The organism is Ascidiimonas aurantiaca (assembly GCF_037646345.1).
In the GTDB taxonomy this organism is placed as follows: domain Bacteria; phylum Bacteroidota; class Bacteroidia; order Flavobacteriales; family Flavobacteriaceae; genus Ascidiimonas; species Ascidiimonas aurantiaca.
This window is the reverse complement of record NZ_JBBEWR010000006.1, coordinates 57,672-173,014: the sequence shown is the minus strand read 5'-3', so window position 1 is coordinate 173,014 and position 115,343 is coordinate 57,672. Positions and strand designations below refer to the sequence as shown.

99 protein-coding genes and 2 tRNA genes (2 of these 101 cut by a window edge) are annotated in these 115,343 nt (G+C 39.5%); 37 read left to right on the top strand and 64 right to left on the bottom strand.

Annotation, left to right across the window (positions count from 1 at the left end; translation table 11 throughout):
• Both WAO84_RS08350 and WAO84_RS08345 read left to right on the top strand, forming a co-directional pair.
• A protein-coding gene (locus WAO84_RS08350; protein ID WP_340065057.1) for a glycosyltransferase family 117 protein crosses the window boundary here: on the top strand, positions 1-2,576 show its 3' portion. 676 nt of this gene lie to the left of the window's left edge; the window shows 2,576 of its 3,252 coding nt (coding positions 677-3,252); its start codon lies off the left edge, out of view; the stop codon is at positions 2,574-2,576.
• A gap of 96 nt (positions 2,577-2,672) precedes the next feature.
• Entirely contained in the window at positions 2,673-3,293 is a 621-nt protein-coding gene (locus tag WAO84_RS08345) for a polysaccharide deacetylase family protein (RefSeq protein WP_340065056.1), read from the top strand.
• Positions 3,294-3,311: 18 nt separating this feature from the next.
• Here the strand turns inward: WAO84_RS08345 and WAO84_RS08340 are convergent, their stop codons facing one another.
• The 5 genes from WAO84_RS08340 to WAO84_RS08320 all read right to left on the bottom strand — a co-directional run bounded on the left by WAO84_RS08340 (position 3,312) and on the right by WAO84_RS08320 (position 8,596).
• Positions 3,312-3,608 carry a thioredoxin family protein gene (locus WAO84_RS08340; protein WP_340065055.1) on the bottom strand — a complete coding sequence of 99 codons (297 nt, stop codon included), beginning with the start codon at positions 3,606-3,608 and terminating at the stop codon, positions 3,312-3,314.
• An 82-nt stretch (positions 3,609-3,690) separates the two neighbouring features.
• Positions 3,691-4,473 carry a hypothetical protein gene (locus WAO84_RS08335; RefSeq protein ID WP_340065054.1) on the bottom strand — a complete coding sequence of 261 codons (783 nt, stop codon included), beginning with the start codon at positions 4,471-4,473 and terminating at the stop codon, positions 3,691-3,693.
• Between the two features lie 140 nt (positions 4,474-4,613).
• Positions 4,614-5,372: a hypothetical protein gene (locus WAO84_RS08330; protein WP_340065053.1), complete on the bottom strand. Its 759-nt coding sequence runs from the start codon at positions 5,370-5,372 to the stop codon at positions 4,614-4,616.
• Between the two features lie 357 nt (positions 5,373-5,729).
• Positions 5,730-7,229 carry a hypothetical protein gene (locus WAO84_RS08325; protein WP_340065052.1) on the bottom strand — a complete coding sequence of 500 codons (1,500 nt, stop codon included), beginning with the start codon at positions 7,227-7,229 and terminating at the stop codon, positions 5,730-5,732.
• A gap of 137 nt (positions 7,230-7,366) precedes the next feature.
• Positions 7,367-8,596 (bottom strand): metallophosphoesterase, encoded by a 1,230-nt coding sequence (locus WAO84_RS08320; protein WP_340065050.1) that lies wholly within the window; start codon positions 8,594-8,596, stop codon positions 7,367-7,369.
• 230 nt (positions 8,597-8,826) lie between these two features.
• On the opposite strand from WAO84_RS08320, the gene polA reads away from it, so the two are divergent.
• The 13 genes from polA to WAO84_RS08255 all read left to right on the top strand — a co-directional run bounded on the left by polA (position 8,827) and on the right by WAO84_RS08255 (position 25,982).
• Positions 8,827-11,652, top strand: a complete 2,826-nt coding sequence (gene polA, locus WAO84_RS08315) for a DNA polymerase I (protein ID WP_340065049.1) — start codon at positions 8,827-8,829, stop codon at positions 11,650-11,652.
• A 35-nt stretch (positions 11,653-11,687) separates the two neighbouring features.
• Complete coding sequence (locus WAO84_RS08310) at positions 11,688-12,293, top strand: hypothetical protein (protein WP_340065048.1); 606 nt, start codon at positions 11,688-11,690, stop codon at positions 12,291-12,293.
• Positions 12,294-12,593: 300 nt separating this feature from the next.
• The gene (gene rplM / locus WAO84_RS08305; RefSeq protein ID WP_340065046.1) at positions 12,594-13,049 is read left to right on the top strand and encodes a 50S ribosomal protein L13; all 456 of its coding nucleotides are present in this window, start codon (positions 12,594-12,596) and stop codon (positions 13,047-13,049) included.
• On the top strand, positions 13,050-13,436 hold the full coding sequence (gene rpsI / locus WAO84_RS08300; RefSeq protein ID WP_340065044.1) for a 30S ribosomal protein S9: 387 nt from the start codon (positions 13,050-13,052) through the stop codon (positions 13,434-13,436).
• 170 nt (positions 13,437-13,606) lie between these two features.
• Positions 13,607-14,470, top strand: coding sequence for a 30S ribosomal protein S2 (gene rpsB / locus WAO84_RS08295; RefSeq protein ID WP_340065043.1), 864 nt, complete (start codon positions 13,607-13,609; stop codon positions 14,468-14,470).
• 91 nt (positions 14,471-14,561) lie between these two features.
• On the top strand, positions 14,562-15,386 hold the full coding sequence (tsf, locus tag WAO84_RS08290; RefSeq protein WP_340065041.1) for a translation elongation factor Ts: 825 nt from the start codon (positions 14,562-14,564) through the stop codon (positions 15,384-15,386).
• A 179-nt stretch (positions 15,387-15,565) separates the two neighbouring features.
• Positions 15,566-16,273: a UMP kinase gene (pyrH, locus tag WAO84_RS08285; RefSeq protein WP_340065039.1), complete on the top strand. Its 708-nt coding sequence runs from the start codon at positions 15,566-15,568 to the stop codon at positions 16,271-16,273.
• 48 nt (positions 16,274-16,321) lie between these two features.
• Positions 16,322-16,876 carry a ribosome recycling factor gene (gene frr, locus WAO84_RS08280; RefSeq protein WP_340065037.1) on the top strand — a complete coding sequence of 185 codons (555 nt, stop codon included), beginning with the start codon at positions 16,322-16,324 and terminating at the stop codon, positions 16,874-16,876.
• A 96-nt stretch (positions 16,877-16,972) separates the two neighbouring features.
• Positions 16,973-19,492, top strand: coding sequence for a DUF5686 and carboxypeptidase-like regulatory domain-containing protein (locus WAO84_RS08275; protein ID WP_340065036.1), 2,520 nt, complete (start codon positions 16,973-16,975; stop codon positions 19,490-19,492).
• Positions 19,493-19,540: 48 nt separating this feature from the next.
• Positions 19,541-21,937 (top strand): efflux RND transporter permease subunit, encoded by a 2,397-nt coding sequence (locus WAO84_RS08270; protein ID WP_340065035.1) that lies wholly within the window; start codon positions 19,541-19,543, stop codon positions 21,935-21,937.
• Between the two features lie 267 nt (positions 21,938-22,204).
• A complete protein-coding gene (asnS, locus tag WAO84_RS08265; RefSeq protein ID WP_340065034.1) occupies positions 22,205-23,638 on the top strand; it encodes an asparagine--tRNA ligase in 1,434 nt (477 codons plus the stop codon).
• 281 nt (positions 23,639-23,919) lie between these two features.
• Positions 23,920-25,377 (top strand): RNA polymerase factor sigma-54, encoded by a 1,458-nt coding sequence (rpoN, locus tag WAO84_RS08260; protein ID WP_340065033.1) that lies wholly within the window; start codon positions 23,920-23,922, stop codon positions 25,375-25,377.
• Positions 25,377-25,982 carry a hypothetical protein gene (locus tag WAO84_RS08255; protein ID WP_340065032.1) on the top strand — a complete coding sequence of 202 codons (606 nt, stop codon included), beginning with the start codon at positions 25,377-25,379 and terminating at the stop codon, positions 25,980-25,982. The genes rpoN and WAO84_RS08255 overlap by 1 nt, the downstream gene beginning before the upstream one ends.
• Before the next feature lie 7 nt (positions 25,983-25,989).
• Here the strand turns inward: WAO84_RS08255 and WAO84_RS08250 are convergent, their stop codons facing one another.
• The 9 genes from WAO84_RS08250 to WAO84_RS08210 all read right to left on the bottom strand — a co-directional run bounded on the left by WAO84_RS08250 (position 25,990) and on the right by WAO84_RS08210 (position 32,398).
• Positions 25,990-26,679: a porin family protein gene (locus WAO84_RS08250; RefSeq protein WP_340065031.1), complete on the bottom strand. Its 690-nt coding sequence runs from the start codon at positions 26,677-26,679 to the stop codon at positions 25,990-25,992.
• A 118-nt stretch (positions 26,680-26,797) separates the two neighbouring features.
• A complete protein-coding gene (locus tag WAO84_RS08245) occupies positions 26,798-27,280 on the bottom strand; it encodes an ExbD/TolR family protein (protein WP_340065030.1) in 483 nt (160 codons plus the stop codon).
• Between the two features lie 11 nt (positions 27,281-27,291).
• A complete protein-coding gene (locus WAO84_RS08240; RefSeq protein WP_340065028.1) occupies positions 27,292-27,906 on the bottom strand; it encodes an ExbD/TolR family protein in 615 nt (204 codons plus the stop codon).
• Positions 27,907-27,926: 20 nt separating this feature from the next.
• The gene (locus WAO84_RS08235; protein ID WP_340065026.1) at positions 27,927-28,370 is read right to left on the bottom strand and encodes a hypothetical protein; all 444 of its coding nucleotides are present in this window, start codon (positions 28,368-28,370) and stop codon (positions 27,927-27,929) included.
• Between the two features lie 19 nt (positions 28,371-28,389).
• Entirely contained in the window at positions 28,390-29,184 is a 795-nt protein-coding gene (locus WAO84_RS08230) for a MotA/TolQ/ExbB proton channel family protein (RefSeq protein WP_340065025.1), read from the bottom strand.
• A gap of 71 nt (positions 29,185-29,255) precedes the next feature.
• A tRNA-Ser gene (locus WAO84_RS08225) sits at positions 29,256-29,343 on the bottom strand.
• Positions 29,344-29,416: 73 nt separating this feature from the next.
• On the bottom strand, positions 29,417-30,448 hold the full coding sequence (locus WAO84_RS08220; RefSeq protein ID WP_340065024.1) for an asparaginase: 1,032 nt from the start codon (positions 30,446-30,448) through the stop codon (positions 29,417-29,419).
• Complete coding sequence (locus WAO84_RS08215) at positions 30,429-31,568, bottom strand: 1-acyl-sn-glycerol-3-phosphate acyltransferase (protein WP_340065023.1); 1,140 nt, start codon at positions 31,566-31,568, stop codon at positions 30,429-30,431. The genes WAO84_RS08220 and WAO84_RS08215 overlap by 20 nt, the downstream gene beginning before the upstream one ends.
• Positions 31,569-31,630: 62 nt before the next feature.
• Positions 31,631-32,398, bottom strand: a complete 768-nt coding sequence (locus tag WAO84_RS08210; protein WP_340065022.1) for a TatD family hydrolase — start codon at positions 32,396-32,398, stop codon at positions 31,631-31,633.
• Between the two features lie 49 nt (positions 32,399-32,447).
• Between WAO84_RS08210 and WAO84_RS08205 the strand changes: the two genes are divergently transcribed.
• Together WAO84_RS08205 and WAO84_RS08200 are read left to right on the top strand one after the other, a co-directional pair.
• Positions 32,448-32,885, top strand: a complete 438-nt coding sequence (locus tag WAO84_RS08205) for a retropepsin-like aspartic protease family protein (protein ID WP_340065021.1) — start codon at positions 32,448-32,450, stop codon at positions 32,883-32,885.
• 664 nt (positions 32,886-33,549) lie between these two features.
• On the top strand, positions 33,550-34,188 hold the full coding sequence (locus tag WAO84_RS08200) for a response regulator (protein WP_340065019.1): 639 nt from the start codon (positions 33,550-33,552) through the stop codon (positions 34,186-34,188).
• A gap of 299 nt (positions 34,189-34,487) precedes the next feature.
• On the opposite strand, the gene odhB is transcribed toward WAO84_RS08200, so the two are convergent.
• From odhB to WAO84_RS08170, 6 genes are all read right to left on the bottom strand, one after another.
• Positions 34,488-35,726, bottom strand: coding sequence for a 2-oxoglutarate dehydrogenase complex dihydrolipoyllysine-residue succinyltransferase (gene odhB, locus WAO84_RS08195; protein WP_340065017.1), 1,239 nt, complete (start codon positions 35,724-35,726; stop codon positions 34,488-34,490).
• 61 nt (positions 35,727-35,787) lie between these two features.
• The gene (locus WAO84_RS08190; RefSeq protein ID WP_340065015.1) at positions 35,788-38,568 is read right to left on the bottom strand and encodes a 2-oxoglutarate dehydrogenase E1 component; all 2,781 of its coding nucleotides are present in this window, start codon (positions 38,566-38,568) and stop codon (positions 35,788-35,790) included.
• A gap of 139 nt (positions 38,569-38,707) precedes the next feature.
• Positions 38,708-39,061 (bottom strand): hypothetical protein, encoded by a 354-nt coding sequence (locus WAO84_RS08185; RefSeq protein ID WP_340065014.1) that lies wholly within the window; start codon positions 39,059-39,061, stop codon positions 38,708-38,710.
• A 28-nt stretch (positions 39,062-39,089) separates the two neighbouring features.
• Positions 39,090-40,370 carry a metal-dependent hydrolase family protein gene (locus tag WAO84_RS08180; protein ID WP_340065013.1) on the bottom strand — a complete coding sequence of 427 codons (1,281 nt, stop codon included), beginning with the start codon at positions 40,368-40,370 and terminating at the stop codon, positions 39,090-39,092.
• A gap of 18 nt (positions 40,371-40,388) precedes the next feature.
• Positions 40,389-41,408 (bottom strand): UDP-glucose 4-epimerase GalE, encoded by a 1,020-nt coding sequence (gene galE / locus WAO84_RS08175; RefSeq protein ID WP_340065011.1) that lies wholly within the window; start codon positions 41,406-41,408, stop codon positions 40,389-40,391.
• Complete coding sequence (locus WAO84_RS08170) at positions 41,405-42,562, bottom strand: DegT/DnrJ/EryC1/StrS family aminotransferase (RefSeq protein ID WP_340065010.1); 1,158 nt, start codon at positions 42,560-42,562, stop codon at positions 41,405-41,407. The genes galE and WAO84_RS08170 overlap by 4 nt, the downstream gene beginning before the upstream one ends.
• Positions 42,563-42,668: 106 nt before the next feature.
• Here WAO84_RS08170 and WAO84_RS08165 point away from each other — a divergent pair, with 106 nt between their 5' ends.
• The 10 genes from WAO84_RS08165 (at position 42,669) to WAO84_RS08120 (ending at position 52,180) form a co-directional block, all read left to right on the top strand.
• Positions 42,669-43,931, top strand: coding sequence for a 3-deoxy-D-manno-octulosonic acid transferase (locus tag WAO84_RS08165; RefSeq protein ID WP_340065009.1), 1,263 nt, complete (start codon positions 42,669-42,671; stop codon positions 43,929-43,931).
• Positions 43,921-44,250, top strand: coding sequence for a hypothetical protein (locus WAO84_RS08160; protein WP_340065008.1), 330 nt, complete (start codon positions 43,921-43,923; stop codon positions 44,248-44,250). The genes WAO84_RS08165 and WAO84_RS08160 overlap by 11 nt, the downstream gene beginning before the upstream one ends.
• Positions 44,251-44,595: 345 nt before the next feature.
• A complete protein-coding gene (locus WAO84_RS08155; RefSeq protein WP_340065007.1) occupies positions 44,596-45,222 on the top strand; it encodes an RNA polymerase sigma factor in 627 nt (208 codons plus the stop codon).
• Between the two features lie 211 nt (positions 45,223-45,433).
• A complete protein-coding gene (locus WAO84_RS08150; protein WP_340065006.1) occupies positions 45,434-45,622 on the top strand; it encodes a hypothetical protein in 189 nt (62 codons plus the stop codon).
• Between the two features lie 604 nt (positions 45,623-46,226).
• Positions 46,227-47,288, top strand: coding sequence for a pyridoxal-phosphate dependent enzyme (locus WAO84_RS08145; protein ID WP_340065005.1), 1,062 nt, complete (start codon positions 46,227-46,229; stop codon positions 47,286-47,288).
• A 4-nt stretch (positions 47,289-47,292) separates the two neighbouring features.
• Positions 47,293-48,366, top strand: coding sequence for an N-acetyltransferase DgcN family protein (locus tag WAO84_RS08140; RefSeq protein WP_340065004.1), 1,074 nt, complete (start codon positions 47,293-47,295; stop codon positions 48,364-48,366).
• Positions 48,363-49,880, top strand: a complete 1,518-nt coding sequence (locus WAO84_RS08135) for a hypothetical protein (RefSeq protein WP_340065003.1) — start codon at positions 48,363-48,365, stop codon at positions 49,878-49,880. The genes WAO84_RS08140 and WAO84_RS08135 overlap by 4 nt, the downstream gene beginning before the upstream one ends.
• Entirely contained in the window at positions 49,877-50,668 is a 792-nt protein-coding gene (locus WAO84_RS08130) for a creatininase family protein (RefSeq protein ID WP_340065002.1), read from the top strand. The genes WAO84_RS08135 and WAO84_RS08130 overlap by 4 nt, the downstream gene beginning before the upstream one ends.
• Positions 50,668-51,729, top strand: coding sequence for a mandelate racemase/muconate lactonizing enzyme family protein (locus WAO84_RS08125; RefSeq protein WP_340065001.1), 1,062 nt, complete (start codon positions 50,668-50,670; stop codon positions 51,727-51,729). The genes WAO84_RS08130 and WAO84_RS08125 overlap by 1 nt, the downstream gene beginning before the upstream one ends.
• Positions 51,730-51,973: 244 nt before the next feature.
• The gene (locus WAO84_RS08120) at positions 51,974-52,180 is read left to right on the top strand and encodes a hypothetical protein (RefSeq protein WP_340065000.1); all 207 of its coding nucleotides are present in this window, start codon (positions 51,974-51,976) and stop codon (positions 52,178-52,180) included.
• Between the two features lie 237 nt (positions 52,181-52,417).
• On the opposite strand, the gene WAO84_RS08115 is transcribed toward WAO84_RS08120, so the two are convergent.
• The 7 genes from WAO84_RS08115 to WAO84_RS08085 form a co-directional block, all read right to left on the bottom strand.
• Positions 52,418-52,882 (bottom strand): DUF6428 family protein, encoded by a 465-nt coding sequence (locus WAO84_RS08115; RefSeq protein WP_340064999.1) that lies wholly within the window; start codon positions 52,880-52,882, stop codon positions 52,418-52,420.
• A 147-nt stretch (positions 52,883-53,029) separates the two neighbouring features.
• A complete protein-coding gene (locus WAO84_RS08110) occupies positions 53,030-53,362 on the bottom strand; it encodes an ArsR/SmtB family transcription factor (protein WP_340064998.1) in 333 nt (110 codons plus the stop codon).
• A 263-nt stretch (positions 53,363-53,625) separates the two neighbouring features.
• Complete coding sequence (locus tag WAO84_RS08105; RefSeq protein ID WP_340064997.1) at positions 53,626-55,335, bottom strand: serine hydrolase domain-containing protein; 1,710 nt, start codon at positions 55,333-55,335, stop codon at positions 53,626-53,628.
• Positions 55,332-56,834: a serine hydrolase gene (locus tag WAO84_RS08100; protein ID WP_340064996.1), complete on the bottom strand. Its 1,503-nt coding sequence runs from the start codon at positions 56,832-56,834 to the stop codon at positions 55,332-55,334. The genes WAO84_RS08105 and WAO84_RS08100 overlap by 4 nt, the downstream gene beginning before the upstream one ends.
• Before the next feature lie 4 nt (positions 56,835-56,838).
• Positions 56,839-57,720, bottom strand: coding sequence for a DUF5694 domain-containing protein (locus WAO84_RS08095; RefSeq protein WP_340064995.1), 882 nt, complete (start codon positions 57,718-57,720; stop codon positions 56,839-56,841).
• 217 nt (positions 57,721-57,937) lie between these two features.
• A complete protein-coding gene (locus tag WAO84_RS08090; protein ID WP_340064994.1) occupies positions 57,938-58,912 on the bottom strand; it encodes a helix-turn-helix domain-containing protein in 975 nt (324 codons plus the stop codon).
• A gap of 202 nt (positions 58,913-59,114) precedes the next feature.
• A tRNA-Leu gene (locus tag WAO84_RS08085) sits at positions 59,115-59,199 on the bottom strand.
• A gap of 145 nt (positions 59,200-59,344) precedes the next feature.
• Between WAO84_RS08085 and WAO84_RS08080 the strand changes: the two genes are divergently transcribed.
• The 3 genes from WAO84_RS08080 (at position 59,345) to WAO84_RS08070 (ending at position 62,524) form a co-directional block, all read left to right on the top strand.
• Positions 59,345-60,754: a dipeptidase gene (locus WAO84_RS08080; RefSeq protein ID WP_340064993.1), complete on the top strand. Its 1,410-nt coding sequence runs from the start codon at positions 59,345-59,347 to the stop codon at positions 60,752-60,754.
• Positions 60,751-61,341 (top strand): DUF3267 domain-containing protein, encoded by a 591-nt coding sequence (locus tag WAO84_RS08075; protein WP_340064992.1) that lies wholly within the window; start codon positions 60,751-60,753, stop codon positions 61,339-61,341. The genes WAO84_RS08080 and WAO84_RS08075 overlap by 4 nt, the downstream gene beginning before the upstream one ends.
• Positions 61,342-61,423: 82 nt before the next feature.
• The gene (locus WAO84_RS08070) at positions 61,424-62,524 is read left to right on the top strand and encodes a DUF4407 domain-containing protein (RefSeq protein ID WP_340064990.1); all 1,101 of its coding nucleotides are present in this window, start codon (positions 61,424-61,426) and stop codon (positions 62,522-62,524) included.
• A gap of 34 nt (positions 62,525-62,558) precedes the next feature.
• On the opposite strand, the gene WAO84_RS08065 is transcribed toward WAO84_RS08070, so the two are convergent.
• Together WAO84_RS08065 and WAO84_RS08060 are read right to left on the bottom strand one after the other, a co-directional pair.
• Positions 62,559-62,792: a hypothetical protein gene (locus tag WAO84_RS08065; protein ID WP_340064988.1), complete on the bottom strand. Its 234-nt coding sequence runs from the start codon at positions 62,790-62,792 to the stop codon at positions 62,559-62,561.
• Between the two features lie 614 nt (positions 62,793-63,406).
• Positions 63,407-64,222 (bottom strand): dolichyl-phosphate beta-glucosyltransferase, encoded by an 816-nt coding sequence (locus WAO84_RS08060; protein ID WP_340064987.1) that lies wholly within the window; start codon positions 64,220-64,222, stop codon positions 63,407-63,409.
• A gap of 181 nt (positions 64,223-64,403) precedes the next feature.
• Between WAO84_RS08060 and WAO84_RS08055 the strand changes: the two genes are divergently transcribed.
• From WAO84_RS08055 to WAO84_RS08045, 3 genes are read left to right on the top strand one after another with little or no spacing between them, the layout of a single operon-like run.
• The gene (locus WAO84_RS08055; RefSeq protein WP_340064986.1) at positions 64,404-67,493 is read left to right on the top strand and encodes a hypothetical protein; all 3,090 of its coding nucleotides are present in this window, start codon (positions 64,404-64,406) and stop codon (positions 67,491-67,493) included.
• A 20-nt stretch (positions 67,494-67,513) separates the two neighbouring features.
• Positions 67,514-68,731 carry a hypothetical protein gene (locus tag WAO84_RS08050; RefSeq protein WP_340064985.1) on the top strand — a complete coding sequence of 406 codons (1,218 nt, stop codon included), beginning with the start codon at positions 67,514-67,516 and terminating at the stop codon, positions 68,729-68,731.
• The gene (locus WAO84_RS08045; protein ID WP_340064983.1) at positions 68,721-70,241 is read left to right on the top strand and encodes a glycoside hydrolase 5 family protein; all 1,521 of its coding nucleotides are present in this window, start codon (positions 68,721-68,723) and stop codon (positions 70,239-70,241) included. The genes WAO84_RS08050 and WAO84_RS08045 overlap by 11 nt, the downstream gene beginning before the upstream one ends.
• A gap of 87 nt (positions 70,242-70,328) precedes the next feature.
• Here the strand turns inward: WAO84_RS08045 and WAO84_RS08040 are convergent, their stop codons facing one another.
• Both WAO84_RS08040 and WAO84_RS08035 read right to left on the bottom strand, forming a co-directional pair.
• A complete protein-coding gene (locus WAO84_RS08040; RefSeq protein WP_340064982.1) occupies positions 70,329-71,540 on the bottom strand; it encodes a glycosyltransferase in 1,212 nt (403 codons plus the stop codon).
• A 210-nt stretch (positions 71,541-71,750) separates the two neighbouring features.
• Complete coding sequence (locus WAO84_RS08035) at positions 71,751-72,992, bottom strand: MATE family efflux transporter (RefSeq protein WP_340064981.1); 1,242 nt, start codon at positions 72,990-72,992, stop codon at positions 71,751-71,753.
• Between the two features lie 170 nt (positions 72,993-73,162).
• Between WAO84_RS08035 and WAO84_RS08030 the strand changes: the two genes are divergently transcribed.
• Positions 73,163-75,241, top strand: a complete 2,079-nt coding sequence (locus WAO84_RS08030; RefSeq protein ID WP_340064980.1) for a tetratricopeptide repeat protein — start codon at positions 73,163-73,165, stop codon at positions 75,239-75,241.
• Between the two features lie 393 nt (positions 75,242-75,634).
• Here WAO84_RS08030 and WAO84_RS08025 read toward each other — a convergent pair whose 3' ends face one another.
• The 15 genes from WAO84_RS08025 to ruvC all read right to left on the bottom strand — a co-directional run bounded on the left by WAO84_RS08025 (position 75,635) and on the right by ruvC (position 91,418).
• Positions 75,635-78,082 carry a DUF4114 domain-containing protein gene (locus tag WAO84_RS08025; RefSeq protein WP_340064979.1) on the bottom strand — a complete coding sequence of 816 codons (2,448 nt, stop codon included), beginning with the start codon at positions 78,080-78,082 and terminating at the stop codon, positions 75,635-75,637.
• Between the two features lie 132 nt (positions 78,083-78,214).
• Positions 78,215-78,922: a LytR/AlgR family response regulator transcription factor gene (locus WAO84_RS08020; RefSeq protein ID WP_340064978.1), complete on the bottom strand. Its 708-nt coding sequence runs from the start codon at positions 78,920-78,922 to the stop codon at positions 78,215-78,217.
• 11 nt (positions 78,923-78,933) lie between these two features.
• A complete protein-coding gene (locus WAO84_RS08015; RefSeq protein WP_340064977.1) occupies positions 78,934-79,260 on the bottom strand; it encodes an Hpt domain-containing protein in 327 nt (108 codons plus the stop codon).
• Positions 79,257-80,423 (bottom strand): sensor histidine kinase, encoded by a 1,167-nt coding sequence (locus WAO84_RS08010; RefSeq protein WP_340064976.1) that lies wholly within the window; start codon positions 80,421-80,423, stop codon positions 79,257-79,259. Before WAO84_RS08010 ends, WAO84_RS08015 begins: the two co-directional genes overlap by 4 nt.
• 2 nt (positions 80,424-80,425) lie before the next feature.
• Positions 80,426-81,529, bottom strand: a complete 1,104-nt coding sequence (locus tag WAO84_RS08005; RefSeq protein ID WP_340064975.1) for an FIST signal transduction protein — start codon at positions 81,527-81,529, stop codon at positions 80,426-80,428.
• A gap of 3 nt (positions 81,530-81,532) precedes the next feature.
• Positions 81,533-83,644, bottom strand: a complete 2,112-nt coding sequence (locus WAO84_RS08000) for a PAS domain S-box protein (protein WP_340064974.1) — start codon at positions 83,642-83,644, stop codon at positions 81,533-81,535.
• Positions 83,637-84,179 (bottom strand): heme NO-binding domain-containing protein, encoded by a 543-nt coding sequence (locus tag WAO84_RS07995; protein ID WP_340064973.1) that lies wholly within the window; start codon positions 84,177-84,179, stop codon positions 83,637-83,639. Before WAO84_RS07995 ends, WAO84_RS08000 begins: the two co-directional genes overlap by 8 nt.
• A 99-nt stretch (positions 84,180-84,278) precedes the next feature.
• On the bottom strand, positions 84,279-84,689 hold the full coding sequence (locus WAO84_RS07990; protein ID WP_340064972.1) for a response regulator: 411 nt from the start codon (positions 84,687-84,689) through the stop codon (positions 84,279-84,281).
• A 150-nt stretch (positions 84,690-84,839) separates the two neighbouring features.
• A complete protein-coding gene (locus WAO84_RS07985; RefSeq protein ID WP_340064971.1) occupies positions 84,840-86,090 on the bottom strand; it encodes an NAD(P)/FAD-dependent oxidoreductase in 1,251 nt (416 codons plus the stop codon).
• 15 nt (positions 86,091-86,105) lie between these two features.
• Entirely contained in the window at positions 86,106-87,884 is a 1,779-nt protein-coding gene (locus WAO84_RS07980; RefSeq protein ID WP_340064970.1) for a MutS-related protein, read from the bottom strand.
• A complete protein-coding gene (locus tag WAO84_RS07975) occupies positions 87,884-88,276 on the bottom strand; it encodes an MmcQ/YjbR family DNA-binding protein (RefSeq protein ID WP_340064969.1) in 393 nt (130 codons plus the stop codon). The genes WAO84_RS07980 and WAO84_RS07975 overlap by 1 nt, the downstream gene beginning before the upstream one ends.
• 34 nt (positions 88,277-88,310) lie before the next feature.
• Positions 88,311-88,937 (bottom strand): DUF4230 domain-containing protein, encoded by a 627-nt coding sequence (locus WAO84_RS07970; protein ID WP_340065167.1) that lies wholly within the window; start codon positions 88,935-88,937, stop codon positions 88,311-88,313.
• An 11-nt stretch (positions 88,938-88,948) separates the two neighbouring features.
• Positions 88,949-89,701: a cyclase family protein gene (locus WAO84_RS07965; RefSeq protein ID WP_340064968.1), complete on the bottom strand. Its 753-nt coding sequence runs from the start codon at positions 89,699-89,701 to the stop codon at positions 88,949-88,951.
• On the bottom strand, positions 89,698-90,831 hold the full coding sequence (hemW, locus tag WAO84_RS07960) for a radical SAM family heme chaperone HemW (protein WP_340064967.1): 1,134 nt from the start codon (positions 90,829-90,831) through the stop codon (positions 89,698-89,700). The genes WAO84_RS07965 and hemW overlap by 4 nt, the downstream gene beginning before the upstream one ends.
• 29 nt (positions 90,832-90,860) lie before the next feature.
• Entirely contained in the window at positions 90,861-91,418 is a 558-nt protein-coding gene (ruvC, locus tag WAO84_RS07955; RefSeq protein WP_340064966.1) for a crossover junction endodeoxyribonuclease RuvC, read from the bottom strand.
• Between the two features lie 86 nt (positions 91,419-91,504).
• On the opposite strand from ruvC, the gene WAO84_RS07950 reads away from it, so the two are divergent.
• Both WAO84_RS07950 and WAO84_RS07945 read left to right on the top strand, forming a co-directional pair.
• A complete protein-coding gene (locus WAO84_RS07950) occupies positions 91,505-92,461 on the top strand; it encodes a hypothetical protein (protein WP_340064965.1) in 957 nt (318 codons plus the stop codon).
• Entirely contained in the window at positions 92,458-93,591 is a 1,134-nt protein-coding gene (locus WAO84_RS07945; protein WP_340064964.1) for a glycosyltransferase family 2 protein, read from the top strand. The genes WAO84_RS07950 and WAO84_RS07945 overlap by 4 nt, the downstream gene beginning before the upstream one ends.
• Positions 93,592-93,599: 8 nt before the next feature.
• Here WAO84_RS07945 and WAO84_RS07940 read toward each other — a convergent pair whose 3' ends face one another.
• The 3 genes from WAO84_RS07940 to WAO84_RS07930 form a co-directional block, all read right to left on the bottom strand.
• Positions 93,600-94,058: an RES family NAD+ phosphorylase gene (locus WAO84_RS07940; RefSeq protein WP_340064963.1), complete on the bottom strand. Its 459-nt coding sequence runs from the start codon at positions 94,056-94,058 to the stop codon at positions 93,600-93,602.
• Positions 94,058-94,471, bottom strand: a complete 414-nt coding sequence (parS, locus tag WAO84_RS07935) for a type II RES/Xre toxin-antitoxin system antitoxin (RefSeq protein ID WP_340064962.1) — start codon at positions 94,469-94,471, stop codon at positions 94,058-94,060. Before parS ends, WAO84_RS07940 begins: the two co-directional genes overlap by 1 nt.
• Before the next feature lie 81 nt (positions 94,472-94,552).
• Complete coding sequence (locus tag WAO84_RS07930; RefSeq protein WP_340064961.1) at positions 94,553-95,065, bottom strand: hypothetical protein; 513 nt, start codon at positions 95,063-95,065, stop codon at positions 94,553-94,555.
• A 149-nt stretch (positions 95,066-95,214) separates the two neighbouring features.
• Here WAO84_RS07930 and WAO84_RS07925 point away from each other — a divergent pair, with 149 nt between their 5' ends.
• A complete protein-coding gene (locus tag WAO84_RS07925) occupies positions 95,215-95,721 on the top strand; it encodes a DUF456 domain-containing protein (RefSeq protein ID WP_340064959.1) in 507 nt (168 codons plus the stop codon).
• Between the two features lie 52 nt (positions 95,722-95,773).
• On the opposite strand, the gene moeB is transcribed toward WAO84_RS07925, so the two are convergent.
• The 15 genes from moeB to WAO84_RS07850 form a co-directional block, all read right to left on the bottom strand.
• Positions 95,774-96,949, bottom strand: coding sequence for a molybdopterin-synthase adenylyltransferase MoeB (gene moeB / locus WAO84_RS07920; RefSeq protein ID WP_340064957.1), 1,176 nt, complete (start codon positions 96,947-96,949; stop codon positions 95,774-95,776).
• Positions 96,950-96,952: 3 nt separating this feature from the next.
• Positions 96,953-98,092 carry a hypothetical protein gene (locus WAO84_RS07915; protein WP_340064956.1) on the bottom strand — a complete coding sequence of 380 codons (1,140 nt, stop codon included), beginning with the start codon at positions 98,090-98,092 and terminating at the stop codon, positions 96,953-96,955.
• 88 nt (positions 98,093-98,180) lie between these two features.
• On the bottom strand, positions 98,181-99,422 hold the full coding sequence (locus WAO84_RS07910; protein ID WP_340064954.1) for an RNA polymerase sigma factor: 1,242 nt from the start codon (positions 99,420-99,422) through the stop codon (positions 98,181-98,183).
• 139 nt (positions 99,423-99,561) lie between these two features.
• Entirely contained in the window at positions 99,562-100,959 is a 1,398-nt protein-coding gene (locus WAO84_RS07905; protein ID WP_340064953.1) for a hypothetical protein, read from the bottom strand.
• Complete coding sequence (locus WAO84_RS07900; protein WP_340064951.1) at positions 100,960-101,730, bottom strand: outer membrane lipoprotein-sorting protein; 771 nt, start codon at positions 101,728-101,730, stop codon at positions 100,960-100,962.
• A gap of 60 nt (positions 101,731-101,790) precedes the next feature.
• A complete protein-coding gene (locus WAO84_RS07895) occupies positions 101,791-102,255 on the bottom strand; it encodes a hypothetical protein (RefSeq protein WP_340064949.1) in 465 nt (154 codons plus the stop codon).
• Between the two features lie 17 nt (positions 102,256-102,272).
• Positions 102,273-102,557, bottom strand: a complete 285-nt coding sequence (locus WAO84_RS07890; RefSeq protein WP_340064948.1) for a MoaD/ThiS family protein — start codon at positions 102,555-102,557, stop codon at positions 102,273-102,275.
• Positions 102,558-102,568: 11 nt separating this feature from the next.
• Complete coding sequence (locus WAO84_RS07885) at positions 102,569-103,819, bottom strand: ABC transporter permease (RefSeq protein ID WP_340064947.1); 1,251 nt, start codon at positions 103,817-103,819, stop codon at positions 102,569-102,571.
• The gene (locus WAO84_RS07880; RefSeq protein ID WP_340064945.1) at positions 103,816-104,556 is read right to left on the bottom strand and encodes an ABC transporter ATP-binding protein; all 741 of its coding nucleotides are present in this window, start codon (positions 104,554-104,556) and stop codon (positions 103,816-103,818) included. The genes WAO84_RS07885 and WAO84_RS07880 overlap by 4 nt, the downstream gene beginning before the upstream one ends.
• Before the next feature lie 16 nt (positions 104,557-104,572).
• Positions 104,573-105,025, bottom strand: a complete 453-nt coding sequence (locus WAO84_RS07875) for an acyl-CoA thioesterase (RefSeq protein WP_340064944.1) — start codon at positions 105,023-105,025, stop codon at positions 104,573-104,575.
• A 19-nt stretch (positions 105,026-105,044) separates the two neighbouring features.
• Positions 105,045-110,621 (bottom strand): SDR family NAD(P)-dependent oxidoreductase, encoded by a 5,577-nt coding sequence (locus WAO84_RS07870; RefSeq protein WP_340064943.1) that lies wholly within the window; start codon positions 110,619-110,621, stop codon positions 105,045-105,047.
• A 215-nt stretch (positions 110,622-110,836) separates the two neighbouring features.
• Positions 110,837-111,841, bottom strand: coding sequence for a DUF1702 family protein (locus WAO84_RS07865; RefSeq protein WP_340064942.1), 1,005 nt, complete (start codon positions 111,839-111,841; stop codon positions 110,837-110,839).
• A 28-nt stretch (positions 111,842-111,869) separates the two neighbouring features.
• Positions 111,870-112,838: a hypothetical protein gene (locus tag WAO84_RS07860; RefSeq protein ID WP_340064941.1), complete on the bottom strand. Its 969-nt coding sequence runs from the start codon at positions 112,836-112,838 to the stop codon at positions 111,870-111,872.
• 24 nt (positions 112,839-112,862) lie between these two features.
• Positions 112,863-114,743 (bottom strand): CRTAC1 family protein, encoded by a 1,881-nt coding sequence (locus tag WAO84_RS07855; RefSeq protein WP_340064939.1) that lies wholly within the window; start codon positions 114,741-114,743, stop codon positions 112,863-112,865.
• Between the two features lie 73 nt (positions 114,744-114,816).
• Positions 114,817-115,343, bottom strand: partial view of a sulfite exporter TauE/SafE family protein gene (locus WAO84_RS07850; RefSeq protein ID WP_340064938.1) — the 3' portion only. 460 nt of this gene lie beyond the right edge of the window; only the last 527 of its 987 coding nucleotides appear in the window; its start codon lies off the right edge, out of view; its stop codon occupies positions 114,817-114,819.

Genomic DNA, 115,343 nt, shown 5'->3' with positions numbered 1-115,343 from the left:
TAGTGGCACTGCTCATGTTTGTTTACAAATTCTCATTAACTTATACTTTACAGCTTTTTGGATGGAGTGAAGTATTTTTTGTTAACTCAGTAGGACTGCCTTTCAATTCAGGAACCATTATTGTAGGGCTCCTCTTTATAGGTGTATTTTACTGGGCCGTAACCTATACACAGAAAAAACAACTCATTACCGCTAATACCATTGTACTTTGCCTGTTGTTTATGTTCATAGGTTTCTCATCCTGGCTCATGTTACCCATTCGTGCCAATGCACATGTTCCCATTAATGAAAATGACCCGTCAGATGCAAGGTTGCTCCTGGCTTATTACAACCGTGAGCAGTATCCCGGTGTAGAAAGCCCCATTTACGGTACCTTTTACTCTGATATTTATGCAGGGCAGGACCCCGATACTCCTCGCAAAGACGACAAGCCCAAGTACGAACGCGATGAGAAAACCGGAAAATACATTATCGTAAATCACTATAAAGATGCCATACCCAATTCACATCAGGACCATGTAGGCTTTTTACCCCGAATGTGGAGTTCAGAACATGCTGAGAACTATATGCGGTATGTAAAACCCCTTAACTTTACTATAAAACCCGAATACTCTGGTCAGGAAGAGCTAAGAGAAACTGCCAGACAGGTAAAACAGGGACTTCGTAACGGACAAATAGACGAGGAAGGATACATTCGTTTTTTAAGGCAGTTTGGAGAATATCTCAATATAGAACCACCCTCGCTCCAGGACAATATAAGTTTTATGATCAATTACCAGTTTGGCTACATGTATTGGCGCTATTTTATGTGGAACTTTGCCGGTCGCCAGAATGACATTCAGGGAAAATATGATAACAACGGCAACTGGTTGAGTGGCATTAAGTTTATTGATGAAAAATTTCTGGGTTCACAGGAAAACCTTCCATCTGATGTACTTAATAATAAAGGGCGTAACACCTATTACATGCTACCTTTTCTATTAGGTATTATAGGACTTATTTTTCAGGCAAGGCGTGATAAAAAACAGTTTTGGGTGTTACTGGTTTTCTTTCTTCTTACCGGTCTGGCCATACAATTTTATACCAATATACGGCCTTTTGAACCCCGAGAACGGGATTACTCATTAGTAGGATCCTTCTTTATATTTAGCCTTTGGGTTGGCATGGGGGTTTACTCCCTGTTTTATGGAGCTAAAAAATACCTGTCTCCCAAAATAGCCGCACCGGTCTTAACATTTATATGCCTCGTGGCCTCTCCCGGGATCATGGCATATGAAAACTGGGATGACCATGACCGCTCCGGCAAATACACTGCAAGGTCACTCCCGTTATGTTACCTGGACTCTGTACAGGAAGATGTAGGAGCCATTATCTTCTCTATTGGTGACAATGATACATTTAGCTTGTGGTACGCCCAGGAGATCGAAGAGTACCGAACCGATGTGCGGGTTATTAACAGCAGCCTTTTCCAGACAGACTGGTACATTGACCAGATGAAACGAAAAGCTTATGACAGTGACCCCATACCGTCTCAGCTAAGACATGACCAATATGCATGGGGAGTTCGTGATTTTATACGATATCAACCCCTTTCCGAAGCACGCTGGAGCATTAAAGATTTTATGAACTGGGTAGCCAGTGACGATCCCAAAACCAAATATGGTTATCTCATTAAACAATACGGAGGGGACGTTAACGGCATTCCCAAAAGCGACCTGGAAATGGTATATTATCCCACCAATAAAATACGCATTCCCGTAAATAAAGAAAATGTACTGAAAAGCGGTTTAGTGAAAGAAAAAGACAGTGCATTGATTGTTGATTACATAGATATTGATCTTCCGGAGAGCGGAATTGCCAAGAACCGTATTCTTATGTTGGATATTCTGGCCAATAACGACTGGAAAAGGCCCATTTATTTTACCGGCGGAAGCTTTGATAAAGCAGAATATATCTGGATGAAAGACTATCTGCAACTGGACGGACTTGTATATAAACTGGTTCCTATCAAGACTTCCTTAAACCAGGGAAGCCCTTTTGATATGGGGCGTATTGACAGTGACCTCATGTACGACATCGTTATGAAATGGAACTGGGGCAACTCCGGAAGCCCAGATATTTATCATGATCCCGAGACCCGCAGAAACGGCATTACTTATCGCAGTAATCTCGCCAGATTAGCAGAAACACTTATCAACGAAGGAAAAACAGAAAAAGCTAAAAATGTGATCAACATGGCTATGGCACATATGCCGGTAGAGCATTTTGGATATTATGTTTTCCTCGAGCCCTATGTAAAAGGATTTTACCAGGTGGGTGAAAAAGAAAAAGCGCGCGATCTGTTTTACCAACTCGCAAAGATCTATCAGGAACACCTTTTCTATTACAGTACACTTCCCGTAAATGAGCAATACGATGCATATGTAGAAATACGCACCAATATTGACAGATATCGTGGTATTCTGGATATTATGGTACAGCATGATGATGAAGAAACGGGGCGTAAAGAGGTAGATGTTTTTAATGGCCATTTACAAAAATTCAGCCACTTCTTTGAAGAAGAAAGTACAGAATAGGAAAGCAAATTTTTTGAAAACGTTGTATCTTTAGTAAACTAAAAAACAACGTTTGTAAAAACAAGAAGGGGCACTAGCCCAAAATTGGTTATTGTTATGAAAATGCCGGTTCCTGCAAGTACTCCGTGGTTCCTTAAAAAAGTATATCCAAGCCTTACATGGCACATTCCGGAAAAAACCAAGGCCGTTTATCTCACTTTTGATGACGGCCCCACGCCGGAAGTTACCGACTGGGTATTAAAAGAGTTACAAGCCTATCAGGCCAAAGCCACCTTTTTTTGTATAGGAAAAAATGTAGTGCAGCATCCCAAATTATATCACAAAATCCTCGAGGCAGGCCATCGTGCAGGAAATCATACATTTAATCATCTCAATGGCTGGAAACACGATACCGACACATACCTTTCTAATGCGGAAGAAGCTTCACAGTTTATCGATTCGCCCCTTTTTCGCCCTCCCTACGGAAAACTGCGTTACCGTCAAATAAAAAAACTATTGCGCAGCGGTTATAAAATAATTATGTGGGATGTACTTTCAATAGACTGGAACCGCGAACTCTCACCAGATACCTGTGCCGGAAATGTAATTAAAAATTCTGTAAACGGTAGTATTATTGTTTTTCACGACAGCCTGAAAGCAGAAAAAAACCTTAAACAGGCTCTACCTAAAGTATTGTCGCATTTTAAAGACGAAGGTTTTGAGTTCAAGACTCTTTAAAAACAGCAAAAGTGAATGCTATATGTATTCCTGCAATAAGCCTATAAGAGTATTAGCATCCTGCTCACCGCTTTGGCGCCATACCATTTCACCTTCTTTATAGATCATAAGCGTAGGCAGCCCTTTTACCCGTAAAGCTTCGGCCAGCTCCTGATTCTTATCGACATCAATTTTAATTACTTTGGCTTTATCACCCATAGCAGCAGCTACATCGCGTAACACTGCATGCATGTTTTTTGCCGCCTCATTCCAGTCTGTATAAAAATCCAACAAAACCGGAATACTAATGTCTATTAATTCGCCAAACTTAGACATGGCTCTTGTTTTTAACTCATTAATAAATCAAATGTAATAAAAAAACCCAAATTCACAGCATGTATAAGATTTCTCCACAATTTTAATTTATTTTTTCAATAATAACACCCGAAAAAGTAGCACCACCAAAAGGAGAATTAACCAGTCTTACATCACTGCCCGGGTCTATTTCACGTACCCTAAAACTCAGCGAAGTATTAGTTCCTGAAAGTTGAAGTATTTCAGTAAAATTCACCGAAAAGCTCCCGGAAACAGCACCTGTATTGGTAAGTGTGGCCGCAGCAGATGAAGCAACCGACGTGTTGGCAAATATCTGCACAACAGCACTGCTCCCCGCCGTTACCTCAAAAAACCCATTAAATGTAATACGGTAGCGACCGGGTTCTGCTATGGTAATAGAGGTTTGTCCGGAAACCGGGCCAAAAAGGTCGGTGTCATCGTTCCAAGAAGGAAAATTAAAAATAGGGACCTCTATCGGGCCGGCGGCGTCACTGAGATCGCCACTTAGAGTTGAAGGTGAGCTTACATATTTTACCGAAGGTGCACGTGTTACACTCTTCCACAAAGCAGTAGCTGCATTATTGATAGCAGGTATGTAATACTGAAAAACATGTTCATCGGTATTATAGATCATCATACCATCTGTGGGAGAAGCTATGGCATCACGTTGGGCAGTAGTAAGCCTCGGAATTAAAATTCCCGAATTTACACTTGAGATATCCAGTGCGGCCTGGGGAGTAGTAGTACCAATTCCCACCTGAGCATTTGCTAAAAAAACACTCAGAAAAACATACGTAATGGTACATGTTATACCATATCTGCAATTACTCTTCATCACTAAAGGGATCAGGAAATAAAAATACACATTCCTGATTTTATTGCAAATAAAAAAACAGAAGTTCTATAAACGGACTCTTTTTTGCGCTATATGACCTATCTGACTAGCGATATGAAAAATGAAGTTAAAAAAGTAGTACCAGTACTTTTTAAATACAGACATCAGTTTCAATTAATCTTTTCGATCGTAATAAAAGAGTTTCTAGAATTAAACTGTACCAATCGTACCGTTCCATTCTCAAAAGTAGAGCGGCTTCGTAAACTAATAACATCGTTGGCCGAGAGTTCCAGTAATTCAGAAAAGCCTATAGAGCTTAAAATATTGGTATTAAAACTGCTGCCGGATTCACTGCTGGCCACGGGGGCACTTTGCTGAATCCCGTTGACAAAAACACCAACCGCTATCTGATCAGTACGACCGCCGGAAATATACAAAACACCAGACACGCGATATCTGCCTGCTTCAGTTATCTCGATAGAGGTAGAAGAAACATTGGAAAACAATGAGATGTTGTCGTTCCAAACGAGTGTACCAAATATCGGCACCGTAATAAAGGTATTTGTATTACTGCTCAGATCGGTAGTAGTATTGGTACTGGTGTATTTAACAGACTCTGTTTCTCTGGATGTCATAATACGTACCCAACTGGCCGAAGCACTTGTGCCTGAATTATACTCTAAGGTATTCAGGTCTGTATTATAGATAATGAGTCCCTGTGCAGGATTAACAATAGCATTACGTTGGGATGTGGTAAGTCTGGGCAGCAATACACCGGTATTGTTATTTACCGAAGTTACATCTAATACAGAAGAAGGGTCTGGAGTGGTAGTACCTATTCCTACCTGAGGAAAGACCACCATTACTTTAAGTACTAAAAATAAGGTACACGCACATATACGTACACCAAATAAAGTGTTCGTAATCATTATTGGGGGGCTTTAAAAATACGGTTAAATATAGCTTTTTTTATTTAAAATGAATATAAATTACTGATTATCAAGTATTTAAAGAATTCTATTTCCAGGTCAGTAAGATAAATACTCATGCAAAAAATTTCCTGAGAAAAGAAACAATAAACGATTTATTCGTGTTATTGTACGTAGTTATGACCTCAAACACTCATAATGTATTACACTGATAATCAAAACTTTATTATTTTTAGGGCTCGCAGTATGTTTTCTTTGTTAAATGGGCTTGTTCTTCAACACGCTTTATAGAGTAAGGCAAGAGAGTTCATGGGTTATAATAAATTTAGAGGAGATATTCATAATCTAAAAATCTTTTTAGTTAACCACTACATTAAGAGAAACCAGAAGTACATTTCCGCCTCCTGAAAAACGTTCTCCCCACACTTCTACATAATCTCCCGGATTAAGGAACACTTTCCCTACAATTCCCGCTGCTCCCACGTCTCCCGAGCTACCGGAGCCCCGATATACCCGGGTCTGCTCAACAACAGTAGCAGTAGGGTCACCTGAATTCCCTTTAGCAAAATAAAAAATATAAATAGTATTATTAGCACTTGATTGAAAAGAAATGGTGGCTGCCAGATTGAAAAATCGTGACTTGGCCCCATTATATACCAGACGGTTATCAACAGGTGATGAAAAACGAAAAAGATTGTTAGAAGTGGTGGCACCTGCCAGTTTGGTCCTGCTGGCTACACCATTTGAGGAAAAAAAAGTCTGGTCTCCAGATCCAATATCAGCATTTTGATTTAAATCGGCAATGGCATTATTATCAGACTCCCGGGGAATCCCGGTACAGTTTACTTCCCACTGATTGGTAAAATTAAAACCCGGAAATGAATTTGAAGTGTAACCGTTTACATACGTACCGGCACCGGCAAAAGTAATATTACGCAAGGTACCAATATCATTAATTACGGGGTTAGCACTTACATCTATACCTGTAGATCCCGAAGCTACATTCATGAAACCACCCAACTGTGAAAAGATATTGAAGTCACCGCTCAAGGTCTCCATAGTTCCCGTATTATCGGGCAACCATCCCAAATTGTTAAGGAGCAGGGTGTCTAAATTCTGGAAAGTAATACCATTGGTAAAAAGTGAATATTGTATAATGGAAAAAAACACCAGATTATTACCGCCTGCCGTACCGCTTATAGTACCAACCGTTCCGGAACCTAATCCGGCCATTACCATACTTTGGGCAATTAACCTCTCGTTAGTACCCAAATTGAGATTAAAAACACTGGAACCACCTGAAGCATAAACACTTAACGTTCGCAAGGAACCACCGGTACTTCCTTCAAAAACACTTCCGCCCCCGGTGCGGGTAATAATATCGTTATTCGTATCTCTTCCTATTATATAGGCATTATTGAGATTTATTGGAAAATCAAAAGCAACCGTACCGTTAATCTCATACAGGGTATTGGCATCGAGCTGGTAGCTGGAACCGCTACCCGCAGCAAGTTCGGCAGCCAGCACGGTAGCCAGGTTATCACCGCTTTTAATTAGTTTATAATTATCACGGGTAGTAGTGTCGGCATTCATACGCGTCCATACTGATCCGTTAAAATAGTAGAAGGCATTCAAATCGGTATCAAATACCATGAGCCCTTCTGCTGGCGAAGAGATGGCTGTTCTCTGTGCAGTAGTCATCCTGGGGGTGAGTAACCCCTGAGTAGTTGACTGAATATCCAGAATGGAGGAAGGATCGGGGCTTGTGTTGCCAATTCCGATCTGTGCATTTACAATAAAAGGTACATAAGAGAAAGAAAGTACCAAAAACACATAGGTTAACCAATGTTTTTTCATGATAAGGAGGTATTTATGTTCTTACGTGGGGGGCACCACAACAAATACCTGCCAGGGGGCTAACTTACGTTATTATAGACTTGTAGTGTATAAAACGCGTAAGCAATATACATATTTTAATGTTTGGATACAAAAAATTATGAAGGGGTTCCTTTTTTAAGCTCTATTACGGTAATTTCAGGCCATATCCCAACTCTTCCGGGGTATGCTAAAAAGCCAAAACCACGATTTACGTTGATGTATTGCCCCAGTTCTTCATAAATACCGGCCCAATGTTTATACCGCCATTTTACCGGACTCCATTTGATCCAGCCTGGTATTTCAATACCAAACTGCATACCATGGGTATGGCCGCTTAACGTTAAATGATAATGGTAATCGTCCTGTACTACCTGATTTTCCCAATGGGTAGGGTCATGACTCATGAGTATTTTAAAGTCATCACTTTTAATATTCTCAATAGCTTTCTTAAGGTCTCCTGCTTTTTTAAACCCTCCTACACCCCAGTTCTCAACACCGATCAGCGCAATTTTCTGGCCGTCTTTTTCCAGGTATCGGCTTTCATTTAACAGAAGATCAAATCCCATCTCTTTCTGTATGTCTTTAAGCAATTGGAGGTTGGCTGTTTTTTCATCTTCAGAATCCCAATCTACGTAATCTCCGTAATCGTGATTTCCCAGAACCGAATATATCCCGTCACCAGCTTTGAGTTTGGCAAAAGTCTCTTTCCAGGGAAGCATCTCGGTAGCCAGATTATTCACCATATCACCGGTAAAAAGAATTACATCAGAGGCCTGTTCATTGATCAGATCAACAGCATATTCAATTTTATTTTTGTTATCAAAGCTTCCCGAGTGAATATCGCTTATTTGCGTGAGACGATACCCGTCAAAAGCATCGGGAAGGTCCTCAAAGTGCAAAGTATATTTTAATACTCTAAAGTCATATTTCCCTTTAAACATACCATAAAGCAGTGAAACGAAAGGCACCGCTGCTACTCCTAACGCAATGGTGCTTACAAACCTTCTTCTGGAGGGCATTTCAAAAGTGGTACGGCTGCCAAACAACTTATGATAGAACGCTGTTCCCAGGCGAAAAAGGTCTTCTCCAAAAAGAAACGGGAGTACAGCAACTTTTAAAGCCATTAAGGTAAGTAAAAAGCCAAAAGCATAGCTTTTAGACTGGGTAAGTACTCTTCCCGTATCGGCAGTCATGGCAAATTGCCAGATGAAATTCCCAACCACTACTACCGATAGCAGAATATGCAAATAATGTATCCAGTTATTCTTAGTTACAGTCTTAACTGCCTGGAAAGCATACCAGTCAATAATAATGTAAAAAAGAACAAAAAAGATCCAGCGCGCCATAAGTATGTAGTGTACAATATTTTAACAAAGCTAAAAATTAAAACTAAGGCAAATTACCCTTTAAGTTTTAATTAACGATCCTGCTTTGGTACTAAAAAAATTCATATACATACTAAAGAGCAAAATGTATGCCGTAAAAGGCAATTTAATTTTTCAGGCGGGCAGAAACTTCGTAGTTTTGAAATGGAGTTATGCATTTTCCACTCAAAAACCCTAATTACAGATAGGCTATGTCACAAAAAAAATTATTTCTTCTAGATGCTTACGCTCTTATTTTCAGAGGGTATTACGCTTTTATCAAAAATCCACGCATAAATTCAAAAGGCATGGATACCTCTGCGATCATGGGTTTTATGAACTCGCTTCTGGATGTAATAAAAAGAGAAAAACCTGACCATTTGGCAGTAGCCTTCGACAAAGACGGCAGTGAAGCCCGTCTGGCAATGTTTCCCGAGTATAAAGCCAACAGAGATGAAACGCCTGAAGCTATTAAAATAGCCGTTCCCATCATACAGGATATCCTGAAAGCCATGCACATACCTTGTATTGAAAAACCGGGCTATGAAGCCGATGATATTATAGGTACTCTGGCCAAACAGGCAGAAAAGCAAGGCTTTATCACTTATATGGTCACTCCCGACAAAGATTTTGCCCAGCTCGTTTCCAATAATATATTTCTTTACCGGCCTTCCCGCATGGGTAACGGGATTGATATTTGGGGCATTCCCGAAGTTCAGCAAAAATTTGAAATTGAATACCCTGAGCAGGTGGTCGATTTTCTGGGCATGATGGGAGATGCCATTGACAATATACCCGGCTTACCCGGAGTAGGTGAAAAAACAGCCAAAAAATTTCTGAAAGAATATGGGAGTCTCGAAAATCTGCTGGCCAATACCCATAAGCTTAAAGGTAAAATGAAAGAAAAAATAGAAGCTTCTAAAGAACAGGGCCTGCTTTCTAAAAAACTCGCAAAAATATTATTGGACGTTCCGGTTGAGTTTCATGAAAAAGATTTTGAGCTAAATACGCCTGACTATGACAAAGTACTCGAAATTTTTCAGGATCTCGAGTTCAGAAGGCTTGCCGAAAACCTTAAAAAAACCTTTGAAGTCACTTCGGCACAGGAAGCAAACGGTACCGGCACCGTAAACGAAGAGTCGGTTTCCGGCGGGCAGGGTCAATTTAACCTTTTTGCCCCACCCGCAGGCGTTGCTGCCCAAGAGACCACAAATGATGCCGGATATCACACTATTGAAAGCACGAAACATTATTACCAACTGGTAGCCACTCCCCTTTCCAGAAAACTGCTTCTTGACAAATTATTAGAGCAACCCAGTGTTTGTTTTGATACCGAAACCACCAGCCTTAAAAGTCTGAATGCCGAACTGGTAGGTATTGCCTTTTCATGGCAACCCGGTAAAGGGTACTATCTTGCCTTCCCCGAAGATCGCACCGAAGCCATTACCCTGCTGGAAGAATTCCGGCCTTTTTTTGAATCGGAAACTATTGAGAAAATAGGTCAGAACCTCAAGTATGACATTAAGGTTCTTTCCAATTACCAAATGCCGGTAAAAGGAAAACTTTTTGATACTATGATCGCACATTATCTCATAAACCCCGATATGCGACATAATATGGACGTGCTTGCAGAGACGTATTTGTCTTACAGCCCGGTACCTATAGAATCCCTCATTGGGAAAAAAGGAAAAAATCAACGCTCCATGCGTTCTGTTCCGTTAGATAAACAAACCGAATATGCTGTTGAGGATACCGATATTACCTTACAGCTAAAACTACTGTTCGAAAAAGAACTCCCCCAGCGAAATGCCGGCACATTGTTTGAAGAAATTGAGGCTCCTTTGGTAAAAGTACTGGCTGCTATGGAAATTGAAGGGATCAATATAGACGAAGCCTTTCTTAAGGAACTCTCTCTTGAGCTTACAAAAGATATAAAAAAACTGGAAACCACGATTTATGATCAGGCCGGTGAAGTTTTTAACCTGGCCTCTCCAAAACAACTGGGCCCCATACTGTTTGATAAGCTAAAACTGGTAAATAAGCCTAAAAAAACCAAAACAGGACAATATTCAACAGCCGAGGACGTCTTATCCTACCTGGCCAAAGATCATCAAATTGTGGCAGATATCCTTCAATGGCGCCAGTTACAAAAACTTCAAAACACGTATGTAGATGCCTTACCTAATGAAATTAACCCCAAAACAGGCAGAGTACACACCGTATATAGTCAGGCCGTAGCCGCAACGGGCCGTCTCAGCAGCAATAATCCCAACCTGCAAAACATCCCTATTCGTACTGAAAGAGGACAACAAATTCGAAAAGCCTTCATTCCCAGAAGTGAAGAGTTCATTCTGATGGCTGCCGACTACTCCCAGATCGAACTCAGGATCATAGCCGCATTAAGTGAAGAAGAGAATATGATCCATGCCTTTAAGAATGGAGAAGATATTCATGCTTCTACAGCTGCCAGGGTTTTCAATGTACCGTTAAACGAAGTAACCCGTGAGCAGAGAAGTAATGCCAAAACCGTAAACTTCGGTATTATCTATGGAGTTTCGGCCTTCGGGTTGAGCAATCAGACCACGCTAAGCAGAAGTGAAGCCAAAGAGCTTATAGACACCTATTACAAAACCTACCCAAAGTTAAGGGCTTACATAAATAACCAAATACACTTTGCCCAGGAAAACGGCTATGTAGAAACTATCCTGGGGCGCAGGCGCTACCTTCCCGATATCAACTCCCGAAACCAGGTAGTAAGAGGAGGTGCCGAACGTAACGCCGTAAATGCTCCTATACAGGGAAGTGCTGCAGATATCATCAAAATTGCCATGATCAATATTCATAAAAAGCTCAGAGAGGGCAACTACCAAACCAAAATGCTGTTACAGGTACATGATGAACTGGTTTTTGATGCGTACAGAGAAGAACTGACCACCGTAACCCCTATGATCCAACAGGAAATGGAGAGTGCCTATCGCTTATCGGTACCCCTTGATGTAGAGATCGGCACGGGTAACAACTGGCTGGAGGCTCATTAACACTTTACACTTTTAAACATCGATTTATTTATATAATGGCACGAATATTTTTCATCATACTCGTTATTAACTGTGCTCAGGCAGCCACCGCTCAATTTGGTCAAAACCATGCTATTTATACTACCAGCGAGCTCAATGTTGGCAATTATTTCGGGCTTGATCTACACCTTAATTACCTCTACAAAGAGACCTACTCTTTAAAAGTAGGCTACAGCGGATATATACGAAAACCAAGATCCCAGCCCGATGACTATTCATCAGGGCTAGGCGGAATAGTGCTCTTTGGGCTGGCCAACCCGTATGACCAGTTGGAAACCTTTCAAATTGCCGTAGGCAAAATATACCGCCTCCGCGAAAACGGTTATGCAAGAATTAATTTATCTTTCGGGCTGGGTTACACTATAATCAGAGAACCTGAAAACTGGCAAAGAGCCAATGGAGCCGCCCTCTCAGAAAACTACACCTGGAACTATGGAAGCTATAATACGGTGAGCTTTATTGTTAACCCCAAAATAGAATTTCCGTTCTCGCGCTTTTACGGGTTGACTGTCTCCCCTGTGTTCCAAATAAATAAGGATCGGATTTATATTGGTATTGGCGTGGGGCAAATGATCGGACTCTTGAGAAAAAGACAACCCTAGCTCATTTTCAAAAACTATGGTTCCCGACACAATTCTTAGCATGTGAATTGATATTCTGATGTATAAGAAAGTATTTTATACCTATCATACCGGCCCGTGTATTAACAGGCTCCAGTACCTAAGAAGAAAGAAGAAGCATCCCTTTCCATTAGACAGATAAAAATCAAATATTTACAGCTCCTAAATTATTAGTTACCCCTGTTTGTTATTAATATTATTAGTTGTACATTTGCACCCCGCTATCCGACAGCTATCGCTGTTCGGGAAGCAATGGAATGTTTAATTTTTAAAAAAATTAATGTGGATACATTAAGCTACAAAACAATTTCAGCCAACAAAGCCACCGTAGATAAGCAGTGGGTGTTAGTTGATGCTGAAGGACAGACGTTGGGGCGTCTTGCCAGCAAAGTAGCCAAGCTACTAAGAGGTAAGTACAAGCCTAATTACACCCCGCACGTAGACTGTGGTGATAATGTGGTTATTATCAACGCAGAGAAAATAAACCTTAGCGGCAACAAATGGGAAACTAAGGAGTATATTCGTCATACGGGGTACCCGGGAGGACAGCGCGTAACTACCGCGAAGCGGCTTTTACAGAAAGATGCCTCCAGAATTGTAGAAAAAGCAGTAAAAGGTATGTTGCCTAAAAACAAACTGGGTGCTGATCTTTTTCGTAATTTAAAAGTGTATGTGGGGCCAGAGCACAAACAGGAAGCTCAAAAGCCCGCCGCAATTAACTTAAACGATCTTAAGTAAATGGAAGTAATTCACAAAATTGGCAGAAGAAAAACAGCTGTTGCCAGAATTTATGTTTCAGAAGGAAACGGAAACATCTCCGTTAACAAAAAAGACATTAACACCTACTTCCCTACACCTACTTTACAGTACAAAGTAAAGCAGCCTCTAACCCTTACCAATACAGAGGAGAACTTTGACATTAAAGTAAATGTGTACGGAGGAGGGATCACAGGACAGGCAGAAGCCGTTCGCCTGGCTATATCCAGAGCACTTTGCGAGATAGACGCAGAAAACAGAGTAGCCTTAAAGCCTGAAGGTCTTCTTACCAGAGATCCCAGAATGGTAGAACGTAAGAAATACGGACAGAAGAAAGCCCGTAAGAAATTCCAGTTCTCTAAACGTTAATCTACAGTTTAGACGTATCTATAACTGTTAAGATGTTCATTGATTATTGAAAAACCAGTTGTCGTTGTTTCGCAATGCGAAAATTTAGTTTAGCATCCAAATGATGAAGGCTCCCGAAAAGGTACCACTTGATCATTGCTAATCTCAACGGAACGTAAACTATTAACGAAATGACAAACAAAATAGAAGTAAAAGAATTACTAGATGCAGGTGTACACTTTGGTCACCTCACCCGAAAGTGGAATCCCAACATGGCCCCTTATATATACATGGAGCGAAACGGGATACACGTTATCAATCTCTACAAAACCGCTGCGAAGCTTGAAGAGGCAAATGAAGCTCTCAAAAAAATTGCAGCATCCGGAAGAAAGATACTTTTCGTTGCTACTAAAAAACAGGCAAAAGATATCGTGGCTGATAAAGCAGCAGGTGTAAATATGCCTTACATTACCGAAAGATGGCCCGGAGGTATGCTCACCAATTTCGTGACCATACGAAAAGCCGTTAAGAAAATGACGTCTATCGACAAGATGAAAAAAGACGGTACTTTTGACACCCTTTCGAAAAAAGAAAAATTACAAATCGATCGTTTAAGAGCCAAACTGGAAAAAAACCTGGGCTCTATTGCCGATATGACCCGTTTACCGGGAGCCCTTTTTGTAGTTGATACCATGCGCGAACACATTGCAGTAAAAGAAGCTCAAAAATTAAACATTCCTATTTTCGCAATGGTGGACACCAACTCAGATCCCAGAGAGATCGATTATGTAGTTCCCTCAAATGATGATGCATCAAAATCTATTGAGAGCATCCTCACCCATGTCACCTCTGCCATAGCAGAAGGGCTAAGCGAGCGAAAAGCCGATAAAGAAAATGCGGCTGCTACAGAAAGTGAAGCACCTGCTAAAGAAGCACCAGCCAAAGCAGAAGCATCCAAAAAAGCCGAAGCTAACAAAGAAGCCGAAGCTCCCGTAGCGACAGCTACAGAAAGTGAAGCACCCGCGCCCGCTACTGAAAAAAAAGAAGATAATTAATTAATAACCATTACATAAAGTTAGTGCATAACAAAGCTGTTATTTTAGAATTTATTTTGCAGTAACTAACTCATAAAAATCAGATATCACAATGGCAAATATTACCGCCGCAGACGTTAATAAATTAAGACAAGCAACCGGTGCCGGTATGATGGACTGCAAAAAGGCACTTGTAGAAGCCAATGGCGACTTTGATAAAGCCATTGAAATACTTCGTAAAAAAGGACAGAAAGTTGCTGCCAACAGAGCAGACAGAGAATCTTCAGAAGGTGCTGTCATTGCAAAAGTAAACGACTCTCAAAGTGAAGGAGTTATCATTTCACTTAATTGTGAGACTGACTTTGTTGCCAAAAACGAAAGCTTCGTTTCACTGGCTCATCAACTGGCCGATAAAGCATTAGAGCATTCCAGTCTGGACTCATTTATGGCTGCTGATTTTGATGGAATTTCCATTTCAGAAAAGCTCCTGGAACAAACCGGAGTAATTGGTGAGAAAATCGAGATCGGTGCTTTCAAAAAACTAGAGGCCCCTTTTGTAGGATCGTATATTCACGCCGGAAATAAGATCGCTACCCTGGTAGGTTTATCTGAAAAAACAGACGGTGCTGAAGAAGCAGCTAAAAATGTTGCCATGCAGGCAGCGGCTATGAATCCCGTAGCCCTTGACGAAAACGGAGTAGAGCAATCAATTATTGAAAAAGAGATCGAAATTGCTAAAGATCAGCTTAGAGCCGAAGGCAAGCCCGAAGAAATGCTGGAAAACATTGCCAAAGGAAAATTAAAGCGTTTCTTTAAAGATAATACACTCGTTAATCAGGACTATATAAAAGATAACAAGCAAAGCGTTGCAAACTATGTGAAATCTGTAAATTCAGACCTTAAAGTAACTGCTTTTGAAAGAGTTGCCTTAGGATAGCCAAACATATTTTTTTAAAAGGCCACAGCTTTGCTGTGGCTTTTTTTATACCTGATTATGCCCTCATCTTCTTCATTTAGTAGATAAATCTGAAAAGCGAATCACTCCCAAAAATTATTTTCCTTAATTTTGCGCCTGACTATTTGAAACAAACAACGAAACCATAGTATCGTGCTCTAATGCAATACAAGAGAATTCTTTTAAAACTAAGTGGAGAGGCCCTTATGGGGGACCGCCAATACGGTATAGACCCCAAAAGGCTGTTAGAATATGCCAAAGAGATCAAAGAAGTAATGGACAGAGGTGTTCAGGTAGCTATTGTTATTGGCGGAGGTAATATCTTTCGTGGAGTAGCCGGGGCCAGTAACGGGATGGACCGCGTACAGGGCGATCATATGGGTATGCTTGCTACCATTATTAACGGTCTCGCCTTACAAAGCGCCCTGGAAGATGAAGGGTTGGAAACCCGTTTACAGTCTGCCATAAAAATTAATGAAGTAGCCGAACCTTTTATTAGAAGGCGCGCCATACGACACCTTGAAAAAGGAAGAGTTGTCATTTTTGGCGGAGGAACTGGAAATCCTTATTTCACAACAGATTCTGCTGCCGTTTTAAGAGCCGTTGAAATAGATGCCGATGTGATATTAAAAGGTACACGGGTAGATGGGATCTACACATCAGACCCTGAGAAAGATACTTCTGCCACAAAATTTGACCATATATCATTTGATGAGGTACTTAATAAAGGGCTCAAAGTAATGGATACTACTGCGTTTACGTTAAGCCAGGAAAACCAGTTACCCATTATAGTATTTGACATGAATAAAAAAGGAAATCTTTTCAAAGTAGTTTCCGGTGAGAATATAGGCACCAAAGTGAATATTTAACCGGAAAACATATTTTGATAGGGCATTCTAATTAATTACCATATAATTATGAACGAAGAAATTGACTTTATACTTGACAGCACGAAAGAGTCTATGGATGGGGCGATCTCACACCTTGAAAAAGAATTTACAAATATACGAGCCGGTAAAGCATCACCGTCTATGCTCGGTAGTATTTTTGTTGATTACTACGGCTCCCAGACCCCGCTAAGCCAGGTAGCTAATGTAAACACTCCCGATGCGCGTACCCTGTCCGTTCAACCCTGGGAAAGATCCATGCTGCAAACCATAGAAAAAGCTATTATGGTTGCCAATCTTGGCTTTAACCCCATGAACAATGGAGAAATGATCATTATTAACGTACCTCCATTAACGGAAGAACGCCGTAGAGAGCTTGTAAAACAAGCCAAAGGTGAAGCCGAAGATGCCAAAGTAAGTATTCGCAATGCCAGACAGGAAGCTAATAAGGAAATCAAAAAGCTGGATATCTCTGAAGACCTCGCCAAAAATACAGAGGTCGATGTACAGCAACTCACCAATTCCTTTATTGAAAAAGTAGATACCCTGCTTATAGCCAAGGAAAAAGAAATTATGACCGTGTAGTTAAACTTTCTATAAAATAAAAGCGGCTTTTAAAGGCCGTTTTTATATTTTTTGTAACATTACACACAAAATTCCGTTTTCCTCATAAACACGTTCATGCGCAGCAGCCTTTTCTTATTTATCTGCCTGCAGGCTATGGTGGCTTTTGCCCAGGAAATCTATACCGGTACAATTACCGGCGGAAAAAACGACTCCCCTCTTCCTTTTGCAAATATAGTTACAAATACAGGTACCGGTACCATTACCGATGCAGACGGGAACTTCACTCTGCAAAAAACCCCTGCACTCACTCATTTTACCGTGAGTTATATTGGCTACAAAAAAATAACTGTGCCTATTGATAGTAATATACGCTTTTACCATATACAACTTGAAAGCGATATACAGCAGTTACAGGAAGTAACACTTACCGCAACCGATTTAAGAGCACTTGCCATTATTCGCAATGCCATAAACAAACGAGCAGAAAACAATCCAGAAGAAAAACTTAAAAGTTTTCGTTTCAATGCCTATACCAAACTTCTGGTAACCGCCAATCCTGATTCTATAAATGCTGAGATTGATTCTGTGTTTATTCGTAAAAATGGGAAACTCAAATTATCATCTGTTGACTCTACCAACTATGAGCTCAAGAAAACCCTTCTTCGTTCGCATCTTTATATGAGCGAAAAAGTATCAGAATATGTTTTTACCCAACAAAAAGGAAGGAGAGAAAATGTGCTGGCCTCGCGAATGGCTGGTTTTAAAGAACCGGTGTATGAACTGCTAACCCTTCAGGTTCAGTCTTTCTCATTTTATAATAATACCTATACCTTACTGGCAACCAATTTTACTGCTCCTCTCGCCAGTAACGCTTTAAACACATTTAATTACCGCATACTGGATACGGTAGAGACTCAGGGACGTGAAGGATACATGATTTATTACTTTCCCAAAAAACGAAAGCCTTACACTACTCTGGAAGGTGTTTTATATATAGATGCCAAAACCGGAGCCATTCAAAAAGCCATAGCGCAGCTTAAAGGCCTGGTGAATATAAAGGCCCAACAGTCTTTTAAGTATTTTTCAAATGAGGATACCTGGTTCCCCGTACAAAGAACCATACAGATACAAAAAGGAAAAGGCAAAAAAAGTCCTCCTTTGTTTGGAGGTGCCGTCATTTTAAACAGTGATACTGATAATGAGAACCCCAGGATCGTACATAGCAACCCGCAGAACAGTACCGACGAAATAGGTCTATCTATTGTAGAAAGTAATTTTGACATTACCCTTAACACCCCGGTAAAAATTAGAGGAAGAGGGCTCTCCATGGAAATTGATGAAAAGGTTTCCTCCCAAAACGAAGAGTTCTGGAACACATTCCGGCCTCTTGCACTAACACCCAGAGAAAAAGAAACCTATCGTTACGTAGATAGCATCACAGAAGCGATAGATGCAGAAGACAAATTAGGCTTCGTACGTAAATTATTCCAGGGCTACCTCTATACCGGCCCTGTAGATTTTGACCTGCGCTACTTAATAAAATACAACAACTTTGAAGGTTTCAAACCGGGTGTGGGGGTAGTAACCAACGATAATTTTTCAAGTGTTTACCGGTTAAGTGCTTATGGTATTTACGGTTTTAAGGACAAAGACTTTAAGTACGGCCTGGGCGCTGCCGCGAGACTGAACCGGTATTATAACAGTTGGCTGGGCTTTATGTACACCGATGACCTGATGGAGACCGGTGCAGCTCCTTTTATTACAGATGGGAGAGCATTTTATGTGTTTGAACCCCGTTTGTTTAATATATTGCTGTTTCACAAGCACAAAACCCTCAGCGCTTATCTGGAACATGACCTTACAGCAAAATTTAAGACCCGCCTGCAACTCAATAAAAGTGATGTAAACCCTACGTTTGATTATCGGTTCTTTAACAACAATCAGTTTTATGACAATTTTAAAACAGCAACAGCCCAGCTCGCTTTTGAATGGACCCCTAATAACGAGTACATGCTGGCAAAAGAAGGAAAACAAACTATAAAAAAAGCCTCTCCGCAATTTTCCTTTCAGGTGACCAAAGGTTTTGAAAACATCATGGATGCCGATTTCGATTTTTGGAAATTTACATTCAGAGGTAGTTATGAGATCACCCCTGTAAATCGCGGTATAACCTCATTTCTTCTCAGAGCAGGTATTGGTTTCGGAGACCTGCCCATTACCGAACTGTTTCACACATCACCAAATAACCCGGTAAACAATGCCATTCTACGGCGTTTTTCAGTAGCCGATCGCAACAGTTTTGAAACCATGTTCTTTAATGAATTCTTTTCAGACCGTTATCTCTCTCTTCAGGTAAGACATACTTTTAAAAGGTGGGATATAGGCCCGGGGTTTAAACCAGAACTGGTACTGGTGTCACGTTTTGCCATTGGCGATGTGAACAATACCGACCGGCATCTGGACTTCACATTTAATTCTCTTGAAAAAGGGTATTATGAAAGTGGTATTGAACTTAATCGCCTTTTTAAAGGCTTTGGTATAAGCACATTTTACCGGTATGGCCCTTACAGACTGCAAGGATTTGACAATAATTTTTCATTTAAATTCACTTTTAATTTTAGTTTGGGTTTTTAGGTAGCTTCCCCTTCATTTTTTCTAACTTTGCCCCTGAAAAAGAATGGCATGACAACTTGGTTTAACACAAGCTTTTGGGCGGGTATAGCGAGGATCATTTTACGAAACCGGATTCTTATTTTGGTGGCTTTAGTAAGTATGACCATATTTCTCGGCACAAAGTGGAAACACATGCAGTTTACATACACAGAAGCCAATCTCCTGCCGGATGATCATCCTGTTAATGTTGCCTACAACCAGTTTCTCAACGTTTTTGGCGAAGAAGGTAACCTGATCGTTCTCGCCGTAAAAGACAGTGCCCTTTTTTCACCTGATAACTTTAACCGATGGAACCGGTTAAGCAAACAACTAAATGCTTTTCCCGAAGTAGATCTTGTACTATCTACTGAAAACCTTAAGCTACTCACCAAAGACACCGTTAATCAGGAATTTGCACTACAACCTTTTATGAATGGCCCCGTGAAGGCCCGTGAAGAGATCGAGCAGCTTAAAAGTACACTTTTTGAAGATCTACCCATCTATGAAGACCTGCTCTATAGCGCAGACAATAAAACCATACGAACCGCCGTATATCTCGATAAAGACATCGTAAACACATCAGTACGTAAGGATTTTGTGTTTAATGACTTCATTCCGCTTATCAAAACATTTGAGGCCGAAACCGGCCTCGAAGTACGTGTATCAGGTATGCCCTACATACGCACCCTTAATGCACAAACCATTGTTGATGAAATTGGCGTTTTTATCGCCGCTGCTCTTTTGGTTACTTCACTTATATTTTTCTTTTTCTTCCGGTCTTTCAGAGCCACCTTTATTTCCATGATTGTAGTAATGGTTGGCGTTATGTGGGCCTTCGGCATACTTGGATGGTTACGTTACGAGATCACTGTACTCACAGCACTTATACCCCCGCTTATCATTGTAATTGGTATTCCCAATTGTATATTTTTTATCAATAAATACCAACAGGAAGTAAAAAAACACGGAAATCAGGCAAAATCCCTCCAAAGAGTGATCTCAAAAATCGGAAATGCCACATTAATGACCAATACCACCACAGCCGGTGGGTTTGCTACCTTTATCATTACAGAAAGTAAGCTCCTCAAAGAGTTTGGTATTGTTGCCTCAATCAATATTCTGGTCATTTTCATTCTTTCCCTGCTTATCATCCCCATTGTTTACAGTTTCATGTCCCTTCCCAAAACAAAACATCTTAAACATTTAAATAAAAGATGGATTGGAGGTTTCGTAAACTGGATGGAAAATACCGTTAAAAATTATCGTATATCGGTCTATGTTATATCCGTATTTTTACTGGTAGCCAGCATCATAGGTATTTATCGCATCAATATTTCAGGAAGCCTTATAGAGGACATGCCTAAAAACTCCGAATTTGTAAAAGATATTCGGTTTTTTGAAGAAGAGTTTAACGGTGTGTTGCCTTTAGAGATTATGATTGATACCCGCAAAAGAAATGGTGTCCTTAAATTGCCTACATTGAACCGTATGGACGAAGTAGAGGGCCTGATCCGGGATACCCCGGAACTGTCCAACCCTATTTCCATAACCAATCTCATTAAATATTCCAAGCAGGCGTATTACAACGGAAATCCTGACTATTACCAGTTACCCACCAACTTGGAAAAAAACTTCATTCTCTCCTATGCTCAAAAATCTTCAGGTAATGTAGATCTGCTGCAAAGTTTTGTAGATAGCTCCGGACAAACTGCCCGTATTACCACCTTTATGAAAGATATTGGCACAGACAGAATGGAACGTATTGAAGAAGATCTTGAACAAAAAATTAAAAAAGTATTACCTAAAGAGCGCTATGACGTTACTATAACCGGTAAAGCTTATCTTTTTACCAAAGGCACCAAATACCTCGTTAGAAATCTTATTTTATCTCTGGCACTGGCCATCGTACTTATCTCTCTGTTCATGGCCTATATGTTCAGATCGTTTAAAATGATCATTATCTCACTTATACCCAACCTTTTTCCACTGGTAGTTACTGCCGGCGTTATGGGGTTTGTAGGAATCCCGATAAAACCGTCAACCATTCTCGTCTTTAGCATTGCTTTTGGTATTTCTGTGGACGACACTATACATTTTCTGGCTAAATACCGACAGGAACTCACAGAGAATCGTTGGAAAATACGAAAATCGGTATATGCAGCCCTTCGAGAAACCGGAGTAAGTATGTTTTATACCTCCATAGTATTGTTTTTCGGGTTCTCAGTCTTTATGATCTCCAGTTTTGGAGGTACCGTAGCGTTGGGTGGGCTCGTTTCGGCCACATTGATGTTTGCAATGCTCGCAAATTTAATTTTATTACCTTCTTTACTGTTGTCGCTTGAGCGTAATATTGCCAATAAGCAGGTTCTTAAAGAACCCAACTTTAATATTCTTACCGAAGAAGAAACTGAGGAGCGTATTAATTAAAATAGTAAAAGCCTGCCAGAGAAAACATCTCTGTACAGGCCTTTTAGGTTCCCCCAAACCTACTAAATTTTAATGTAGAAGGGCCAATTGATTAATAGCACTTCAAAACTATAAAATGAGTAGCATTTAAAGAAGGGGCATTTTCCCCTATTTCATACTTCATACACGCTATTTAACCCACCCGTTTCACACCTTATATCTTGTCTCATAATTTTACCCTACATTTCAAGCAAACATTTATCTTTGCAACTTCATAAATACCGTGAGATGAAGGAATACAACGTTATTGAACTACTCGAAAAAGGAACTATTCTAGAAGAAGTGTTAATAAAAGGCTGGGTGCGTACCTTTAGAAGTAATCGTTTTATAGCTTTAAATGATGGTTCTACCATTCATAATATTCAATGTGTTGTAGATTTCGATACGTTTGACGAATCGCTTCTTAAACGCATAACCACGGGAGCGGCTATAGAGGTAAAAGGCACACTGGTAGAAAGCCAGGGAAAAGGTCAAAAAATTGAAATACAGGTCAGTGAACTTACTGTTCTTGGTGATTCAGACCCCGAAGAATACCCTATACAACCTAAAAAACACTCGTTAGAGTTTTTAAGAGAAAAGGCACACCTGCGGGTACGCACCAATACGTTTGGTGCTGTTATGAGAGTACGGTCCAGACTGGCATTTGCCGTTCATGATTACTTTCAGAAAAATGGATTTTTTCACGTACATACGCCTATCATAACCGGTTCGGATGCAGAAGGCGCAGGCGAAATGTTTCGCGTTACGACACTCGATGCCAAAAACCCTCCATTAACTGAAGACGGATCGGTTGATTTTTCCCGGGATTTCTTCGGAAAAGAAACCAATCTTACCGTTTCCGGCCAATTGGAAGCCGAAAACTTTGCAATGGCACTTGGCAAGGTTTACACCTTTGGCCCCACTTTCAGGGCCGAAAACTCAAATACGTCAAGACACCTGGCCGAATTCTGGATGATAGAACCAGAAGTAGCTTTTATTGATCTGGCAGGAAATATGGACCTGGCAGAAGACTTTATAAAATACGTTATTCAATACGTTCTCGATCATTGTAAAGATGACCTTGTTTTCCTTGAAAAAAGACTCGCCGATGAAGAAAAAGGAAAACCCCAACAGGAACGAAGTGAAATGACCCTTATTCAAAAATTGAGGTTTGTTCTTGACAATCATTTTAAAAGAGTAAGTTATACCGAAGCTATCGATATATTAAAAAACTCAAAACCCAATAAAAAGAAGAAGTTTCAATACGTTATTGAAGGGTGGGGTGCAGATCTTCAAAGTGAACATGAACGCTACCTGGTAGAAAAGCACTTTAAGTGCCCGGTAATACTTTTTGATTACCCTGCCAATATAAAAGCTTTTTATATGCGCCTAAACGAAGATGGCAAAACCGTGAGAGCAATGGATATTCTGTTTCCCGGAATTGGAGAGATCGTGGGCGGTTCACAACGAGAAGAGCGGTATGAAGTACTTAAACAGAAAATTGCCGACCTTGATATTGATGAAGAAGAGTTGTGGTGGTATCTGGAGCTTCGCAAATTTGGTACGGCAGTACACAGCGGTTTCGGGCTGGGTTTTGAAAGGCTGGTACAATTTGTTACCGGTATGACCAATATACGGGATGTGATACCTTTCCCGAGAACCCCGCAAAATGCAGATTTTTAGGCTTGTACCTCACAAGGTTTGGTATAATTTGTCTCGCTAAAAGTCATTACGACAAACCCTGCTCACAAGATACGTTGCAGTTAAATACAGATCATACCGCATAAGCGCATTGTCATAGCAATACTTGGTTCTTGAGGATCGCTTGTAAGTTTTACTAAAGAACACCCTGTTCTCTTACTGCTTTGTTTACAATACATTTGTATATTACATTTTTTCAAAAGCAGATGATCTAATTTCCGTATTTTTGTAATTAGTAACTGAAAGAAGCTTGAAAGCTGTATATGCTAAAACAACAATTACAATTTAAACTTTCCCAAAAGCTGTCTCCACAGCAGATACAGCTCATGAAGCTCATTCAATTGCCTACTCTTGCTTTTGAACAAAGGCTTAAACAGGAACTGGAAGAAAACCCGGCCCTGGAAAGCGGCCGTGAGGAAAACACCGATATGGAAAGTACCCTCGAAGATACCTGGGAAGATGATTATGAGGGTGAAGTAATTGAAACCGATGATATAAATGTAGATGAATATTTGAGTGATGATGAAATACCTGAGTATCGTTTACAAGCCAATAATTATGGGGATGAAACTGATGAAAAAACAGTTCCCTATGCTTCAGGAACTTCTTTTCACCAACATTTGCTAAATCAGTTAAACACCTTTCGGCTGGAAGAACAGGATAAAGAAATTGCCGAGTTTCTTCTGGGCAGCATTGATGAAAGCGGTTATATACGCAGGAGCCTTATGGATGTTACAGATGACCTGGCTTTTACACAAAATATATATACTTCTGAAACCGATGTAGAACGTGTTCTTAAAGTTGTACAACAATTAGATCCTGCCGGTGTAGGTGCAAGAAACCTACAGGAGTGTCTTTTGATACAGTTACGCAGAAAACAGATAACGCCTGATATAGAACTGGCCATCCAGATCCTTGAAAAATCTTTTGAGCAATTCACTAAAAAACATTATAAAAAGCTTCTTCTCAAACACAATGTTACAGATGAAGAACTGAAAAATGCTATTCATGAGGTAGAGCGGTTAAATCCTAAACCCGGAGGAGCTTATTCAGAAAACAGTAAGATTGTTGAACATATAGTTCCAGATTTTACCATTCGAATAAACGAGGGCAAACTGGAACTTACCTTAAACGGGAGAAATGCTCCCGAGCTACATATTTCAAGAGAGTATAATAATATGCTCAAGGGGTATAAGGAATCTAAAGACAAATCAAAATCTCAAAAAGATGCCGTTATCTTTATAAAACAAAAGCTCGATGCCGCCAAATGGTTTATTGACGCCATTAAACAAAGGCAGCAAACGCTTTATATTACCATGAATGCCATAATGCATTATCAGGAAGCCTATTTTTTAACGGGAGACGAGCGAAAATTAAGGCCCATGATTCTAAAAGATATTGCCGATACCATTGGTATGGACGTTTCCACCGTTTCCCGGGTAGCCAACAGTAAATATGTAGATACCCCGTATGGAACAAAACTGATCAAAGATTTTTTCTCCGAATCTATGAAGAACGTTCAGGGGGAAGAAGTATCTACTTTTGAGATCAAAAAAATTCTGGAAACAGTAATTGAAGAGGAAGATAAACGCAAACCCCTTACTGACGACAAACTTGCCGCGATACTCAAAGAAAAAGGGTACCCCATTGCCCGGCGTACCATAGCCAAGTACAGGGAGCAAATGGATATTCCGGTAGCGCGATTAAGAAAACAAATTTGATGAAACGTTTTTTCCGCTTTGTTAGTTACCTGTACCATCCGTTGTTTTTTCCCTTAGCCGGTACAATTGCCTATTATCAGATCTCACCGCGTTTTCACCCGGAAGAAATATGGAAGTCTGTAATTATTTCAGTAGCCATCCTCACATTGTTTATCCCTCTTGCCTTCTCATTTCTGTTAAAAAGTATAGGCTGGATAGAGTCAGTTGAGCTTAGAAAAACCGAGGAAAGAAAAATACCGCTGTATATTTATATTTTTTTAGTATCTGTTGTTTTATACCGCGTTGTGCCCTATACCTTCTCACTCGAGCTGTATTATTTTTTTGTAGGTATCCTGGGCTCTCTGTTAGCATGCCTGTTACTTTTATTTTTTAAGTTTAAGGCAAGTATTCACATGATGGGTATTTCCGGACTTACTTTTTTTATTTTAGGGATGAGCTTTCATTACCAGATAAATATTACCATTGCCCTTACGTTTCTGGTTTTCTCGGTTGGCCTGCTGGCCTCTGCCAGACTCTTTCTTAGAGCACATACCACAAGAGAACTCATAATAGGTATGGTTATTGGGGTGTTTCCTCAGCTTATCACCTTTAAGTACTGGTTATAAATACCTATCAGAGCAAATAAAAGATAAGGCCTACTTTTAATGCTCTCATATCAATAGTTTCCCCTGAAGTAGTCTGTATGTCTTTTTGAAAAATACCATTTAGCGCATAGGAGGCATAAAAATTCCAGGTATTGTACCCAAAACTTACATAGGTATCAGCCTGGAACATCTCCAGATCCCCGTTACGAAACCTGTCTTTTTCACTATCTCCCACAAATTTTGAACTATTGGCAAACACATATCCCAGTTTCACCCCACCATATATGCGCCAGAATTTATAAGTATCCGGTTTAGAAGTACGCCATCTAAGCTCTATGGGCAATTCTACTAAATGTGTTTCTATTTTATTTCTGCTAAAAGATACTTCTTCGGGTACCCGCTCATACGTAATCCCTGTGTTACTTTCGGTAGCTCTCAAGTTTGTAAAATAGGCGTTCAAGCCATACCCCAGACCTACAGCTATGGCAATATTGCGTCTTTTATTAATGGGAATATCTCGTATGTACCCCAATTGAATACCATAGGGCAAATTATTTTGTGTAACTCCCGAAGGGCGGTTAAGAAGTACATTATAGGCGATGCCTATATAAAAATGATCCTCTCTGTAATCGGGATCTGCCATTACTTCAGGAATGGTATCCTGTGCATAACCCAAATGAAAGGTAACCAGAAGAACTAATACAATGATGCGTCGCATACTTCTATATATGGGTACAAAGATAGCAATGTTACTCAGGAATAAAAGAGTAACCCTTTATAACAAACAAAGCCTCATGACATGAGGCTTTGTATCTATTACTAAGTTTAAAAAAATATTATTGAAGATTTCGAAAGGCATCTCCCTGACGGGTAGTATAATTAATTTTTAATGCGTTTACCTTTCTCAATTGTTGCTTGATATCGGAAATGAGTCCCATACCGGTCTCTTCATCTACTTTTAATGCAGTGGTTAATACGTCCTGCAATTCCTGGCGCTTTTTAGCACGTTCTGCAAGAATATAATCTGCTACCTCAGACACATCGGCAAATTTATCATTTAACTGAATTTTAGCTTCCGTCCCGAAGGTTGCCTGATAACGTTGGCTCGGTTTACCGGCATAAATGTAGATTACACGGTCTTTCTTATCCAGCTTTTGTATCTGATCTGCAAAAGGAAGATCGTTTTTCACCATTAAAGAACTGTCTTTCATAACGGTTACCGTCATAAAGAAAAACAATAACATAAATACGATATCTGGCAACGAAGCTGTAGAAACTGGAGGTAATTCTCCACTTTTTTTCTTTCTGAATTTAGACATACTTATCGTATTTAACTGGTTTGCTTAGGTTCTGCTTCCGAAAGCTTTTGAGGGAACATTGCCTGTACCTTCTCCAACTTGGGTTTTAATTCATCTTTCACACCGTCATCTGTACGAGGATCTTTATATTCATCCTGCATATCTGTAAAATTTCTCCCGTATAATTTCATGGATTCACGATTACGTAATTCATTATAAGCGGCAACTAGTTCATTTTGCACGGCTATATACGTTCTATACGAGGTTTTACGGTCATTTTGTAAGGATATGATCGCTTTATCAGGGTTATCAGAAGAGTTAGGATCTCTTTCTCCCTGGCAATAGCTACAGGCTTCTTCTCCGGTTCCTCCTCCATTGTCAAGGAAAGCTATTGCTGCTTTTCTCAGGTCCTTAAGCTGCATAATCTCATCTTCAACCAATAATTGGTTGTTCTGATTAACTACTACTGTAAAGATGTTTTTCTGTTTTACAACAACATCTGTTTCTGGCGGCTCAAGCGGGGGAAGTTTTCTATCCAGCCCTGCATCAGTTTCAATAGTAGTAGTTACCAGAAAGAAGATAAGTAACAGGAAGGCAATATCTGCCATGGAGCCTGCATTTACTTCTTGTAATTTTCTTTTCGCCATAATAAGGTTACTCTACTTTTTTATTTACTAAACACTTTTTTCAAACTTGACACGGCCATAGAAATAATGGCAATCGCAGCAAGAATATAAAAGGCTATTAATCCGGCTCCTACCATTCTAGAGCTGGATTCTGTTACTACAATCCCTTTTTGGGCAAAATCATCAAGATCCACATCTGCACCACTTGAAAGCGCATAACTTATGGCTAACACTATCAGGAACCCTCCAATTGAAATAAGGGCCTTTTTAAGTTTATCAGGACTCTTAAATAGGTTTCTGAAAGTATATAGCAAAACTGCTACGATGGGGATCAATAATAGTACATACGCAATGTAGAACATGAAATTCACATTGGTATCTTCCATTGCTGTGTCCACCGGCACTTCTTCTCCCGGAAGCATAAACCAAAGGGCTACACCCAATACACCGAGTAGAATAAGTACGATTTTAAATATTTTTTGCATTGCGTTATTCTTTTAGATATTATTTTTTGTGATCTACTAACAAATCTACCAGGGTGATAGAAGCATCTTCCATATCATTAACGATGCTATCTACTTTAGCAATGATGTAGTTGTAGAAAATCTGAAGAATAATTGCAACAATAAGACCGAATACGGTAGTAAGTAAGGCTACTTTAATATCACCTGCGATAAGAGAAGCATCCAGACCACCGGCGGCACTAATTTTATCAAATGCCTGGATCATACCGATTACTGTACCCATGAACCCAAGCATTGGTGCAATGGCGATAAAGAGCGACAACCAGGATATATTTTTCTCTAACTGGCCCATCTGAACGCCTCCGTAAGCAATAACGGCCTTTTCGGCGGAATCAATACCTTCATCTGCTCTGTCAAGACCCTGATAGAAGATAGAAGCAACGGGGCCCTTAGTGTTACGGCAAACTTCTTTTGCTGCCTCAACACCTCCGGATGCCAATGCGTCCTCTACATCTTTAGCGAGTTTCTTGGTATTGGTCGTAGCCAGATTAAGGAAAATGATCCTTTCAATAGCAACTGCAAGTCCGAGAATGAGACACAAAAGAACGATCCCCATGAAAACTGCACCACCTTCTATAAAACGCTCTTTCAATACCTGATGAAAGGACCTGTTATCTGCAGCCGGTTCTTCCTGAAGAACAGCAGAAGCATCATCGGTGGAAGCAACGAACGCAGAAGCGCTTTCAGCATCAGCCGCAAGCGTAGTTGCGTTGGCCGTAGTTGCATTAAAAGCCATTAATCCGGCTATAGCCAGAATAGAGAATAATCTTTTCATTTCTTTTAAACTTAAATTTTGTTAGTTAATAGGGTTAAAGATATAAAAATTTATGTAAAGTAAAGTTAAAGCAGAGAGGAAGGGATTCGAACCCTCGATACGCTTTTGGCGTATACACACTTTCCAGGCGTGCGCCTTCGACCACTCGGCCACCTCTCTATATTTTAGTAATCTTTACGCGGGAGCAAATAACAAAAAAAAAATTACAACATAAAATTTTCTATAGTTAATTTTACACCATTTCTCCCCTGAGAGAGGTTTCATAAATAGTCTTGAAAACCTTTCTCTCCACATCGCTGCCCAAAAGGTACATGGCTTTTGCCAAAGCTGCTTCGGTAGTAATATCTTTACCATCAATAATACCCATAGTTTTAAGTTGGGCGCTGGTTTCATATTGCCCCATATTCACACTACCCCCAGAACATTGAGTAACATTAATAATATACATACCTCTTTGTATACTTTCTTCCAGCAATTTAAAAAACCAGGAATCTGTAGGTGCATTCCCGGCCCCATAAGTTTCCAGTATAATAGCTTTTATGGCAGGGTTGGTAAAAATGCATTTCAGCAGTTTTTCGCTTATCCCCGGAAATAATTTAACAACAGCAACACTATTGTCAAGTGATGTATGGAGCCTTAAAGCATTTTTCCTGGGTTTGGGCAACAGGTATTCTTTATGTATTTTAAGATGTACACCACTTTCTGCCAGAGGCGGGTAATTGGGTGATGCAAATGCCTGAAAGTGTTCGGCATTAATTTTAGTGGTTCTGTTTGCCCTGTAAAGTTTATATTCAAAATACAGGCAAACTTCATTCAGCAATGGTTTCCCTTTTTGCTGAAGTGATGCGATCTCAATAGAAGTTATCAGGTTTTCTTTAGCATCGGTACGCAGGTCACCAATAGGAAGTTGCGAACCGGTAAAAATAATGGGTTTAGAAAGGTTTTCTAACATAAAACTAAGAGCCGATGCCGTGTAGCTCATGGTGTCACTGCCATGAAGTACCACAAAACCATCAAATTGAGAATATCTGTCGAAAATAATAGTGGCCAGCATTTTCCAATATTCCGGATTCATATTGGAAGAATCTATGGGTTTCCTGAAAGAAATGGTAGTAATAGCACAATCGAGAAGGGACAATTCCGGAATGTATGATAACAGATTATCAAAATCAAAGGCTTTTAAGGCTCCTGTTTTAGAATCTTTGGTCATCCCAATAGTGCCCCCGGTATAGATCAATAATATATTAGTCTTTCCTGTCGCCATAATTCAGGTTATTGATTACGGGATTTGCATACATGGCCAAAAAATTTTCCCGGGCAACGGTGTTATTTTTCTCTACTCTTCTTTCAAGCCTTCTCATGAACTGACGGCGTTCTTTTTCAGAGTATTCATCACGAAAATGCTGTTTATTGTACAGCAGATCAAAAGCAATATAGTTGGAGGGCCAAAGTTTATAATTCTTATGGATAAGGTGATCCAGACGCTCTGCCAGCATTTGAAACTGTTTATTGGCAGGTTCATCGCTGTGTTCTATTTTATCCAATTCTTTGTCCAGACCTTCACAAACGGCCATGTGAATACGTTTTTTCTGTCCTAATGCTCCTTTTAATATGCTGTTAAAATCTTCATTACTTGTCTTTACATACTCCATATCAAAATGCTTTGCCATAAGCTCCGGCATTTTGAGAATATCTGTCGGGTCATATTCATAAGAGATAGAAACAGGAACTACTTTTAATTTTCTGAAGTACTCTATAAAATGAGTTTTCCCTCCTGCCAGGGCCAACATTTTTAAAACTCCCTGCTGGGTTCGGTCATCGCCATCTTTGGTCCTTCCCTGGCGCTGAGCTATCCAAACGGACCTGTTTTCTTCGGCAAGAAGTTTTTGTATGTATAATGATACCTGTTTTGAGCTTTTTAGCATTTCACGAGGTCCCAGCTCTCTCTGTATTAAAAAATTTCGGTTGAGGCGAGACAATGCCAGTAAAAAAGGTTTGCTTACCAGGTTATTGCCAATGGCAGAAGCTGTCATTATTAAATTGTGCTCATAGAGGGCTACATTCAATAATGATGTATCAAGAATGATATCGCGGTGGTTTGAAATAAAAAGATAAGATGTATCGGGATCCAGTTTATCAAAACCGCTGGTAGTAAACCCTTCAGAACTTCGGTCCAACACTTTTTTTACAGCATAATAAATAACCCGGGTCTGAAAATCTCTTATAGAGTGACAATGGTCTAAAATATTATGAATATCATCTTCCTTTTTTCCCGGAAATGTGAAATGAAGCAGCGCTTTTATCATAGGATGATGGCGCAACTCTTTCAAGGTCTCATTGACTTCCGAATCTTTAAAAGGTCGTATCTCATCAAAATTATTCAAAGTCAGTTTATTTTGGTTGCACAAATGAACAAAAAAAACTATGATTCACGGTTCAATAATTGTTAAACCCCAAAAACAGCCTTGGAATTGGCAGTCGTTATCTCTGCTATCTCTTCGGGAGATACCCCATAAATACCGGCTATTTTTTCTAATATATACACAAGATAACTGCTTTCATTTCTTTTTCCGCGAAAAGGTACAGGGGCCAGATAAGGCGCATCGGTTTCCAGCACAATGTGACTGATATCTACAGTGGCTAAAAATTTATCCAGGCCGCCATTCTTAAAAGTTACCACACCTCCTATTCCCAGCTTCATACCGTAATTTATTGCCTGCAAAGCCTGCTCTTTGGTACCGGTAAAACAATGAAAAATACCATGCAGGGCATCACTCTTTTCTTCTTCCAGCACTTCAAAAACTTCATCAAAAGCATCTCTGCAATGTATCACGATAGGAAGTTGATTCTCTACGGCCAGTTTTATTTGATATTTGAATGCTTTTTTTTGCCACGGCAAAGTAGATCTATCCCAGTAAAGATCTATACCTGTTTCGCCAATAGCGTAAAACCTATGTTGAGCCAGAAGGGCTTCAATATGCTCCAACTCTTTTTCAAAGTTTTCCTTTACATGAGTAGGATGCAAACCGGCCATTAAAAAAACCTGCCCTGGATATGCTGCTTTCAACCGGAACATGCTATCTGTGTAGGTACTGTCTATGGCAGGAACAAAAAAACGTTTAATACCTGCTTTCAGGGCGCGCTGTATCATTTCATCTCTATCATCAGTAAACTGTTCTGAATAAAGATGTGTATGCGTATCTGTTAAATTCATGGTGCAAAAATATACAGTATAACTAACTATATTTGTAAAAAAAGAAAAAATGATCTCACTAAAAAAGTTCCTGATGGAAAAAGGATATACTTGTATTCCTTTAAAACATACTAATACTAATCACTTTGAGATTATTGCTAAAATTAATGATGTAGAGGGGCGTTTTATTTTAGATACCGGCGCATCAAGTACTTGTGTTGGGTTTGATACGATTGAACATTTTAGACTTACCCCGGAAGAAACCGAAGTAAAAGCCTCTGGTGCCGGTGCAAGAGGCATGGAGACTCAAATTGCTAAAAGGAACAAAGTAAGTATAGGCCACTGGCATAAGAAAAATGTTCCTATTATCCTGTTCAATATGGCTCATGTAAATTCTGCATTGATAGAACATGATGCCATTCCTGTAAGCGGTATTATTGGAGCAGACATGTTAACAAAGGCAAAAGCTGTTATAGATTACAACAAAAAATGTTTGTATATAAAATAAATATGAAATAAAAACAGGTAAAAACACCCGTTTTTATTTCATGTTTATTGCCGACTTTTATAGTCAAAATTTTGTGTATGCCAACCAAGGTCAAAGCTAAATCAGACAGGTCTGGTTTTTATTTCGTCTCCATTATCGTCTTAATAGCTATTACATTTCTAATAAACTTTTTTTTGGTTATTACTATTTAATTAGTAACCGATAACCAAGTGCCCTGGGGGAAACCCCGGGGCTTTGTTTTAAATTGTTTTTAGGCGCCTTACAATTTGTGCTTACTGTAATTGGCTCATTTTCAACACGAAGAACCCCCGACTAATCAATACACCACAAAGCACTTCAGATCAAATGAATATGTATTTGTATTTTTGTAACGTTGAGAAGTTGTGCTCTCTGAGAGGCTTATAATCCCCGAAAAAGAACTTCATGTTTTCAGAATCGTTCGGGAAAGCTTCTTAAAATATTGTTGAGCATGCAAAGACACCACCCGCCCGGGCAACCTACTGAACAAAGAAAATTATATTTACATTATCACGATAAAAGACCATGAGAAGGGCTTTAACAAACTGGCATTAAAAATGCTAAAAAGCGTAGCAAGAACTTAAAAGCATTATGAGAACAGACTCAGAAAAAAAAGAAGCTCCTGGTCATTTATAATTCCTGTATTATGAAAAAAGCTCCCATAGTAATTGCAGATGACCACCCATTATTACTGAAAGGCCTTTACGATTTTTTAATTGAGAAGGGCTACTATGTTTGTGGGATGGCCGAAAATGGCAATACTGCCTATAATGAAATTGTAAAGAAAAAACCTGCTATTGCTATTCTGGATATACAAATGCCCATTATGTCCGGTCTGGAAGTAGCTGCCAAATGCAAACAAAACAAACTCGATGTAAAAATTATACTTATTACTTTACATCGTGAAAAAGAGTTGCTGCTGGAAGCCAAAAAGCTCAACATATTTGGCTATGTATTAAAAGAGTTTGCCATTGAGGAAATTGAAGTCTGCCTGCAATCTGTACTGGCAGGAACACCCTTTTTCAGTCCAAAAATCATGGAACTGCTGGAGGAAAGTAAAAAAGAAAATACGGCCATACAATTATTAACCCCTTCAGAAAAAAAGATATTACGCTATATAGCCAGCGATAAAACCAATAAGGAAATTGCAGATTTATTATATATTTCTGCTCGTACGGTTGAAAAACACAGAAGTAATATTATACAAAAACTTAACCTTCACCCCCGTATTAATAGTTTACTACATTGGGCCAAAGACCATAAGGATGTGCTCCTTAACCAATAATACCTATAACGTTTCCCAAATCAGGAATAGTAAAATACGTATTTATACGTATTGCCGGCCTTGGTATAAAATAACACTTTTGTGTTATGCTATTAATCAATAAAAAAGCTTTTTATATGGAAACTAATAAGTCAATGAGAAATGAAAATGTGTTACCGATATTAATCTTTGTTCTTTCATTTATCGTGTTGGTTTACAATATTGTGTATTTGGTAACTGTATAAGCTTTTAGAGAGTTGCTGCTAAATAAAAAAAAAGCCTCTTTTGCAAAAGAGGCTTTTTTTTTATTTAGCACTTTCCTAAAGCTCCAGGGCTTTTTTTGCATTTCCATCCATTAAAATAGTTTCCGGATCTTCCAAAGCTTCTTTAACCGCTACCAGGAAACCTACTGATTCTCTTCCGTCTATGATTCGGTGATCATAAGAAAGCGCCACGTACATTACCGGAGCCACTACTATTTGCCCGTCTTTTACTACCGGTCTTTCAACAATATTGTGCATTCCCAAAATACCACTCTGTGGCGGATTAATAATGGGGGTGGACAACATAGAGCCAAATACGCCTCCATTAGAGATCGTAAAGGTGCCTCCTGTCATTTCATCAACGGTAATTTGTCCGTCGCGCGCACGTATGGCCAGTCTTTTTATTTCATTTTCCACACCTCTGAAACTTAAGTTCTCTGCATTTCTCACTACTGGAACCATCAGGCCTTTAGGGCCGGACACTGCCACAGAAATATCGCAGAAGTCGTATGTGATCTTATGGTCACCATCAATCATTGAGTTTACATCGGGAAACAGCCCCAATGCCCGTACTACTGCTTTGGTAAAGAAACTCATAAAACCGAGGCCTACCCCGTGTTTAGCTTTAAATTCTTCTTTATACTCACTTCTCAGTGCGAAAATAGCACTCATATCTACTTCATTAAAAGTAGTAAGCATGGCCGTTTCATTTTTGGCAGTTACCAGTCTCTGGGCTACTTTTCTGCGAAGCATGGAAAGTTTGGTTCGCTCGGAACCTCTGCTGCCTCCTCCCGGAGTACCCATGGAAGGCACGGCCTGAAGTGCGTCATTTTTGGTAATACGGCCATCTTTTCCGGTACCCTTTACTGAAGAAGGTTCAATTTCCTTTTCATGCAGTATTTTCTTGGCTGCAGGACTAGCGGTTCCTGTAGCGTAAGTAGTTTTTGTTTCGGGTTGCTTTTCTGTTTCTTTAGCTTGCTCAGGGGTTTCCTTTGCGGGTGCCTCAGTTTCAGGTGTGGTGTCTTCTTTTTTCTCTTGAGTTGCACCCTCAGGCTTAGCAGCACTGGTATCTATATGGCATACCACTTCTCCAACCGCTACGGCATCTCCCTCTTCGGCCTTCAGGGTAATAATACCACTTGCTTCGGCCGGAAGCTCCAGAGTAGCTTTGTCGGAATCTACCTCAGCAATGGCCTGGTCCTTTTCCACATAATCACCATCAGCCACCAGCCACTGTGCAATTTCTACTTCTGTAATCGATTCTCCCGGAGAAGGGACTTTCATTTCTAGGATCATACTGTAATATCTTTAATTATGTGTTGTATTGATGCGTACAGAACGAATTCTGAACTTTGAATTAATGCATATTATTTTTTGTCTTATCAAAAACGTAATCTATCACTTCCTGTTGGCGTTTTTTATCCCGGGTAGCACTCCCGGCCGCCGGAGAGGCATAAAACCTTCTGGAAGCTACTCTCAGGCTATGTGCATCTTCAAAATGCATAAGTAAATGACTCCATGCACCCATATTACGGGGCTCTTCTTGTGCCCACACAAGGTCATCTGCTTTTGTATATCTTTTAATAACTTCTTTCATCTGGGTCACCGGCAGAGGGAATAACTGCTCTATTCGTACCAATGCCATATCATCGCGCCCTCTGGTCTCTCGCTCCTGATGGAGATCATAGTAAAACTTACCGGAACAGAAAACTACGGTTTTTACTTTATCTGTCTTAGCTTCTGTATCATCTATAAGCATCTGAAAGCTTCCGTTTACCAGCTCATCTACTGTAGAAACTGCTTTGGGGTGCCTCAGCAAACTTTTAGGAGTAAATACGATTAAAGGTTTGCGATATCCTGCTTTCATTTGTCTCCTGAGGAGATGATAAAAATTGGCAGGTGTGGTACAATTGGCTACAAACATATTGTCTTTGGCACATAATTGAAGATACCGCTCCATTCTTGCAGAAGAGTGCTCTGCTCCCTGCCCTTCATACCCGTGAGGCAAAAGCATGACGAGTCCGTTTTGAAGCTTCCATTTATCTTCTGCAGAAGAAATGTATTGATCTATCATGATCTGGGCCCCATTACTAAAATCGCCAAACTGGGCTTCCCAGATGGTAAGGGTATCAGGACTGGCCATAGCATACCCATAATCAAACCCTACAACTCCATATTCTGACAAGAGGGAATTATAGATAAAGAATTGCCCCTGTTCTTCTGCCAGGTGATTGTGCAATACCACTTCTTCTTCACTATCTTCTACTTTTAAAACGGCATGACGGTGCGAGAAGGTTCCACGCTCCACATCCTGACCGGTAATACGAACATCAAATCCTTCTTTTAAAAGGGTGGCATAGGCCAGAAGTTCTCCCATTGACCAATCCAGTTTGTCAGTTTCGAAAAACATTTTGTGCCGCTCATTGATAAGCTTTTCTATCTTGCGAAGGAACTTTTTGTCAGATGGCAATTTACTCAATACTTCGGCCAGTTCTGCCAAGGTATCTTTATCAAAAGTTGTATCAACTGGTTGTAACATGGCATCCTCTTGTACAGGCTGGAAACCTTTCCATTCATCCTGCATAAAAGGAGTTATAATTGTCTTTTCTTCTTTTTTGGAATCTTCCAGTTTTTCTTCCAGACGGGATTTATAATCACTTTCCAGGTTCTTTACATATGCATCATCAATAATACCCTGATCTATAAGCTTTTCAGCATAAATATCTCGTGGATTTTTATGTCTTGAAATTGCTTTATAGAGTCTGGGTTGGGTAAAGCGAGGTTCATCTCCTTCATTATGGCCGTATTTTCGATAGCCTAGAAGATCTATAAAGACATCTCTTTTAAAGGTCATTCTGAAATCCAGAGCAAAAAGTGAAGCGTGTACTACTGCTTCGGCATCATCGGCATTTACGTGCAATACGGGAGAAAGGGTTACTTTGCCCACATCGGTACAATAAGTTGAGGAGCGGGCATCGAGGTAATTAGTGGTAAAACCAATTTGATTATTGACTACAATATGTATGGTGCCATTAGTTTTGTAACCGTCCAGTTGTGCCATTTGCACAATCTCATAAACCACTCCTTGTCCGGCTATGGCTGCATCCCCATGAACAATAATGGGAAGCACTTTGGAAAAGTCATCAGGATAGTGCTTGTCTTGTTTAGCCCTGGCAATACCTTCTACAACAGCGCCTACGGTTTCCAAATGTGAAGGGTTGGGAGCTATGTTTATGTTTATTTTTTTTCCGCCATCGGTTTCGCGGTCACTGGTCCAACCCAAATGGTATTTTACATCTCCGTCAAAAACGGCCTGCTCATAGTCTTTTCCTTCAAACTCGCTAAAAATGTTTTTTGCTGATTTTCCAAAAATATTGGTAAGTACACTGAGTCTTCCCCGGTGTGCCATTCCCATAACAAATTGTTTCACGCCCATATCGGCTGCTTTCTCCAATAGTGCATCAAGCGCAGGAATTAATGATTCGCCTCCTTCCAGTGAAAAACGCTTTTGCCCTACGTACTTGGTATGCAGAAAGGTCTCGAACGAAACAGCCTCATTTAATTTTTTTAGAATATGCTTTTTCTGGTCAATATTGAAATCAGGATGATTATCGTTTACATTGAGTTTGTTTTGAATCCATTGTATTTCTTCAGGTTTCCTGATGTACATGTATTCAATACCAATTGCATCGCAATAAATATTTTCGAGATGCTCAATGATCTTTCGTAGTGATGAGGTACCAATACCTAAGATATCTCCGGCGTCAAAAGTGCTGTCGAGATCTTTTTCGGTAAGCCCGAAATTACTAATGTCCAGATTAGGTGCATATTTTCTACGTTCCCTCACCGGATTGGTTTTGGTAAAAAGATGCCCCCGGCTTCTGTAACCGTCTATTAACCGTAATACCTGAAACTCTTTTCGTACTTTTTCTGAGACGGTAACAGTTTCTCCTGTGTCTGCTTTGGTTACAGTGATATCTCCTTCAGAAGGGTAACCACCGTTCTCCATACCGAAGTCAAACCCCTGAAAAAAGGCTCTCCAACTGGGCTCAATACTGTCGGGATTCTGTAAATACTGATCGTATAAATCTGCAAAAAAAGAAGTGTGTGCAGCGTTTAAAAAGGAATATTTATCCATATAATCGTTTGCAAAATATCTTTGTGATAAAATTTGTTCAAAAATACAACATTTAGCAACAACCTCTATTTATTACTCTAAGAAAATAGGATTCTTAACAGGATTTTAAATGTTTCACGCTCAACCTGTAAAAACACAATTATTTAGACAAGTTATTACGTATCCAAACCTTTTGCCACTCTCTTTTTAGTATAAGAAAAGTAACCCCCTCAGACAATTGGCCTACGTCTGCTCCGTCCAACTGTTTAATCTGGCTCTCATGAACATCTACAATGTAAAGAAGGTTAAGATACGTTGCAAAGTTATGGTTAATTAAATGCAGAACGGTTTGCTGTAAAAAGGTTTTTAAGGCTTCAGGTTTTACAGTGTCTTCCGGCAATTCATATATTTGCGCAGATCGCAGATCTTTTTTTAACTGGACCACGAGCTTTTGGTAAAGCTTTTGTTTTTCGGCTTCATCCAGCAGGCTGTATATATCCGGAAATTCACTCATAACCTCTTTTTCTTCGCATTCCTAACGGCTACTCATTTTTATAGATCACTCCGTTTTTCATAACGAATACTACTTCTTCGAGGGTCTGTACTTCTTTTTGCGGATCTTTTTTTACGGCTATGATATCTGCCAGAAACCCTTCTTGCAGTTTACCCAGTTTATCTTCCATACCTAAAAGTTGAGCGTTGGTAACGGTGGCAGATTGTATGGCTTCCATAACAGGCATACCGGCTTCTACCATATATCGAAATTCCCGGCCATTTTCACCATGTGGAAAAACACCCGCATCAGTACCAAAAGCGATAGGCACCCCTTTTTTGTATGCTTTTTGAAAAGTGCCCTGTATTTGCGGGCCTACTTCTCTGGCTTTCTGAGCCACTACCTCAGGGTAGAAACCCGGTACTTCTGCTTTTTCAGCAACCTGCTTACCCGCCGTAATGGTAGGTACTAAATAGGCCTTGTGCTTTATCATGAGTTCCATGGTCTCCTCACTCATAAAAGTACCGTGTTCTATAGTTTTTATTCCTCCGCTAACCGCACGCTGCATCCCTTCGTCCCCATGTGCATGGGCGGCGGTAAGCATTCCGTAATCTTTAGCGGTTTCGGTAATTGCTTTTATTTCTTCTATGGTAAACTGAGGGTTACTTCCGCTTTTAGCTACACTGAGTACTCCTCCTGTAGCAGTTATCTTTATTACATCTGACCCATCCTTATAACGTTGTCTTACTGCCTGACGGGCCTCATTTGGCGAATTAATAACACCTTCTTCTGGTCCCGGATGCGGGAACAAACCTTTGCGGCTCCCATTGGTGGGGTCTGCATGCCCACCGGTGGTTCCAATTGCTTTGCCTGCTGTAAATATTCTGGGGCCCTTTACCCATCCTGCATCTATTGCCTTTCGCAAAGAAATGTTTACACCGGTGCCTCCCAGATCCCTAACTGTTGTAAAACCGGCCATAAGTGTTTTTTCGGCATACACTGTTGATCTGAGAGCTACATCAGCCGGATTATCGGTATAACGGGACAAATACTGCCCGGGACGGGATTCACTTTCAATATGTACATGGAGATCTATTAAACCCGGTAAAACCACTTTACTCCTGAGGTCTATAAGCTCTTGTTTTTTGTCGTTTACCGAAACATACCCGTCCAGTACTTTTGTGATCTGGTTTCCGGATACTACCAGGGTTTTCTCTTTCAACAAGGTTCCTGTTTCTGTATCTATAATGGCACCGCAATGCAAAATCAATTCCTGACCCATCAATTGCGCCGATATAAGTAGTACAAAAAGGATGCTCCACTTTTTCATAAATACAGATTTAAAATTTTACAGGTTTCTAATTTTTTTCTCCCATTTCCAGGCAGACTCCAGAGCTTCTTCTAAAGAAAATTGTGCTTCCCAGCCTAATTCACGTGAAACTTTGGTAGTATCGGCAAAAGCTCTGGTAACGTCACCGGGCCTTCTCTCTACTATTTTATAGTTCAGTTTTACACCAGTAGCCTTTTCAAATGCATTTACCACTTCGAGTACAGAACTACCTTTACCTGTACCCACATTAAAAACTTCATAGTTGGCAGTATTTGCTCCTTCCAGCAATCGCTGTAGTGCCACGACATGCGCTTTGGCAAGATCTACCACATGAATATAATCTCTTATACAGGTCCCGTCTTCCGTAGGATAGTCATCTCCAAAAACAGATAATTCTTTTCGGATACCTGCTGCTGTTTGTGTGATATATGGTACCAGGTTTTGTGGCACTCCCAAAGGTAATTCCCCGATCAAGCCACTGGGATGCGCACCAATGGGATTGAAATACCGCAGGGAAATAGCTTTAAAATGTGAATTTACCAGGCATACATCTTTAATGATCTCCTCCCCTATCTGTTTGGTATTTCCGTAAGGAGACATAGCTTCCTGAACGGGGGCATGTTCTGTAATGGGCATCTGTGCAGCCTGACCGTACACGGTACAGGAAGAACTGAATATAAAAGAGGGTGTGTCTTTAGTAAGTATATGTTGTAAGAGATAGACAAGGGTACCAATATTATTCTCATAATATGCCAGGGGCTGCTCAACGCTTTCACCTACTGCTTTAAAAGCGGCAAAATGAATAATCCCTTCAATATCTTCATGCTTCCCGAAAAAAGACGCTACGGCTGTTTTATCTCTCAGGTCTAGTTTTTCAAATAACGGCTCTTTACCGGTAATAGCCGTAATACCCTGCAACACATCAATAGATGAATTGGAGAGGTTGTCTATGACCACTACCTCATACCCTTCATTTTGAAGTTCAACTACTGTGTGAGAACCTATGTACCCCAGGCCACCGGAAACAAGTATTTTCATGAACTATGTATAAATTCTTTCACTTTAGAAGTGATAAAAGCAATCTGATCGTCTTCCAGCTCGGTATGCATAGGCAATGAGATCACTTCCTTAACTAATTGGTTGGTCACTTTAAAATGAGCATCGTTGTATTTGTCTTCTTTATACGCTTTTTGATCATGCAGCGGAATGGGATAATACACTCCACAGGGAATCCCGTTCTCATTGAGAAAGCTTACTAATTGGTCTCTGTCGGTATTAAGAACCCGTAATGTGTACTGATGAAAAACATGGCAATCACATGTATCGCATATAGAGTTACAGCCATTCGCCAGTTTTGGGGTAATAATATCTTTTTCGTTTTCAAATGCCTGATTGTACTTGATCGCAGCTTCTCTGCGTTTCTTATTGTATGTATCGAGCAAAGGGAGCTTTGCGCGTAAAACTGCTGCCTGCAGAGAATCCAATCGTGAGTTTACCCCTACCACATCATGGTGATACCGCTGATACATACCGTGATTTACAATACCGCGAATGGTATGCGCTAACTCATCATCATTTGTAAAAATAGCACCTCCGTCTCCATAACATCCCAGATTTTTAGAAGGGAAAAAAGAAGTAGATGCCACGTGCCCAATAGTTCCTGCTTTCTTTTTGGTACCATTAGAAAAAGTGAAATCGGCACCTATGGCCTGTGCATTGTCTTCAATAACATAAAGATTATGTTCTTCGGCAATTTTCATTATTTCTTCCATAGGAGCACACTGCCCGAAAAGATGTACCGGGACAATGGCTTTTGTGCGTGGGGTTATTACTTTTCGTATGGCTTCCGGGTCTATGTTAAAAGAGGCCTCATCTACATCTACCAGTACGGGGGTAAGCTTCAACAACGCTATCACCTCTACGGTAGCAGCAAAAGTAAAATCGGCCGTAATTACCTCATCTCCGGGCTGAAGCCCCAGACCCATCATGGCGATCTGTAAAGCATCTGTGCCGTTGGCACAGGGTATTACATGTTTTACTCCTAAATAGTTTTCCAGCTCTTTTTGAAAAGCATGCACTTCAGGGCCGTTTACAAAAGCTGTAGAGTCCAATACTTCCTGAATAGAGGTATTGATCGTGTTTTTTATATCTGCATACTGACCCTTTAGGTCTACCATTTGAATTTTCTTCATATAAAAAGCAAACAAAGTTATTAGACGGACAATATTACGAAATAAAGGAACGATACCCCAATGAATTTTAAGCAAAGGCTGTATTTTAGCAGGCAAAGAATAAAAGGTGCATTTTTTATATAACATACTGGTTTATATCACTTCTTTCTTTATACGAATAGCGGCATTGTTTAATACAAAGCTTCGCCTTTTTGTACGCGGGCGTTCGGGTGTTTTTAATACGCTTCGGAAACAGATACCACAGGAAAGAAAGGTAATTTGGTTTCATGCAGCTTCGCTGGGAGAGTTTGAACAGGGGCTTCCGGTAATGGAACGGGTAAAAAAAACATTCCCGGATCACAGATTACTGGTTACTTTTTTTTCACCTTCAGGTTACGAAGTAAAAAAGGACCATCCCATACCCGATATCATAACTTACCTCCCTTTAGACACGCTTAAAAATGCAAGGCGGTTTTTAGAGATCGTACAACCGGAACTGGCGGTTTTTATTAAATATGAGTTCTGGCCTAATTATTTAAAGGTTCTAAAAGAGAAGAAGATAAAAACCCTGGTAATTTCTGCCATTTTTCGAAAAAACCAGTTCTTTTTTAAGCCCTATGGCGGATTTATGCGAAAATCTCTGAAAGGAATTGATCATTTTTTTGTTCAGGATACTGCTTCAGCCCAATTACTGAACAGTATTGGGATAAACCAAGTTACTGTTTCAGGTGACACCCGGTTTGACAGGGTGCTGAAAATACTCGAACGTGATAATACACTTCCTTTTATGGAGACTTTTTGTAACGGAAACTTTTGTGTCGTAGCGGGTAGTACCTGGCCGGAAGATGAAGCCCTCCTTATACCTTATATTAATGAGCATACCGAAAACACAAAGTTTGTTCTGGCTCCGCATACCATGAAATCTGCGCAAATACAAAAACTTCGGGAAAGTCTCCGAAAAAAAGCAATACTTTTTTCAGAAAAAGAAAATAAAGATCTCAGCAATTACGATGTGCTTATTGTAGATACCATAGGATTACTTACCCGTATTTATAGTTATGCACATATTGCCTATGTTGGAGGTGGTATGGGTACTTCCGGACTTCACAATACACTGGAACCCGCCGTGTTTGGCATACCTGTTGTAATAGGCCCTAATTACCACAAGTTTCAGGAAGCCGTAACACTGGTAGAAGCCAAAGGGATACTTAGTGTATCTAACCAAACCGAATTTACAGAAGTTATGAATATACTTATCTCTGATAATGATCAAAGAAAAAAAACCGGAAATATCAATGCTTCTTATATTCAAAAAAACGGAGGGGCTGGTATCCGAATTTTAGAATCTATTCGTATATTAATTAATAAAACAGAAAAAAATGAGACATAACACATTAAGCATATTGCTTTTACTGGTAGTAATCATGAGTTTGGGAGCCTGTGGAGAGGCAACCAGAGAAAAAACCAAACAGGCTATTGAGAAAGCTGCAGAAGATGCTGAAAATGCCATTGACAAACTTGAAAAGGAAAGTGAGAATGTAATAAATGAGGTGGAGAAGGCAGCCAATGAAGTAGAAAAGGCAGTGGACAAAGCCGCTCAGGATGTTGAAAAAACTATTGAAGAAACCAAGCAAACTGCTGAAGAAGTAGGGCAGGAACTGGAAAAAGCCAAAGACAGTATTCAAAAGAAACTGAAAAGAAAGAACTAATGAGAACATCCCGGGAAACCGGGATTTTTCCTATAATTCCTACTGACCCTTCAACATTAATACTCATAACCCATAGATATTCCGTTTACCGGGAAATTGCTTAACAATTTTATCGCGTCTTCCATTCATTTGATCATCTGCTACAGTATTATTGGTAACAGCAGTAAAATGGCCAATGTGATTTTTTGGTTCTCTGTATTCACAGATTTCAGAAATTAACAGTAGTTTATTTGTGTTTCTGCACCTCAAGACTTTATTTGTTTTTCAGGTCACTTTTTTTAACTTTATACTTCTATTTTATCTAAATGACTTTTGCCAAAATTCAAGAAAAACATAATCATTTTAATGGGGGTTACCCACCAGGATTTTAGAAAAGATATCACAGCATTTTCTGATGATGAACTTATTGCTAAAATTTTAGAGACCAAAGATTCTGCGCTTTTTGGGAAATTGTATGACAGATATGGTGAAAAAGTATATCGCAAGTGTTATGGCTTCGTCAGAAACGAAGATGAAGCCAAAGATCTGACCCAGGACCTTTTTCTAAAACTTTTCATAAAGCTGGATACTTATAGAGCAGAGGCTAAATTTTCGACCTGGCTATATAGCTTTACTTATAATTTTCTGGTAAAATATGTAAAACGTGACCCTCACAAAAAATTGAGCGAACGTTGGCTAAGACTAAACAAAAAAGACGACCTTCAGACTTACGAAGATTTTGATGTTAATGAGGAAGAGCTTTTTGAATTTCAATCCTCGCTGCTTCTAAAAGCACTTGAGTTGGTAGAGCCTTCTGACAAAGCTTTACTTTTAATGAAATATCAGGATGGAATCCTTGTCAAGGATATTCAAACCATTTTTGGGATTAATGAAAGTGCCGTAAAGATGAGATTAAAGCGGGCAAGAATAAGAGTGACTAAAGTCTATAAAAAAATAGAATCTGAAACCAATGAGCGAAAAAAATCCGTTTAAATCCATAGAGCCTGATATTTCTTTGCCTGAAGAACTTAGAGATGATATCATACAGGAAGTAGATAAAATCATCGAAGAGCAAGAATAAGAAAAACGCTATCTCCAATATGGGAGAATTTCAAATAAGTACAATAAACCATTAGAGGGCCAAGGTGACCCGATGTTCATATCTGGGTCGTAAGAAGAAAATGTTTTCATATTCTTGCAAACTATGGAAAAGCATAACCCGTTTATGGATATTGATTTCACTCATATAGAGGCACCAAAAGAGTTAAAAAGTATTATCATTCAAAACGTAGAGTCTATGAAATTACTCATAGAGCTATGTGAATATTATGACAAAACCAATAAGGCCGCCATGTCTTCATTGTTCAAAACAGATTTTTTAATGTACGATTGAAGATAATCAGGCACCGGAATCGTTAGCATGCAAAACCTTATACATTCTTTTACTTATCCGCAGAAAGGCAGTCTCCTTGTTTAAAACAGTACATCAATCCTCTTAAAACCAAAAAAGTAACCGAACCGTTGAATGTTGTTTTCTCAATACCCTTGTCTAAAAAGGTCGCAAAAAACTTTGCCTATAACGTATGCATGCAATCATATCACTTTGTTTTTAAGATTCAAAATCATCGTATTGCGTTGATCACAGAGATTTCATAAACCATTTTTATGAAAAAAGCGGGAAATGTAAATGAAAAGGTGAACCCTGAAACAGATTGAATAGTACCTCCTCTTTTTTAAAGAATATCCAGAAAAAATCAATTGTAATGAATACGCTTTTTATGTTAGCAAAGTCTAATTGTCCTTTTATTCTGTGATGCTATCGTATTCATTATAAATTAAATACACTTCTTGCTTTATTGGGTCTTGGCCAAACCCCGGTTTAGGTATTTGTATTTATAACCTCTTATGAGGGTACAGGTCACCTCTAATTATTCAAAATAATAAGTGACCCAAAAAACAATAGGGGTCACAAGAGAAAAAACAAACTACCTGTTACAATGAACTTAAGAGATGGAGTAAAGTCATCGCAAATAAAAGTTTCGTCAGAGACACAAAAACTAAGTGATTTTATTAAAGACAAAACGAAAACACTTATAGACCGTTTGGAAAGCTTTGAAGACATTATCAATATTGAAGTAGGCGATACAAGCCTCTCGCGGGCCAAAACATTGGAACGTGAATTTGATATGCGACAGCTCTACATTAAAAACGAAGGCGAAAACCCTTCAGGCACACAAAAGGACCGTATTGCATTTGCCCAGGTGTATGACGCCTTGCGCCGTGATTATAATACCGTGGCTTTGGCTACCTGTGGTAATTATGGTGTAGCTGTGGCTTTGGCAGCAAATCTCGCCGGACTTAACTGCAAAATTTTTATTCCTTTATCCTACCATACAGAACGGGTTAAGGAAATGGAAAGTTTGAATGCAGAAGTCATTCGTCTTGGTGGCAGTTATGAAGAGGTTGTACGATCAAGTTCAGATTATGCAATGCAATACGATTGGTATGATGCCAACCCCGGAGGAGCCAATACACCCTTACAGATAAGTGCCTATGCCCAAATAGCCCAAGAAATCTATGAAGATTTAGGTGATGCGCCTAAATACTGTGCGGTTCCCGTTTCCAATGGCACTCTGTTCGCTGGTATCTATCGTGGTTTTGAGACCCTTTACAAAAGAGGAAAAACCTCCAGAATACCTAAAATGATAGCGGCCTCGTCAAGTTTTAAAAACCCCATTGTTACTTCCTTTAAAAAAGGACTGGAGCATTGTGAAGATCTAAAACCAGAGCTTGTAAAAGAAAGTAAATACAATGAACCTCTTATTAACTGGCACAGTTTTGACGGAGAAGAAGCTCTGTATGCATTGCGCGAATCAAAAGGTGAGGCCTTTCATATCAGCGACAAAAAAATGAAAGAAATGGCTTCTTTTCTTTTAAAGAAAGAAGGTATGAAAATACTCCCGGCTTCCACGGCAGGCCTTATCGCGCTATTGGAACTAGACGAAAAGATAAATTTTGAACCAGACCGCTTTGTAGCGGTCTTAACAGCTAAGAATTAAATAAATGAAAAGAACAATAGATGGTAAGGCACTGGTATATTGCGAAGGTGCTTTCAATACACCAAATGGCAAAACGGCCCATGGGTTGGTTCGATTTACTGAGCGGTATGAGATTGTAGGCGTTCTGGATAGTACCTATGCCAATCAGGATGCCGGAGCAGTACTTGACGGAAAAGAGAATGGGATTCCCATTTTTAAAAATATAGACTCCGCTATCGGGAAATTGCGAGATACAGGAGACATACCAGAGACCTTGGTCATTGGTCTTGCTCCCGATGGTGGCCGCTTACCTAGTGAAGCCAAAACTATCATAAAAAAAGCCCTGACCCTGGGCTGGAATATAGACAGTGGCCTTCACGATTTTATTTCCGACTATAAGGAACTATCTGATCTAGCCGAAGAATACGGGGGGCGAATCAGGGATATTCGAAAAACACCTCCAAGGAATAAACTTCATTTTTTCTCAGGGGCCATTGAAAAAGTTGACTGCCTAAAACTTGCTGTTCTGGGAACCGATTCTGCCATTGGCAAACGAACCACAGCATGGTTATTGGTGCATGCCCTGCACGCAGCAGGCAAAAAAGCAGAAATGATTGGTACCGGCCAAACGGCCTGGTTGCAAGGTGCCAAATATAGTATGATCATGGACAGTTGCATCAATGACTTCGTTTCTGGGGAGATCGAGCACGCCATTGTAAGTGCCTATAAAAATGAAAATCCCGATGTCATTGTAATTGAAGGACAAGGTAGCTTGATGAATCCGGCCTACCCTGGTGGTTTTGAAATTTTAGCAGCCGGAAGGCCTGATTATGTAATTCTGCAGCATGCTCCCACACGAAAGGAATATGATGGATTCCCAGGGTATAAATTGCATCCTTTAAAAAAGCAGATCAATGCCATACAAACCATATCAGGCAAGAAGGTCATTGCCATAACCGTAAACCACGAGGGCCTTAAGGAAGATGAAATCATGCCTGCTTGCGAAGATATCTCCGTCGAAACCGGTTTACCTGCCTTTGATATATTAAAGTATGGCGCCGAACCCCTTGTTAAATTGATAAAAAAATACACAAAGTGAAAAGAATAAGGGATCTGTTGGTTTTCAGGCAACTAAAGGTAAGTCATCTGGTCATTGAACCCAAAAGGGTCAAGGCAACTTATACCCTCACCAGAATGGATAGTGAAACCATAAGTAAAGACCTTATTTACAGTTATGACCAGCCTTACTTCAATAAAAACGAAACACCGGACATAAACCTGGCCTCAATGATGGTAGCTCAGGTAGCTCTTAATTACGGGCTTTTTTGTAATACCATAGTATTTGACGGGCTATTTGATGCCACAGACCGTCGTTTCCTTTTAGATATGATGGAAAACACCTCCAGAGAGATTCTGGTAAATAAGTTTTTTACCAAAAATGAATTTCTTAAACCACCGTATGACACCCTCATTCCTGAAAAGCTAAACCGCTATACCGCTGCCGAAGTCATTTTCGAAAACAGTCAATTTTCTGGTGTTACCCTTAGCCCTGTAAATGAGACCACCAAAGAAAACGAATATACCATCTTGAGCAGTGGTGGTAAGGACAGTCTGCTAACCTATGGATTAATAAAGGAATTGGGTGTCCCGCATCCTGTTTTTGTTAATGAGAGCGGTCGGCATTGGTTCACGGCGATCAATGCCTATAAATATTTACGAGAGAATGAACCAAATACTGCCAAACCGTGGTGTAATAGTGACCGGATTTTTAACTGGATAGTAAGACAGATGCCCTTTATCAAAGAAAATTTTCAGAACATTCGTGCTGATATTTATCCCATTAGGCTGTGGACGGTGAGTGTATTTCTTTTTGGAGTATTACCAGTTGCCCGAAAACGTAAAGTGGGTAATATCTTGATTGGCAACGAATTTGACACTACTATGAAAGGCATTCAACATAATATTTCACATTATCAGGGACTTTATGACCAAAGCAAGTATTTTGACAATGCATTGACCCGTTATTACCACAAAAAAGGGTGGAATATCAATCAATTTTCACTACTGCGAAGCCTTTCAGAGTTGCTTATCATGAAGATACTGGTAAAACGTTATCCCAGATTGCAGCAAGAGCAGGTATCATGCCATGCAGCACATGAAGCGCAAGGAAGAATGTTACCTTGTGGCAACTGCGAAAAATGCCGTCGTATCGTAGGCATGTTAACCGCTTTGGGTGAGAGTCCCAAACGCTGTAGCTATAATGAAGACCAGATCTCAAAGGCACTCCAAGATCTGGCCAAGAAAAATGTAAAGCAAATTGGTAGTGATGCCGCTCATTTATTCCACCTGCTGGTTAGTGGCAAACATATTGAGGTAAACGAACATACCAAAAGACTGGCGAAGGCCCATCCAAGGATTATGCATTTGCGCTTTGACAATGAGCGTAGTAAAATGGAAGATTTGCCATTACACATCAGAAAGCCTTTGTTCTCCATACTGGCAGCATATGCTGATGGTGTCTCAAATCAAAATGAACGCATTTGGCAAGATGCACATTTGAGCGACTTGCCAATAAACGTATATTACAAACCATTACAAAAAGACACTAAATGAATACAAAACATTCTTTCCTTTGGGAACAAAAGACCTGGCCTGAAATAAAAGATTACTTAAAAACTGTGGATACGGTTATCTTGCCCACAGGTGCCATCGAACAACACGGACCGCATTTACCTGTGGATACTGATTATTATGACGCCAAGTACATGGCCTACAAAGTAGCCGATGCCTGCAATGAACCCAAACCACTGGTGTTACCTACCATTCCCTTTGGAGTGTCTTACCACCATGATAGTTTCCAGGGCACATTGAGCGTTACCAATGATGCGCTTTCCCGTTTTGTGTATGACCTGGGTATGAGCCTCGCCAAAAACGGAGTAAAGAAAATAATCATTCTTAACGGTCATGGCGATAATGCCCCCACATTGAGCTATGCCGCACAAATGATCAACCGCGATGCCAAAATCTTTGTGTGTGTAGATACCGGTGAAACCAGTGATGTTGACCTTTATAAGCTTATTGATACCCCTAATGACATTCATGCAGGGGAAATTGAAACCAGTACATCCTTAGCGGTACGGCCCGATATGGTACAAATGGACAAGGCCGTGAATGAAACCATGAGCTTCGGTAGCAAATTTCTTGATTATGACAACGAACGCGGCGTAAAGTGGTATGTACACACTCACAAAATATCAGAAAGTGGTGTCATGGGTGATGCCACAAAAGCAACAGCCGAGAAAGGAAAGAAAATGTGGGAACTAATGATCCAAAACATGGTGCGCTTCGTAGAAAGCATAAAAAATACTCCCTTAGAAGAACTATATCAAAAAAGATATTAATGAAGATAACCAAGATAAGCTTCGACCGATGGGACTTCAGGCTTACAGAACCTTATACCATTGCTTATGAGACTGTAGATCGTACCACCAATTTCATATTGAAGATCGAAACCAATTCTAAAATAGTTGGTTATGGTTGTGCCGCTCCCGACAAAGAGGTGACTCAGGAAACAGTTCAGGAAGTCGAAAACAATATTAAAAGTTTAGTCATTCCTTTTCTAAAAGGCAAAAACCCCTATATGGTATCTCAGCTACTGGAGGGAGTATCAGGGTTAGTCAATAAAAAATCTTCCACATTGGCCATGGTAGATATGGCTCTTATGGATATTGTTTCAAGAAAAACCGGCATACCGCTCTACCAATTCCTGGGAGGGTATAGAAACCACATCCCTACCAGTATTACCATAGGGATTTTACCGCTGCAGGAAACTTTATTATCTGCCACAGAATATATAAGCCAGGGGTTTTTTATCCTGAAAATAAAGGGTGGAATATCTTTGGCCGAAGATATTGAAAAAATGGTGCGACTTCGGGAAAAGTTCCCTGGCATCACATTGCGTTTTGATGGTAATCAAGGATATTCTGTGGAAGAAGCCCTGGAATTTTTTGCAGCCACTAAAGACCTTAACATTGAAATCTTTGAACAGCCCACTAAAGTTGGTACTGGAAAAAAAATAGGAGCGGTTACCGAAAAAGTTGCTTTTCCGGTGATGGGTGATGAGAGTGTTAAAAGTTTGCAGGATGTGTATCACCTGGCCCATAATAAGTTTATTGATATGGTCAATATCAAGCTAATGAAAGTAGGCGGCATACTTGAAGGTATGCACATTAACTCCGTAGCCAAAGCAGCAGGTCTGGAAGCCATGGTAGGCTGCCTTGATGAATGCAGCCTTGGGATTGTTGCTGGTCTTCATTTTGCCCTTTCACGACCCAATATACAGTATGCAGATCTAGATGGTCATCTGGCTATTGAAAATGACCCGTTCAAAGGTCTTTTTACGTTGGAAAACGGCATACTTTACCCTTCTGAACACCCAGGTTTGGGAAAAATAAAGATATAATGTAAAATCTCATTATACAGAGGTTTTATTATGACCGCCTATGCCATTACTACAAACGAATTAGGCTTTTACAAAACTTCTAATTTGAACAAATACTCCAAAAAAACACCGGTTTTACACCTGGCAGGTATGGTAAGACAACCTTGAATCCTGATAGTTCCTGTGGCAGTGCTCTTTTTTACAAAAACCTGCGACGATGTTATGAATATGACAGGGATCGGGCACCAGAGCAAATGCCCTTGTCATGTTTTCATTGCTCACAGGTGTCATCATAACCGTATATTATCAGGCGGGGTTTAGTATGAGCCGGAACGGCACGTTAGAGCCAGGTCTGGAAGGTTATGAATACCACTTACTGGCACTGGCTGTAAGTATTCAGCTTTATTCATTGGTGGGGAGTAGTGGAAGGTTTTCAATAGATCATTGTATCTACGAAAAAAATAATCCCTAAAAACAAGTTTTCTTTATACCTGAACAAATACCATTCACAGTTTTGTATCCGGTACAATAACAAAAACGGTTGAAGCTATTTTTTCTTTAATGTAACAGTAAAGCATATATGGAATGGGTATATTTTAATTATAGCGATTATATTAAGAGCAACGTCAAGCCGAGAGGGTCTTAGGTCCCTCCCGGCATTTTTGATCGTACTACAGTTTATTTAAAATATTTTTGAATAAATATGCTGTTAACAACAACCGCTGTTAGGCTCACACGCAGATGATGACAATTGTGAAAGCGGTACTTTGAGTTTCTCCGGCGGAATACCGCATTTATCTTTTGCCAGACAATTAGTAAGCTTTGTCGTTAGTAAAAAATGCTTTCCGTCAAACTCCAAACCGTATTTACCAATAGTATCACCCTGATACTCTACTTCAACCTCTAAATCTTCCAGACCAAGAACACGTTGTGAGAGTTCAATAATGTTTACCAGCTTTTCAGGATGTAACCGGTGGTCATAGTCATTGGCTTCCCACAACTGAAAATTAGCTACCTCTTCTCTGCGAACGGTGCCCCCGCAATCTATAAAATGTTTGGATACTCTCCCCACTTCTGTCACATGAAAGTGTCCCGGCACAAAAGATCCGTTTGGTAATTGAAACCCAATAGTATCAATTTCTTGTAGTCTGGATTTGATTTCTGATAATTTCATACTCTGTTTTTGTTTATAGTATATTTATTGGTTTCTGTTTACAGGTAACGTACCCGTTTTGTTTTCTTTAAGCACCTGCTCTCTGATTTTCCTGACATATCAATACATTAATTAATCGCAATAAAACAATTAATAGTGGTAAATTTTTTAACAGCATTCGGTATTATCCATAATATCCTGATCCAAGAACTGCCCCATTACTTTTTTCATTGCCAGCCAGTTTTCTTTCTCTATACAATAACAAACGCTTGTACCTTCTACGCGCGCTCTAACCAGTCCTAAATTCTTAAGTTCTTTAAGATGCTGTGATATGGTAGGTTGTGCCAGACCAATATCTTCAACCAGATCACCACAATAACAAGCATCCATTTTAAACAATTGCTGCAAAATAGCTACCCGGGCAGGATGCCCGAATGCCTTGGCAAAAATGGCAATTTGGTTTTGCTGATCTGTAAATATTTCGGTTTTGGCTAAACCCATTTTCTTTTTAATTATTTAATCGCAATATTACAATAAATATACTATTAAACAAAGCTCTCACTCATTTTTAATTGTAATATCTACTTCGAAGATATACTTAATGTACAGATCCTCGTCCTGTTTTTTGAAATAGTACCGAGTATTATAGCAGAAAATGTTTTGACAATGTTTAAACTTATCTTTTACTAAGGGCTATCTTTTTTCTAAAAAAGTTGATCACTTTTTATATCGTTGTCTTACTCTCTTAAATCATCTTTTTACACTTACTTGATTTTCTTGAAGTAAACACCGCTTACACGCTGGTCTCCAATAGAAAATCCGTTCACAACCCTATCTTCATTAATCTCAAATTTAATTTCCCCAAAGCCTATCCATACCATTTCTTTACCGTTCCATACTATATTGCTATTGACTTCAACAGGATAGATTTGTATAGGTTGGTTATAGTTAATATGTAAGTACAGTTTATCGTTTTCATTAATAAAAGTATAAACTGTATTGAGTTCTTTACTTTCATAGACACCCACATACTTATTTAACTCTTCAATGTTTTTTGGTGGTGTCGCATCAAATTTTCTAAATATCCTTTGTACGTTTTCGAAATGTATTTCTAATGGCGCTTTATCATTTTCTGAATCAAAGTGCAATTTTGTCTTCCCGTTGGAATACGGCAGTATATATTCATTTTGCGAAACAGGAAGCAGAAATTGCCTTTGCTCACTGTTTCCGCTATCTAAAAAGAGACTGTCATTCTCAAAAGAAATTCTACGGTAATAATTCATTTGGTCTGTCCAGTAATATCCTGTTCGTTTTTTGGACGTAACTATAGGTAAATCAACATTTGGCGAGAGCTCTGTTGTTTTTTTATTTTCTTTCTTAATATCTTTAAAAATGCCATCAAGTACTATTTCGGCAACTTTAAGAGCATCACCTGTAGGATCTAGATATGCAGAATTTCCTAAAAGGATTACTGTGGTCTTTTCTTTGGGAAACCTCACCATATCCACACGAAAACCAAGCATACCTCCATTGTGCTGTATCACTTTTTGCCCTTTATACTCCCAAACATTGAGCGCAAGGGCATAATCAATCTGATTGCCATTATTAAGAACTCCTTTTTGGTACATTTTTTCGCTAAAACCGGGTACCCCAAGTAAATCGTTATAAAATGCGCTGTCCCATTTTGCCAGATCCTGAACAGTGGTGATAATCCCCCCATCTCCGTAGGCATCAAATACCTGACTTCTTCGTTCATACTTTTCACCATCAATAGGCCAGTAACTCACTGCGCGATTGGGTACTATTTCATTGTGGTTATCAGATACGAAAGTGTCCTTCATTTCCAGTACATCAAAAACACGCTCTTGCAGAAACGTTCGCAACGGTTGGCCACTTACCTCTTCAATCATCTTAGCCAAAACCGCATAACCTCCACTGCTGTATCGGTACTCTGAGCCTGGTTTAAAGTTGAGTTCTTTTTGCGCTTTCACCAGATTGTAAATGTCATTTGTATCAAATACTTCCTCAAACTTCCTGTCAATTCCCTGAAAAAGTTGCAGCGAGTTAGTTTCCCGAATGCCACCTGTATGGTGAACAAGGTGCTCTACGGTAATCTCGTGGTCATAAATGGGGAAATCAGATAAGTAGTCCGTAACAGGTTTTTTAAGATCTAATTTACCTTCACTCTCTAAGATCAATAGTGCAGCAGCGGTAAACTGCTTGGCCATACTACCAATATAGAAAGCCGAGCTGTCACTAATGCCAACATCATAGTCAAGATTGGCTTTGCCGTACCCTTTAGAATAAACAAGTTCTCCGTTTTGAACAATGCCCAGGGCATAACCTGGCCTTTTCCCATTATGCTTTTCTAATAAGCTGTCAATCGTTTTTTGTTTCACTTTTGAAATGGAGTGTTGCGCGAAACCTGAAGTCGCCATCACCAGAAAAGTAAGAAAATGAAAAATATGTTTCATTTGGGTTGGTGTGATCTTTTAGAATGTTCTTCCAGCCACTGTTGTGCCTCAACGGTGTACCAGTTCTTTGAAAAGTTCCTGGCGTTTACAATTTGTTGGAAGTATTTCGAAGCTTTCTCAAAATCTCCGTTTTTGTTATAAAAACTGCCTAAATAATAATTTGCATAAGGGTTGTTGGGATCTTTCTTTAAAAGATGCTTCCCAATGGTAGTGATTTGATCGTCGAAATCCCTGAATTCACCTAAATCTCTATGAAAAGCAACTTCCTTTAAGAAGGAAAGGTTATGTAACAGTGATAAATCAGTATATTCTAAATAGTCTGGGTATTGAGAAAAGAGAATTAGTAATAATTGTTTACTGATGTCCAACTCCTTGATATCGAATTGTGCCATAAAGGAAGCCGCCAAAGCCTGCGCTCTGAGTTTATCCCTATGCAATAGTGAATTTTTAGCTGCTGTGCCTAAGGTTTCCTCTAAAAGTGGCATTTCTTCATTGCTGAAAACTAAATTCTTCAACAAACTGATCACGAACAAAGAGGATGTTGCATTTCCATAAATCAGTCGGGCGGAGTCACTCATCAAATTGTTATTTGCCAGTAGTATAAGGGTAATATCATGAGACGGTACTTTTACCCATAGACTGGAATAACAATCGTATTGGCCATAGGCCCAGACTAACTTTTTACCTGAAAAAATCTCGCTAAATATGCCGTAACCGTACGGTAATTCGTTTTTGAAAGATGAAAACATTTGATTTTTGGATGCCTCTGAGATCAACCCATTGTTATCCAGAGTATTGTCCACTTTGATCAAGTCGCGTGCAGTGGTCACCAAACCGGCTGAAGTGGAGAAACCATAGTCCACAGATCCGGGTTTAGTTCCATCATCGATTATATAAGGTTTTGCAAATGATTCATTTCTTTGGGCTATGGAAGTGGAATCCTTCAGAAAGAAAGTATGCTTCAACTTTAAGGGTTTTAAAATGGTTTGTTGTACGGCAGATTCAAACGATGTTTTGGAGCTACTTTCTATTATTTGGGTAAGGGCACCAAAGCGGCCGCTATAATAGAACTTCTCTCCGGGAGGTACTCCCTGTGAAGTGTGTGATAAAATGTGCTTTACCTTAACAGTTTTGTCAAAAGGCTCGTTCTCAAAAAAGTCATTGGCTGGGGCATCTAAAGATATTTTTCCCTTTTCCGCCAGTGACATCATGGTAATACCGGTAAACACTTTGGTAATTGATGCGATAGGGAAAAGAGTGGTGCTATCTAGTCTTTTTTTTGCTTCTACATCACGATAACCCAAATAGTCTTCATAGATAATTTCATCATTTCTTTTCACCAAAACTGCCATGCCGGGTATCCGGAAATAAGCATTCAAATCAGCTATTTCTTTTTTGAAGATAACCAGCCCTTTGTCTTTTTTTAGTTCTTTTTTGGTTTCTGAACAAGAAATCAAAAAAACAGGCAGTAAACAAAGTGATATGAGTGATTGTTTCATTTTGTCATTTGTTATTGATTAATATCTCAGAAGATTCAATCACCTTAAAATGATTATTTTTTCTTAATAAATCCTGGAGAACACCTACATGTACCTGACCTGTTATAAACAAAATACGTTGGTCATTATGTTGAAGTTGGGTATTTAGAATATTCGAATAAATTTTCAAGTTCCGTTCATAAAAGAGGGAAATAAACTCTGCGCCAATATACCTTTTGTCTATGGTTTCTTTATCTATTTTTTCATAAGATAAAAATTCCCCATCTGTCACGTAAGCAGGGACATTGAAAAGCAACCTATGAGATAAAGAAACGTTTTCGGGCAAATTCATTTTGAACAAGGTTTCTAATAGCGTAGCCTCTCCTTTTAAAAATTTACCCACAACACTTCTTCCCAAATTTTGGAATTCTTTTAAAGCATTTTGATATTTTTCAATGTTTTTACCAGATGCGAGAAGACTTTGAGAAGTGCTTTCATAATGGTTGACACACTTGGGAGCTTCTAAATTGAGTTCTTTTGCCAGGCGAAAGGCCAACTGATAGACTTCACCTGCCCCATTTTCTAATTCTTCTAGTTTTAGCTTATTGTTCTTATAAAGCCTGTAAAGGCTATCTATTTGAGGTTGAAACCCGGGTTCGCGTTCGATATAAATTTGGTCTGGTCTGAAGATCTTTAACTTTCCTAATACATCATATACCTGCTCCTTTGTTCTTTTACTAAAAAAATCGGTTAATTCATTACCAGATTTATGTATCTGTGAAAAGTGGAAGGTACCTAATATAGCGATTTGCGTACTCGTATTTTCCTGCCCCAAAGACGCTAATGGAAATAAGCAAAGAATTAATGCCGGTAATAGTAGGTTTTTAGTAAACTTTCTAGATATCATGGTTAAACTATTTGTTCCCGATGTTTACAGATGGAGTGTTTTATTTAAGCACTCGTTTTGCGCTGTATTTTTGAGCCTGTTATTCCAAAGAAAAAATCTCATATTCTCTTAATGCGGTAAACTCTATTGCAATGATAGGGCCTGTTCTGCTATTTCATCATCAAAAAAACGTAAGCCTATGCCCCAAAACCGTAAAAATGAGGGTAGCCTCATCAATTTATTTGTTAAGATATTCTGAAGGCAAAAAGCCGTGAACTTTTTTAAATGCGCCAGCGAAATGGCTCATATTTGTATAGCCTAGCTTGTAACCTACAGCAGAAACTGAATCGTTGTTTTCTGAAAGCATATCCAAAGCTTTTATCATTCTTCGTTCTGTGATCTCTTTAGAAATACTTTTACCATACACCGCCTTACACAGGTTTTGTAATTTACTTTCGCTAAATCCAATTTTTTTGCTTAGATCCAGTACTTTCAACTCTTCGCCCAAATGCTCATCTATATATGTCATTAAATCAAACAACCGGGAAACATCATCATAGCTTGAGACACCAAGTTCCAAATGTGATCCTCGGTTTAGAAGTTTACCAAAGAACAGTGATAATAGCTCTAATGTCTTTCCATAAAGAAATGCTTTTCGAAAATGAGTCTTAAAATCTGATTTGAATACAGATATCAAAAGGGCTGTGATTTTACTGTTTAAGCGCTCATGCATGAAAAAAGGAGAGGCTTTTTCAATCTTTCCCATTATGAATTCAATTTCTTCTGAAAAAAAACTGCCTACCCAATTTTTGTCCATTACGATATGGAATTGTTCGTTGTAAGATCCTGGAGGAAAGATTGCGTAAGATTCTACACTCCCATTTGCAAAATAGACCCCATGCATTAAACAATTAGTAACTTCATTAATTTTATTATCGGTAAAACGTAGTTTTGCCGCACCCGTTAAGTGAAAATCCAGAATTAGCAGGTCATTGTTCTCTGTTCCCAGTCGCCTAACCTTAATAGGCTCATTTTGCTGAAACTTACTTATCTGTACAGATAAATGTTCATGTAGTTTATAAAACTCTATACTTGCCTCTATGTGGTCTTTCTTTATTTCAAATCTCGGAGCATCATATTTTTGCCCGAAGGCTTTGGCTATATCTTTGGCTAAAATACTGGTATGATCAATTTTATAGGCTACTTCTAACATCTAAGATATTTCTTTTACTAATATAGATTAAGTAAATTACCTTTTGTTACGAAAAAACGGAAATAGGGTACTTTTTAATGTTTTGGAGCTATCACAACTCAATTTGGAAACTTTAGCTGAAAAGGAATGCTTAGAATTTCTTTAGTGAAGTTCTTTTCACAACGATTTTTAATAAAAAAGCCCTCAAAGATTTGAGAGCTTCTGGTGCGGGCGAAAGGACTCGAACCTTCACACCTTTCGGCACTAGATCCTAAGTCTAGCGTGTCTACCAATTTCACCACGCCCGCTTTTTTGGATTTGTGGGTGCAAATATAAACAAGTTTTTTAATTTATAATTGGTTTGAGATAAAAACTTATACTTTCTGAAAAATGTAAATATCCCGCCATAGTATGCCAGGCATTTTGTAAATTTGAGTTTTAATTATACTCTTCATGGAAAACTTACATTCCTATGTTCAGGCGCACAAAGACCGCTTTATTTCTGAATTGATTGAACTACTAAAACTCCCTTCTGTAAGTGCCGACCCTGCATTTTCACAAGATGTGCTGGATACGGCAGAGGCTGTTGAGCAGGCTCTGATAAAAGCCGGGTGCGATACCGTTGAGATTTGCGAGACTCCCGGATATCCCATAGTTTACGGAGAAAAAATAATTGACCCTGACCTTCCTACGGTTCTTGTTTACGGACATTACGATGTGCAGCCTCCCGACCCGCTGGATCTATGGGAAAGTGGCCCGTTTGAACCGGTTATCAGAAAAAATGACCTGCATCCCGAAGGTGCCATTTTTGCAAGAGGGGCTTGTGATGATAAGGGGCAGTTCTATATGCATGTAAAGGCATTAGAATTTATGATCCAAACCCATCAGCTGCCCTGTAATGTAAAATTCATGATTGAAGGTGAAGAAGAGGTAGGATCTGTAAGCCTGAGCTGGTTTATTGAGCAGCATCAAGATAAACTTGCTAACGATGTGATCCTGATTTCAGATACTGGTATGATCGCAAAAGAAGTGCCTTCTATTACTACCGGACTTCGGGGTCTTAGCTATGTTGAAGTTGAAGTTACCGGCCCAAACAGAGATCTGCATTCCGGGCTGTACGGCGGTGCTGTGGCTAACCCTATCAATATCCTTTCTAAAATGATAGCTTCTTTACACGATGCTAATAACCGTATTACCATACCCGGTTTTTATGACAAAGTACAAGAGCTAAGCCAAAAGGAACGGGCACTTATGGGAGAAGCTCCTTTTTCTCTGGAAGCATATAAAAAAGCATTGAACATACGTGCTGTATATGGAGAGGAAGGATATACCACAAACGAGCGTAATTCTATCAGGCCTACACTGGATGTAAACGGTATATGGGGCGGTTACACAGGAGAAGGTGCTAAAACCGTTATCCCTTCAAAAGCCTATGCAAAGATCTCCATGCGATTAGTTCCTGATCAGAACTGGGAAGAAATCACAGCCCTGTTTACTTCACATTTTGAAAACATAGCTCCCGAAGGAGTCACCGTAAAGGTTACTCCTCATCACGGGGGACAGGCCTATGTAACTCCAATAAAAAGTATTGGGTATCAGGCTGCTGCCAGCGCCTATGAAAAAACCTTTGGAAAAACACCTGTACCGCAACGTAGCGGAGGTAGTATTCCCATTGTTTCTTTATTTGAAAAAGAACTGGGCAGCAAAACTATTTTAATGGGATTTGGCCTGGACAGTGATGCTATTCATTCCCCTAATGAACATTTTGGTATTTTTAACTACTTAAAAGGTATTGAGACTATTCCTTATTTTTATAAATACTTTACAGAATTATCGATGGCCGATACATCGGGGGAAAAATGACACTTATAAAAACGGTTTCACACGATACTATAAAACCTTTTGTTAAAGAGTGCTTTGATCTTAAAGGTAGCTACCGTACTTTCTACATATTCTTTTCTCTTATTTCATTTGCCGGGCTGGCGGGACTAACAGGGTACAGTGTTACCAGGCTTGTAATGGGAGATACTGTGTATATTATACAACTGGGAGCAGCTCTACTTTTTTGTCTTACTTTGCTTATCATCCTTCATGAATTGTTGCATGCACTGGCCTATGCAGTATTAGGAGCCCGACACCTCTATTTTGGTGCAAACCTCAAAAAATTTGTTTTTTATGTAGGTAGTGATGGTGATTTTTTTAGTGGAAAACAATTTCGTATCATCGCCCTCAGCCCTTTTATAGGTGTACTTTTTTTAAGCATTTTGTTACTTATAACCGCTCCGCAATACACTTTTTTTTCGTTGTTTGTAATATGCCTGCATTCTTTTTTTTGCGGCGGAGATTTTGGCATGCTTAACTATGCTGCCCAGTTTCCTGATAAACAATTTTTCACTTCAGATTCACGCAAAAAGAAAGAAACCTATTTTTTTCTGAAAGATCCAATATAAAAAGTAACTATATTCTGTTTTTGATGTAACATTTTGAATCTGTATGCGTTGTAATAACATATCATCCATCAAAAAACCAGTTATGTTAAAGCGCTTTTTTATTCTGTGCTCAGGAGCAGATACCGATATTCTGAGTAACTGCTCTCAGGGAGAGCAAAACAAATATGCGGGAATAGGAGCTACCGTTTTTTTTACAGCCGTTATGGCATTTCTTGCAGCTTCCTATGCGCTCTATACTGTTTTTGATACCATTCTGATCTCTGTTTTTTTTGGCTTACTCTGGGGACTTCTTATTTTTAATCTGGACCGATTTATTGTCTCAACACTTAAAAAAAGAGAAACGCCGGGAAAAGAATATCTTCAGGCCCTCCCAAGAATATTGCTCGCAGTAATAATTGCTGTGGTCATCTCAAAACCCCTGGAGTTAAAGATCTTTGAAAAAGAGATTGACAGAGTGCTGCTGGAGGAAAAAAATCAAATGACCCTCGATAATAAGGCACAAATAGCACTACAATATACACCTTCCATAGAAACTCTAAAACAGGAGATCAATACCTTAAATGTACAAGTGCAACAGAAAGAAAAAGAAGTAAACAACCTGTACCAAACCTATATATCAGAAGCAGAAGGTACTGCCGGCACTCTTAAACTGGGGAAAGGCCCCGTGTATAAAGAGAAAAGAGAGAAGCACGATATGGCACTTGCCGAATTGCAGACGCTGCGGGAACAAAATGCGGCTAAAATACAAGAGAGAGAAACACAGCTAGCTTCTCTAACCAAAACTTTTGATGCCAGAGTTAGCGATTCACAACCGGTTATTGACAGGTTTGACGGTCTCATGGCACGTGTACATGCCCTGGGTAAATTACCCTGGCTTCCCTCCTTTTTTATATTTATGCTTTTCCTAGCCATAGAAACGGCACCCATATTTGTAAAATTGCTTGCTCCCAGAGGAGAGTATGACCTGAAACTTGAAGATAAAGAAAGTACTCTGAAAACCTGGGTCGCTCAGAAAGAAGCACAACGCAAAAAAAACCAACAGGCCGAATATACGGTAGATGATACTATTTATCAGGATCTGAAAGAAGACGAAGAACTCTATACTTACAAAAAGAAAAAAGCGAAAGCACTTATGCAACTACAGGCCGATGCTTTTTATGAGCATCAGAAAAAGAACCTTTAAATACAGTTTTTAAGTTGGAATATATCTAAAAGATCTATTCTGATCTTTGCCCCTCATCCAGTATATCTCGTATCATACGTTGTTGTGCTGCCTTTTGAGCACCAGAAAGTGTTTTTTTATAGTCATCTGGTTGAGAAACATAAATAATTTGCCCATCTTTAAAAGCACCCCACCAATAGGCATTATGAGATTCCTTATACTTTACCTTTAGGTGATAACCTTCTTCTGTAATAATCTCCTTAAAACCTTTATCGCCTTCCCACTTCATGAGCTTTGTCTTACTATATGAATCATTTTATGAATCTGCTTTCTCTTCCTGCACTTTTATAAAACGCCGCCGGAAGCATTACGTTATATTCTTTGTAAATACTTTAACAATATTGAAAATGTGCTTTTGGCAGGATACCCCTGTCGAGTTAGTTGAGTTAAAAATAACACCCTATCAGATTAGGTGATCTGATAGGGTGAAATAGGGGTATTCAAAAAATGGTTATATTCTCAATAGTAACAGCTAAATACATATCCTAATAGATGGCTTACACACTTTTCACTCCCACCTTTCTTTACTATACCTTACGCCTTTTATTTTCTTACTTTCATAAAAAAGAACAGTCAGTATTAGCTTTTCTTTAGTAAAAATACGTGATAATTATCTTACAATCCAAATCAAACTCAAAAATAGACATACCGTAAAGGCAGTGTATCAATTTTCGATGGATGGAAATTATCTGTAGGCGAATGGCAGTTTTTGATCGTTAAAAAGTAAAACTTCTTCCTGACCGGTATGGGTTCATATATGTTAAAGAACGTTGAAAAATGCTTTTTTAAAACTGTACCCGTCAAAGTATGGGGGGGGATATTACTTAACGGGTACATTATTTTTTAAAGTTCAACTGTAAGTTGAAGGGAATCTGCTAAATAGTTGGCAGGTACCGGTTTTACTGAAAAGGATTCCATTACAGGTAGTTGCACAGTGTAAGCAAACCATATGCTAAGTAATCTGTAAGGGATTTGCATGGCATCTTTAAGACCCAGCTTAGAATCATCTACATGCACCCATCTCATTAATTGCACTTCTTGAATATGATTCATGATCTTACCGGCTCCGTAAAACTTTTTCAATCTTAAAAAGATCTCCACATCAAACAACCATCTTGAGATAAACTGATTATTATAAATTACAGGGATCACTTCTTTTCTAAAAACCTTGGCTCCACATTGCGTATCTGTAATAGGGAGTCTCAAAATCATATAAACCATAGTTTTAATAATTCTCGAAAACAACTTTCTGAAGGAGTCTCTCTCAACATTACCATCTCCTTTTTCTCTTGAACCAAATATCATGGAGAGTCGGGTATTTTTATCCAAAATTTTTACCAGTCGTTCCATATCGTTAAAATCTGTAGATAGATCAGCATCAATAAAACCAATGTATTCAATATGAGATTTATTGTAAAGATATCTGGCCCCTACTCTAACCGCTGCTGCCTTTCCTCCGTTTCGCTTCACATCTATTATACTTACTCGTGAAGGTACTTCTGCTTTAATGGTTTTTAAAACTTTTATGGTGTTATCACTACTACCGTCATTTACGAAACAAAGGTGATAGTTGCTTTTCTCTTTTATAAAATTGACAAACAATTGAGTTTGTAATCTCTTCTCCTCGTTATAGCATGGTATGATTATTCCGGTTTTCATAATTTCTTTTTTTAGAAGTTATACACCAAAAATAGCGGCGTAAAGCAAGGTAAACCCTTACTTTTCGGTGGAGAAAGCTGCTAGTGTAGATGAATGGCATGTAACTTTCGACAAGCTAATAGTGTAAGAATATCCTTTGTCGTATATTTAAATTCTGAATAAAGGTTTCCCAACGGATTTCATGGAAAAACCAACTAACAAATATTTTATTGGTGCTTTATTACTCGCACTTGTTTTTCACGGTACAGGTATCTTCTACACTCTGGAGTACACCTATGATGCATTAATACATCTGTTTTTTGCAGATCACTATGCCACCAGTTGGTTTGAGCCCTGGGATTACAGATGGTACACAGGGTTTACTGTTTTTGGCTATCCGCCTTTGGTACATCAACTTATAGCATTGTTCTCATTTATTGGAGGGCTCAAATTTGGTTTGTTTACCGTGGCCATACTATCAGTAATACTCTTTATAACCGGGGTATATCGTTTTTCTCTGTTATTAACGGCTCACAAAAAAGCCGCAGGATATGCCGCTCTTCTTGCGGCATTCTCATCTTCTTTTGTAGAAACACTTCATATTTTCGGGCAGTTACCCAGTATTATAGGAATATCTGTTTTAATGCATGCGCTTCCCGAGATCTACCTGTGGATAAGGAAAGGGCGTTACCGTTATCTGGCTACTTCCCTGTCACTTATCTCGGTTACGGTTACTTCCCATCACGTTACTCCTATTTTTGGAATGGTGTTTTTCATTTTCCCTCTGTTGGGTATGGCAGTAATGGATACGGCCCGGGACCGGCTTAAAAGCTATAAAGAGGTCACCTTTCAAGAGTTTATTAAGTCGTTTAGATCTCTTGTTAAAAGAATGGTGGTTTTTGGTGTATTGTCACTCGTTCTTATTGTAGGTTGTATTCTTCCCTATTGGATCAACTCTAAGAATAACCCTATTACCCAGGTGCCCATTCCTCATGGTTCCCGTGATAACTTTCTGGAAGTAACCTCTTCGGGATTAGTATTCTTTTTAATTCCCTGGGGGGTCATACTTTTTATTTTACCCTATATTTTTTATCGCTACTACAGTAAACGTTTTTTGTTCTTTGGTTTTTCCATTAGCCTACTAACACTGCTGGGTACCGGGGGCACCACCCCGCTGCCTAAAATAATGCTGGGTGAAAATGCCTTTAATATCCTTACTCTGGACCGTTTTACCTTGTGGGCATCCATTATGGCACTCCCCATTTTTGGAGAGTTTGTATTTCGTTTTATAGAAGGCGACCTCAAATTGCTTTTACAAAACAAGCTGGGGGCTTTTGCACACCGCATACTAGGGGGGCTTATTACTGCTGCTTTTATTTTTATGACCATTTTCACTATGAGCTTAGGGTATTTCAGGCCCTCACAACCCCAAAAAATAAAAATGTTACCCATTATTAATTTCCTGGATCAGGATCAACATGATCGCTGGCGGTATCTCACATTGGGTTTTGGCGATCAAATGGCATGGCTCTCTGCAAAGACCAATGCACTCACAGTAGATGGTAATTATCATTCTGCACGACGGTTACCGGAACTTACCAGCCGCGCCGTAGAAAGGCTTGAGAATTCAAAATTTAAAGGGGTGGAAGGCATAGGCTCGCTGCAACAGTTTTTAACCGTACCCGAAAAGTATCATCTTAAATACATTTTTTCAAATGACAAATTCTACGATCCCATTCTCTACTTCTGCGGGTGGCAACGCCTCCGGCAACTTGAGAACGGCATTATGGTATGGGAGCGGCTCAACATCCCTCCTCTGCCCGCTATTTTACCAAAAGATGAAGCGCCTGTTTATCAAAAACTCATGTGGGGCAGTATCCCCCTCGCTACCATATTAATAGCTTTTGTTCTAAACATACAAATGGTATGGCTGCGCATCATTCGATCCCGAAACCTGGACAAGGCTAACTACATGAATTTTGGTATAAATTATCAAAGGTTTTCCAAAAATCTTTTGAGATTTTCAGGAGCGTGGACCGTTTTAGTAATAGCAGTAATGGCTTACGGAATGTATCTTTTCTATATACGGAATACATCTCAACTCTCTCCGGGAAATGTAGTAAAAGCCTATTACGACGCCCTCGACTTTAAAGAATTTAAAAAAGCATTTAGCTATATTGACCCCAAAAGCGGTGTAAACCTGGATCAATATATGCTTCAGATTTCGGTAAGTGACGGGCTTCTGAGCTCATATGCAAAATTAGATGCCATAGAAGTCATTCCCGAAGAAGTAACAGATAACTTTGCCAAACTTACTGCACATACGTATTGGATCACTCCCCTGGAGCGCATATATAAAGAGTACCGCATAGAGACGCTGAAACACAAAAACAAATGGTACTTAAAACCAATGGCGGTTCCAACCGATATTCCTCCGGATCAATTTTTTTCAAACAACCAAACCCAATTTTACAATCACGGACGCAGGCGAATTACTACCCAACAAACCCATCATGAAGATGTTCTTAAGCAGCCCGTTCTGGAAGTACTTCATGCACGATTAATAAAATATGATACCCGCTATGCCGTGATAGGTGAAGTACAAAATATAGATAACATTCCGTCTGATGTAACCCTTACGGCTACCTTATACAATAAAAGCGATAAAAAATTAGCGGCCTATAATGCCAAATATCATGTAAAACACAAACTCCTACCAAAAGAGACCAGCAGCTTCAGAATTGATTTTGAACGCATCGCCTGGGTAAAAACCTCAGACTCTGTTCCCGATACTTTTAACCCCAACGAGTTCACCCCGGTTGAATTGACCGAACTTCCTGTAAAATTTAACTTGCAGGTAGCCGGAAACGTATCTGCATCAGACCTCTACAAACAATTAAACCTGAATCATATTCAACAATCTAAAAATGGTATAGAAGGTACCCTTTTCAATGGCGGGCTACAGGAAGTAACTGTCCCGCAACTTCTTATTTCCTATTATGACCCGGAGAAAAAGCTGATCTGGGTAGATCATAAGTTCCTTAGTGAAGGACTGCGCCCCCAGCGTAAGCTGTCTTTTAACTTCAAGCCAAAGCTTCCAAATGAGATAGAAGTAATTAATGATCAAATGGATTATATTTTTATCAACGGACTCCCAAATGATGAGGCACCAAAAAAGTTGGTTCCCATTCGAAAAAAAGAACTCCACTGGTCCCCCTTACAGGCATGGCCCGGAAAGGGCTTTGAATTTATAAAAATTGAATTAAACAGTTATATAGGCAACCCCATATGAAGATCTTCCCGTTAACATATATGGTTTTCATTTTTCTGTCACTCATAACGGCAGGCATATACATATCAGGCACCCATACAGAAAATGACTTAAAAGTGAAACGGATATCTGCCATAAACACCTATTATACTGGAGATCCTATTAAACTCTCATTTCATGCTGTCAATGCAAAAAACCTGACCCTTTTCTGTCAAACGGCCTATGGAAGCACTCTGCTGGAAACACTTACCAATACTGAAAATACCGTTTTCTTAATTCCGGAATATCTTTCCAGAAGAGCAGGCAGGCTGACCTGGAAGCTGATAGGGGAACAGAACATTCTTTTACAGGGAGAACTTACTATTTTAGCTAACACAAAAAGTACCGCTTACCTAGAAGGTTATGCAGGACCCAGAATGCTACAGGCAGGTGGAACTGATCATTTTATGTTTGCCATAATTCCGGTAGATACACTGGACAACCCTTTGCCGGATAAAACAAAAGTAATTATATGGCAACAGTTCCAGGAAAAAGTGATAACCGATACCTTACGTACCCAACACCTGGTTGCATGGAAAAACACTTATTCACCTCAAAACTCAGGACGCATACTTACCACCGCCAAATGTAATGGCAGCACTTTTAAAGAACTCACCATAGATGTGTATCCTGCTTATCCTGAAAATTTTACGCTCAAGGCACATCGCAATCATAACTATGCTGATGGAAACCAAATCACTACATTTAAAACTTCTGTGATCAAAGACCCTTTTGGTAACATCATAGCAGATGGTACTATGGTAGTCTTTACCGTTACCAATAGTGATAACTCCCGTTTAACAGGATACGGGTACACGGTAAATGGCATTGCTCTTACCTCCATGCTTCACCCTGATAAAAAGAATGAGTGGAAAGTAAAAGCATATGTAGAGGGTATTGCGGAGAGCAATGAGATCTCTATTACGTATAACGATGCTGTTAAGGAGTTTCAAACCCGTTTTGATGCTCAGTCAGGAACCCTGGAAGTGGGCCCGGTTATGAGCTTTATGGGACAGCTTATACCTGATGGCTATGAAATACAGATAGAAACCCGAAAACAGGGCCTTTTTGTTGAAAGGAGCCTTATTCCAACCTATCAGGGCAAAGCATCGTTTAAATTTGCTCAAACCAAGTATCCCAAAGGGGAGTACTCGGTGCACATAGAGGCTGGAGGAATTAAAAAGAATATGAATATAGTGATTGGCGAAAATGAAGATTAATAAACAAATATACCGGGTACTTCTTGTGCTTTCCTTTTTATTGCTTAATGCCCTGATCCTGTTAGGCATAAGCAAAATACTGTCATATCTCAATTCAGGAGCAGAAAGAACTTCTATGTTGCGTCTGGGAATAGCAGAAGAAAGAATGCACCAACCCCTGCTTACGTGGGATACTCTTTCGTATGAAGGCAGACCTGTATCCATGCCCGCTTTACAACAAATTGAAAAAGATTATCTCAATGCCTGGTACACCCGACAGATTGCATACCAGTCAAATGACATATACGGAATAGAAGATTACTATACAGACAGTGCCCGGATACATTTGTACCATCTCATTAAAAGACATAAAATCAAGGATATTCACCTGGAAAGCAGTACCCTTACCCACCGGCCTAAATTGCATTTCTTCAGTGCAGATGGCAAAATGGTTTCATTTACAGATGAAAAAGTACAACGTTACGAACGCATCTTTAAAAATAATGAGGTGATCTATGCCTCCCGGGATACTGCCAATTACCGGGTATTAATGTTGTTTGAAGATGGTTTTTGGCGAATTCGCCACCTGGTAAAACAAACAGCAACCCATTTTGAAAATAATAACCAGAAACAAAGTAGTGCGTATAAGTTTCCGTTTTTTATTAAAGGTATTAATTACTATCCGCAAGATACCCCGTGGGATACTTTTGGCGACAGCTTTAATACAGATGTTCTCCAAAAAGATTTTGAGATCATTAAAAATGTCGGTTTAAATACCATACGTGTTTTTGTTCCTTATGAAGATTTTGGAAAAGTAAATGTGTCGCAAATACACCTTAAGAAACTATACAAACTTCTCGATGTTGCCGGTAACCAAAAGCTTAAGGTAATAATTACATTGTTTGATTTTTACGGAGATTATTCCGTGCTTAACTGGACCCTGACGCATCGCCATGCCCAACAGATAGTTGAGCATTGCCGTGACCACCCCGCCCTGCTTGCATGGGATATCAAAAATGAACCCGATCTTGATTTTGATTCCCGGGGTAAACAACTGGTACTTGACTGGTTACAGACCATGATATCACAAATTAAATATTTTGATCCTGAACACCCGGTAACTATAGGCTGGTCATCACCGGAAGCTGCCTCTCATCTTTGGGATGAAGTAGATTTTGTTTCATGGCATTTCTATAGAGATATAGAAGAGTTGGTTCCCGCCCTTAGAAAGTTAACAGCCCGTATTGGTAATAAGCCCCATATGTTACAGGAATTTGGCATGTCTTCATACCGGGGCATCTGGGCCCCTTTCGGAAACTCTGAAAAAGCTCAGAGCCAATATCACGAAAAAATGCAGGCATTTTTTAAAGAAGAAAAAGTACCCTTTATGTCATGGACACTCTATGACTTTAAAAATATACCTCCCGGTGTAACCGGAAGGTTACCATGGAGGCGAAACAAGCAAAAATATTTTGGTTTTATAGACCCTAACGGTAAAAAGAAAAAAGCCTTTACTCATATTTCTCACTAATTACCATAAATACGAATATCCATTACACAGTGGAAATGGATATTTGTACAAGGTGATTAAACCTCTCTATTAACTAACACAAAAAAACTAAAATGAGTCTGGGATTAATTGGGGGGCATTATTTCTTTTTTCAAGTATGGTTCTAAACTGTTCCAAATACATCGCGGTTATCTTATCCATAGGTAAAGAACAGGCCGCTACATAGTTTACCTGACCCAGAAGTATTCTTCTCAAATTATCGGTTACAATAGCTTCCAGGGCATCAGCAAGTGAAGATGCATCACCGGGGGTGAAAAACTCTCCGGCATACCCTTCTTCTCTGATTAGTATTCCCAGGTCACCAATATCTGGTAACACCACTGCTTTTCCATAACTTCCGGCCTGGTGCAATACGCCCGAGCTCCCAGTGGTAGATGTATAAGGAAATACAACAACGGCACTTTCATTAAAAAGTCGGGGTACATCTTCTTCTTCCACATAACCGGTAAAGGTAAGTTTGGGAACATGCGAATACTTTTCATGTACTTCCTTAAGATAACCGGGGGTGTTGGGGCTGTCTGTACCCGCTATTACAATTTCCAGGTCAGTTTGAATACGACTTCTCACCAATTCTACTGCTTCTATAAGTACTTCTACTTTTTTGTAAGTACCAAACTTCCCAAAAGCCATAATTTTCAAACTGCCTTCAGGAAGCTCAAATGAAGGTTCGGGGGGAACCTCAAAAGAGCCATGAGGTATCAGGACTACATTTCCTGTTTTATATTTTTTATTCAAGATCTCTACATATTTACTAATGGTAACAGCTACCACATCTGCGCACAATACAGTTCGTGTAAGCAGGGTCCCTATAAGTCCGTAGAGTTTTTGCAACCAACGGTTTCCTGTAAAACCAGCATTATCGAGATCTACCTGTTCAAGGATATTGTGTAGTAATACTATGGTAGGAATACCTCTCAATTTGCATAAAGCCGGTAAAAGTAACCCCAAAGCTGCAGGCACTTTTTTATCTCCGAATTTTAAGAATTGCAGGTTGAATAGAACTGCATCCGGACGAGTTTGTGAAATCGCCTTCTGTACGGTCCATACATTTGTATAGCTGTTAAAGCTCCAGCAGGGCTTCACAGTAACCTTACATCCTCCCTGGGTCATATCCAGGGTTCTCTCTTCATCAACTTCATCGGTTAACAGAATAAGCTCTTCTATTTCTTCCTGAAACTTAAAGCTCTTTACCAAATGATATCCATATTCGGTTAGAGTGACTTTACTGGGGGGGAGCGCAGTTATAATAGCTAATTTCATGAGTAAGATTTTAATAGGTTCTTCAATAATTATATAACAAAGATGCATATACTCCCTTTACTTTTCTTACGTTCTTCGATGAATAGAAGTTTACTGTAGTTCAATGAAGGTTCTCGGTAGATCAATTTAAAAAATATGATTTTCAAAGAAAACAGGGGCCAAAAGGCCCCTGAAAAACAACTTAAAAAAACCATAAAAAACATGAAAAAATTATTTTTTGAGTGTATATATCTGATAAAAAGTGAGTTGAACCCAAAATAGGAGCCCCATGACTATGATCTGCATAAGCACTACCTGCTCCAGGCTTTTGTGGTAAAAGAAAATTAATAGTATCTGACAAAAACCGGCCACTCCTGAAATCATAACGGGAATGTATTTTTCCAGAGAAAGAAAATAGTACACAAAAATATTTGAGATGGCAAACATAGAGGTAGCCAGAGCGTATTTCCATAAAAGCCCTCCTATTGCCAGGTATGCATCTCCAAACATAAGCGATACAACCATATCTGGGAAGAGCCAACAGGTAATTACAACAACCGCAGAGAGAAAACATACATATCCTGCATATTTTACCAGAATCTGTTTATGAGGTTGCCCGTCTTTTTCCCGTTTTACTACATCAGGCAGAAGCTGCATAACAAACATCCATGCAACAAAATAAACCATTCGCCCTATTAGGGCCAAAGAAGCGTACAAACCCGCTTCCATTGAGGTAAAGAAATGCTTTACCATGATAATGTCACTATTGTTAATAAGGATCTGGGTACACTCATAAAAACCTGTGATGAGTAAAAAATTTATAATTTTTCGATTATGGGTAAGTTCTTTGAACTGAAAAGCTTTTAAAGTACCTCCCGCAGGTTTCCTGAATGGTATTAACCCAAAGAAGAAGGATACCGCAATGCCTGTAGCCACCCATACCGAAGCAGCCGCAGTAAATAGCCAAAGCAATAGAAGTGTCACCAGCAAACGGCTCCACATTTCTGTTTGATAGGTAATGGTAAGCGGAACAAAAAGTTGTTTTCCCTGAAAAACACCGCGGTTTACACTTAATGCAAAATATACCGGAATACCAACACCAAAAACAATGAACATAAAACTGGACTGAGTATGAAAAAGTTGTTGAAGGTCTTTGGCAAATATAATAAGTAAGGTTCCTGCTATGCTCCCTGCCAATAAGGCATATTTATACATCATTGCATGAAAATAGCGAAATGTCTTATTTGAGAAAACAACTGAAAATTTTGCCGTACCCAATTGAAAGGTCATTGCCATAAACGATAAAATCAGTAAAAAGGTAATGAGCAGCGCAGCATCTGCAAAAGCCTCAGGCCCCAACATTCGTCCTAAAATTACATTGTACAGGTAATTGCCTGCATTTACCACGAATGCCCCCAGCATAAAAACTTTAGCCGGGGTAATTTTTGAAGTTTGTGTTCTTGATAGTAGCATTTTGTAGGCTTTTAATGATAGTTAGATGGTTTTTTTTTCAATTACTATACAAATATCTATTGTCAATAAACCGAATACTGGTATATTTCGATGAGATGCAGGAATCTTAAGATGAATATTAGCAAATGAATGTTTAACTTGTCGTTTGAAAATTCGCACTTCCTTTTTCTATGAACAAAAACTATTTGCTCAGTATTACCTTTTGTATTCTCAATGTGTTCTTTCTGTTTTCACAAGACTCCATGCAAACAGGCTTTGACCATTTGGAGGCAGGCCGCTATAAAGAAGCTGAAGTTTTTTTTCGGGCATATCTTGAAGTACATCCTGAAAATCGTACGGCAAGGCTCTGTTATGGCAGGGCAGTGGGTCTACATAACGATCCTGAACAGGCACTTACCATATTTAAAGAATTACTGGAGGAATACCCTGATGATACAGAGATCCAGCTCAACTTTGCAGAAGCACTTTTATGGGCTAAGCGATATACTGACGCAGAGGTTTATTATAAAGAACTGGTAACAAGATTACCCGGCAGCTTTCCCGCTACTCTGGGATATGCCAATACGTTATCAAATCTTAAAAAGTATGAGGAAGCACTCAAAATGGTAAATAAGGCCTTAATGCTAAGCCCAAAAAACCCGAATGCCATGCTCTCCAGGAAATACATACGTTTGGGTATTTCGGGAACACTCTTAACGAAAAAGAAGTACCAAAGTGCTATCGATACACTGAAAAAAAACCTTACTGATCTTCATGATGACAGAGAAACGCTTCTTTCTATGGCCAATGTGTATCTGATCATCAAAAAAACGGATAGTGCTATTGCCACTTACCGGCAAATGGCTAAAGATCGTAACGATTCCATAACCGCTCTCAACGGTATTGCTCTGGCACACCACATAAGCGGAAAAAGTAAAACTGCCTTACAGGTTGCGGAAAGTTCCCGAAAAAAAGCGGGTAGCATTGACAATGATGTACTGAAGTTTGATGTTGAAGAACGTTATATCCAGGCCCTGATATGGAATCGAAAATACACACCTGCGGAAATGTTAATCGATTCTATGGCTTCGATTACACCGGCAAATAACAGGGTACTGGCGCTAAAAGCTACTCTCCATTTATATCGCAGTGATTTCGGGAAAAGTACTGATGCATATCGCAAAATACTCAAAAGCGATAGTACTTCGTTCGATGCTAATCTTGGTATTGCCAATACGTACAAGGCCCGGGATCTTATTCGCAAAGCGTATCGGGCTGCTTACCAAACGCTCACCTTTTATGAAGGGCAGAAAGATGCAGAGGAATTTATACAAAAGCTGGACCGGCAGTTTACTCCTTTTGTAGAACAAAAGGCTTCTTATATGTTTGATAATGGAGAAAATGAAGCCTACAACACCCAGACCCGGCTCTCGGTACCTCTAAGTGTTACGTTCTCTTTGTTGGCAGATTACCGATATCGTAAAACAAAAAATGATATCACAGCCAGAGAAGCAGAAGCTAATGATTTTCTTTCGGGTTTTTCATGGAAAATGATCCCGAAACTGGAACTACTTGCACAGGGAGGCATTACCTCGGTTACCTCGTTCAATACAGATTATAGTCAGTTTTTGGCAGATGTTCGCCTGATCTCAAAACTTGTAAAACTCCAGGATCTGGAATTAGGGTATCGCAGAGAAATACAAAACTTTAATGCCGACCTACTCGATCGGGAAATCGTTACTAATAATTATTACATTAATCATAACATAAGCAGTAACTTTAACCTGGGGTGGTTTTTACAATACTTTTACACTACGCAAACTGACGATAATGAAAGGCACTTGCTTTTTACTTCTTTGTATTACAATGTTTTACGAAAACCTGCTCTTAAATTTGGTGCCAATTATCAATATATCTCTTTTAAAGACCGGGTTCCGGAAGCATATTTCAGTCCGAAACGTTTTCACGCTGTAGAAATTTTTACAGATCTTATTAAAAGTGAAGGTGAAACAACTGCCATATCCTGGTTTTATAATGTAAATGCAGCAGCCGGGTATCAATTTATAGAAGATGAGGAGAAACAAGCTACCTATAGGTTACAGGGGTACCTGGGCTATCAGTTCTCTGAAAGGTTCCTTATGTCGGTTTATGGCCTTCACAGTAATATTGCTTCGGCAACTGCGGCCGGTTTTACTTTTACCGAAGTGGGTATTCGACTTAAGTGGTGGTTTACGAAAAAGCCCCTTTTCAATACTTCCTTTCGCCCTTAATTCTCTCTGAAAATTCATATAAAAAAGAAAAGACCTGTAAAAAACAGGCCTGATCTAAGTATATATTAGGTAACCGATAAACAAATTCATGTGTACGCTGGTAGTCTGAACAAAACTGTATCACAAAATACTTTATAGTGTATTATGCTACAGATTTGCTTTCAGAATAGGTTTCATTATTTTTAATAACCACCATTTCTGAACTACCCTGCAGCGGATATTTCACGGTCTTGTTGAATTTCTTAAGTTGAGATTTACGACCCATTAAGTGGGCTCCAATGAATAAGACTAAGTAGCAAGCAAAAGCTATTAAATAGTACTCCATGATTTATAAGATTTAAGGCGTACGCAATATAATACTTTTTTTCAAACCTACATATCCATTCAACGAATTTATTGTACGATCAACTTTCCTTTAGCTAAAGTTCCAGATAAATTCACTATGGTATAAACATATATACCCGGACGTAAACTATCTTTAGCAAAACTAAAAGTATTGCTATCAATATCTGAATGTACATCTGCCCGTACCTGTCTTCCCGAAAGGTCAAATACATTCATTACCACATCTTTTGTAATGCACGGAAGAACTACGGTTGCAGATGATGTTACCGGGTTGGGATAGATACTTGTTTTAGCAGGCAATACTATTTTTTCTACGGGGGTTTCTTCTTCTCTAACTATTTCTTCCGGAACAAGCCTGTCTGTAAGGGCTAATTGATCGATCTGAATTGTGAAGGGGTCAAAGGTCTTATAATCTCCCTGAACTGAAAAAACTACCATTTTAATATCTGCCATAGATCTTAATGAAGAAGACACAAAATCTTCGAAAGGGATAACTACTTCTTCCTTTCCTGATACCTGGGGTAGCCGGTAGGTAAATCGTTCTTCCCAGACATGGGTTGCCGAAGTAACAATGCTAATCTCAATGGGCCGGTCTGTTTGTAAATACAGCGATAAGGATTTGAATGCACTCACATCCATAAACTGATGCCCCGGCAACAAAGTCCTGAAAACATTTACGGTCCCCATCACTTCACCCGAAAGTGCCATACTTCTTTCCAGCAAATGATCTTTCCTGTTTTTTATGGTATCCTGATGCGCATTGATCATAAAGGTATCGATACGGGTTTCCGTTTCCAGAAAATCCACACCCCAGGGGCCATCGGCCAGATAAAGTGCATCATACGCCTTACTGTTGCCAGGAGCCATAGAAAACCCTATATCAAAAATATATCCTACGGGTACCTGTACCTGCTCATAATAGCTACCTGTTAAAGGTACCTGAAACTCCAGACGTTCTTCAGGTGATTGTTCGGTTTCACGAATATTGCCGGTAAAATTAACGTAAGGCGCTTTACTTTTATTGATCAAATTAAGTTGCAGAAATCCATTATTGTACTTTCCTGCGGATACAAAAACATCGGGAATTAACTGTTCGTCAGCAGCTTTGGCAAATGGTTTCTCAAGGGCCAGTTCTGAAAGAATATGATTTGTTATACTACATACCTGGGGCATGGAAGAACCCCATATCTGGAAATTTTTGTAATCGCCTTCAGGATATTTATCAATATTCCAGAAACTATACAACTCATAAGTGCTTCCGGCATCTTTTACTGAAAAGCTCAATGCATATTCAGTTTCTCCTGCGGCTCTTTTTACTTTGGCGTATATAATTTTGTGTCCTTTCAGGTTTATGGTCCTTACATCTTTGAGAACTGAACTGTTAAGCCTGTCACAAATAACTTTGGAGTGATCATATACCCTGTCTTTTGTTACGGTGGCCAGTGCGGCTGAAACTCTGTTTTCAGACTGGTAATAGTCTATTGAAAATACTTCGGAAGCATTGGTTATACCCAAAAGGTCGTCCGGGCTGGAAATATATGAAGTTTCGGTTCCCTGAAATCCTGATTCAGGAAAATAGGAATACAAACTCGCATTAGTCCTGGAGCTTTTAAATGCTTTTTTCTGGTAGGAAGCCTGTAGCGCTTTTCTGTTTATAGAAGATGCATTTTGTGTCCTGCTAAAATTTCTTTTGGCTATAAGTGAAGCAAGATCTCCATTGCTTTCCAAACCACCGTCATTGGCAGAAGTAACTACTGTATAGTCGGTTATTAGACCTATATTTTCAGCAGAGATAGCCGAAAACGGATTGGCTGTTACGTAAAACAATGCATCGTTAAAATCATTGTCACAAGAACCATAATCTCTTCTTATATCTTCAAAACCTAGAATAATCCTTTCATTATCGGGGTCTGAAAGAAGTACATTGTGATACCGCAGTGACGGATCACTTTCAGGATTAAAATCGGGATTGGAGAAAAGCTTCCACAACCCGTTCCCTACAGAACCGTTGGACCATGCATTGGCAAGAAGCACCCAACCTATGCCGGTACCTGCTTCAAATGTGCCTATTTTTACTTTATTTCCTACCTCAAGACCTCCTCCGCTACCCCTGGCAGAAACGTTGGGAAATATAATGGTAATTTCTTCGGTATTGGGGGCACTGGTTCTGGGTTGTGAAGTATCATAGGTATAAAATCCAAGTACATTCTGGTAACCGGCTCCTTCACCCACGAAAGTAACCCATACCTCTGCGTCTTCACTAAGTATTACATCAGTATCATAGCCGGAAGATATGTATTGCGGATTATAATCTGGTACCGGAAAGCCTTCCGGGAGAGCAAGGTGTATGGTATCGAGGGTTTCCTGAGAAACTACATCTGAAACATCCAGATAATCAGGGACTCCATCAGAATCATACGATCCCAAAAACCGGTAGTTTTGGGAATAGCCTGTAAGACTAATTAAGCAAAGTAAAAAAAGTAATTTTAGCTTCATGACCCATAATTTTGATTACACCAAAACTATGAGATACCTGTAAGATTATTCCAGATAATCAGACCAGTGGAATATATGTGTAGATGAATGGATAAACACGGTAAGTTTATTCGTTTTCTACTTTTTAAGCGTTTACAGCAAATTCAGTCTTTTCATGAGTTCTGGTCTGCTGGAACGGCTTACAGGTATGACATCTTTTGCTATCAATACACTGTTATCTTCAATATCTATAATTCTCTTGAGATTAATAATATAGGATCTGTGTACTTTTAGAAAAAGATCATCGGGTAGTTTTTCTTCTATCTTTTTCATAGTAGAATGTACCAGGTAGTTCTTTCCATCTGTCTTAATGCTAATATAGTCTCCTTTGGCCTCGATAAGATAGATATCGGGAATATTGATCTTAATAAGCCGTCGGTCTATATTTACAAAAAGTTCGTTAATACCCGCATCGGCAGTTGTTGCCTGCGACTTCCCTTCAACCGAAAAGCTAAAGTTCTGAGCTTTTTGAATAGACTTAAGAAATCTGGGCGGATTAACGGGCTTCACCAAATAATCTACAATACATTCGTATTCAAAGGCATCTGTGGCAAAATCTTTATCAGAGGTAGTGACAATTATTTTTGGAGGATTTTTCAGGGTCTGAATAAAGTCAAAACCGGTAAAATCCGGCATGTGAATATCCAGAAAAATAAGATCTACCTCATTCTGGTTAAGGTATTTAATGGCCTGGATAGCATTGGGGAACTCTTCCAGAACATTTAATGTTTCCACATTTTTACAAAGCTGTCGCATGATGGCTCGTGCAGCAGCTTCATCATCTACAATGATACAGTTCATAACATAAGGTTTTATAGCCCTGAAATAAAACTATCCATAAGTTCCAGCAAGGCATCAAATTCTTTCAGTAAAATATCGTTGGGGGTGAGATTCTTAAGGCTTTCTTCTAACTCTGCAGCCAAAGAGTAGCCTTTTTCGAGGCCTAAAATACTAATTTTATGTTTAAGTTTATGTACAATCTGCGCCGTTTCTTGAAAATCACTCTTTCTCAGGTTGGTATAGTAAATATCTCTTTCTGCTGGGAATTCTTCTTTAAGAATCTTAATAAGCTCTCTTTCAAAATCAGGATCTCCCCCCGACAGGGAGTTTAGATAATCTAAATTGGGTTGTTCTTTCATACATTCTTCTTTAACGTAAATACTACTTCGGTACCTGAACCTGGTTCAGAGTTCAACCAGACAGCCCCTTCATAATAATCAACGATTTTTTTTACAATAGATAGGCCAATCCCGCTTGAAGTGCCTTTATTCTCCAACTTTTGGAAAATGCGAAATATTCTTTGATGGTATTTTTTGTCAATACCTTTTCCATTATCCTTTACACTGAACCTATGATACTCTCCCAGATCCTGATACGCTATACAAATGAATCCTCCATTAGGGTGAAGTGCCTGCAAAGCATTTTTTATGAGTTGTTTGAATAATTGCTCCATCAATAAATGACTGGCAACTATGGAAGGTACTGAATTTTCTATTTCTATCTTTACATTATCCGGTATTTTCAAAGCTGTGATCTCTCCTGTGAGTACATCATTGATGTTTACGGTACTTTTGCGATTGTTCCATTTATCGATAGTGGTGTATCGCAAAATTCCATGAATTAAGAGGTCCATTTTCTCAAGATTTTCTGATATAAGCTCAAGATTGTCTTGCGCCTCCTGAGGTAGTGCCTCTCCGTAATCTTCTCTGATCCAGTGAGCCAATGCATCAATATTTCTCAAAGGACTTTTAAGATCATGCGATACCAAATGAGCATAATTATTAAGTTCCTGATTTTGTTTTTCGAGATCCTCCAGTAACTGTTGCTGTTTACTATAAGTAGAACAGGCCTCAAGGGAAAGTGCAAACTTACTTATAATGGGTTCCAATTGATTAAGTTCACGTTCTGAAAATTGTTCTTTTTTTGCACTATGTAAAAATAACAGTCCCTGTGTCTTCATATTAAAAACGGCCAGACTCCCTTTTTTAAGTAGTGTAGGAGCTACCCCTGAAGGCACTTCGTTCACGGAAAATGATACGGGAAACCCTTTTTGATCAAGAGCTTCTATAAAGGCTATACTTTTTTCAGGAGATTCGGGAAAACCCTTAGAAACGGGCAGTGAATATGGAAATACGTTACCCTGCTCATTTGTTGAGCTAATCCAGCAAATATTCAGATTTTTTCTCGCTAAAAGCAATTTGAGAAAGTTATCGCAGTTTTCCTGATATTCCAACGTTTTCCCAATAGACATGGAAAACTCATACAATTGCAGGATATCTGCAATATGGCTACTTACATTCATAATTATTCAAACAATCCTACCACTATGGTCTTATTAAAAAAATCCAGATAGCCTTCTCCATAAGAGGATATTTCTCCTAAAGTAAGTGCCCCCCCAACCGAAATATCTGTGTTGTTTTTGCGTATAGTACTCACTACCTCTCCTAACTCATCCTCAAAACTGTCTTCGAGGAACAACACTCTGGAAATACAATCAATAATGTATGCTTTCTCAGGGTTTCCGGCACTTGAAAGGCTTTCCTCCGCTGCCATTTTTGCGGCTGCTATTAATGACTTTTCTTCTCCTTTTAAAATATCTAAAACTGTATTCTCAGGTACTTCTCCTACGCAAATGAGCTCTCCTTTTTCATTCGTAGCAATAGGGTCTCTTACTACATATTCTGCAGCTTCTTTTAGAATCCCGAAAGGATATGCCTTAGCAATGGAAAAAAAATTATCATCATTAAATGTATGATCACTATCTTGTTCTACAATTTCCCGATATACCGGGAATGCTGTATTCCAGTTTATCTGTTTTATAATATTTCTTTCGGTTCTGGTAGCAATTACAGGGCCTTTTATTTTTTTCCATCCGTGTTTCACACCAATACTGGCACGGGTTTCCAGTATGGCTAATACGGCCGCATCCTGAAAAATTCCCTCTTCATTAAAAACACAGGGGGCCTGACTTAGAGAAAGACTTCCGGCACCTCCTCCAAAATAGGAAGTATTGCTCCCGAACTGCTTGTACAGTTCAGATAAGTAATGTGAGATATGAGAAGTGAGCCCGTCCACAAAGGTCATAACGCAATATGAGGTATTTTCTTTAAGCACAATACGAGGTATGGGAAACTCCTTTTTGTGAATTTCTTTCACAATATAAGATGTACCGGTAACCACATTATTAAGAGTATTGAGCACTATACCTTTGTCATAGATAGATGAATCGTGAATTACTTTAGGAAATATGGCGCCCATAAAGCGAATGTTTTGCGTATTGAGAGCCTCTATAAGTGAATGAACCGAAACAGGTGTATGCTCGGCAATAGATAAAAGAGCCATTCCATCACCTACATGATCACTTATCTGGCACACTATCTCTTCTATAATATCAGAGCCTATATACATAAATCATCCGTTTTTAATGGTTTTCTTAATTGAAAAATAAAATGTGGTTCCCCGGTTCTCTTCACTTTCGAGCCACACACTGCCTTCGTAAAGCTCTACGATCTTTTTGACTATGGACAGCCCTATTCCGGTTGATCGTTCATTTTTCCCAAGAGACTGAAAGACTTTGAATATCTTTTCATGGTACTCTTTTGGTATCCCCATACCATTATCGGTAATACTAAATACCCAATGCGTTTTATCCTGTTCACTCGCCACTTCTACCAACCCTTTTTCCTTGTCAATATACATAACTGCATTGCTTATAATGTTCTGGAACAGTTGCTGCATACGAATTGCGTCTGCATCAATAACCGGCATTTCCCCTTTAATAATTATTTCTACGTGATCTGGTATATATATGGTAGAAATTATATTCTCAACAACTTCTTTAATAGCCACTTTCTCTCTTAAAAGGGTATCTTTATGAATGCTGGAGTATTTAAGTATCCCGTCTATCAAATGATCCATTTTTTCTATTTTCTGTTGAATCATTTCCAGATTATTCACTCCGTTCTCATCAAGAATATTTACATAATCTTCATAGAGCCAGGAAGCGAGGGCGCTTATACTTCGCAACGGAGACTTAAGGTCATGCGATACGATATGGGCAAATTCTTTAAGCTGCTGGTTATTAGCTTCCAATTGCTCCATTAACTCAGCTCGTTGCTGCTCTGCTTTGCGCCTCAACTCCAGATTAAGAACGTGGCGCAATTTGGCAGCGGCCAATCCTGCAATGCTAGTTAACGTTTGTAAATGCGACTCGGTAAAATAATTTTTGGAAGAATGCTCGGAGTCTATAATACCTATCACCTTACCTTCTGACACAATGGGGACTGTAATTTCAGAATAATTGGATATACCATCGGGTATATACCTTTTGTCTCTGGTCGTATCTGAAATGATCTCCGGTTTGCCGGAAAGTGCTACACTACCTACTATACCTTCGCCCGGTTTGATTTTCATTTGTGGCGCATAACCCGGTTCTTTGGGGTTTTTAGCCCCATACGCCTTAGGCACCAAATACTCTCTTTTTTCATCAAATGTGTAGATAAGGCAATCTTCAAAACCAAAAAGGTTCATGGTATTTTTTGCAATGATCCAGGTAATTTCATTAATGTCGGTCTTTCCTAAAATAGAGGACATTAACTTATTAAGCACCTTAAGCGTAGAGGATTCTTTTATTTCCAGGGTAATATCTTCAATCATACCTACCTGGTATTTTTCATTCCCTTCCTTATCTTTAACAGGATTGATAATAACTTTTGCAATAAGGAGAGACCCGTCTTTTTTCTTGTAAGCCTTTACCTCAGAATGTGCGGGTGTGTTTGGGTCTGATTCCTCAAGTGTAGTTGTATAGGCTTGTAGTTCTGGTTGCTCTTCTGCCAGAAAATCACTTATACGCTTATGATTGAGTTCCTTTTCTTTGTACCCCAAAAGTTCCTGAAAAGCATGATTTGACTTAATAATATAGCCGTCGATCGTGAGAAATATACCTAAGGGAGAATTGTCTATAATAATATCCAGTTCACGCTTTTGTTGTTCAAATATCTCTTTGTTAATAGTTTCCTGGGTAATATCTCTTACAATGCCCTGAGCTGCTATAGGTTTTCCCTCTTTATTGCAGATAATACTGGAGTTTACATGTACTAGTTTGGGTTGTCGTGTTTTAGTAAAAATCCGGGCCCGGTAATCGGTAAAAGAGCCTTCAGCATATAACTTAATGAACGCTTTTTGCGTATATTCCAGGTCATCTTTGTGTACCAGTTCTAGCAAATTGAAACTCTCTTTAGCTACATCATACTCCAACAGTTCTATTGCTGCATCGTTCATTTTCAGTACATTCCCAAAAATATCCATTACCACATAGGCATCTACGATGTTTTCAAATACACCTTCAAGCTCTGATGTTTTTTCACTCAAAAGCCCTTCTAGTCGTTCATTAGCAACCAGAAGCTTTTCATTGAGCTCATACAGTTCAAGAGATTTATCTTCCAGGATCTTTTCTGCTGCTTTTCTGGAAGATTTTTCCCTGACAAGGGCTCTTTTATAAATATCTTCGATGTTTTTATCCATAAGCGGTAACTTCAAACCTTACTTCTTTCCCGCTAGGTTCCAGTAACTCCATTTGTATGGCTACTTCTTCATTATAATGTTCAAAGGTCTTTTCCATAAGAGCACGGGCAAAGTGATACAGGGCACGTTGAGAACGATAAATAAGAATGAGGTGTGACGGCCCCTGTTCTACTACCTCAAATGTAGGTAGTTCGGCTCCGGGGTATATTTTTTTTACATGAACGTGAATATGGCTTTCAATAGAAGAAAGAAGTTCCAGAGCCGTTTTGTATTGTTCAAAGAGTTTGGGGTGGTCTTCGGTTAGTGTACCGAAAAAGTAACGGCCAAAATGATATACCAGATCATTTATTTCCATACCGGTCTTTTCGCTCAGTACTTTTATCATAGTGAACATTTCACCAGAATCATACGTACCGATATCTGTATAGATAGCTTTTGATGGCAGATTGGAAGTCTCTATTATATGATCCAGAGTTTCAAGTCCGAACTCTTCCTCTATCATTTCCAGAAACCTTGTAAAAACAACTCCCTTCATAAAAATAAGTATTATGGTTAATTTTCAGCACTTAATAAACGAGCAAAAGTTTCCTGAAGAGAGTGCGTATGGGGCAGGCAGTATTTAATGCAAATAAAACTAAGAAGCCTTGATCAATTCATTGGCATTCCAGTATTCAAGGGTTTTCCCAATTTTTTCCACGTACTCTTCATACTTTAGAGGTTTTAATATATATCCGGCAATTCCTGTTTGGTAACACTCCATGACATCATGACGATTATTGGAGGTGGACAGGATAATGCTTGGTATGTATTTGAGTACCTCATCTTCTTTAAGAATCTTTAAAAACTCTATGCCATTCATCTTTGGCATGTTTAAATCTAATAAAATTATGTCAGGTATTACCCTTTTTTCTTTGAGAATTTTTAACGCTTCTTCTCCGTTTTCAGCCTCAACGATCTTGTGGTTTACATTTAATTTCTTGATAGTTCTGTGAAGTTTCATCACTTCTATCGCATCATCTTCAATAAATAAAACAGTAAGTGCCATTATACATACTTTTAAGCTGTGTTATACAAAAATCGTTCATTACAGTTGAAATCTAAGTCTTACTTCGATTAAATATAACACAACTGTAGATGAAATGTATTTTTCAACAGACGAATGGTTTTCCACACGCTTGTAATTTTTTTTGGCTATTTAGAACCTTCTCATGGGATTAAAAGCAGCTATATCCATAGATGTTTTTCTGTTGAATACTATTTCACTTACCAGTTTTCCGGTTGCCGGCCCCAGGCTCCATCCCATCATGGCATGCCCGGCAGCTATGGTAAGATTATCTGCTATTTTGGTTTTTCCTATATATGGGAGGCCATCTGGTGTTACCGGTCGCAATCCGCATTTTGCATTTTCGATATCTGATACAGGTATGGTAAGATCTTTATAGTAGTTACCGGCTGCCTTTGCTATGGCCAAAACTCTTTCTTTACGAATGAAATGGTTATATCCGGAAAATTCCATAGTCCCCGCAAAACGGGTAAATCCTCTCATGGGGGTTACAGCTACTTTACTTTCCATAAGTACTGCCGGATACCTTATGTTTGCAGAAGTATTGGTATTTACACTATAACCTTTGCCCGGTTGTAGCAACAGGTTCATATTTAATTTTCTTGCCAAACGGGCAGTCCAGGAACCTGCGGCCAGCACCACTTCATCTGCCTTGTAAGCACCCTTATTGGTTTGTATTTCTTTCACTTTTTTTTGCCGGATAAAAATATCGTTCACCTGCTCGTTTTTTTTGAAAACCACTCCTTTGTTTTCAAGACAGGTTACCATATTTTTCATAAATTCATTGGGTGTGGTATGGGCATCACATTTATAGTGTACTGCTCCCAGTACTTTATCACTTACTTGAGGTTCTATTTTGTGTAGTTGTTCCCACGAAAGGATTTCTGTTTCCAGACCTATTTCCAGGGCTTTAGCGGCTACTTTGTATTCGCTGTCTCCCGATTTTTCTGTTGTAAAAAGCATTAGCAAACCGTTTTTCTCCCATTGAAAATCTCCCAACTCGCCGGAAATTTTCATTTCTTCCCAAAGGTCCTTACTCAACAGGTTAATATTTTTTATTACGGGAATAGCGGCCTGCACATTGGCGGGCGTACAACTCTTATAAAATGCCCATGCCCACCTAAAAAAATCGGTATCCCATCTAGGCCTCATGTAAAAAGGACTGTCTGACCGCAACATCCACTTAAGTGCTTTGGAAGGCATACCCGGGGCTGCCAACGGAATGATATGACTGGGCGTAATGTAGCCTGCATTAACAAAAGATGCACTGCTATTACTATCTGAGTCGTCAATTATAGTGACAGCACATCCGTTTCTGGCAAGATAATAGGCGGTGCAGAGTCCAACAATGCCTCCTCCAATTACTAGGGTATCTTTTTTCATTTATTAACGAAGGTTTTATACGATCTCCATCTTTTTTAACAAAAATGAAGCATTCATATTTTTACATATCCCTTTCTTTAAGCGGTAATCAAAAAAAAGTTCTCCATCAACAATTTCAGCATCAAAGTAGTAATTTTTAATTTGGGGTAGTTTGTCTTCCAGCACACAAAGACTCAGGTCATGTGTAGCAACTATTCCGGTAGCGCCTAAGGACACGAGTTTTTCAATAAACTTTCGGGAGCCTATGGCTTTATCGGTACTGTTGGTGCCTTTGAGTATTTCATCTAAAATCACAAAGCAAGGTCCTTTTTGTACTGCTTCTACTACTTGTTTAAGTCTCTTAAGTTCGGAAAAGAAATACGACTCATTATCAGAGAGGGAATCGCTGGTGCGCATGCTGGTAATAAGCTGAACGGGGCGGTAAAGCGAACTTGATGCACAAACAGGGAGTCCGGAGTTGGCCATTACAATATGTAAAGCTACGGTACGTAAAAAGGTACTTTTTCCCGCCATATTGGCTCCTGTAATAATATGGAATCCCTGGTTTTCAATATATATGGTATTGCTCACGCTCATGGCCGGGTCCAGTAAAGGATGCGAGCACGCTTCGGCATGTATGATCGTTTTCCCTTCTTTTATAATTTCAGGATAAACGTACCCGGGGTGATTAAAAGCAAAATTTCCCAAAGAGTTCCACGCATCAAAAACAGCAATGGTTTCAAACCAATGAGTAAGATCCTTTTGATAATGGCTAATCCAGTACTCAATACGATGGGTATAGTACAGATCCCAGAGGAAAAATCCATTGGCAAGTACGCCAAAAATCATATTGTTCCGCTGATCAAAAGAATCCAGTAACTTTGAAAACTTTCTGAGTATCGCAGAGGCATTTTCATCTTTCCCCGTAATAAATGCTGCTTTTTCCTTTAGTTCATCAGATTGAAAACGGAAGGTTTCCACCAGATTTACCAGTTTGGCATATTGATCAAATACTCCGCGTATTTTTGATACATTTTCTGAAAGCAGGTTACTTTTCTTTAAGTGAAAACCACTAATACCCAGTCCTGCCAAAAACCAAAAGAATACCGAGTTTCCCGGAAGGTATCCCAAAAAATAAAACAATAGCATCAACAAGGAGACTACTGTAAAGACCAAAGCTATTTTATGGTAATATTTCCTGGTAAAAGGCTTGTAACGATTGATCCATTCAATTACTTCTTCCGAGGTAGTTTCAACATTTATAAGAGAAGCTACCGCCTGGTATTCCTGTCGCCATTCTGGCAACTGTGCTAATTCTTTTACAGATTCCTGCTTTTCGGTAATCTGTTCGGTAGCATTTTCTGTAAGCAACTCTGCCAGTTTTTTACTCCCGGCAGGTAATTCTGTACGGTTAAGGTACTGGAAGAAGGACCCTTTACCAAAAAGGTCTATATCTTTACTGTAAAAATGAAGATCATGCGTAAAATGTGCACCGGTAGGCTGGTGCTCATATCTGCCATCGAGAATTTGTAATTCATTTTCATTAATGGCAATTAACTTCTTCGTTTTTTTGTGGTGATACCTGAGATCATTATATCTGGATACTAACCACAGGAAAATGGAAATACCGGGAACCAATGTGAGTACTAAAGATAAAAACCCATTATAAAAATAATACCCAGCAAAAGCAGTAACAACAAAAACTATTAACCTTGAAAAACTGTAACGCGACAGTCGGGAAGCGATCTTCTTTTCTGTTTCACGAAGGGCTTCTATACGGGAACTGTAATATGAAAATGGTGTTTTAGTATGCATTAGGTAGTGGTGCCGTTTTTAAATGATGCGTTATGAAGTTTTTCTTGTGTTTTTTTAGGAAGGCTTTTTATTACCTGTTCATATGAATGGTCAATTAATATTTGAAGCATCTTAGTATCAATCTCATCATTTTCCAGTGATACTGTATTCCAGTGTTTTTTGTTCATATGGTATCCTCCTTTTATGCTTTCATATTGTTCTCTCAATTCAAGAGCATACTGAGGATCACATTTAAGGTTTATGGCTTTTTGTCCGGCCTCCCAGGCATCCAGACCTACAATGGCAAATATCTTACCCATTACTTTAAATACCAGGGTTACCTCATCAAAGGGAAACGCTTCTGTAGTCTCCTTTTTTTCAAGACAATAATTTCGTAAGGTTTCTATATCCATTTTTAGTTAACTCTATATGGGTTTGTTTGGACAATTATCCGGTTTCGGGCAACTTTACTGTAGCTTTACCGGTTGTGAGGGCTTTATAATCCAGTTTCCAACCTATGGTCTCTACAATTTTCTCTATAAGCAAAACGGCTTCTAAAGCTTCTTTACCCGCTGTTTCCATGAGCCCGCTATTGGGTATTTTTTCAAGAATATGATTTTTGGCCTCCTGATGTAAAGCGGTAAGATCTTCTGAATCAAAACGGTTAAGCAATCCGTTCTTAAGGTCATAATAGCGAAGATCGGGTTCTACTGAAAGTACTTCCGGTCGTGGAAAATTGGTAAGTACCACTAACCTTTGTGAAGTATTGGCATGCATCTTTATTTTTCGCATATCAAATCCAATATGTGCTTTGGCATTGATCACGATCAGGGCCTTTTTCTTACTGCTCAACAGTTTGAAAAGATGAGATCGGGTATTTTCGTAATGAAAAATCTCTGCAAACTCACCTTCAACGGTTATAAGTTTACATACACTTTGTATTTTTTCCAGGAGTATTACTGATTGTTTTTCGGTAAGTTCCTGTTTTTGACGCTTTCTAAAAAAGGAATATCCCCAATTGGCAAAAAGCAACCCTAATAAAAGTCCGAAAAAAATAAGCAGCAAATCCTCCATCTTCAAATATACTAATTGCTTTGTATTGAATATAGCACCGGTTTACTGGGGGTAGCATCATTTTCAAACGGGGCTATTTGCAGATTGAGAAGATACGATCCGTCAGGTATATGGTTGTCCACATAAATCAACTCGGTAATAGTGGCCTTTTCCCGAATACTTCCTTCAATATGCCAGAAAGCTTTGTGGGCGAGCAGACGCCCTTCGTCTTTCTCTTTATCTACAGAAGGCAGGTCTATGAGAAGGTGCTCTACACCTATTTCCCGTATAAAATGGGCTGCATCTTCCTTTAGATACGGAGGATTGGTTTGCGAATAATTTTTACGGTATTTCTCTGTATCGTTAGGAAGAGTCCTGATTATAAGTGCTTCCGGAGTGTTAGAGCCTAATGCATTTTGAAGTTGTTTCCTGCTAATAACAAAATCGTTTCGGTCTTTTTCCGGAGCAACGGTAATTAATTCTGCCAAAAAGAAAAATTGTTTTAGTTGGGTATTAACCGAGTATATTTTTTCTGTTATATGCCCTACACACTCGGTATGGGTACCATGTGCATGCGGATTAAAAAAAATGTTATTAAAATTTACACTGGCACCTTTGGCAACACTCCCTGTAAAATCTCCTTCGGTTACCGGAGAAATATCAGGTGGAGACTGGGACCAGGCCATTACATTGGCATTCCCATGCCGTAAGGGTAACGATATATCCAGTGGCTGCGCCAGATTCACCTGATACTTTTGTTTATTACATTCAAAAATTGCTTTCATTTTCCCAAGTTAAGTAAAAAGAGGTCACTGGAAATACCATCACTTAAAAATTTCCCTTTGGGAGTGGTTTTTAATACTCCTTGCTCCACCACCAGTAGAGCTGCGTCTAGATGTTGTTGTGCCTGCTTCATCAGGTATTCTTTATAAACCACGCCAAATCTTTGGGTTACTTCGTGCAGAGAAACTCCCCACATGGTTCTTAGTCTGGTCATGATATATTCATTATATCTGTCGGTTACTGAAAGCTTTTCTGTTTCCCGGGGCAAAGTGCCTGCCTGGATATTTTTAATATATATGGCATTATTAGCAATGTTCCAGCTTCGCATTTCACCATTAAAACTATGAGCAGAGGGGCCTATACCTATGTATTTTTTACCTTGCCAATAGGCTGTATTGTTCCTGCTGAAATAATCTTTTTTTCCAAAATTAGAAAGCTCATAATGAACAAAGCCTTCTTCTTCCAGCAGCTTACACAGGAGTGTAAAATGTATATGCGCTTCTTCATCATTTACAGGATCTATTACTTTCTTATCTATAAAGTGTTTGAGGGCCGTATTTGGCTCAACGGTAAGTGCATAGGCAGAAATATGAGGGATTTGCATATGAAGTGCTTTACGTATATTCATTACCCATCGCTCTTCACTCATACCGGGAATGCCATAAATAAGATCAATAGAGATATTTTTAAATAAAGGAATGGCTTTTTCTAGGCATTTTACTGCCTCGGTTGCGTTATGCGCGCGATTCATGAGCTTTAGATCCTCATCAAAGAAAGACTGTATTCCAATACTAAGACGGTTTATTTTACTTTTATAAAGGTTTTCCAATGCCTTCTCAGAAAGATCATCAGGGTTGGCTTCCAGTGTAATTTCAGGTTTTTCACATACTTCATAATTTTCATGTACTGCATCCAGTAATGCATTGATCTCTGTATGAGAAAGTATGCTTGGGGTGCCTCCGCCAAAATAAACGGTTTGTATTTTTTCACCCACTTCATTTTTCCTCATCACCAGTTCCCGCTTTAAGGCTTCCAGCATTTCATCCTTTTTCTTTAAGGAGGTAGAGAAATGAAAATCACAATAATGACAGGCCTGTTTACAAAAAGGAATATGTATATAAATACCACTCATAAACTGATTACAAAATGATCTTTTTGTTTTTATTTCTTGATTCTCTTTTCATTTTGTTTTACAAAAGCGGCCCACCCCGAATAGCTTTTCCCGGAATGTGATGTCGTACCACTGTTGTAGAAATGGCATACGGCTGCAGCCAGACCATCAGTAGAGTCCAGATTTTTAGGCATTTCTTTTATAGAAAGCAGGTTTTGCAACATGCCGGCCACCTGTTCTTTACTGGCATTTCCATTTCCGGTAATGGCCATTTTTATTTTTTTAGGAGAATATTCTGTTATAGGGATCTCACGGGAAAGGCCTGCCGCCATAGCTACGCCCTGTGCCCGCCCCAGTTTTAACATAGATTGTACATTTTTCCCGTAAAACGGGGCCTCAATGGCAATCTCATCAGGATGATGGGTATCAATAAGTTGTACGGTACGTTCAAAAATAAGCTTTAACTTAAGATAATGATCTTCATATTTATGTAACTGTAGTTCATTGAGTTGAAGGAATTCCATTTTCTTTCCTAAAACTTTTATGAGCCCAAAACCCATTACGGTGGTTCCGGGGTCTATACCTAAAATAATCTGTTCTGTTTTCAATACCTCATCTTTTAGGAAATATCAGAAGTCAGGGTCTTTTTCCTGTTTACTTACGGTATTCAGGATTTTTGCAGTAATTTGCGGTTATGCTTCCGATATCTTACAAAGCTAAACAATTCCTGAGCCTGCTCATAAAACTTTTTATAGTTATTGGTGCTGGGGTCTCTATTTATTTCAATTTAAACACTAGGGATTTACATGCTCTGTGGGGTTCAAATTCACTTCTGGCATATCGTTTCTTTTCTTTTTCTACCCTTTGTGTCCTGGGTGTTTTTACTCTTGTAAACTGGGCGCTTGAGTGCCATAAATGGCAAATACTGGCTTCGGTGATAACTCCTGTATCTTTTACCGAGGCCGTTAGACAAAGCCTTATCGCATTTACGGCTTCGCTGTTAACTCCCAACCGCATAGGTGAATTTGGTATAAAACCGCTTTTCTTTACCAAAGATGCTTTTAAAAAAGGCGTTTTACTTACCATAATACATCACTTTTCACAATTTACCGCTACCCTTCTATTTGGTTTTTTAGGTTTTTTGTGGCTCAAACCAATGGTCATACTTCTCTTTCCCAGCCTAAACATTCCCGGTTTGTTTGAAGTGGTCCTGCCTGTAATACTCATACTTATATGGTTGCTCCCTGTAAATAAACTAATACGATTAAAACAGGAAGAAGTTACTAAAGTTCGTGTGCCTTACTATAAGAGTATGGCTCTTTCCGGAATACGATATCTTATTTTCACGCATCAATTTCTGTTCCTCATATCACTTACTCATACTGCCTTTAATTATTTAGAGCTTATAGCTGTGATCTCAGGCTTTTATTTACTGATATCTGCACTTCCGGTTATTGCATTTATGGATGTCGTTATAAAAGGCGGGGTAGCTGTTTGGTGGTTTGGCTTTTTTGGAGTGAACAAAACCGATATCCTTTTAATTATAACTGTCATGTGGGTATTTAACTTTGTATTCCCGGCGATTGCCGGAAGCCTGCTGTTGCGCAAATATGAACTGCGACCATTAACTGTTATATCCCGAAAAGTATGACTATATCGGCCATTCTGATAGTTGTATGTTATGCTTTGCTACTACTGTGGTTTGTTTTTGGTTTTTACAAATTAAAAGCATTTACACTACCCAAAAATGATGTGTCTTTACCTACTACTTTTAGTGTAATCATCCCATTTAGAAATGAAGCTAAAAATTTGCCGGCCTTACTGGAATCTCTTTCACTGGTACAATATCCAAATACGCACTGGGAGGTAATTTTTGTAAATGATCATTCTGAAGACGAATCTTCGGAAATAATTACCAATTACCTAAAAAACCACCCCGAGATGGAATGGCAGATACTTCATTTAGATACTGTACAGGGTTCTGCTAAAAAAGCGGCTATTGAAAAAGCTATATCTCATACAAAACATAACTGGGTGATAACCACGGATGCTGATTGTACGGTACCGGAAAAATGGTTGCTCTGTTTTCATGGGTTTATTAGAGAATCACCATGCCGTATGGTAGCGGCTCCGGTATCTTATCACCCTTCCAGGACATTTCTCAATCGTTTTCAGCTACTTGATTTTTTAAGTCTTATGGGAGCTACCATGGGAGGATTTGGCGCCGGTACTCCCTTTATGTGTAATGGGGCCAATCTGGCATATGAAAAAAACACATTTCTTGCGGTTAACGGTTTTTCGGGAAATAAGCATATTGCCGGCGGAGACGATATTTTCCTGTTGGAAAAAATAAACAGAAAGTATGCGGGTTCAATAAAGTTCCTTAAAGCAAAAGAAGCGCTGGTACTGACCAAACCGGAAAGCTCTTTACGCAACCTGTTAGCACAACGGGTACGATGGGCCGCAAAGGCAGCATCTTATAAAAGCTTTATCGCTGTTTTTACAGGTATCCTGGTTTTTTTAATGAATATGCTCCTGCTAACTCTCTTTTCGTTATTTGTGTACGGAACAATTTCATACCATATGTTTCTGTATGTGTTTGTTATAAAATTTAACATAGACTTTCTACTTCTGTATCCAACTGCTCTTTTTTTAAAGCAGGAAAACACCCTTACTTCTTATTTTCAATCCAGCCTTATCTATCCTGTTTTCTGCAGTCTGGTGGCATTACGGTCATTTTGGGGATCTTACTATTGGAAGGGAAGGAAATACAAAAGGTAGAACAGTGGTTATTTGATAAGCCGGTTATCAAACGTTAAACGTTCTTTTTTTACCACTTTAATTCTTTGGGCATCCGAATGTAACGGATTGATAACGTAATTGTATTCAGACTTTACAATGGCAGAAGGGATCTTCATTACCGGCCCTTTTAGTTCCTTGCAAAATCGGGTAAACACCTCTTGCGTTTTGCTGTTATAGGGAAAACTGTTCCAATGGGGCGGTAGTTTTTTTTCTTCAAATATTTTTAGATCTTCAGGAATATCAATGTGTACCAGAATACGATCTGAAGGGAGATCTTCGGAAATATCCAGATGCATCACTACTTCGAGATAGGCAAGAGATATGTTTTGAGAAGTATATACGGCACGAGTGCCCGGCTTGTTCCATCTCCCCCCTACTTTTTCGGCCCCAAGGCCCAATAAAAGTTCGCGACTTCTCTTAATGCGATCAATGCGATAAACAATCATCAGGCAAAAATTCCATAGTCAATGCGCGTTATCTCATTCAAAACAAGCTGAACTCCATAACTGGTATCAAGAAGTGAAAAGGGAATATCGCCACCTACTGCCATATTAGGCTTATTGAGCCATCTGGTAAACTTTTTTTCATCTCCAAAAACTTCAAAACCTTTAGCATACACCTCAGCTATTTCAAAAAGGCGTTCACTTACTTCTTTATCGTAATTACTTTTTTTTGCGAGTGTTGAGTAGGAAGCAGGAACAATCTCAGAGATTTTGGTAATAGGTAAGGCCACTCGTAGGCTAAATTTTTTAAGATCTGAACGGGTAACACCATTACGGGCCGCGTGAATGATCTTTAATTTGGTTTGCGGTGAATTGGTATTGCTATCTACAAAATCGGTAAGAGTGAATGCCTCCATTTTTACTTTGGTAAAATTACACAATGTTATATGCAAATTTACTAATTCATATTATATTAACCTATAAAGAAGTGTTATTTTTTACTCCACATCAATCACTACAGGCAAACGGAATCTGGTCGCTACGGTTACCATTTGTGTATCATTATCAGAAGTTGTTTTTTTTACGGCCGGATATATTTTAGGAAGTTCCCGAAGCACTTCTTTTAAAATGCGTTCCAGTTCTGGTATGCTCTGTTTTATATATTCATCCTGTTCTAAGGTAAGTATATTCACTTTACCCTCATGATCTATTCTTAGTTCCAGAAATACTGTATCGTTAATTTCTCTCTCAACAGGTAGTCTTTTTTTATTAAGTGCATTTATAACGTGGTTTGAAAAAGTGATCTCAAAACAGTTTTGTTGTTCCTGTTTATCAGCCATCTCATCACAATTCTCAAAAAAGGGAAAACGATCTACTTCGTTCCAGTTAATGGTATCGATTCTCCTGTTCGCGATCTCCTCGGCTGTTTGGGTGGTATTTTTAGAGATGAGGTCACAACTACTCATACAAAGCAGAATACCATACATTCCAAAAACAACCATTTTTCTCATAGACATTTTATAATTTGTGAAAATTACGATTTTTTAGGCAACCGTTCCTGCTACCTTAAAAAAACCCTCTGTCTATTTGTAATAATAAAGAGTATTCCTTAAAGGAAATAACAAACTTTTGCTAATTTCGTTTTTAAGAAGAAACAGATATGGATATTTTTTTACTTGTATTGGGTTTTTTATTGATGTGTCTGGGGCTTTTAGGAAGCTTTTTGCCCATATTACCCGGGCCTCCTGTAAGCTGGTTGGGGTTACTAATGATACATCTTACCAGTGTTGTACCCATGAACTGGTGGTTTTTAGGAATAACTCTTTTTGTTGCGATCGCTATCTTTATATTAGATTACATCATACCTGCTATGGGTACTAAAAAGTTTGGTGGCAGCAAGGCAGGAATGATAGGCACTACCATAGGCCTTATTGTAGGTATTCTGGCTCCTATTCCCTTCGGAATTATTATAGGCCCTTTTGTAGGGGCCCTCATTGGGGAGTTTTATAACAAAGCTGATAGTGCTGTTGCCATCAAAGCTGCTTTTGGGTCTTTTTTAGGGTTTTTGGCTTCAACGTTCATGAAGTTTATAGTAGCTTCTATTTATTTCGGTTTATTTTTTCTAAAGATCTGGGAGTATCGTGAGGTATTGTTCATGAAATCTTAAACATAAAAAAAGCTCCTTTTCAGGAGCTTTTAGACAGTGGTATTGGCTATAGCTATGGTGCTTCACAGGTTTCGGTATAAGAAGCGTAGTCCGGGTAACCGGAAGGGTCTTTACAGCCGCAATAGGCACAATCCTCCCGATGATTCACTTCAAAAACATCAAAATCCCAGTTAATTGCATTATATACTAATAATTTCCCTACCAGTAATTCGCCAAAACCGGCAAGTATTTTAATCGCTTCGGTTGCACACATAAGTCCTACCATACCAGGTAATACTCCCAGAACTCCTGCTTCTGCACAGGAAGGAGCGAGTTCAGAAGGAGGAGGTGTGGGATACACACACCGGTAGCAGGGTGCTTTTCCTTTTTCTTTTGCCGGCCAGAAGGTGGATACCTGACCTTCAAACCGAAATACAGAACCGTGAACATTGGGAATACCCATTTTTACACAGGCATCGTTAATAAGGTACCGGGTAGTAAAATTATCGGTGCCATCCAGCACTACATCGTATCCGCTTAAGACAGTTTCTACGTTATCAGCAGTAAGGCGCTCATCATACGTAATGATCTCAATACCTGAATTAAGGCTTTGCAGCCGTTCTTTGGCAGAAGCCACCTTGCTGCTCCCTACACTTTTTTCGGTATGAAGTATCTGGCGCTGAAGGTTGGTAGCATCTACCACATCGTTATCGATAATGCCAATGGTGCCAACTCCTGCAGCAGCCAGGTACCAGGCTACCGGCGAGCCTATACCCCCGGCTCCTACTATTAAGGCTTTACTTTCCAGGAGTTTTAACTGGCCGCTCTCACCCACTTCGGGTATTAATAAATGTCTTTTGTAACGTTCCTGATCTTCCGGGGTAAGTGTTTTGGGAGTTTCAAAGGGTAGTGTTTTGTTTTTCCACTCGTTAAAACCTCCTTTTACTGAATATACATTCTCATATCCCATTTCTTTAAGACTGAAAGCTGCAATTAAAGACCTGCGCCCCGAAGCACATATAAGGTACAGCTCACTTTCACTGTCTGTAATAAATTGTCCTAACTGCATTTCTAAAGTGCCTTTGGGTATCCTCACAGCATCTATAGGGCTGCCGGAACTAACTTCGTCTTTTTCACGTATGTCAATAAGGTACTTTCCTTTTTTCTGCTTTTCAAAAGCTTCTGAAACGGATACTTCCTCTACCGTTTCGCGTAACCTGTTCAGGTAATCATTAACTTCTACTAACATAATTTAATTGTTTAATCCGGTTGGTTTATGACATGAATAACATTGATATGCTCTCTTAAAGGCTTTAGAATCTATAAAACCTTTAAGTTCCGGTCTTTCTCCGGCGGAATATCCGGGCCTGATGGCTTCTTTAAACTGTTTTATCTCTTCAAGCTTTTCTTTTCGCAACTCAAACGTGTAAATATCATCCCAGGTATTAAGGATATCTGAACGTTCGGTTTCTATAAATGTACTGGCATTGGTGAGTATCTCTATGTAATCATTTAATTCGTCTATATCTTCTTCGGTAAAGATTTCTTTTTCCTGAAGGAGCCAGTCTATTTTCTTAAGGTTAAGGTCAAAACGATATAGAGGACCTAATATTTCAGGGTATAACCCACCCAGATCTGCCAATGCTCCCGGCACCAAACGTGCATTGACATTAAAAAGCACCGAGTTCATTTTAGGGTTCTTAAAGGTATTGAGGCTATCGGCATAATTGGTAAATGTTACCATCGCCATAAGAACGTTCCAGTCTGGAAGAAGGTCATAGTTCACCATACGAGTGCTTACATAATTAATAACCTCATCCTGAACTTGGGGGTCATTGGTCAGCCCTTTGTTTTTTAATCTCTCTTCTACCTGGCGAACTGAAAGATAAAATCCATAAGTCTTATCATTGAATCCGTTTATATTCACGGCTGTCCAGGCTACTCTGGACGCTTCTTTCATCATGGCTTCCAGTTCTTTTTGTTCAAAATCTGCATCAGATGATGACAGCCCTGAGTAATATCCCTTTGAAGGCCTGCCCATTATATTCTCAAAGGTCAGATTTCGGTCATTGTAATTTCCCCCCAGTGCCAGTAGATAAAAGGAATAGTACATTCCGGTAAGGCGCATATATTCCAGATCGCTTTCACTGGTAAACCTCCCTTTATCGTATTGTGCCTCTAACTCTGTATATGTTTTGGCAAGATTTTCCCGAAAACGAGGGATATTGGCCACCACTGTTTCCGAAAGGAAATTGAGGTTCTCAAAATAATCAGGTCTGATATCGCTTAAAAAAAACAGATCCTGATCTTCCTGATCATCGGCAGTTTCGCAACTTGAAAACCACGACAGAAGCAGCACTCCTGCCATAAAAGCAATAACAAATTTTTTCATCGTTAAAAAAATTTTGAGGTGTGTAAATAAAGTAATTTTATAAAGCGGCCTGATTACAAGATGAACGCCACTGGCAGATGCCGTGTTTTCACTCTTTTATTATCAAAAGTTCCATACGGTTCTCAATAAACTCTTTTTCGGCTTCGTTCTTGGCAAGTTTGGAAGCTTTTTTAAAATGATGGCTTGCTTTCTTATCGTCCAGGTCAACATACAGATTCCCTAATAACATATGAAACCAGTAATTCCCTGAGAGTTTCAATTTTTCTGCTTCTTTAACCGCTGCCTTTTTCCCGTTCACTTTAGAAAGTGCGTAGGTACGGTTTAATGCGGCCATAGGAGAATATTCTACCTGTAAGAGTTGGTTGTATAACATGAGCACCTGTTCCCATTTCTCTTCAACTTCTGTGGTTTGGGTATGCCAGTAAGCAATCGCTGCTTCCAGATGATATTTGGTGATTTTCCCACCTCGTGCTGCTTCATTAAGATAAAATTCGCCTCTTGAAATAAGCTCTGTGTTCCACAGTATCTTATCCTGATCATCATACAATACCATTTCCCCATTTTCATTAGTTCTGGCCTCAAATCGGGAAGCGTGAAAACACATTAAAGATAATAGCGCATTGGTTTCCGGTTGGTTCGTATATTTATTTTCTACAAGTAAAAACACAAGTCGCATGGCTTCACAGCAAAGATCCTTACGTAAGCCTCTGTGCTTTGTGGCTGAATAATACCCCTCATTAAATAAAAGATAAAGGGTAGCCAAAACATTTTCCAGTCTGTTATCAATTTCTTTTGTATTCGGAAAAGCCATTTTAACTCCTAATTCACGAAGTTTTGACTTCCCTCTAAAAAGTCTTTTATTTATGGTCTCTTTATTGGTGAGAAAAGCACTGGCAATTTCATCTATGCTAAAACCACACAAAATACGCAGTGAAAGACCAATCTGAGCTTCTTTGGAGATACCGGGATGGCAAATGGCAAACATCATTTGAAGCTGACTGTCGGCAATGTTTTCTTCAGAAAGGTTAATATCTATTTCATAATTACTACCTGCCTGTTGTTGTTGTAACTCTACAGCTACTTTGTCACTAAATATTTTATCTCTTTTAAAATAATCTTTGGTTTTATTACGGGCTACTGCATATAACCACGCCGCCGGATTATCAGGTATATTGTTTGCTTCCCACTTTTCGGCAGCCAGTAAAAAGGTATCACTAACTATATCTTCTGCAAGTTCTATTTGCGCGATCCCAAAAGTTTTACACAAAACTGAGGTGATCTTTCTGAACTCTGTACGAAACAAATGCTGGATTAACTCTTCTCTACACATGTATTCACATTGACATTCTGAACTTACAAATAAAAATATTTTTTCTTAATAATAAAATATGTAAATAACTACATAATAATTATTTAATAACTGGAGAACAAACAGTTTATTAATTTTTGGTATGCGTACCAACCCTCATTTACAATGTGAGCAGAAATCCAAACATGAACTGGTGATCAAGAAAACGATTAAAATCGGTATCGCGTCCGCCAAAGTTTTTGAGCAGTATTGAATGAATTTCAAGATTTTGGGTTACATTCCATTCAATAAGCGATGATATCTGGCTACTGTTGTCATCAAATGAATAAAAATATCTTACGTTAAAATTAAGCTGATCGAATAGGTCATTCTGCCCAATTTGTGAAAAAACATAATGACGTCTTAAGTAGGGCATTCCGGTATTGATGCCTCTTCCCAGATTACGGTCTGACAGTAGGCGGGTGGCATCGAAGTTGTAATTTACTGATGAGGCTATCATGTCCTGAAATGTCTCAAACTCTTCATCGCTGTACCCTTTTCCGTTAAAGAAATATTCCAGTTGTAAGGTAGGGCCAAAACTGAATGTATAGGATGCTCCTACAAGTGTGGTTAAGAACAATTGTTCATTGGCCTCTCCGTTAATCATGTCGTAAGCAATAAGCCCGGTTTCATGACCTCTTACGGGATAAAAACGATTGGGTTTGTACTCAACAGAACCATCAATCCATGCCACTACTGCTTCATTGATGTTTTTTTGACCATAAAACCCTAAATGAGTACGTTGATTCTCATCAACGGAAAGAATAGCCCCTAGGTTTTCTGCAGAACCGTAATACTCGGCTAAAAAAGCAAATCGTTTTTTAAACTCAAAAAATGGCTCTTCAAATATTGGGGTGTCTGCCTCGTGTATATTAGCCAGTAACGAAAATGACCATGATCCTTTTGAATAGTTAAACTCTACAAAATCCATGGGGCGTATTTCGAACTTGGGATTGAACCTTCCGGGATCAATAAAAAAGGGATTACTGGGATTGATAAATACTGAAGAGCCTATAACTTTAAGATAGCGCCCTGCTGCGAGGTAAAACTGTTTATCAAAATTCCAGCGCGCTTTAAGCTCCTGAAAGAAAAACTCGGAAGCCACATTACCGGAATTTAAAAAACTGCCGCGATCTCCATCAATATCTAAGTTAAGGCGGGGTTTTATCCAAATGCTTAATTGCTTGCTCAGATACTTGAGGTCCGGCCGAATGTACACTCCTCCATCATAACGATTGAGCCTCGCTATGCGGTTTTCCGGATTGAGAGTACCCAACTCATTGGCAAACTCTGTCTGTCGTGCAAAAGTAAGTACATCCAGTGCCCAGTTTATATTGTTAAGTACTTCTCTAACCGGTTTCTTTCTCTGCAGGGTATCCTGTTTCTTTACCTCTGTTAGTATCCCTGGTGGTGTACTTCCATCAGTTATTTTAACAGTTGTATCCGGTTCCTGGAAACCCCATAAGCTCTCCATACCTACAAGACACAGGAACCCGATTAAAAATATATTGGTTTTCATCTAGTCTAGGAGCCTGTCCTTTTGGAATTTTGAATTATTAAAACGACCAAACTTTGCGGGAGACACATTGAGGTAAGTTTTATCTTCTTTATTGATACGGTCTGAAATGACTACTTTGGAAAGATAACTGTATTCTTTTTGGTCATATATTACCTTATTTTCATATTCAAATGTAGCTTCTTTTATAAGTTTGTCAGACTTCCCGTAATAACGGGCATGAATTCCATAATTCTCTGCTTTAGTTATACGATACAACACTTTTGGATAGCTTACCAGGTTGTTTTTTGCTTCCAGCGTGAGCAACCAGCAGGGAACACCCTTATACTCTTCCTCTTCATACGAGACTATTTCATAATCTTTGAAGTAGTTGGCAGTAGCTACATCTGCATTGGAAGCTGAGCCCGTTAATCGCTGCCGGCTGGATATGGGTACCGGGTTACGCAATCCTTTGCGTATAAACCACATGTTATTGTCTCTTACTAATAATTTTTGCCCTACGTACTTTCTTGGTTCTAAAAAAGTTATAAGAACAAACTGCTGGCTGGTAGTAGAAGCTGCCTCTACCAGAAGTCCGATCTCATTTTTAACTTCTCCTTTTTCTATGTTTTCAACAGTAAGGCTCCAGGTTACGCCGGGTACCTGGCCGCCTCTGTAAAAATCTGCTTTTTTAAGTACTTCTTCAATCTCATTGTATGAAGACTGGTTCCAGGAAATAAAGAGGCCTGAAAATACCACGCTTATAAGTAATATTAAAAAGACATTTCTTTTCATGAGAATATTTTTTTAGTGTTTTTAAATGGTTAGGTTGTTTTTAACACAGAACGGTTTTTTTCAGTTGATCAGATAATAGTTCCTGAGCCATAACCCGGCCAGTGAGGCAACAATACCAAGGGAAAAAGTACCTATGGCCCGGTACATATAATACCTGTAATGCCTATAGGCTTCTTCGTGGGTAGCCAGCTGAAGCTTGGGCCAGGTGGACAGGGTACCATACAATGTAAAAGCGGTCATCAGGAACAAACATGTAATTTTGATAATCACCATAACCAGTTCAAACGTCCCCGAAGGCGGATCTACCAGTACAAGCCCAATACCGGAAACCCATAAAATGATAATTCCGGAATACACACTATAGAAAACCCGGTTCCCCTGGCCTACAATAAACTTAAAAGGAAAACGGCCTTTTGGGACACTTGCACGTGCCGAGGGCCAGTCGATAAAGGTACCCATAAACACGGCCCCTACCCAAATAATACCGGCAATCACATGCATATTTAGCAATACTATTTTTAGCATATCTTTTGCTTTGCGGTTTATCCTCCTGCCCTGGAGAGCAATAAAGAGATCCGGTCTCCTTCATTAACAGGCGTATGCAACCCCTGTAGCGATTCCACATTTTTTTTACCTATAAAGAGATTAAGGTAGGGGCGTACCCGCCCTTCTTCATCAAACAAACGATCTTTGATGTTGCCGTAAGTGGTTTCCAGTTCATCTATAAGATCTGAGAGTGACTCTCCTTTAAAGGTAACTTCATCTATGTGGTTAATGTATCGTGAAAATTGCGTTGGGAACTTTAAAGAAACCTGTGTTGTTTTCATATCGTATTTTTTTAATTGATTTTTGATAAAGAGACTACTACTTTTTGTCTCGCGATTTTATTAGATACTATAAATGAGGAAATAAGGGCTGCTACTGAGAAAAGTACCAGTACCAGTATAATGTTTAAAGGTTTAAACATTAGTGTGATGGGCACTGGGGCAGAACCTACCGGGGGTATGAATGAAACGTTAAGTGCTTCCAGTAATGCAGCTATTCCAAACAATACCGGTAAAGCAAGCGCACAGCCTAACAGAGCCATTAGCAAACCTTCCATACAAAATAAAAAGATCACTTTTACCCTTTGCATACCTATAGCTCTCATAGTACCTATTTCCCGGGTACGTTCTGAAACTGCCATTTGCATAGTATTGAGCAAGGTGAGTAGCACTACCACAGTTATAATTGCGGTAAGCACCCGGAAAATAATACCAAACATTTTGGTTACACGCCCGTAAAACAGCGATCGTTCTTTCCAGCTTTGTACTTCGACCTTATACCCGGCATTACCCAACTTTTCCAGTAGTGAAGCCCTGGCTTTTTCTATGTCATCCGGTGAATTGAGCACTACCACAATTCTCTCTGCACCCCGGGTGTCATACAATTCCTGAGCGAGCTTAAAATGAGAGAGTACAAATTTGTCATTGGTGGCGGGATTGCCCGTATTGTAAACATCTACTATATCTGTATCGGCAGCATTGGCCATACCATCTTTAGTTGTAGTAAGAAGTGTAAAGTAATCTCCTTTTTCAAGGCCCAGATTGGATGAAAGTTCAGAACCTATAGCCACTTCTGTATGAATGGCATTTCCTGTACTTATAGAGATGGCTCCGGTAGTTCGTTTTCTGCCATCTACAGTTACTGCCATAAGTTTTTTATCGTCTTCTGGAATAACTGCTTCTGTAATGAAGATGGTGGATGCCCTCCCGTTACTCGCTACTCCAAAAAGGCTCAGTCTCGGGGTAGCAAATGTTACCTGCGGATCTGCTTCAAGAAGGGTGAGGATCTCTTGTAGTTCTTCTTCTTCCCAGAGATATTTTTCGGGTTCTATTTTATGATTTTTAAAATACCCTTCTTTAGCGAAAGTAAGATGCCCCAGTTTCTCAACAATAATAGCCTGAGCCTTCAATCTTGAAAAAATATTGGTAACTACTCCTCCCAGAACACCCAGAGCCGTAAAGCCCAGGCATATGGTAAGGATAGTAACCAGTGATCGGTTTCTATGCCTTCGTATATTTCGCAGTGCCAGTTTTAAATAATTCATTGGTTCTTGTTTGATTCGTTTACAATATGCCCGTCTTCCAGATTAATCACATAGTTTACCCGCTTAATTACTCTGGGGTCATGCGTTGAAAAAACAAAAGTGGTTCTTTTGGTTTCATTGAGTTTCTGCATAAGGTCAATGATTTCCATTCCGGTTTTAGTATCGAGAGCAGAAGTAGGCTCGTCGGCTACTACAATTTCAGGACTGGTTACCAGCGCCCGGGCAATAGCCACCCTTTGTTGTTGTCCGCCGCTTAAATTGGCCGGGCGATGCCTGAGGTGGCCTCCCAAACCTACCTCATTTAATATCGCCCGGGCCTCATTTAAGCTGTTCTTGTATGAAGTATCTTGTTGTACCTGCAACGCAAAAGCTACATTCTCTTCTGCACTTAATACCGGTATCAGATTGTAGTTCTGAAATACTATACCAATTTTCCGGTTTCGAAAAGCAGTTATAGCCTTATCTGTAAAACTGCCTACATTAACATCATTATACCGTACACTTCCGGAGGTAGGGGTATCTATTAAAGACACCAGATTAAGGAGGGTGCTTTTACCGCTTCCGGAAGGGCCGGCTATAGCCAGGAATTCCCCATGCTCTATGGATAGGTTTATACCTTTTAAAGCTTTGATGGACTGATTACCCAGCCGGTATGTTTTTTCCACTTTTCTGAACTCGAGAAGCGCAGGGTTTTTTACAGATGACGATGATTGCTCTTTAATTTCTGTTAGGTTCATTTTTAATATTCTTTGGTTATACCATGGCTTTATAGGTTTCAAGTGCTTCTATCATAGAATCGGGGAAATGCACGGGAACCATCTTTCCGTCAACTTCACGCATGGCGGCTGTAGCCTGATGCCCCTTACATACCAGGGTAAGCTTACCTTCCTCTTCACGATAGTATTCAAAATTCATAAGTAAACGACTTTCACTCTGGGCTTCAAGAGACATTCGCATGACTACGGTATCAAATGCAAAAAGCTGAGAAACATATTGCAGGCTCAGGTCCAGTGTAATAAGTCCTAAGCCGTTATGTATCTCTTTTACCACATCCCGGCAGTATTCGTAGATAAACATTTCTCTGCATTTACCCTGCCACAGGGCATAATTGGCAAAATAAATGTTTCCTACCAGGTTGGTTTCTTCAAATGTGGCTATAAACCTATATTCATAAAAGGCCCCTTCCGGCGTCTTGATCAGCGGCATATTTTTATGTGTTTAATAGTTATTGTTTAATTTCCTGGCTGTAATTAAGTTGAGATACTCTGAGAAAAACCGGTTCTTCTATTCCCTCTATACGCATCTCAGAAATTGTCTCCAATACTTCACGATCATGATCTGTATGTATTGAAATATCATTAATCATTTCTGTTGATGTTGCTTTGGCCAGAGTAAACTGATATCCCTGAAATTCCAAAAGCTGGGTATCAGCTCCGTTCTTCAGATTTTCTATTACATGCTGACAGCCTTGCAAAGACAACTGAAATGACCGGTCTCCGGTACGTTTTATACATTCATATTGCAAGTAGGCAGTAAGGAAATGCGAATCCCAGATCCCGCTGAAGGCAGTTCCCGAAACTTTGGTAAGAGTCAGGCTTTTCCAGGACTGCTTCACTTCACCTTTTGCATTGTGAATACAGACATCTATTACAGTTTGGTTATTTTCTTCATACAATTCACGGGTATGTATATAAAGAGGCCCGGGCACTTCTTTTGTTGTAATATAGATCTCTTTTGCTCCGGTAGGTAACAAACTAAATCCGGGTCTGCATGCCTGATGACAATGTATAGCCGCATCGTTAAGACCGGGGTCTCCCAACACCAAGCTATCGGGGATAAAAGCTCCAAACCAGGTATCTTCTGTACTGGTATGGGCCGTTGCAATTGATTCTGTAGCTGTAATTTTCAGGAATGAGGTAATGCGCCTGAAAGGTCCGTGATGAAACAAAAGATCATCATAGAACTTTTTTTCTACACTCAATGGCAGGGTGGTTTGTTCTTCCAAATATCCTGCAGGTACATATTCATGAGAAATGGTATCTAAACAAATATCCAGTTCAAAACAATTTACTTCATATCCGGAATCTTCGCTATGCACCACTGCTTTGAAAGTGGTATCATTTACTCTTGTAATGATAAAGCGTACGGTATTGGATTCTTTTTCCGGGATGAATATGGATTTGTGTATTTGCAGATTTCGAAAACAAAGGTTCTGAACCTTATCGGGTACCAGTAAGCTCATAAGTTGAGCCACCCCTTCCAGTATCATTACGGTTGGAAACACATACTGATTTTGGAAAACATGGTTCTTTAAATACACATCGTCATTTAAATGTACTGCTACATCGGATACGATCTCAACGGCTGGCACATAATTCTTTATCTTCGATATAAATCGTCCCAATGGTATTTTATTTTTAGCATACATCAGGGTCGGAACATCTCCAAAACGGCCTGAAATGATGAGGCGGTTTTCTTTAAAATCTTTATTGAGTACAGTTGCTTTGAGGAAATAAAGTGCCTCTTTGACAGGTATAGGCCAAACACCTTCTTTTTTGAGTGTGTCCACACTGTTAAGCGCTACTCCCATCCCGGTCTCGTCCCATACGGACCATTCAAGGGTAAAACATCTGCATTTGGGGTACTGTTTACCCAGGTCTTTTAAAAAAATAGCCAGTTGATCATTGGCCCAGGCATAATCTGCATTCCCTTTCATCCCTATTTGGGCTATAATAGACCCAAAACCTACAGCAAGTTTCATTTTATCCATATCCAGGGCCTGTACTACGTTTTCAATTCCCTTATATTTTACAGATAATGTATTTTTAAAATCATCAATAGTTAATGTGCTTAAAGGTTTTGGTGTGTTTATACCCGCACCATGTAGCAGTACTGTAATGGTACCTAAATGTGATACCAATTCTTTTACTCCTCTGGTAACTGCTTTTCCATCACAAACATCTGCCTGACAATAATGAAACTTAATCCCTTCTTCACGAAGTATTTTTAGATTTTGGGACAACACCCTGTCTTCTTCAGGAGCTGCACGTCCCATAAGGGCTACTTTGGCTCCTGTAACGGATGCCAGTTCCCGAACAGATTCAAAGGTTATCCCTTTTCCTCCTCCGGTAGCCAGTATCACATCTTCGGGACCCAGATCTTCATCTGTTTTATTTGATGTGATCGCATATCTTTCAAATTCTGATTCTGAGCGTATCCCCTCAGGATCGTAGCATACTTCTTTATACCCTGTGACTGTTTGTAATTCGTTTATAAGTATTTCCACAGGCTTTTCAAGTGCAGTATGCATTTCAAGATACAAAGACTGAATGTTTGGTGTTTCTTGACAAAAAGAGCGTAACAGAGGTCTCAGATCCCCGTTTGTGGTTTCTGACATAAGGTTTACCAGCATTAAAAAACGCCCTTGTTTTACGCGGCTTGTTTTCAAAAAGGCAAGAAAATCGGGAAGTGTCTCTACTGCCTGGTCTGATCTATAGATAAATATAGATCCGTCACCTACACGAAGGTTTGCTTTTGCTACTACATTTTCCCATTGAGATTCAAAGCCGGAGGTACCACTAATGGTTACCGTCCCGGAGCCTTTGTCAATAATGATGTTTCCCGCTTTTTTAGGGGTTTGTATTCGTCTGAACGCCTGTGTCCAGTTATGAGTGGTATTGAAACGTATTGCTTCTCTGTGATGTTTATCAATATTCCCGGTTTCTCCTTTAAAAATAATTTCACTTATTTCTGCAATAGTCCCGTCTGAATTTGCTTTGATGGAAGCCGCCGAAAATACTTTCTGGCTTTTGTTAAAGTCTTTTGTAGCCACGGAAATAATTTCTGTAATGGCTAACGAGTTTAGATGAAGTTCAGACAGAATACGGTCGGTAGCCTGAAGGGTTGCTTCGGGAAGTTCGGTCTTACGACTTATGAGTTGTTTTAGATACTGCTCTACCCCTTGTGCCGAGTTCACATTGGCTACCTGTATGGCCTCACTTTTTTCTTCTGTTATGATTTGTGAGGTTAGAGAAGCTGCTTCTATAATGGTTCGCACCATATCGCTCTTATACTCGGTTTTCTCACATGGATTTACCAATACATCAAGCTCCCACCGGTTTAAATCAAAGGGTTGATAGTAGCGATTGTGATTAAGCTCACCGAAACTAATTTCCTGTCCTGAAATATGGGCAATAGCTAAAACATTCAGAAGCCCTCTAAAGGAAGTAGAACCAAAGTCAAGTGCTACTGTTTCAAATTCCTCATACTCTTCAAGAGATCGGGTTAAAGCCTTTCCGGGGCCTGTTTCTATAAGCACTTCTGCTTTATCTATTAAATGGGAAATTGCCTGAGTGAATTTTACCGGCGCCTCTATCTGTTGGTAAAGGTGTTCGACATAATCTACCGATCCGTTGAGGGCACTGCCACAAACCGTAGAAAAAATATCTTTATGGGTCTTTCCAAATGACCATTGGGAAAGGTCTTTTTTAAATTTTTGGGCCGCAGGCCGCATCATTGGAGTATGAAATGCGTGGGATACCTGGAGTTTTACATTCTGGATACCCTTTTCAAAAGCCAATTCACTTACAGCCAGTATTTCGGTTTCCCGACCACCTATTACAATACTGTTTTTACCATTATACCCGGTTATATCTACCTGATAATCGGCAATTAACAGTTCTGCGGTTTCCTGGTCACATTTGAGTGCAAGCATAGCACCTCCCGGCTCTCCGTAAGTGGACATTGAAGCTCCGCGGGCACAGGCAATTTTCTCAGCATCTTCACTGTTGAACAAGCCTGCCCACGATAATGCTGATATCTCTCCCAGGCTATGTCCTATACCATAGGTAGCTTCTATACCAAAATGTGCCAGGAGTTCCAGTGATTGTAATGTGCGTTGTACAATAGCAGGCTGTGCAACCGAAGTATCTGCTACTTTTCCCTCGAAGGAAAAAGTATTTACTTCCATATCCAAAAGGTTTTTGCAAAGGGTCTCATATGCTCCCAGACTTTTATAAATGGGGGCTCCCTGACCGGGAAAAAGAAATGCCAGGGTTTTGGCCTCCCCGGTTATATCCATAAATATCCCTTTCTCAATATCAGTATAACGATCTTTTCCTTCACTTACTTTTTGGAGCACTCTTTCCAGGTTTGCTTTTAACTCATCAGGAGTTGCCGCCACTACTGCCACTTTCCAACGTCCGGCATTATCAAAAGATTCACAAATGGTTGCCGAAAGGTCGGTGAGCTCTGCTCTGGAAATATCGCGGGCCAGTACTGTAAGTTTTTCGATTCTCTTTATAAAAGCTTCTGCTGTTGTAGCAGCGATAGGGAATATTTCACTGTCCCGATGAGATTGTGAAAGTTTTTTCACTTTCGCCGGTACTTTTTTAAAGGTCGTGTTTGTTTTGGCAGCCTCCATAGTGAGATGTACATTGATACCTCCAAATCCCATAGATGAAACCGATGCTTTCATAGGCTTCCGGCCATGCCATAACTGAGGGGTTGTTCCTAATCTTAGAAGGTGGTCATTATTTTCAAGTACTTCATGCAGCCCTGAACCTTTTCTGGATGCCGGTATAATTCCGTTTTTAAGGGCCAGACTTGCCTTTATGAGCCCTGCCACGCCTGCAGCTGCCTTGGTATGACCAATAAGGTGTTTAACAGACCCCAGAATAGCGGGTTCTCCCTTTTTACCGTGCTCCTTAAGAGAGTTAACCAGGGCGGTAAGCTCTATTTTATCTCCAAGGGTTGTGCCGGTACCATGGCCTTCAAAAAGCGCTACTTCACCCATATGGTAACCGGCTTTTTGATAGGCTCTTTCAAAGGCGAGTTGCTGAGTTTCCGATTTGGGACGGGTAACCCCGCCGCCGCCATCAGATGAGATGCCCCAGCCTCTGATAACACTGTATATGTTTAAACCTCTTTTTAAGGCTTCTTCTTCATCCATTAAAACTACGATCCCACAGCCTTCTCCCGGCCAAAAGCCGGCAGATTTTGTACTGTAAACTTCCATCTCCTGAGAGGCCAAAGCTCCGTTTCTGGCAAAACCGATCATTTCAAACGGGTCTATGCTTAGATCTACACCTCCCACCAATGCTACATCCAGTTCTTTATTCACAATCGCATTACATCCATTTACAAACGCCAGCAGAGAAGAGGCACATGCCCCGTCTATAGTAAAGCCACCACCATTAAAATCAAAATAATTACAAATACGACCGGCAATAGTATTACTTAATCCCCCGGCTAATGTATCAGCATTTGGTTTGGGGAAAGGAGCCTTATATACTTTTTCGGTGCCTGTTACTATTTTTGATATTTCCTCTTTGCTGTAATTCATGGCTGCCAGGCTGGACTCCAATACTTTTAACATATATGGCCATCGCAAGCGCAAAATATTGGCCCTGGTAAATTCTCCGTTTAACGAATTTCCCAAAATAACCCCCGTACGTGTTTTATCAAGCCCGTCCCCATTTTCAAAACCGGCATCTTTTAACGCTCCGTAAGCAACATCCAGTGCCAGCCAGTGTGCCATGTCGGTTTGTTCAAAAGTGGATTTGGAGACTCTGTATTTTACGCGATCGAAGTGATAGTTAGTTAGTACCGATGCTTTTGTTGAGTAGGTATAATCTATATGTGATTTATCGTCTGAATAATAATAATCAAGATTTAATCTTTTATCAGGGATTCTTCTAAACTGCTGCCTCAGGGACAAAATGTTCTCCCAGTACTTATCCGGGGTATTTGCTCCCGGATAACGGCAATCAATTCCCACAATGGCAATTCCTATATTATTCATAATGGTTATATGGTTAAATACTACTGATCTTTCACTTAGTTATTCATGGCCTTGGTACTACCCGTTTTAGCATGATCTGATAACTGATACGGTTTTAAACGGAACCACCAGGTAAAAAGGGAGGTAGTTACTACTCCCTCCCTCGTATGAAGATCGGTAAGGTTGTTGTTTGTTTAGTTTTTTGTGTTCTGGTTTGTCAAAAAGTGGGGGTGTTTTCAGTCTTTTAGTTCACTTTCTAGAACTAATGTTCTTTTTTCTTTCTGTTGATGATTAGTACGTACCCATTCTCTTATTTCTTTAAGGAAAACATGAAGAGAATGATCACCGTCAATGTACCTTCTACCTTCCAGTTTTTCTTTGGCGGCGGCTGCAAAACGAATACAGGTTTCTGCGTTTTTACCGGTTAATATCTGTTCTGTAGTATCCTGCATGTGCGGATTTCCGGCAATATCACGGGTATGAACAGCCAGGACAGAACCTTCTCCTAACATGATCGCATGTTTACCGGCCAGTTGGCGCAATTGTCGTATTTTACTTTTGGCAACCCCTCCTGCATACGTGGCGGCGAGCCCAACTCCAGACCATACTGCGGCCTGCCTGCCTAAGGGAAGGGCATGAATGGTATTTGCTATTTTTTCCGGTTCACCACCATTATAAAACCACAATGCTCTTCCTATCCCATTGTCATAACATTCCAGATAAAATCGATCTTTGAGAACACTTTTAGGCACATATAGTTTTTTAAGGGTTTTAACAGGTTTAAAATATGCATAGTAAAACCCTATTCCGTTTAGTATGAGTAACCCGCTGGTGGGATCTGCTTTTTGTACAAATTTTTTAAAAGGCCGGTTAAAAAACACGCCACTGGCAATTCCGGCACCTATATATGACATGTATTCATGATGGCTACCGGTAGTTTTTATAAATTTCCAGAAGCGATCTCTCTTAAAAAGAGAAAACAGATCTAAGGTATAAAGTCCCATACCTATTCCTTCATTAAAAAAGCCAACAAGTTCTTTTTTGATCATGTTGGTATGGGCTTCCAAATTGGTTGAAAGTCCGGTTTCTAAGGCGGTATTATATCCGTTTACTACGGTTTTTGCTACCAGTTCCAGCCTTCCCTGTGCTTTGGCCCCATTTTGGAAGCCTCTTACGATAAAATCGGCTTCTGTAAGGGGTAACGCAAAGAACATTTTTCGTAAAATCCTTAATTTATTCATGGTTCTTTAGTTTATTGTTGGATAAATATTACCTTTCTACAAGTTGTGGTTCTGTAATAACGGGTTCGGGAAATTCTACTTTTTGTACATCGTTTACCAATACTTTTTCAAACGGCACCTGCAATTCTTTTTCACTTTCTTTTTTCAGCAGGTTCTGTACCCAGAAATACACCCCTCTAACAGTACAAACCGCTGCCAGGGCAAAAAAGAGCCCAAATACTACATGCAGTGCCATTAAGGCACCATAGGCAAAGGCTACGCTTAAGCCAAACAGCACCTGATTTCGGGCTTTAAATGGTGTAGTAGAAGGATCACTTACCATATAGAATGTGAAAAGCAGGAAAGCTACCCCTGTCATAGGCCCAAGAGCTGCTATGGTAGCCGTATCATACATATTGGTACGTATCACGGCCTGCACAAAAAAACCTATAAGCCATGCCAGGATTAAAGGCATTTTTTTCGTGTACTTTGCATTGAGAAACGTTCCCAGAGTTACGAAAACAATTACCAGTATCCAGTCGCCAATACCTACTACACTTTCTGTAAACTGATAAGGAGGCGCTGAACCTACCCAGGGGAAAACGAGAAAAGAGATCGCTATTCCTGTATTGGACGGATTGAGAAAGTGCCGGGACTTCCCATTCATATTTACCCGAAGGATCACTTTGGAAAGTAATGCGACAGCTACTCCAAATACAACAGGCATAAGCCCTACATTGGTAAAAATAAGCATTGATACTGCCAAAGATGTAATGTGTGCGGGCAGCAGGAAGTATATAAAACTTAAAACACCCCCGGTAAACGCGGGTTTTCTTTTATCAATAGCTGCTCTAATGGTTTCTATTAAAAGCTCAATACTGTACCCGGCCAGGAGGGCTACTACGGCATGTGCATAGGATTGTTCAAACCCCAGATAAAGATGTCCTGCAATATTGAGTACGGTAATCGCTGCTGCAAAGCGTATAAGTGCCGGTATTCGTTTGTCTGTCTTTTTCATGATATCTTTTAAAATTTTTTACTATTAAAAAGGGAGCATAATGGTATGCCATCCCGGAGTTAACTGAAGTGTTTGTGATGTAATTTGTCTGTTAGATTTTATCCATGAGATCTCTACTTCTACTATTTGGTCTTGCGGGATATTTCCCAAACCAAAATGAATTTCACTGCTACTACCCCCTGCGTGTCCGTTACCACCATCAACAAAAGCCACTCGTTTTTCGCCATTTGCCAGTTTCACACGGGCAAATGCTCCTATGGCATACCTTCCTTTTTTATTGGTGTTTGTTTCTAACTCTTTTACGGTTCCTTCTTCTAAGGGGTATAATAAAGTAAGACCGAGATAACTGTTTTGGAACGAGCCTGTATTTCGGTATAGTTTTGAATCTTCCCACTGGTTGGCAGAAACGAAATCCTGTTTTCCGTCATGTTCTATATCGGCAATGGCGATACCTCTGGTAATCTGGGCATCATCAAGATCGATCTGGGCGGCAAGATCAAAGTATTTTCCGGATTCATGCTTAACAAAAAATGGTATGTGGGCATTTCCGGAAATATCATCTCCGGGTTTAAGGCGGGGCCAGAAGGACACATTTGAAAGAAGCTCATCATTGGCGGTAGCGAGTTCCTGCAATTCTGGCCAGCGATCTACATCTCCTTTTACAAAGCCTGTTCCCTGTATGGCTTCTTTAATACCATCATTATTAAAATCGACTAGTTTGGCTTCCCATGCCCATGAACTTCTGGAGAGGCCCAAAGGCTCACTTTTATTCTCAAAGGGAGCAACTCCTTTAGAAAGCGCCTCTTCATCTCCTGTATTCACAAATACAAAATGGCTTTCATGCAATGCATAATCTGCAGCAATATTGCTTACATAGATGTCCAGTAATCCGTCGTTGTCAATATCTCCAAAATCTACACCCATCCCTTTGAAGGAATCTTTCCCGATCACGTTAGACCTGATGGTGGTAAACTTTCTTCTGCCAAACAGTTCTTTGAATTTTACCTTTCCGGGCTCTGAAAGGTTCAATAAGAGTTTATCGGGGCCAAAGTCATTGGCAACATATATTTCGGGAAGAAAATCATTATTTATATCTCCCGCCGCCAGGGCAAGGGTCCAGTCAAATGGATAGGACAGTCCTTCTGACCAATTTTTATCTTCTTTAAAGACGGCTTTCCCCTGGTTTACACCAGACCACAGGAATATTCTGTTAAGCCCTCCATTATCACCTCTGGACATGGAATGCTGCATGATCTGATCTTTATCGGTAGCTTTGCTGTCGAGTAATTTGGAAGCATCCGGAAAATAATTTCCGATCATGATGTCGGGATATCCATTACCGTCCAGGTCGGCAATGGTGGCAGTGGTGGTATTCCAGGTTTCTCCGGGAGCGAGTTCGGCTTCGGTAAAGCCTTCTCCTTCCTGATAGAAAATTACCGGAGAGCGTCCCAGATAATATACCAGGATATCCATTTTCCCATCTAGGTTAAAATCGCCGGCAAGAGCCCCTGTAGGTGCCATGAGGTTTGAATTATAAGGAAGGGTTTCTACTTTTAACTCAAAAGGAGTAAAGCGGTCTCCTGTAGTATCTGCCGGTGAAATAAAAACTTTATCAAATCGGGGATCTACATGAACAATATCATTAGGTAAACCGTCACCGTCAAAATCGGTAACAGTTACGGCAGCCCCTACCGAGGAGACCCAGGTAGATATTTCTTCATACTGGGGATGCACGTTTCTAACAATTCTGGGGATCTCCCCTTTGGGGTAATACAATATGCTTCGTTCAAATCCAAAGTCTGATGCCAGCCTGGTACGCTCTGATTCGTTAATATCAGAAGGTACTGTAAACGCATATATGGCCAGCAGCAATACAATGGATACAATTCTTGGAATTTGTTTCATAATGTGTACTTTAGGTTTGATGAATAGTTATTGATAGTTGAGTTTTATGGTTGTTTTAGTTTATTAACCTTTACTAAGGTGATGTCATGAAGAGTTTTTGTTTGCGTATCCGTCGCGCCAGTTGCCAAAAGAAGGCGAAGCCGGCTAGTATGACTCCCAGACTCATGAGCAGCCAGGCCGGGGTGGGTTTTATTATAAACAGGGCTCCTACATATTGAATGATAATGATACCGTATAAAAATGATGAAATAACGTGTCGTGAAAAACGACTGATCACGTAAGCTCCCACTGGAGCAAACACAATTACTACGGGAATAGCTACCAGCCAGTATTCTAATGCTACCGGTTGAAAATCTTTTACGATAAATACATGTAAAAAGAAGCCCACTATGGTAGTAAGTGTCATAATAACAACAGAGGTAGGGGTCGCTACTTTCTCACTTACACCATAATAAAGTGTGAGCAGACAAAACGTAAAAATGTCAATACCATTCCCAAAAAAGGAAGTGATCACGCCTCCTATAAACCCAAATAAAACCAGCTTGAAGAGATCAGAGCTATGATGTACATGAAGTGACTCATAAACAGATCGTGTTTTTT

Coding starts and splice junctions, on each gene's coding strand:
- WAO84_RS08080 (WP_340064993.1), top strand. CDS start 59,345: ATGGAAAACTTACATTCCTATGTTCAGGCGCACAAAGACCGCTTTATT.
- WAO84_RS07895 (WP_340064949.1), bottom strand. CDS start 102,255: ATGCTAAAAATAGTATTGCTAAATATGCATGTGATTGCCGGTATTATT.
- WAO84_RS08035 (WP_340064981.1), bottom strand. CDS start 72,992: ATGCTACTATCAAGAACACAAACTTCAAAAATTACCCCGGCTAAAGTT.
- WAO84_RS08125 (WP_340065001.1), top strand. CDS start 50,668: ATGAAGATAACCAAGATAAGCTTCGACCGATGGGACTTCAGGCTTACA.
- WAO84_RS08275 (WP_340065036.1), top strand. CDS start 16,973: ATGCGCAGCAGCCTTTTCTTATTTATCTGCCTGCAGGCTATGGTGGCT.
- WAO84_RS07965 (WP_340064968.1), bottom strand. CDS start 89,701: ATGAAAGCAATTTTTGAATGTAATAAACAAAAGTATCAGGTGAATCTG.
- parS (WP_340064962.1), bottom strand. CDS start 94,471: ATGGAGGCATTCACTCTTACCGATTTTGTAGATAGCAATACCAATTCA.
- WAO84_RS08270 (WP_340065035.1), top strand. CDS start 19,541: ATGACAACTTGGTTTAACACAAGCTTTTGGGCGGGTATAGCGAGGATC.
- WAO84_RS08320 (WP_340065050.1), bottom strand. CDS start 8,596: ATGGCGCGCTGGATCTTTTTTGTTCTTTTTTACATTATTATTGACTGG.
- WAO84_RS07890 (WP_340064948.1), bottom strand. CDS start 102,557: ATGAAAACAACACAGGTTTCTTTAAAGTTCCCAACGCAATTTTCACGA.
- WAO84_RS08155 (WP_340065007.1), top strand. CDS start 44,596: ATGGGGGTTACCCACCAGGATTTTAGAAAAGATATCACAGCATTTTCT.
- WAO84_RS08170 (WP_340065010.1), bottom strand. CDS start 42,562: ATGAAGAAAATTCAAATGGTAGACCTAAAGGGTCAGTATGCAGATATA.
- WAO84_RS08180 (WP_340065013.1), bottom strand. CDS start 40,370: ATGAAAAAGTGGAGCATCCTTTTTGTACTACTTATATCGGCGCAATTG.
- WAO84_RS08345 (WP_340065056.1), top strand. CDS start 2,673: ATGAAAATGCCGGTTCCTGCAAGTACTCCGTGGTTCCTTAAAAAAGTA.
- WAO84_RS08015 (WP_340064977.1), bottom strand. CDS start 79,260: ATGAAAGAACAACCCAATTTAGATTATCTAAACTCCCTGTCGGGGGGA.
- WAO84_RS07950 (WP_340064965.1), top strand. CDS start 91,505: ATGCTTCCGATATCTTACAAAGCTAAACAATTCCTGAGCCTGCTCATA.
- WAO84_RS08065 (WP_340064988.1), bottom strand. CDS start 62,792: ATGAAGTGGGAAGGCGATAAAGGTTTTAAGGAGATTATTACAGAAGAA.
- rpsI (WP_340065044.1), top strand. CDS start 13,050: ATGGAAGTAATTCACAAAATTGGCAGAAGAAAAACAGCTGTTGCCAGA.
- WAO84_RS08030 (WP_340064980.1), top strand. CDS start 73,163: ATGAACAAAAACTATTTGCTCAGTATTACCTTTTGTATTCTCAATGTG.
- WAO84_RS08115 (WP_340064999.1), bottom strand. CDS start 52,882: ATGAAATTATCAGAAATCAAATCCAGACTACAAGAAATTGATACTATT.
- asnS (WP_340065034.1), top strand. CDS start 22,205: ATGAAGGAATACAACGTTATTGAACTACTCGAAAAAGGAACTATTCTA.
- WAO84_RS08190 (WP_340065015.1), bottom strand. CDS start 38,568: ATGGATAAATATTCCTTTTTAAACGCTGCACACACTTCTTTTTTTGCA.
- odhB (WP_340065017.1), bottom strand. CDS start 35,726: ATGATCCTAGAAATGAAAGTCCCTTCTCCGGGAGAATCGATTACAGAA.
- hemW (WP_340064967.1), bottom strand. CDS start 90,831: ATGAGTGGTATTTATATACATATTCCTTTTTGTAAACAGGCCTGTCAT.
- WAO84_RS07980 (WP_340064970.1), bottom strand. CDS start 87,884: ATGCATACTAAAACACCATTTTCATATTACAGTTCCCGTATAGAAGCC.
- WAO84_RS07875 (WP_340064944.1), bottom strand. CDS start 105,025: ATGCCGCTGATCAAGACGCCGGAAGGGGCCTTTTATGAATATAGGTTT.
- WAO84_RS07985 (WP_340064971.1), bottom strand. CDS start 86,090: ATGAAAAAAGATACCCTAGTAATTGGAGGAGGCATTGTTGGACTCTGC.
- WAO84_RS07865 (WP_340064942.1), bottom strand. CDS start 111,841: ATGAATAAATTAAGGATTTTACGAAAAATGTTCTTTGCGTTACCCCTT.
- galE (WP_340065011.1), bottom strand. CDS start 41,408: ATGAAAATACTTGTTTCCGGTGGCCTGGGGTACATAGGTTCTCACACA.
- WAO84_RS07885 (WP_340064947.1), bottom strand. CDS start 103,819: ATGAATTATTTAAAACTGGCACTGCGAAATATACGAAGGCATAGAAAC.
- WAO84_RS08205 (WP_340065021.1), top strand. CDS start 32,448: ATGATCTCACTAAAAAAGTTCCTGATGGAAAAAGGATATACTTGTATT.
- WAO84_RS08310 (WP_340065048.1), top strand. CDS start 11,688: ATGGCACGAATATTTTTCATCATACTCGTTATTAACTGTGCTCAGGCA.
- WAO84_RS08050 (WP_340064985.1), top strand. CDS start 67,514: ATGGTTTTCATTTTTCTGTCACTCATAACGGCAGGCATATACATATCA.
- WAO84_RS08230 (WP_340065025.1), bottom strand. CDS start 29,184: ATGAAAAGATTATTCTCTATTCTGGCTATAGCCGGATTAATGGCTTTT.
- pyrH (WP_340065039.1), top strand. CDS start 15,566: ATGCAATACAAGAGAATTCTTTTAAAACTAAGTGGAGAGGCCCTTATG.
- WAO84_RS07995 (WP_340064973.1), bottom strand. CDS start 84,179: ATGAAGGGAGTTGTTTTTACAAGGTTTCTGGAAATGATAGAGGAAGAG.
- WAO84_RS07900 (WP_340064951.1), bottom strand. CDS start 101,730: ATGAAAAGAAATGTCTTTTTAATATTACTTATAAGCGTGGTATTTTCA.
- WAO84_RS08000 (WP_340064974.1), bottom strand. CDS start 83,644: ATGGATAAAAACATCGAAGATATTTATAAAAGAGCCCTTGTCAGGGAA.
- WAO84_RS08160 (WP_340065008.1), top strand. CDS start 43,921: ATGAGACATAACACATTAAGCATATTGCTTTTACTGGTAGTAATCATG.
- WAO84_RS08110 (WP_340064998.1), bottom strand. CDS start 53,362: ATGGGTTTAGCCAAAACCGAAATATTTACAGATCAGCAAAACCAAATT.
- WAO84_RS08095 (WP_340064995.1), bottom strand. CDS start 57,720: ATGATATCTAGAAAGTTTACTAAAAACCTACTATTACCGGCATTAATT.
- WAO84_RS08060 (WP_340064987.1), bottom strand. CDS start 64,222: ATGAAAACCGGAATAATCATACCATGCTATAACGAGGAGAAGAGATTA.
- WAO84_RS08105 (WP_340064997.1), bottom strand. CDS start 55,335: ATGAAACATATTTTTCATTTTCTTACTTTTCTGGTGATGGCGACTTCA.
- WAO84_RS08245 (WP_340065030.1), bottom strand. CDS start 27,280: ATGTCTAAATTCAGAAAGAAAAAAAGTGGAGAATTACCTCCAGTTTCT.
- WAO84_RS07940 (WP_340064963.1), bottom strand. CDS start 94,058: ATGATTGTTTATCGCATTGATCGCATTAAGAGAAGTCGCGAACTTTTA.
- WAO84_RS07990 (WP_340064972.1), bottom strand. CDS start 84,689: ATGGCACTTACTGTTTTATTTATTGAAGATGATGCGATAGAAGTGATG.
- WAO84_RS08130 (WP_340065002.1), top strand. CDS start 49,877: ATGAATACAAAACATTCTTTCCTTTGGGAACAAAAGACCTGGCCTGAA.
- WAO84_RS08010 (WP_340064976.1), bottom strand. CDS start 80,423: ATGAATGTAAGTAGCCATATTGCAGATATCCTGCAATTGTATGAGTTT.
- WAO84_RS07975 (WP_340064969.1), bottom strand. CDS start 88,276: ATGGATATAGAAACCTTACGAAATTATTGTCTTGAAAAAAAGGAGACT.
- WAO84_RS08120 (WP_340065000.1), top strand. CDS start 51,974: ATGTTTTCATTGCTCACAGGTGTCATCATAACCGTATATTATCAGGCG.
- WAO84_RS07860 (WP_340064941.1), bottom strand. CDS start 112,838: ATGAAAAAGACAGACAAACGAATACCGGCACTTATACGCTTTGCAGCA.
- WAO84_RS08235 (WP_340065026.1), bottom strand. CDS start 28,370: ATGCAAAAAATATTTAAAATCGTACTTATTCTACTCGGTGTATTGGGT.
- WAO84_RS08075 (WP_340064992.1), top strand. CDS start 60,751: ATGACACTTATAAAAACGGTTTCACACGATACTATAAAACCTTTTGTT.
- WAO84_RS08340 (WP_340065055.1), bottom strand. CDS start 3,608: ATGTCTAAGTTTGGCGAATTAATAGACATTAGTATTCCGGTTTTGTTG.
- WAO84_RS08220 (WP_340065024.1), bottom strand. CDS start 30,448: ATGGCGACAGGAAAGACTAATATATTATTGATCTATACCGGGGGCACT.
- WAO84_RS08005 (WP_340064975.1), bottom strand. CDS start 81,529: ATGTATATAGGCTCTGATATTATAGAAGAGATAGTGTGCCAGATAAGT.
- WAO84_RS08240 (WP_340065028.1), bottom strand. CDS start 27,906: ATGGCGAAAAGAAAATTACAAGAAGTAAATGCAGGCTCCATGGCAGAT.
- WAO84_RS08250 (WP_340065031.1), bottom strand. CDS start 26,679: ATGCGACGCATCATTGTATTAGTTCTTCTGGTTACCTTTCATTTGGGT.
- WAO84_RS08330 (WP_340065053.1), bottom strand. CDS start 5,372: ATGATTACGAACACTTTATTTGGTGTACGTATATGTGCGTGTACCTTA.
- rpoN (WP_340065033.1), top strand. CDS start 23,920: ATGCTAAAACAACAATTACAATTTAAACTTTCCCAAAAGCTGTCTCCA.
- WAO84_RS08100 (WP_340064996.1), bottom strand. CDS start 56,834: ATGAAACAATCACTCATATCACTTTGTTTACTGCCTGTTTTTTTGATT.
- WAO84_RS08140 (WP_340065004.1), top strand. CDS start 47,293: ATGAAAAGAACAATAGATGGTAAGGCACTGGTATATTGCGAAGGTGCT.
- WAO84_RS08185 (WP_340065014.1), bottom strand. CDS start 39,061: ATGAGTGAATTTCCGGATATATACAGCCTGCTGGATGAAGCCGAAAAA.
- WAO84_RS08070 (WP_340064990.1), top strand. CDS start 61,424: ATGTTAAAGCGCTTTTTTATTCTGTGCTCAGGAGCAGATACCGATATT.
- WAO84_RS07945 (WP_340064964.1), top strand. CDS start 92,458: ATGACTATATCGGCCATTCTGATAGTTGTATGTTATGCTTTGCTACTA.
- WAO84_RS07915 (WP_340064956.1), bottom strand. CDS start 98,092: ATGAAAAAATTTGTTATTGCTTTTATGGCAGGAGTGCTGCTTCTGTCG.
- WAO84_RS08020 (WP_340064978.1), bottom strand. CDS start 78,922: ATGAACTGTATCATTGTAGATGATGAAGCTGCTGCACGAGCCATCATG.
- polA (WP_340065049.1), top strand. CDS start 8,827: ATGTCACAAAAAAAATTATTTCTTCTAGATGCTTACGCTCTTATTTTC.
- WAO84_RS07905 (WP_340064953.1), bottom strand. CDS start 100,959: ATGAAAACCAATATATTTTTAATCGGGTTCCTGTGTCTTGTAGGTATG.
- WAO84_RS07930 (WP_340064961.1), bottom strand. CDS start 95,065: ATGAGAAAAATGGTTGTTTTTGGAATGTATGGTATTCTGCTTTGTATG.
- WAO84_RS08150 (WP_340065006.1), top strand. CDS start 45,434: ATGGAAAAGCATAACCCGTTTATGGATATTGATTTCACTCATATAGAG.
- WAO84_RS08025 (WP_340064979.1), bottom strand. CDS start 78,082: ATGAAGCTAAAATTACTTTTTTTACTTTGCTTAATTAGTCTTACAGGC.
- WAO84_RS08055 (WP_340064986.1), top strand. CDS start 64,404: ATGGAAAAACCAACTAACAAATATTTTATTGGTGCTTTATTACTCGCA.
- tsf (WP_340065041.1), top strand. CDS start 14,562: ATGGCAAATATTACCGCCGCAGACGTTAATAAATTAAGACAAGCAACC.
- moeB (WP_340064957.1), bottom strand. CDS start 96,949: ATGTTAGTAGAAGTTAATGATTACCTGAACAGGTTACGCGAAACGGTA.
- WAO84_RS08045 (WP_340064983.1), top strand. CDS start 68,721: ATGAAGATTAATAAACAAATATACCGGGTACTTCTTGTGCTTTCCTTT.
- WAO84_RS07855 (WP_340064939.1), bottom strand. CDS start 114,743: ATGAAACAAATTCCAAGAATTGTATCCATTGTATTGCTGCTGGCCATA.
- WAO84_RS07925 (WP_340064959.1), top strand. CDS start 95,215: ATGGATATTTTTTTACTTGTATTGGGTTTTTTATTGATGTGTCTGGGG.
- WAO84_RS08040 (WP_340064982.1), bottom strand. CDS start 71,540: ATGAAATTAGCTATTATAACTGCGCTCCCCCCCAGTAAAGTCACTCTA.
- WAO84_RS07970 (WP_340065167.1), bottom strand. CDS start 88,937: ATGGAGGATTTGCTGCTTATTTTTTTCGGACTTTTATTAGGGTTGCTT.
- WAO84_RS08210 (WP_340065022.1), bottom strand. CDS start 32,398: ATGAATTTAACAGATACGCATACACATCTTTATTCAGAACAGTTTACT.
- WAO84_RS08200 (WP_340065019.1), top strand. CDS start 33,550: ATGAAAAAAGCTCCCATAGTAATTGCAGATGACCACCCATTATTACTG.
- WAO84_RS08090 (WP_340064994.1), bottom strand. CDS start 58,912: ATGTTAGAAGTAGCCTATAAAATTGATCATACCAGTATTTTAGCCAAA.
- WAO84_RS08255 (WP_340065032.1), top strand. CDS start 25,377: ATGAAACGTTTTTTCCGCTTTGTTAGTTACCTGTACCATCCGTTGTTT.
- frr (WP_340065037.1), top strand. CDS start 16,322: ATGAACGAAGAAATTGACTTTATACTTGACAGCACGAAAGAGTCTATG.
- WAO84_RS08145 (WP_340065005.1), top strand. CDS start 46,227: ATGAACTTAAGAGATGGAGTAAAGTCATCGCAAATAAAAGTTTCGTCA.
- WAO84_RS07880 (WP_340064945.1), bottom strand. CDS start 104,556: ATGAACCTAACAGAAATTAAAGAGCAATCATCGTCATCTGTAAAAAAC.
- rpsB (WP_340065043.1), top strand. CDS start 13,607: ATGACAAACAAAATAGAAGTAAAAGAATTACTAGATGCAGGTGTACAC.
- WAO84_RS07910 (WP_340064954.1), bottom strand. CDS start 99,422: ATGTGTAGAGAAGAGTTAATCCAGCATTTGTTTCGTACAGAGTTCAGA.
- WAO84_RS08325 (WP_340065052.1), bottom strand. CDS start 7,229: ATGAAAAAACATTGGTTAACCTATGTGTTTTTGGTACTTTCTTTCTCT.
- WAO84_RS07870 (WP_340064943.1), bottom strand. CDS start 110,621: ATGAATAATATAGGAATTGCCATTGTGGGAATTGATTGCCGTTATCCG.